Genomic DNA, 111,353 nt, shown 5'->3' on the forward strand with positions numbered 1-111,353 from the left:
ATTCATGTCGATAAAGCTGTGCGGATGAGCGAACGCACCGGCGCTGAACACGGCGCCGAAGGCAGCCAAAAGACGACGTAACTTCATCATTATCCTGTCTTACCTGCATTTGTTATAACGTAACACAAATAGATGCCTAACGGCCCGCCTCTCCCGGCGATATTTGTGACGAAAGTTGTAAGCCGAAGTAAAAGCCGCGCGGTAATCCTGCCGTCACAAAGCCTTTTGCTATGCTTAGGCATAATCGCAACCTTTTATGCCGGAAGGTGATAATGAGCCTGGACACCTCTCCCGTGCCCGAGCTCTCCGGACAACAACGGCGCTGCCATCTGCTGCTGATGCTGTACACGCCGGAGCCCGAGTTACAGCTGGAGACCCTAAGCCGAATCAACGGCGTCGCCCCCCCGATAACCCGGCAAGATATAGCCGAGGTGGCCAGTGAAATCCAGCGTTTCCATCACCTGGAGATCGCCGTCGATCCCGATCGTGGCTACCAACTGCGGGGCAGCGCGCTCGACCAACGCCTGTGCCTGATCCACTGGCTGCGGCGGGCTCTGCGCTGCAGCCCGCGGTTTGTCGAAGGCGATTTCGCCCCGCGCCTGCGGCAAGCGCTGGCGACCGATGCCGCCCCGGCGTCTGCGCTGACAGAGGCGATCGACGCCTGCGAGCCGCTGCTCAGCCGCCACTTCGATGCGCGCGACCGCCAATTCCTGCAGCATTACCTGCTCTACTGCGCCTGGCAAAATCGCCTGCAGCAGCATCCGCGTTTCGACGCGGTTCAACGCGACTGGCTGCGGAAAAAGCCGGAACAGCAAGCCGCCGCCTGGCTGCATCAGGCCTGCAACCGGCTGTTTAACCAGCCGCCGCAGGCAGACGAGCGCGATTTTTTGGCGCTCACCTTCACCATGTTGAAAAATCACAGCTACCACAGCAACGACTCAGCGCAAGAGCGGAGATTGATGGCGGCGATCGACAGCATGGTCGAGCGCTTCCAGCAACTTTCCGGCATGACCTTCAGCAGCAAGGCGGAGCTGGTCAGCCAGCTGTTCGCCCATCTGGCGCCGGCGCTGGAGCGCTGCCGTTTCGCCATCGGCATCGACAATATGCTGCTGGAAGAAGTGGTGCGCAAATACCCGCGGCTGATGCGCACCACGCAGGAAGCGTTGAAACCGCTGGAGCAGGAGTACGGCGTGCATTTTTCCAACGAGGAGGCGGGTCTGGTGGCCATCAGCTTCGGCGCCTGGCTGATGCAGGACAACGCGCTGCAGGAAAAGCAGGTGCTGCTGCTGACGCTGGACAACCCGCAGTTGGAAGAGGAAGTGGAATATCAGATCCGCGAGCTCACGCTGTTGCCGCTGAACATCAAGTACCTGCCGCTGAGCGACTATCTGCGCGGCGGAGCGCCGCAGGGCATCACGCTGGTGATCACCCCTTATGCGGCGGTGCACAGCGATCCGCACCCGCCGCTGGTCTATACCGAACTGCCGCTGGAAACCCGGCAGCGCCAGGCGATCCGCGCGCTGCTGGAGGCCCCTTAATCAGCGGCTGACGCTGACCGCCGGCGGCCGGATGAACAAGGCCGGCACCGCGACCGCCGCCATCACCCAGAATACCCCGCCCTGCCAATGTTCGAACAGGAACCCGGCAATGACCGTCATGACGGCGATGCCGCCGCCCATCGCCAGCGCCGAATACACCGCCTGCAGTTGGATCACCTCTTGCCCCTGACGCGCAGCGATAAAGCGCATCGCCGCCAAATGGCAGACGGTGAAAGTGCCGCAGTGCAGGATCTGGATCAGCAGCAGCCAGCCCAGCTCGGTGCTGTAGGCCATCAGGCTCCAGCGCAACACGCCGCAGCAGGCGGAGAGCAACAGCAGGTTGCGCGCATTCCAGCGGCGGAACAGCACGTTGCTGCTGGCGAAAATAATCACCTCCGCCACCACGCCCAGCGACCACAGATAGCCGATGGTCGAGGCCGAATAGCCCGCCTCCTGCCAGTAAATGGAGCCGAAGCTGTAGTAGCCGGCGTGCGCCCCTTGCAGCAGCGTGACGCACAGCAGGAAGCGCCAGACCGGCCCTTCTTTCAGCAGCGCCCACAGCGAACGTTCGGTTCCGCTGTGCGTGCGCGCTTCGCCCTGCGGCATGACGCTCGGCTTCAACAGCATGCCCAGCAGCATCGCCAGCACGCTGAAGATCAGGCTGTAGAGAATGGCGTTATGGCCCCACACCGCCACCAGTTGCCCGGTCAGCGCCGAGCCGATGACGAACGCCAGCGAGCCCCACAGCCGCACCCGGCCGTAGTCCATACGGATCTGCTTTTGCCAGGTGGCGGCCAACGCGTCGGTCAGCGGCACCAGCGGCGAGAAGAACAGGTTGAAACCCGCTATCACCAGCATCAGCCAACCCCAGCCGTTGCCGAAACAGAAACCGACCGCAAAGGCCAGGGTCAGCAGCGCCAGCAGGCGCAGGGCAGAGACTAAATGAGAGGGATCTTTAACGCGGGGCGCAATCAGTAAGCTGCCGAGGAAGCGAGCCACCAAGCCGGCGCCGAGCAGCATGCCGATAGTTTCGGGCGCGATGCCCTCGCCTTTCAGCCACACGCCCCAGAACGGTAAGAAGATGCCATAGGAAAAGAAGTAGGTGAAATAACTGAGCGCGAGCCAACGCGTGGATTGCAGAACCATGATCCCTCCGGAGTGAGGGCAATACTTTGACAGAGCTCACACCGCCCCGCAATCTTCATTCCACTTCAATGCGTTAGAGTGCCAGACAGCTCACAGTTTGCCGCGAGTGGCCACAAAAAAACCCGCCGCAGCGGGTTTTGTCGGGCGAAAGCGGGATTACGCGTAAACCGGCAGGCGGGCGCAGATATCCAGCACTTTCTTCTTGGTGCGTTCGATGGTGGCTTCATCGTTGATGTTGTCCAGCACATCACAGATCCAACCGGCCAGTTCGCGCACGTCGGCTTCTTTGAAGCCGCGACGGGTGACGGCCGGGGTGCCGATACGCACGCCGGAGGTGACGAACGGGCTTTTCGGATCGTTCGGCACGCTGTTTTTGTTGACGGTGATGTTGGCGCGGCCCAGGGCGGCGTCCGCTTCTTTACCGGTCAGGTTTTTGTCGACCAGATCCAGCAGGAACAGGTGGTTATGGGTGCCGCCGGAGACCACTTTGTAGCCGCGCTGCAGGAACACTTCCACCATCGCCTTGGCGTTGACCGCCACTTGCTGCTGGTAAACCTTGAACTCAGGCTCCATCGCTTCTTTCAGCGCCACCGCCTTGCCGGCGATCACGTGCATCAGCGGGCCACCCTGGCCGCCAGGGAACACGGCGGAGTTCAGCTTCTTGTACAGCTCTTCGTCGCCGCCCTTCGCCAGGATCAGGCCGCCGCGCGGGCCCGCCAGGGTTTTGTGGGTGGTGGTGGTGACGATGTGCGCGTGCGGTACCGGGTTCGGGTAGACGCCGGCGGCGATCAGGCCCGCCACGTGCGCCATGTCGACGAACAGGTAAGCGCCGATGCTGTCAGCGATTTCGCGCATTTTGGCCCAGTCAACCACGCCGGAGTATGCGGAGAAGCCGCCGATGATCATTTTCGGCTTGTGGGTTTGCGCCTGCTTGGCCAGATCGTCATAGTCGATTTGGCCTTTGTCGTCGATGCCGTAAGGCACCACGTTATACAGTTTGCCGGACAGGTTGACCGGGGAACCGTGGGTCAGGTGGCCGCCGTGCGCCAGGTTCATGCCCAGAATGGTGTCGCCCGGCTGCAGCAGCGCGGTGTACACGGCGAAGTTAGCCTGGGAGCCGGAGTGCGGCTGCACGTTGGCGTAATCGGCGCCGAACAATTCTTTGGCGCGATCGATAGCCAGCTGCTCAACGATATCCACGTATTCGCAGCCGCCGTAGTAACGCTTGCCCGGATAGCCTTCAGCGTATTTGTTGGTCAGCTGGGAACCCTGAGCCTGCATCACGCGCGGGCTGGTGTAGTTCTCAGACGCGATCAGCTCGATGTGCTCTTCCTGACGCACCACTTCCTGCTCCATGGCACGCCACAGTTCCGCATCGTAATCGGCAATGTTCATTTCACGCTTTAACATCCGGCATCTCCTGACTTAAATCAGCTAACTAAAAAATCACCAAATAACTACCCGTTTGGGTTCTGGGCCACAGTGTAAACCGTTTCGCCCCACCGAAGATAGGTCTTGACAGAGGTTTTTACGCAAACGATTGGCATGAGGTGGCGCAAGGCTTTGATCCGCTAAACGCCGCCGTTTATCAACGGACATTTCCTCATGCGAACGATGCGCTTTTTTCATGTTCTGTGAGCGCGATCGACGCCCGAAGAACACCGCAACGAAAACAAGGGTATTTACAAGCGACGCGGAACCCAATAAGATGCATTTAAAATACATCATTACAATTATCGTCAAGATCCCAACCCAAGGAGCGCTTCCATGCTGGATAGCCAAACCATCGCCACCGTGAAATCCACCATTCCCCTGCTGGCTGCGACCGGGCCGAAGCTGACCGCCCACTTTTACGATCGCATGTTCGCGCACAACCCGGAATTGAAAGACATTTTCAACATGAGCAACCAGCGCAACGGCGATCAGCGTCAGGCGCTGTTCGACGCCATCTGCGCCTATGCCGCCAACATCGAGAACCTGGCGGCGCTGCTGCCGGCGGTGGAGCGCATCGCGCAGAAGCACACCAGCTTCAATATCCAGCCGGAGCAGTACAACATCGTCGGCGGTCACCTGCTGGCGACCCTGGACGAAATGTTCAGCCCGGGTCAGGAAGTCCTGGACGCCTGGGGCAAGGCCTACGGCGTGCTGGCCAACGTATTTATCCAGCGTGAAGAACAGATTTATCAGCAGAGTGAAACCGACAACGGCGGCTGGCGCGATCTGCGCGCGTTCCGCATCCTGAAGAAACAGCCGCAGAGCGACGTGATCTGCAGTTTCGTGCTGGCGCCGGTGGACGGCGGCCGGGTGGCGGACTTCAAACCGGGGCAGTATCTGGCGGTCTACATCAAGCACGACAGCCTGGAACATCAGGAAATTCGCCAGTACTCGCTGACCACCTCGCCGAACGGCGAGTTCTACCGCATCGCGGTGAAGCGCGAAGATCAGGGGAAAGTGTCCAACTACCTGCACCAGCAGGCGCAGGAAGGCGACGTGATCTACATCGCCCCGCCGCACGGCGACTTCTTCCTCGACGTGGCGCCGACCACGCCGGTGGCGCTGATCTCCGCCGGCGTCGGCCAAACCCCGATGCTCGGCATGCTCAACACCCTGCACGACAGCCAGCATCAGGCGCAGGTCCACTGGCTGCACGCGGCGGAAAACGGCGGCGTGCACGCCTTTGCCGATGAAGTGGCGGATATTGCCGGGCGCATGCCGAATCTGAGCCGCCATGTGTGGTACCGCGAGCCGGGCGCCGATGACGTGGAAGGCCGCGACTACCACAGCCGCGGATTGATGGATTTGAGCGCGCTGCAAGGCAGCCTGGCCGATCCGCAGATGCACTATTACTTCTGCGGCCCGGTGGCCTTCATGCAGTTCGTGGGCAAACAGCTGCTGGAAATGGGCGTAGAGGCCGAACGCATCCACTACGAATGCTTCGGCCCGCATAAGGTGCTGTAATGCTTGCGGAGCGCGGCCGTCAGACCGCGCTCCCTCTTCATTTCGCCTGCAGTTGGCGCGCGTCCTGCACCTGCTGCACCGTCACCGGCGCCGCCTGGTTGCCCCAGCTTCCCCGCAGATAGCTCATCAGATCCGCCGCCTGCCGATCGTTCAACGCCCAGCCGTAAGCCGGCATGTCGAACGCCATCGCCTGCTGCGTGATCGGCGTATGCGTCCCCTCCAGCACCACCCGCAGCGCGGTCAGCGGATTGTCCGCCGTTACCGTGGCATTGCCCGCCAGCGCCGGAATGGCGAAGTCGGTGCCCTCCCCCTTGTTGCCGTGGCAGGTCGAGCAGTACATCGCGTAGGTCGCCTTGCCGCCCGGGTTATCCGCCTGCGCGGCAGGCGCAGCGGCTTTGGCGGCGGTTTCCGGCGCCAGGCTGCGCAGGTACACCGCGATGGCGTTCAGATCGCCGTCGCTGAGGTACTGCGTGCTGTGGGTCACCACCTCGCTCATCGGCCCGGCGACCGCCGCATGGCGGCTGCGGCCGGTTTTCAGCAGTGCCGTCACCTCTTCCGGCGGCAGGCCGCGCAGATTGGAGGCGTACCAGCCGTCCAGCTCGGCACCGCTCAGGAACACCGGCTCCTTACCGTCCAGCCCCTTCTCCTGCATCGCCCAGCCGCGCGGCGTGTGGCAGCTGCCGCAATGGCCCGCGCCCTGCACCAGGTAGGCGCCGCGGTTCCACTCGGCGCTTTGCTGCGGATCCGCCTGATACGGCTGGTCGTCGTGGAACAGCTGGTTCCACACCGCCAGCGGCCAGCGCATCGACAGCGGCCAGCTGATGTCGCTGGCGCGGTTGGCCACGTTCTGCGCCGGCACCTCATTCATCAGATAGTCATACAGCGCGCGCATGTCTTCCGCGCTCATTTTGGCGTACGAGGTGTACGGCATCGCCGGGTAGAGCCGGTGGCCGTCTTTGGCTACCCCCTGGCGCATGGCGCGATCGAACTCTTCGAACGAATAGGCGCCGATGCCGTGCAGCTTGTCCGGCGTGATGTTGGTGGCGTAGATAGCCCCGAGCGGCGTCGGGAACTTCATGCCACCCGCCAATTCGGCGCCGCCCGGCGCGGTGTGGCAGGCGGTGCAGTCACCGGCTTTGGCGACGTATTCCCCGGCCGACATCGCCTGGGCCGAGCCGCCTGCCGCCAGCAGGCTCAACAGGTACAGCGAACGCAGACTCATGCTCCCTCCTTGGCGGCAACCTTGCCGTAGGCCAGTTCATTCACCGCGCGCCACGCCTGATCGATCGCCGAGTTGGCGTACGGGCTCCAGTCGGCATCGGAGTTGGCGATAACGATCTTGCCGATCGGCTGCCGCGCCGTTTCGATGATTTTCGTGGCCTCGTCTTCGTCGTCAAACAGCCCGTTGAGGAAGTAGGAGTAACCGTGCGACCAGCGGTTGACGGTGATCGCCTGAATGTCGCGCTGATGGTCGAAACCGGCCTCGCCCAGCATGCCCTGCAGCTGTTCGCGGATCATCTGCTCGTGCACCTCGAACGGCGTGCCCAGCAGCAGCGCGCGCCCTTTGCGCGACTGCTCACGCGGGCTGAGGCCGCTGCCCGGCAGCGTCGGCACGTACACCATATGCAGGCCGATCGGCCGATCCGGATCGCGCGGGTGCTGATACCCGCCCATGCTCACCGGGTAATCCAGCTTCACGCGGCTGTACGGCGCGGCCGGCGAATAGATCTCGTGCACGCCCAGCTTGATGAACGGTTGCCAGTTGCGGATCACCACCTTGCTGTACACCAGCGGCGACTTGACGTTCTGTTTCAGCGCCTCCTGCTGCTCGTGCGACATCTCCGGCACCAGGTACGGGATCATCATGTTGTAGCCGGCCATCACCACCTGCCCGGCGCGCACCTTGGTCATCTTCTCGCCGGTCATGTAGGTGACTTCCACCTTGTCGCCGACGTTGGCCACGTGCAGCCCGGTGCTGTTCAAACGCAGCTTCACCGGCGATTCCGGCCGATCGAGCTGGCCGTAGTCGAATTTGGCCAGCACCACGTCGTTCATGTCTTTGCCGGCCGGCGCCACCGCCGGGATCAATTTGCGCACCATCAGGCGCGCCAGCGTGGCGTTGCCGTCCGGGAAGTGGAACACGTAAGGATCGTCGAGATCCGCCTGCGACTCCTCGTCCAGCGGCGGCAGATTCATGCCGTCAAGGCCCGGCAGATCGCAGATGCGCGCATCGCTGCACGACGTGCCGTCGATGCCCACCGCCTGGAAATCGTTGGTGGTCTGCTGGAAATAACGGATCGCCAGCTCACTCAGGCCCACCTTCTCGCGCAGGAACTGGGTGTAGCTGTGGGTATCGAGCCACTCGACCTTCTGCTCCAGCGTCATCTCCGGCAGATAATCTTTCTTCACCGTATGCAGCGCGATCAACGCCTGGCGATCGCTTTCCGGCAGCGGGAAATCGCCGATGAACGCTTCATAAGAGCGGCCGTTGAGACGATCGCGCGGAATGTCGTCCGCCACCGTGCGGCCCGGATCGCCGCTCACCACCTTGTCGACGCCGAAGTTCTTGCGATCGAAGTAAACCCCGCGGCTCAGGTTCAGATCCGGGTAGAAGGTGGTGTCAAACGCCTGCTCCAGCCGATCGATATCGACGCCGAGCTTGCGCAGCAGCCCCATCGCCACCGGGCTGAAGTTGGAGCGCGGCGACTGCAGCGATTCGCTGCCGCCGTAGCCGAGCAGCATGCCGTCGTCGGTGTTGAATTCGTTGCGCTTGGCGTGGCCGCCGAAGTCATCATGGTTGTCGATCAGCAAAATGCGCTGCTGCTCACCTTTCAGCTGCTGCCAGAAGCAGGCGGCCGCCAACCCGCTGATACCGGCGCCGACCACCACCAGATCGAACTCTTCAACGGCGGGCACGCTGCCGAAATCAAAGGTTTTGCCGTCGCGCCCCAACTGGTGCGCATGCTCGAACGAGCCCGGATGGTTACCCCGCAGCCCGGTCAGCGCCGGCGGGTAGTACAGGGTTTGATTGGCGGTTTGCGGCGACGCGCGCAAGATTTGCAGCGGCGTCAACCCGGCGGCGATGGTGATCGCCACCCCGTTGAGAAAATCGCGTCGGGTGATACCCATATAGGCTTCCTTTCAATTTTTCCCCGTCGTATTTCAAGCTACAGCGTTGTTGCCTGCACTTGTTCATCCCCAGTCACTTACTTAAGTAAGCTCCTGGGGATGAACAAGCTGGTCGCCTAGCCGTAGCCTGAAATTCATAGGGGAATATTATTATCATCGGCCGGCCGGAGCCGGCCCGAAGGCCGCGCTATTGTGCGGATAATTATTGTAAAATCAATGTTTGAACATCACATGACGAATGGTGGTGTAATCCTCCAGCCCGTACATCGACATATCCTTGCCGTAGCCGGACAGTTTCTGGCCGCCGTGCGGCATTTCGCTCACCAGCATGAAGTGGGTGTTCACCCAGGTGCAGCCGTATTGCAGGCGGGCGCTTAAGCGATGCGCACGGCCCACGTCGCGAGTCCACACGGACGACGCCAGCCCGTAGTTGGATTCGTTCGCCCAGGCCAGCACCTGCTCTTCGTCGTCGAACGGCGTCACCGTCACTACCGGGCCGAACACCTCGCGCTGCACGATTTCATCCTCCTGGCGCGCGCCGGCCAGCAGCGTCGGCTGGAAGTAGTAACCCGGCCCCTTCACCTTCTCGCCGCCGGTCACCACCTGCACGTGCGGCAAGGCTTTGGCTCGCTCGACAAAACCGGCGACCCGCTCCAGATGCTGGGCGGTAATCAATGGCCCCAGCTCGGTGCCCTCGTCGTCCGGCGCGCCGATCTTCAGGCTGGCCACCGCCTCGCCCAGCCGCTTCACCAGCTCGGGATAAATGCTTTTCTGCGCGTAGATGCGGCAGGCGGCGGTGCAATCCTGCCCGGCGTTGTAGAAACCGAAGCCGCGAATGCCGTCCACCACCTGCTGCAGATCGGCGTCGTCGAACACCAGCACCGGCGCCTTGCCGCCCAGCTCCATATGGGTGCGCTTAATGCCGGCGGCGGTGTGGGCGATGATGTGCTCGCCGGTGGCGATCGAGCCGGTCAGCGACACCATGCGCACCTTGTCATGCCCGGTCAACCGATCGCCGACGCTGGCGCCGCGGCCGAACAGCACGTTGAGCACGCCCGGCGGGAACAGCCCGGCGGCCAGTTCGGCCAGTTTGAAAGTGGTCAGCGGCGTCTGTTCCGAAGGCTTGATCACCACGCAGTTGCCCGCCGCCAACGCCGGCGCCAGTTTCCAGGCCGCCATCATCAGCGGGTAGTTCCACGGCGCGATCGAGGCCACCACGCCCAGCGGATCGCGGCGGATCATCGAGGTATGCCCGGCCAGATACTCGCCGGCCGCCATGCCGGTCAGGCAGCGGCTGGCCCCGGCGAAGAAGCGAAACACGTCGGCCACCGCCGGCAGTTCGTCGTTCAACACGCAGTGATAAGGCTTGCCGCAGTTGAGCGACTCCAGCCTGGCGAAGGTCTCGGCATGCGCATCGATCAGATCCGCCAGCTTGAGCAGATGCTCGGCGCGCTCTTTCGGCGTGGTTTGCCCCCAGGCGGCGAACGCGGCGTCCGCCGCCAGCACCGCGCGATCGACCTGCTCCGGGCTGGCCTCCGCCACCTGCGCAATCACTTCGCCGGTCGCCGGGTTATACACCGGCAGGGTCGCGCCCTGGCCGTTCACCAGTTGGCCGTCAATCAACAGTTGGCTTTGCATAGGGTTATCCTTTTATCAGAGGTCGGGTAAGGAAATTATTTGCCGCTGCCGGCGACGCTTTCCCCACCTTTGGTCAGGTAGTAAGCGCCGAGGATCGGCAGCATGGTCAGCAGCATTACCGACAGCGCCACCACGTTGGTGATCGGCACATCGCGCGGGCGACCGAGCTGGTTCAGCAGCCACAGCGGCAGCGTGCGCTCGTGGCCGGCGGTAAAGGTGGTCACGATGATTTCATCGAACGACAGCGCGAACGCCAGCATGCCCCCGGCCAGCAGCGCCGAGCCGAGGTTCGGCAAGATCACGTAACGGAAGGTTTGCCAGCCGTCGGCGCCGAGATCCATCGACGCTTCGATCAGGCTGTACGAGGTGCGGCGGAACCGGGCGATGACGTTGTTGAACACGATCACCACGCAGAACGTCGCATGGCCGACGACGATAGTCAGGATGCCCGGCTCGATGTTCAGCGCCTTGAACGCCGCCAGCAGCGCCAGACCGGTGACGATCCCCGGCAGCGCGATCGGCAGCAGCAACAGCAGCGAAATGCTGTCCTTGCCGAAGAAATCGCGCCGATACAGCGCCGCCGCCGCCAGGGTGCCGAGCACCAGCGCGATGGCGGTCGCCAGGCAGGCGATCTGCGCCGACAGCAGCACCGCATCGAGGATATCCTGCCGCCCGGCGGCAACGTTGAACCAGTGCAGCGTAAACCCCTTCGGCGGGAAGCTGAAAGCGGCATCCTCGGTGTTGAAGGCGTAGATGGCGATGATCGCCAACGGGAAATGCAGGAAGATTAGTCCGCCCCAGGCGGCCAGCTTCAGCCCTAAGGGCGCGCGTTCAGAGTGCATCGAAAGCCCCCAGACGTTTGACGATGGAAAGGTAGATGGCGATCAGGACGATCGGCACCAGCGTAAAGGCCGCGGCCATCGGCATATTGCCGATCGCGCCCTGCTGGGCGTACACCATGCTGCCGATGAAATAGCCCGGCGGCCCCACCAGCTGCGGCACGATAAAGTCGCCCAGCGTCAGCGAGAAGGTGAAGATCGACCCGGCGGCGATGCCCGGCACCGCCAGCGGCAAAATGACGTGGCGGAAGGTCTGCGCCGGCCGGGCGCCCAGATCCCCCGAGGCGTGCAGTAGCGAGGGCGGCAGGCGCTCCAGCGCCGCCTGGATCGGCAGGATCATGAACGGCAGCCAGATATAGACGAACACCAGAAAACGCCCCAGCCCTGAGGTCGACAGCGTGTTGCCGCCGACGCCGGGCACCGTCAGTAGCGAAGCCAACAGCGGCTCCAGCCCCAGGTGCTGCAGGAACCACTGCGCCACGCCGTCTTTCGCCAGCAGCAGGGTCCAGGCGTAGGCTTTAACGATATAGCTGGCCCACATCGGCATCATCACCGCGATGTAAAAGAACGCCTTGACGCGGCCGCTGGTGTAGCGCGCCATGTAATAGGCGATCGGGAACGCCAGCACCGCGCTGGCCAGCGACACCAGCACCGCCATGGTCAGCGTGCGCAGGATGATGTCGTAGTTGGCCGGGTTGAACAGCGCCGCCAGGTTGGCGAAGGTCAGATCCGGCGTCACCGCCATGGTGAAATCGTCAAAGGTGTAAAACCCTTGCCACAGCAGCGTCAGCAGCGACCCGAGGTACACCGCGCCGAACCACAGCAGCGGCGGCACCAGCAGCAAAAGCAGATACAGCGTCGGCCGGCGATAGAGCCAGGTCGACAGCGCGCGCACGGTGCCGCCGCGCGCCGAGGGGGAATCGATGCTCATGTCCATCTCACCTCTCCTCCAGCAGCGGCACCATCGCCGCGCGCGGCCAGCAGGCGACGATCGGCTGGCCGATCTGCCGCTGTTGCCCTTCGGCGAGCCACTGCGGATTGGCCTGGCTGACCAGCAGCTTTTCGCCGCCGTTCAGCGCGATTTCATACCGCGTGGCCGCGCCCTGGTAATGGATTTCCTGCAGCGTCCCCTGCACCTGGATCTCGTCCTGCGCCGCGCCGCCCTGCTCCAGCAGGCGGATATGCTCCGGCCGGATCGAGAAGGTTCGGCTTTCGCCGAGCAGGCGCTGCGCCAGCTCGCTGCGCACCACGTTGGAGGTGCCGACGAATTCGGCGACGAACGGCGTCTTAGGCCGCATGTAAAGCTCGCGCGGCGTATCCACCTGTTCGATGCGGCCGTTATTGAACACCGCCACCCGATCGGACATCGACAGCGCTTCGCTTTGATCGTGGGTGACGAAGATAAAGGTGATGCCCAGCTGGCGCTGCAGCTTCTTCAGCTCGCCCTGCATCTGCTCGCGCAGCTTGAGATCCAGCGCGCCGAGCGGTTCGTCCAGCAGCAGCACCCGCGGCCGATTGACCAGCGCGCGCGCCAACGCCACGCGCTGCCGCTGGCCGCCCGACAGGTGCGCCGGTTTGCGTTCGGCAACGAAACCGAGCGCCACGCTCTCCAGCGCCTCTTGCGCCCGCGCCAGCCGCTCGCGTTTGGCGACGCCCTTCACCATCAGGCCGTAGGCTACGTTTTCCAGCACCGACATGTGCGGGAACAGCGCGTAATCCTGAAACACCGTATTCACGTCGCGCTGGTACGGCGGCAGGTTGGCGGCTTCCTGGCCGTGGATGCGAATCGAGCCGGAAGAGAGCTGTTCAAAGCCGGCGATCAGGCGCAGGCAGGTGGTTTTGCCCGAGCCGGACGGCCCGAGCATGGAGAAGAATTCCCCGTCCTGAATGTCGATGGATACCCGATCCACGGCGCGAACATCGCCGAAAGTCCGCGAAACATCGATGAATTGCACGGCAATGGTCATTTTCTGTGCTCCATACTGATGTAGTTCGGGCGCAGCGGGCTGCGCCCCGCGGCTTAGCGGCCGCCCATGATGGCGATGTAATCCTGGGTCCAGCGGCTGTACGGCACGAACTTGCCGCCCTGCGCCTGCGGCGTTTTCCAGAAGGCGATTTTGTCGAACTGGTTGAAGCCGTTGGTTTCGCAGCCCTTCTCACCCAGCAGCGCGCTGGCCTTGCAGCCCGCTGGCGAAGCCGGCACCGACCCGAACCAGGCCGCCACGTCGCCCTGCACCTTCGGCTCCAGCGACCAGTTCATCCACTGGTAGGCGCAGCTCGGGTGCTTGGCGTCGGCATGCAGCATGGTGGTGTCCGCCCAGCCGGTCACGCCCTCTTTCGGGAACACGGTGGCGATCGGCTGCCCCTCGCCCTTCAGGGCGTTGGCCTGATACGGCCAGGCGCTGGAGGCCACCACGCCTTCGTTTTTAAAGTCGCTCATCTGCACCGAGGTGTCGTGCCAGTAGCGGTGGATCAGCGCGTGCTGGCTGCGCAGCAGCTTCAGCGCCGCCTGATACTGCTCTTCGTTGAGCTGGTATGGATCGCTGATGCCGAGCTGCGGCTGGGTGGCCTTCAGGAACAGCGCCGCGTCGGCGATGTAGATCGGGCCGTCGTAAGCCTGCACCCGGCCCTGGTTGCTCTTGCCGTCCGGCAGGTTCTGCTGCTGGAAGATCACCGCCCAGCTGTCCGGCGGCGTCGGGAAGGTTTTGGTGTTGTACATCAGCAGGTTCGGCCCCCACTGGTACGGCGTGCCGTAGGTTTTGCCGTCCACGGTGTACCAGGCGCCGTTCAGCAGGCGCGGATCGATGTTCTTCCAGTTCGGGATCAGCGCGGTGTTGATCGGCTGCACCCGCTTGCCGAAGATCAGGCGCAGCGAGGCGTCGCCGGAGGCGGTCACCAGATCGTAGCCGCCCTTGGCCATCAGGCTGACCATTTCATCAGAGGTGGCGGCGGTCTTCACGTTCACCGCACAGCCGGTTTGCTTCTCAAACTGGGTGACCCAGTCGTAGTTTTTGTCGGACTGGCCGCGTTCGATGTAGCCGGGCCAGGCGATGATATCCAGCCGGCCTTCGCCTTTGCCCAGCGTCTGCGGCAGATCGGCCGCCTGGGCCAGGCCGCACAGCACGGTAAGACAGAGCGCGGAGACGGTGGTGGTGACTGCGGTAGTTTTTCCCATCGTAATTACCCCTGTGTTGCTTATCGGTATGCGGCAGGGAACGGCTGCCGCCTGATTTTTCTTGATATAACCGTTAGAAGCCGGCTTTGAACTTCGCCATTACGTGCCTGACAACGCTGTAATCCTGCAGCGAATCGCTGGACAGATCCTTGCCGTAGCCGGAGCGTTTCAGGCCGCCGTGCGGCATCTCGCTCGCCAAGGTGAAATGGGTGTTGATCCAGGTGCTGCCGTACTGCAGATGGGCGGCAATGTGCAGCGCCCGATCGATATTTTGCGTCCACACCGACGAAGCCAGCCCGTATTCCGAGTCGTTGGCCCACGCCACCGCCTGCTCCAGGTGTTCGAAGCGCGTGACGCTGACCACCGGGCCAAACACCTCGCGCTGCACGATTTCGTCGCTTTGCAGGCAGCCCGCCAGCAGGGTCGGTTGGTAATAGAACCCCGGCCCGGAGTGGACCGCGGCGCCGGTGATCAATTCGATATGCGGTTGGCTGAGCGCTCGCTCGACGAAGCTGGCGACGCGATCGCGCTGGCGGGCACTGATTAACGGGCCGATTTCGTTGTCCTGATCGCGCTTGCGGGCGAAACGCAGGCTGGCGACCGCCTCGCCCAGCGCGTCCAACAGCTTGGGATAGATGCCCGCCTGCGCGTAGATGCGGCAGGCGGCGGTGCAGTCCTGGCCGGCGTTGTAATAGCCGTAGGTGCGAATGCCGTTGACCACTTCGTCGAGATCGGCGTCGTCGCAGACGATCACCGGCGCCTTGCCCCCCAGTTCCAGGTGGGTGCGCTTGACGCTTTTGGCCGCCGCCTGCAGAATTTTTTGCCCGGTGACGATATCGCCGGTGACCGATACCAGCCGCACCTGCGGGTGCCCCACCAGCTGGCTGCCGACCCCTTCCCCGCCGCCGTAGACGATATTCAGCACGCCCGGCGGCAGGATCTCCTGCAGCGCCGGCACCAGCGCCAGAATGGTCAGCGGCGTATGTTCGGAGGGTTTGAACACCACGGTATTGCCCGCCGCCAGCGCCGGCGCGATCTTCCACGCCGCCATCATCAGCGGATAGTTCCAGGGGGCGATCGAGGCCACCACGCCGATCGGATCGCGGCGGATCATCGAGGTGTGGCCCGGCACATACTCGCCGGCCAGCTGCCCTTGCTGCGTGCGCACCGCGCCGGCGAAAAAGCGGAACACGTCGACCGCCGCCGGCAGATCGTCATTGAGCGCCTGATGCAGCGGTTTGCCGCAGTTGAGGGCTTCCAGCTGCGCCAGCTGCGGCGCCTGCCGCTCGATGGCGTCGGCAATGCGCAGCAACAGGGCGGCGCGCTGGGCCGGCGTGGTGCGCGACCAGTGACCAAACGCCTGCTGCGCGGCTTTCACCGCGCTGCCGACCTGCGCCGAAGAGGCTTCGGTCAGGACGATCAGCGTCTCGCCGTTGGCCGGATTGACGATGCACTCCTGCTGGCCTTCGCCGTCGATAAGCTGACCGTTAATGAACTGCTGACAGGACAAACCTGAGAGAACCTGCACATCTGCCATCGCCTGACGCCCCTAAGTGACAAAAACGTTAACTAAATGTGAATAAGTTAGTTTTAATCAGCCTAAGCGAGCCTCTGGCGGGCAACAAATTCTAAATACTGAACGCCGCGTTCGATTAAATCGAATGCTTAAGCCCGGCGGCGTGTTTGCTGCCGTTCTCGCGCGCGATGGTAAGGAACGGCGTCACCAGCTCCGGCCGCGCGCTGCCGCGCCGCCACGCCAACCCGATGTCCAGCGGCTCCAGCAGATCGTCCAGCTTGCGCGCCTCGATCATGTTGCCCTCGAGCGACCAGGCGCGGTACGCCATGTCCGGCTGGATGGAGACCCCCATCCCCGCCGCCACCAGGCTGCGCACCGCCTCGGTCGAGGCGGTCTTCATGGCGATCTCCGGCTTCAGCCCGGCGCGCGCCCAGATGCGCCGCGCGTGCACGTCCATTTCATCGGCGTTGAGCTGGATCAGCGGCTGTTTGGCCACGTCCGCCAGGCTGATGCTCTCGTGCTCCAGCAGCGGGTGCAGCGGCGGCAACCACAGGCGATACGGCGAGTGCATCAGCACCTCGGTCTGCAGCGCGTCGCGGTCTTCGATGTTCGACAGGATCAGCACGCCGATGTCGATCTCGCCGCTGACCAGCAGATGCTCGATATACGGGCGCTCGTCTTCAACCACCTGCACGGTGACGTTGGGATAGGCCGATTTAAAGCGCGTGAGCAGCTCCACCAGGAAGTAGCCAGCCACCAGGCTGGTGACGCCGACGGTCAGCTTGCCGGTCAGGCTTTCGGTGCCGATCTGCAGGCTGCGCTTGGCGTTGTCCACCGTCGCCAGGATCAGATACGACTGGCGCAGAAACTGATGCCCCTGATGGGTCAGCGTCATGCCCTTGGCGTGGCGATCGAACAGCCGCACGCCGATCTCGGTTTCCAACTGCTGGATCGCCAGCGTCAGCGAAGACTGGGAGACAAACACCGCCTGGGCGCCGGCGGAGATCGACCCGGTTTCCGCCACCGCGATGAAGTGGCGGATTTGGCGTAACGTCATCATCCCCATCGCCTTTCAAGCCGCTGCGTTGTTGTCTGCGTGCGCTTACCCCAGTCACTTACTTGAGTAAGCTCCTGGGGATGCACGCCCTTGCCGCCTAGCCGCAACTTGAAATTCATTGGGGATCACCTCAATCAAGATTGTTAGATTGATTGTAGATCCCGCGAAAAAAGCGATCGGGCAAAGTATCAAAAACGCGATAGCGTTCGCTTTTTTAGAATGCTAATGGTGAAAATAACCAGAATTGTGGAGAGGTCGGGAGATGTTCACTGAGGTGTGGGGCGTAGCGAGCGCCGGCCAGATTGGGCACGGCCAGCGCGCAGGGCCCGGAGCGTACACGCAGTACGTGAGGAGACCGAGCACTGCCCAGGCTCAAGCTGGCGGTGCTCGGTAGACGATCACATTAAATCGCTTCTTCGTCCTGCTCGCCGGTACGAATGCGCACCACGCGCGCCACGTCGAAGACGAAGATTTTGCCGTCGCCGATCTTGCCGGTCTGCGCGGTCTGCATGATGGTTTCCACGCAGGTGTCGACGATGTCGTCGGCAACCACGATCTCGATCTTCACCTTAGGCAGAAAGTCGACCATGTACTCGGCGCCGCGGTACAGCTCGGTGTGGCCCTTCTGGCGGCCGAAGCCTTTCACTTCGGTGACCGTCATGCCGGTGATGCCCACTTCGGCCAGCGCTTCGCGGACGTCATCCAGTTTGAACGGCTTGATAATCGCGTCGATCTTTTTCATCTTCTTTCCTTTTACCAATTTTTGCGGCCAAAACCGGATGTGATGGGGTAGCGGCGGTCTTTGCCGAAGTTACGGGCGGTGATACGCGGCCCGACGGCGGCCTGACGCCGCTTGTATTCGTTGATGTCCACCAGGCGGATCACCTTGCGCACGATCGCTTCGTCGAACCCTTCGGCCACCAGATCGGCAACCGATTTGTCGCGCTCAACGTAGCCTTCCAGGATCGCGTCCAGGATATCGTATGGCGGCAGGCTGTCCTGATCGACCTGATCCGGCGCCAGCTCGGCGGACGGCGGACGATCGATCACCCGCTGCGGGATCACGTAGGAGACGGTGTTACGGTATTCGGACAGCTTGAACACCAGCGTTTTCGGCACGTCTTTCAACACGTCGAAACCGCCGGCCATATCGCCGTACAGCGTGGCGTATCCCACCGCCATTTCGCTCTTGTTGCCGGTGGTCAGCACGATGCTGCGGCGTTTGTTGGACAGCGCCATCAGCACCACCCCGCGGCAACGCGCCTGCAGGTTTTCTTCGGTGGTGTCGCGCTCGGTGCCGGCGAACATCGGCGACAGCTGGCCCATAAAGGCGTCGAACATCGGTTCGATGGAGACGATATCGAACTCCACGCCGAGGATTTCCGCCTCTTCCCTGGCGTCGGCGATGCTGATGTCCGCGGTATAGCGGAACGGCATCATCAGCGCCTGCACCTTGTCTTTGCCCAGCGCATCCACGGCGATCGCCAGCGTCAGCGCCGAGTCGATGCCGCCGGACAGGCCGAGCACCGCGCCTTTGAAGCCATTTTTGGTCACGTAGTCGCGCACCGCCAACACCAGCGCCTGGTACACCTGCGCCAGCTGCGGCAGCTCAGCGGCCGGATCGGCCATCGGCACCACGGCCAGCTCGTTGAATTCCAGGCGGGTCACCTGCTCGTCGAAGGCCGCCAGACGGTGGGTCATGGTGCCGGCGGCGTCGAAGACCTTGGAGCAGCCGTCGAAGATCAGCTCATCCTGGCCGCCGACCTGATTGAGGTACACCAGCGGCAGCTGGGTGCGCTGGCAGTGGCCGGCCATCAGCGTTTTGCGGATATACGGCTTTTCGCGGTTATACGGTGAGGCGTTGATCGACAGGATAATTTCCGCGCCGGCCGCCTTGGCGGCGTCAATCGGCTCAGGGAACCACAGATCTTCGCAAATCAGCAGCCCCAGACGGTAGCCTTTCAGTTCCACCACGCAGGTGTCGTTGCCGGCGTGGAAATAGCGCTTCTCATCGAACACGCCGTAGTTCGGCAGCTGCTGCTTGAAGTAGCGGGTCAGCAGGCGGCCTTCGGCAAACAGCGACAGCGCGTTATACAGCTTGTCGCCTTCGCGCCACGGGTGGCCGACCAGGATCGCCGTCTCGGCGGAGGCCTGCTGCAGGCGCAGCAGCTGCGCGTCGCAACGCTGATAGAAGTCATTGCGATACAGCAGATCTTCCGGCGGGTAGCCGGACAGCGCCAGTTCGCTGAACATGACCAGATCGGCTCCCGCCTTCTGCTGCTCCTGCACGATTTGCAACATGCGTTCGGTGTTGCCTTCAATGTCGCCGACCAGCAGGTTCAGCTGGGCCAGGGCGATGGAAAGTGATCTGCTCATTTGTGTACGATCCCGCTTAATACGTTCCATGGTGCTCTACGCCGGGGCGCGCCGCGGCAAAGAGAACGGAGTGTAAATCATTCCGCCGGATTTGTTGAGAACCTGCGTGGCAGGCGCCGGCGGCAAACTGTCATTCTTTAAAATCGTTGGCGTCCAGTTCGTGGCGCGACAGCAATTTGTAAAACTCGGTGCGGTTGCGGCCCGCCATGCGCGCGGCCTGGGTCACGTTGCCCTTGGTGATCTGCAGCAGCTTGCGCAGGTAGTGCAATTCGAACTGGTTGCGCGCTTCGGCGAAGGTCGGCAGCGCGGTGTTTTCCCCTTCCAGCGCCTGCTCCACCAGCGCTTCGCCGATCACCGGCGCCGAGGTCAGCGCCACGCACTGCTCGATGACGTTGACCAGCTGACGCACGTTGCCCGGCCAGCTGGCGGTCATCAGCCGCTTCATGGCGTCGGTCGAGAAGCTGCGCACGAACGGCTTGTGCCGCTGGGCCGCTTCGCGCAACAGGTGGTTGGCCAGCAGCGGGATATCTTCGGCGCGTTCGTTGAGCGCCGGGATCTTCAGGTTCACCACGTTGAGGCGATAGTAGAGATCTTCGCGGAACTCGTTCTTCGCCATCGCCTTTTGCAGATCGCGGTGGGTGGCGGAGATGATGCGCACGTCAATGTCCAGATCGCGGTTGCTGCCCAGCGGCCGCACCTTGCGCTCCTGCAGCACGCGCAGCAACTTCACCTGCAGCGACAGCGGCATATCGCCGATCTCGTCGAGGAACAGCGTGCCGCCCGCCGCCGCCTGGAACAGCCCTTCGCGGCTGCTGACCGCGCCGGTAAAGGCGCCCTTGGCGTGGCCGAACAGTTCGGACTCCAGCAGCTGCTCCGGCAGCGCGCCGCAGTTGATGGCGATGAACGCCTTGCCGGCGCGCGGGCTGGCGGCGTGGATCGCCTGCGCCACCACCTCTTTGCCGGTGCCGCTCTGGCCGTTGATCAAGACGCTGACGTCGGACTGCGCCACCATTTTCACCTGCTCCAGCAGGCGCAGCATCAGCGGGCTGCGGGTGACGATATCTTCGCGCCAGGCGTCGTCGCCGGCCGGGGTGGCCGACAGCGCGAGCGCTTCGTCGATCGCCTTGTACAGCGCATCGCGATCCACCGGTTTGGTCAGGAAGCTGAACACCCCCTGCTGGGTGGCGGCCACAGCATCGGGAATCGAACCGTGCGCGGTGAGAATGATCACCGGCATGCCCGGCTGATGCTTTTGGATCTCGGCGAACAGCGCCATGCCGTCCATCTCGTCCATACGCAGATCGCTGATCACCAGATCGATCTGTTCGCGCGCCAGCAGGCGCAGCGCTTCCTGGCCGCTTTCGGCGGTGGTGACGTGAAAACCTTCGCTGGTCAGACGCATGCCCAGCAGCTTCAGCAGGCTGGGATCGTCGTCAACCAAGAGCAGGTTGGCCGGTTTGCGTGCGGTCATTGCGCGTGAGACTCCTTATTGGCAGGGGGCGGCGTATAGGTGTCTTCCGGTTCAACCGGCAGCGCGGTGCCCTTTTCCGGTTCGTCCTGCGGCTCCGCCCCTTTGGCGGCCGCGCCGTTTTTACCGGCGGCTTCGCCCTTTTGCGAGCCTGTGTTGTTTTCCGGGATTTCCCCTTGCAGCTGCTTGCGCGAAGAGAGCTGGCGCTCGATGTCGGTCAGGTTTTCCAGCTTGCGCGAGGTGTCCTGCAGCTGCGATTGCAAACGCGCCTGGCTCTGGCGCAGCGAATCGATCTGGCTGTCGCTGCTCTCCTGCAGATGCTGATAGCGCGCTTTTTCATCGAACAGCGTGATCTGCAGCATCTGCTGCTGGCGCCACAGCTGCGTCAGCGGCCGCAACGAGCCGGGGAACTCCATTCGGTAGCTGTTGATCCTGTCGATCATCTGGCGGCGCTCGCCGGAAGTCGGCTGCGCGCTGCCCAGCAGGATGCTCTGTTTGAAAACGCCGGACCAGCTGTCGCCAGGCACCGTTTTCGCCAGCGCGCGCGCCTGGGTCGACCCGATGCGATCGGCGCAGTCCATCGCGCGCAGCCAGTAGAGCGCGTTATCCAGCGCGTCCTTGTCGTCCAACTGCCACAGGGTATCGCAAGCCGCGGTGCGGTAATCGATCACCTTGGTATCCGGGATCGCCTCTTGCTGCTGAGCGTTCAGGCCGCCGCTGACGGCGCGATCGACGCAGCCCGCCAGCAACAGCGGCATAAAGAAGACGGCGCCCAACCAGCCGATCGGGCGTTTGCCGAGCGGCGTCCTGTGCGTGGCACGCGGTGAACCTTCGGTCTGTGAAAGACGAAGGCGCTTAGACCATGTGTACATTATTTATTCATTCTCGGCGGTTAACGGCAATTCAATGCGGAAGCAGACGTCTGCACCGGCGACCGTCGCCAGTTGCAGCTCACCGCGCATGCGACGGATACAGTCCTGAGCGATGCTCAACCCCAGTCCGCTTCCTTTTACCGCCCCTTTTCGCTGGTGACTACCCTGGAAAAAAGGCTCGAAAATCATGGCTCTTTCAGCCTCGGGGATCGGCGTGCCGGTATTGGCGACGTCGATTTGCACCCGTTGTCCAACCTGACGGCTGCGGATCCAAATGTTACCGGATTCCTTGCCGTAGTGCACCGCATTGGAATAGAGATTATCCAGCACGCGCATTAATAGCGTAGGCTCTGCCCAGCAGATTTCCGCCTCCAGCGCAATTTCGGTGGAAATCATCTTCGCCCGCGCCGGCAAACTGTGCGCGGCGACCACCAAATCGACCATTTCGCGCAGCTCGACGTTCTCATGTGCCGCCGGGCCATCGGCCAGTTTGCGGTTGTAATCCAGCAGCTGTTCAATCAGCTGCTGCAGATGGCGGCTGCTGTTGTCGAGGATCGTCACCACCTCTTTCTGATCGGAAGTCAGCGGCCCCGCCACCTCGTCGGCCAGCAGCTCGGTGCCTTCGCGCATGCTGGCCAGCGGCGTTTTCAGCTCGTGCGAGATATGGCGCAAGAACTCGTGGCGCTGCGATTCCAGCCACGCCAGCCGCTCGCTCAGCCAGATAATGCGCTGCGCCAGGGAACGCAGCTCGCGCGGCCCTTTGAACGACGCGGTGCTGCCCAGCGCGCGCCCTTCCCCCAGACGGTTGATCATCCGCTCCACGGCCTTGACCGGCCCGATGATCATGCGGGTGAACAGCACCACCAGCAGCACGCTGACCAGGAACAGCAGCAGCGCCTGCCAGCCGAAGAACTGGCCGCGCTCGGCGATGGCCTGCTGCAGCTGCTGGCCGCGCGAGAACACCACCGCGCGCGTGGCCTGCACCATTTCGGCGTTGGAGCGCGAGAACGACTCGAGCAAGGCGGAAGCCTCTTGATCCGGCCCGCTGTTATGGCATTTGATCGCCGCCAGCTGGGTCAGCAGCTGGCGCAACGTTTGATAATAGCGCTCGTCCGGCAGAATCGGCGCATGGGCGTCCAGCATCTGCGAATACTGCTTGCGCTGGTTCTGATACAGCTTTTGCAGCGTGGGATCGACCAGCACGCAGTACTGACGATAGCTGCGCTCCATCTCCAGCGCCACGCTGGTCATCGCCTCGCTGCGCCGCGCGTCCACCAGCGTGGTGCGGTTGATGTCCGCCGCCTGCGCGCTGAGGTGATCCAGGCTCTGGTAGGCCTGATAGGCCAGCACCAGCAGCGGCAGCAGCACCAACAGGAAGGCCAGCAGCACCAATTGCCGCAGCGAACGGGGGAATAAACGCCATCTTTTCAACGAAATCATCTCATTCTCTCAGCTCTGTCACGATGCTAACTGACTCGCCGGAAAGAGAAAAGCCCGGCAAGGGAGAATCCTGAACGCGCAAGGAAAAAGCCGCGGGATCGGTGAACCGCGCCCATAGGCCTGGCCTGCCGACGGCATGCGGCCCCGGCAACATCAACCGGTGCGAAAACGAGAGTGTGGGGATAGCGTCTGCGTTCGAGGGCATAGGCAACGCAACAGGGATAAGCGCAGCGTTGAGAAATGACATCGGGGCAAGAAACTTGCCCCAACGCAAGGAAAGTGTGGATGCCCTTAAGTCTCGTCCCCAGGGTGATGTAGCGCAGCGGCTGGCATCGAACAGGACGAATAGCATCCGTAAGTATCCAGGATTGATGAACCCTTCATCACAGTTGGATACAGGCGGTGCCTCACTCCACGTGTCGCCCGATGCTTGATAAAGCCGCTTGCACGGTCTGTTATCGGTTTGGTTGGACGATAGGCACCATTTCTTTGGCATCATTCGGAGGCTTATGAGGCGGTTTGCCGTCTAATTACGGCGCCGTCATAAAAAGGTGAATGAGCAGCCGCCGAGAATAATGCACGTTACGTGCCAACTTTGCAATAAAAATAATAACCAGATGATTTTATTAAAAAATAAGATTATATCAGCAAATTTCTTTGTGCATCACGCCCCGATGAGCGATGAAAAAAACGCCGCGCTGTCGCCAAATGCAGACAACTAAAGCCAAACCCATTTACCATTAATAAAATCAAATAGTTAAATGTCTCCATTTAGCGACAGGGAAAATAGCGCCTGTCGCTAAATGCAGACACTGCCGCCAGACGGCGAACGCCGGCCATAAAAAAGGGCGCAATTGCTTGCACCCTCTGTACGGCGGTGGCCGTTTTTAGCCCAGCTGCTTACGGGCGTTGCGGAACATGCGCATCCACGGGCTGTCCTCGCCCCACTCTTCCGGGTGCCAGGAGTTGCTGACGGTGCGGAACACACGTTCCGGGTGCGGCATCATCACCGTGGCGCGCCCGTTGGCGCTGGTCACGGCGGTAATGCCGTTCGGCGAACCGTTCGGGTTGGCCGGGTAAGTTTCCGTCACCTGACCGGCGTTGTTGACGAAACGCAGCGCCACCAGGCCGTGGCTTTCCAGCGCGGCCAGATGCGCCGCATCGCGCACTTCAACATGCCCCTCGCCGTGGGAAACGGCGATCGGCATGCGCGAACCGGTCATGCCCTGCAGGAACAGCGACGGGCTGGCCGCCACTTCCACCAGGCTGAAACGCGCCTCGAAGCGATCCGACAGGTTGCGCACAAAGCGCGGCCAGTGTTCGGCGCCCGGGATCAGCTCGCGCAGGTTGGACATCATCTGGCAGCCGTTGCACACGCCCAGCGCCAGCGTCTGCGGACGGTGGAAGAACGCTTCGAACTCGTCGCGCACCCGCTCGTTGAACAGGATGGACTTCGCCCAGCCTTCGCCGGCGCCCAGTACGTCGCCGTAAGAGAAGCCACCGCAGGCCACCAGCGTGTGGAAGTCCTGCAGATCGCGGCGCCCCGCCAGCAGATCGCTCATGTGCACGTCCACCGCGTCAAAGCCGGCGCGGTGGAACGCCGCCGCCATTTCAACGTGGGAGTTCACCCCCTGCTCACGCAGCACCGCCACTTTCGGGCGAGCGCCCTTGGCGATATACGGCGCGGCGATGTCTTCCTGCGGTGCGAAGGTCAGCTTCACATTCAGGCCGGGATCTTGTTCATCCTGCTTGGCCTGATGTTCCTGATCGGCGCACGCCGGGTTGTCGCGCAGGCGCTGCATCTGCCAGGTGGTTTCCGCCCACCAGGTGCGCAGCGTATTGCGGCTTTCGCTGTACAGCGCCTTGCCGTGTTGGGTGATGACGAAACGATCGCCGGCCTGCACGCTGCCGATGTGATGCACATTGTCGGTCAGACCGTGCTGAGCGAACGCCTGCTTCACGTCATCGAGACGTTCGGCGCTCACCTGGATCACCGCGCCCAGCTCTTCGTTGAACAGCACCGCCAGCGCATCATCGCCGAGGCCGTCAAGGTTGACGTCCACGCCGCAGTGACCGGCGAAGGCCATCTCCGCCAGCGTCACCAGCAGGCCGCCGTCGGCGCGGTCGTGGTAAGCCAACAGCGCTTGATCGGCCACCAGCTGCTGCATGGCGTTGAAGAAGCCCGCCAGCTGCGCAACGTTGCGCACGTCGGCTGGTTTGTCACCCAGTTGGCGATAAACCTGCGCCAGCGCGGTGGCACCCAGCGCGTTATGGCCGTTGCCCAGATCGATCAACAGCAGCGCGCTGTCGCCCTTATCGGTGCGCAGCTGCGGCGTCACGGTGTGGCGCACGTCCTCCACGCGGGCGAAGGCGGTGATGACCAGCGACAGCGGCGAGGTCATTTCACGCTGTTCGTTGCCTTCCTGCCAGCGGGTCTTCATCGACATGGAGTCTTTACCCACCGGGATAGTGATGCCCAGCGCCGGGCACAGTTCTTCGCCCACCGCTTTTACCGCTTCGTACAGGCCGGCGTCTTCGCCCGGGTGGCCGGCGGCGGCCATCCAGTTGGCGGACAGCTTCACGCGCTTCAGGCTACCGATCTCTGTGGCGGCCAGGTTGGTCAGCGCTTCCCCGACCGCCAGGCGGCCGGAGGCGGCGAAGTCCAGCAGCGCCACCGGCGCGCGTTCACCGAGCGACATCGCTTCGCCGTAATAGCTGTCCAGGCTGGCGGTGGTGACCGCACAGTCGGCCACCGGGATCTGCCACGGGCCGACCATCTGGTCGCGCGCCACCATGCCGGTAACGGTGCGGTCGCCGATGGTGATCAGGAAGGTTTTCTCCGCCACGGCCGGCAGATGCAGCACGCGTTTCACCGCGTCGGCCAGCGTGATGTTCTCGCGCTGCACCGCCTCGCCGCTCGCCTGCAGGCGGGTGACGTCGCGGGTCATTTTCGGCGTCTTGCCGAGCAGTACGTCCAGCGGCATGTCGATCGGCTGGTTGTCGAAGTGGCGGTCGTTGAGCGTCAGGTGCTGTTCTTCGGTCGCTTCGCCGATCACCGCATAAGGCGCGCGCTCGCGGCGGCAGATCTCGTCGAACTGCGCCATCTGCGCCGGGGCGATCGCCATCACGTAACGTTCCTGCGATTCGTTGCACCACACTTCCAGCGGGCTCATGCCCGGCTCGTCGTTGAGAATATCGCGCAGCTCGAAGCGGCCGCCGCGGCCGCCGTCGCTCACCAGCTCCGGCATGGCGTTGGACAGGCCGCCGGCGCCGACGTCATGGATAAACAGGATCGGGTTCTGATCGCCCAGCTGCCAGCAGCGGTCGATCACTTCCTGACAGCGGCGCTCCATTTCCGGGTTGTCGCGCTGCACCGAAGCGAAGTCCAGATCGGCGTCGGACTGGCCGGACGCCATCGACGAGGCCGCGCCGCCGCCCAGGCCGATATTCATCGCCGGGCCGCCCAACACCACCAGCTTGGCGCCGACGGTGATTTCCCCTTTCTGCACGTGATCGGCACGGATGTTGCCGATGCCGCCCGCCAGCATGATCGGTTTGTGGTAGCCGCGCAGCTCAACGCCGTTGTGGCTGTTGACGCGCTCTTCATAGGTACGGAAGTAGCCCAGCAGCGCCGGACGACCGAATTCGTTGTTGAACGCCGCGCCGCCCAGCGGGCCTTCGGTCATGATATCCAGCGCGGTGACGATGCGTTCCGGCTTGCCGAAATCCTGTTCCCACGGCTGTTCAAAGCCGGGAATACGCAGGTTGGACACCGAGAAGCCCACCAGGCCGGCCTTCGGCTTGGCGCCGCGGCCGGTAGCCCCCTCGTCGCGGATCTCGCCGCCGGAGCCGGTCGCGGCGCCCGGCCACGGCGAGATCGCCGTCGGGTGGTTGTGGGTTTCCACCTTCATCAGGATGTGCGCGTCTTCCTGATGGTAATCGTAGGTGCCGGTCTCCGGCGCGGCGAAGAAGCGGCCGACCTGCGAGCCTTCCATCACGGCAGCGTTGTCTTTATACGCCGACAGCACATAGTCCGGCGTCTGCTCATAGGTGTTCTTGATCATTTTGAACAGCGATTTAGGCTGCTGTTCGCCGTCGATGATCCAGTCGGCGTTGAAAATCTTGTGGCGGCAGTGCTCGGAGTTGGCCTGCGCGAACATATAAAGTTCGATATCCGTCGGGTTGCGCCCCAAACCGGTAAAGGCATTCAGCAGATAGTCGATCTCGTCCTGCGCCAGCGCCAGGCCGAGCCGGACGTTGGCCTGCTCCAGCGCGGCGCGCCCTGCGCCCAGCACGTCGACCGACTGATACGGCGCCGGCTGATGGTGCGCGAACAGCTGTTCGGCCTGTTGCAGTTCGCTGAAGACGGTTTCCATCATGCGATCGTGCAGCAGCGCGGCGAGCTGCCGCCACTGGGTTTCCGTCAGCTCGGGCGCCTTGACGTAGAACGCCAGGCCGCGCTCCAGGCGCACGACCTGCTGCAGACCGCAGTTGTGGGCGATGTCGGTGGCTTTGGAAGACCAGGGAGAAATGGTGCCCGGACGCGGCGTAACCAGCAGCAACCGGCCTTCGGGGGCGTGTTCGGCGAGAGAAGGGCCGTACTTGAGCAGCCGCTGAAGCTTGGCGTGTTCTTCGGCACTGAGCGGTGCGCTAACATCGGCAAAGTGGACGTACTCGGCGTAGATATCACTGACGGGCAGGTGAGCGTCCTGGCAGCGGGACAGCAGTTTGGTAATGCGAAAAGCCGATAAAGCGGGCGAACCACGCAGAATTTCCATAATCAAAGTTCTCTCGTCTTCGAAGCGACGGATAAGACGCTTCATTGGGCGCAACAGGGGAAAACGCGCGTCATTATAGAGAATCCTCGCCGCCGACGAAACCGTTTGCGTAGGGATAATTGATAAAAGCGTGCCGCACCGTCGAATTGTCATAACGTGTCAATAAAGTTGCACACTGGCGTTTTGTTGCGCAAAATGCCCCCGCACTGGTGATTTAACCATGAGAAAAGTCGCGGTTATCGTCGCCGGCGTACCTGTGCCACCACTGGATAACTATTTGAAACGTCTTAAAATAAACTACATCCTCATCGGCGTTGTCACCCTGCTTCTGGCTCTCGCGCTGTGGCCCAATATCACCTGGCGCAGCGGCCAGGGCGGGCAACTCCAGGAGATCATTTCCCGCGGCGAGTTGCGTATCAGCACGCTGAACTCCCCGCTGACCTATTTCAACACCAAGCAAGGGCCGGGTGGGCTCGACTACGAACTGGCGAAGCGCTTCGCCAACTACCTCGGGGTGAAGCTGGTGGTGATCCCCCATCAGAACATCAATGACCTGTTCGACGATCTGGACGACGACGACGCCGACCTGCTGGCGGCGGGCCTGATCTACAACCAGGAGCGCCTCAGCCGCGCGCGTACCGGCCCGGCCTACTACTCCGTTTCCCAACAGCTGGTGTACCGGCTGGGCACCCCGCGGCCGAAAAGTTTCGCCGACATTAAAGGCAAGCTGGCGGTCGCTTCCGGTTCCGCGCACGTCAGCACCCTCAAGCAGCTCAAACAGGATAAATACCCGGATCTCGCCTGGGAGTCCTCCAGCGATCTCACCTCCAAAGAGCTGCTGGAGCGAGTGGCCGACGGCAAGCTGGACTACACCCTCGGCGATTCGGTGACCATCGCGCTGCTGCAGCGCATCCATCCGCAGCTGGCGGTGGCGTTCGACGTCACCGACGAAGAGCCGGTTACCTGGTATCTGAAACGCGACGGCGACGACAGCCTGTACGCGGCGATGCTGGACTTCTACAGCCAGATGGTGGACGACGGCACCCTGGCGCGGCTCGAAGAGAAATACCTCGGCCACGTTGGCAGCTTCGACTATGTGGACACCAAAACCTTCCTGTCGGCCATCGACTCGGTGCTGCCCAACTTCCGCCCGCTGTTCGAGAAGCACGCCAACGAGATCGACTGGAAGCTGCTGGCGGCCATCGCCTATCAGGAATCGCACTGGAATCCGCAGGCCACCTCACCCACCGGCGTGCGCGGCCTGATGATGCTGACCCGCGCCACCGCCGACGGCCTCGGGGTCAACGACCGCCTCGATCCGGAAGAGAGCATTCAGGGCGGCGCCCTTTACCTGCAGCGGCTGATGGCCAAGGTGCCGGACAGCGTGCCGGAAGACGAGCGCATCTGGTTCTCGCTGGCGGCCTACAACATGGGCTGGGGCCACATGCTGGACGCTCGCAAGCTGACCAAGACGCAAAAAGGCAATCCGGACAGCTGGGTCGACGTCAAACAGCGCCTGCCGATGCTCAGCCAGAAGCGCTACTACCCGCAGCTGACCTACGGCTATGCGCGCGGGCGTGAAGCCTACAACTATGTGGAAAACATCCGCCGCTACCAGGTCAGCCTGGTGGGCTATCTGCAGGAAAAAGAGAGAAAGGCGGCGCAAGCGGCCGCCGAGCAGGAGGCGTTGGGGAAAGGCTACCCGACGGTGATGCCGGAACTGGCGCTCAACTACTGATTATTCCGGCTTATCCGCCGCCCGCTGCGCCAGCCTGAGCGCTTTTTTCTGTTCACGGCGCAGGCGGAAGAAATTGCTCAGGGTGGCGGCGCACTCCTCCGCCAGCACGCCCGAGACGATCTCCACCTGATGGTTCATGCCCGGATGGCGCAGAATGTCCACCAGTGAACCGGCCGCGCCGGTTTTCTCGTCGGCGGCGCCATACACCAGCCGGCGGATGCGGCTGTGCACCATCGCGCCGGCGCACATCACGCAAGGCTCCAGCGTGACGTACAGCGTGGCGTTCAGCAAACGGTAGTTTTGCAGCACCACGCCGCCCTGGCGCAGCGCCATGATCTCGGCGTGTGCGGTAGGATCGTGTCGGCCGATCGGGCGGTTCCAGCCCTCGCCGATGACCTGATTGTCCAGCACCAGCAGCGCACCCACCGGCACCTCGCCCTCTTCCTGCGCGCGCAGGGCCAGCTGCAATGCCTGACGCATCCAGTACTCATCGTTATATTCAGTCATCGCATAATTCCTCGTGCGCTTTTGCGGCGGGCATTATACACACTAGCCCTCCTTTGTCGTAGCCGCCCGCCAATGGCTATACTGGCCGAATCAGCATGTGATTCAGGGACAAGAAGCATGAAACTCAGTAAAAAGAACGCGGTCGTGGTGCGCAAGGCGCTGGACAGCTGGGTGGGAGAAGGCGCCTTGACGGCCGAACAACGGCAGCAGCTGCTGCAGCATGTGGCCGTGCAGCCTTTCGACTGGCGGCGGCTGGCGCGCTATGCGTTTCTCGCCGCGCTGGCCTCGCTGCTGATCGCCGTCACCAGCCTGTTCGCCGACAGCGAACTGCTTGCATGGCTCAGCGGACTGTTCCGCTTCGACGCGCCGGTACGCATGGCGATCGCCGGCGTACTGGCAGCGCTGGCCTACGTCTGGGCGCTGCGTCGCCGCCGGCGCCACCCGGAAAAACGCTACGGCAATGAGGCGGCTCTGTTTGTCGCCGTGTTGCTTACCGCCTGCGCCTTATGGCAGCTGGGGGTCTGGCTGGATAACGGCAGCGGCCGGGTTTCCGTGCTGCTGCTGTTCGCCGCGCTGCTGTACGGCGCGATCGGCTGGTTCAGCCGCTCCGGGCTGGTGTGGTGGTTCGCCCTGCTGTCGCTCGGCAACGCCTTCGGCGCCGAGACCGGCTACCTGTCCGGCTGGGGCGCCTACTGGCTTGGCATGAGCTACCCGATTCGTTTTATCGCCTTTGGCGCGGTGCTGATCGCCGCCGCGCTGCTGCTGCGGCCGCTGTTGGCGCAACGCGGCCTGCAGCGGGTGTCGCTGGCGATGGGCCTGCTGTATCTGTTTATCGCCCTGTGGCTGCTGTCTATCTTCGGCAACTACGGCGATCTCGACAGCTGGTACCGCGCGCGCCAGATCGAGCTGTTCCACTGGAGCCTGCTGTTCGGGCTGGCCGCCCTCGCCGCCATTTGGCTGGGATTGAAGCATGACGACGCCATGCTGCGCGGCTTCGGGCTGACCTTCCTCGGCATTAACCTGTATACCCGCCTGTTCGAGTTTTTCTGGGACAGCATGCCGAAGACGATTTTCTTCGCGCTGCTCGGCCTGAGCCTGTGGGCGTTGGGGCATTATGCGGAGAAGATTTGGCAGTTGGGGCGCCAGCCGCACGACGTGACCGACGACCGATCGCGGTACTGATAAAAACAGCAAGGGCGGAATCCTCCGCCCTTGGCTTATTCCAGCTGCTGCAGCTCGCCCTGCTTACTTACCCGCCAGCGGTGCTCGCAAAAGAACAGCAGCGGATTATCCTGCTTGCTGTCGCTGTAACCGCTGTACAGCTTTAGCGGCGCGCCGAGCCGCTGCTCCAGCTGCACCACTTTTTGCGTCCCCAGGCAGCGCAGAGTCAAGACCCAACCGCCGCAGCGGCGCGTGATGCGGCTGCCGATCAACCGCACCCGCGGCAGAAACGCCGAATCGTGATACACCTGCTCCACCAGCCGTTCCGGCGAGCCGGTGATCAGCCACACTTCGGCATCGTGCTCGTCCAGATACTGCCGCAGCCGCATTTGCACCACCGGAAACGCGGTCACCTTCTGGCGAAAGGCCTCGATAAACTGCCGCTCCAGCGCCTTGAGCTTCGCTTCGGAGCGCCCGAAAGTAATCGCCCACAGCAGCAGGCTCATCGGCCAACGCGCGGCGCGCCCCAGCAGCAGCAGCGCCAGGCCGATCGGCGGCAGCACCGGTATCACCAGCAGCAGGTTCAGCGGCAAACGGCGCAGCAGAAAGCGCAAGAAACTGCCGAACATATCCTCCTGATGCAGGGTGCCGTCCAGATCGAAAAAGACCACGCGGCGCCCCTCTGCGGCCGGTTGTTGCTGCTTGTCGCTCAAACGCTACTCCTCGGGATCGTTGAACCCCATCATCCAGGTGAAGAGAAAACCGGCGACAATCGTAATCAGCATCCCCGCCAGATACAACATCACCTTACCTGAGACGATGGTCAACGCCAAAGGCAGCCCCGAAATGCCGAAGGTGATTACCGTCGCCACCTTCCAGTAGCTGATCAGCGCGCCGCCGACCGCCCCGCCGAGGCAGGCGCCGATAAACGGCCGCCCCAGCGGCAAGGTCACCCCGAAGATCAGCGGCTCGCCGATGCCGAGAATGCCGACCGGCAACGCCCCTTTGATCACCTTCTTCAGCCGCGCGTTGCGGGTCTTCAACAGCACCGCCAGCGCCGCCCCTACCTGCCCGACGCCGGCCATCGCCAGGATCGGCAGCAGCGGGTTGGAACCGTGCGCCTGCACCAGCTCGACGTGGATCGGCACCAGCCCCTGGTGCAGGCCGGAGAGCACCAGCGGCAGGAACAGCCCCGAGAGCAGCGCCCCCACCAGCAGCCCGCCCTTGTCGATCGCCAGATTGGCGCCGTGGGCGATGGCGTCGGAGATAATGCCGCCGATCGGCTGCAGAATCAGGATCGCCAGCGAGGCGGTGACCAGCGTGGTCAGCAATGGATTAAGGATCAGCTCAACCGATTCCGGCAGCAGCGTGCGCAGGCGTTTCTCCACCCAGCACATCAACGCCACCACCAGCAGCACGGCGATCACCCCGCCGCGCCCCGGCTGCAGCGCCTCGCCGAACAAGGTGATCTGCGCCAGCGCCGGGCTGGAGAGAATGCCCGCCATCACGCCGCCCATCGCCTGGGAGCCGCCGAACACCCGCGCGGCGTTGACCCCGACCAGAATGTTCATGATGGCGAACACCGCGCTGCCGAAGATCGCCAGCAACCCCAGCACGTTCGGGTAGTCCACCGCCAGTTGGCCGGCGATGTCGGGCCGTTTCAGCAGGTTGATGATGCCGGTGATCAGGCCCGAGGCGATAAACGCCGGGATCAGCGGAATAAAAACATCGGCCAGCTTTTTCAGCGCACCGCTCATCGGCGCAGCGTATTTTTGCTTGGCCTGCGCCTTGATGCGGGCCGCGTCACCGACGGCGACGACGGGCTGCGCGCTACCGCTCAGCAATGCGCGCATGGCGTCCACCACCTTGGCGGCGGCGCCCGGGCCAACGATAAACTGATGCTGCTCACCCTGTTTGATATAGCCCTTCACGCCGGACAGCTGCTTGAGAGCGGCCAGATCCAGACGCTGTTCGTCGCTGACCTCGACGCGTACCCGCGTCATGCAGTTCTCCAGTTTGAGGATATTGCCCTCGCCCCCCACGCCCGCCAGGATCTGTGTCGCCAATGCCGTTGTCTTGTCCATCGCCGCCCCCACCGTGAGTTAACGCGCCAGCGCCGCGCGCAGGTAGCCGTCGTGCCGCTGCAGCCGCTGCTGCGCCTCTTCGGCGCTGACGCCGGCCAGAATCATCAGTATCGCCGGCTTGACCTCGAAGCCGGTCTGCGCCAGCGCCGCCTCGGCCTGAGCGCGTTCGGCGCCGGTGGCCTCCACCACGATGCGGCAGGCGCGATCCACCAGTTTGACGTTGGTGGCCTTCACGTCCACCATCAGGTTCTGATAGACCTTGCCCAGCTTGACCATCGCGCCGGTCGACAGCATGTTGAGCACCAGCTTCTGCGCGGTGCCGGATTTCAGGCGCGTCGAACCGGTCAGCGCCTCCGGCCCCACCACCGGTGAAATCGCCACCTGCGCTTCGTGCGCGATCGGCGAATCCGGGTTGCAGGAGATGGCCGCCGTCGGGCAGCCCAGCCCGCGCGCATAGCGCAGTGCGCCAATCACATAAGGCGTGCGCCCTGAGGCCGCCAACCCCACCACCATATCGACGGCAGTGAGGTTCAGCGCCCGGAGATCGGCTTCGCCCAGGGCTTCGTCGTCTTCCGCCCCCTCCACCGCCTTGAGCAGTGCGCCCGGCCCGCCGGCGATCAAGCCCACCACCACGCCGTGCGGCACGCCGAAGGTCGGCGGGCACTCGGAGGCATCCAACACCCCCAATCGGCCGCTGGTGCCGGCGCCCAAATAAATCAGCCGGCCGCCGGCCTTCAACGCCGCCGCGGCCAAATCGACCGCCTGCGCGATCGCCGGCAGCACCTTTTCGATCGCCTCCGGCACCTTGCGGTCTTCCTGGTTAAAGCAGCGGACCATCTCCAGCGTCGACATCTCATCCAGCCCCATGGTGGCCGGGTTGCGGGTTTCCGATACCAGTGCGCCTAAGTTCATCTGTTCACCTTTGAATTTTTAATTCACAAATTTAAATCAATATTTGAATATTTTATTCAACAAAGCGAGCGCTATTTGCTATTTTAACGACGAGCTCACAAAAATTTTCACCGCGCGTTTTCGCCGCCTGCGTGGCAAAATGGCCGCTGGTTTCCAGGGAAAGATCAATGAGTACCCTTCTGCGCATACGCCAGATGTATCCGACACTGGCGCAAAACGACCGCAAGCTGGCGGACTTTTTGCTGAACAACGCCGAGCAGGCGCGCCATCTCAGCTCGCAAAAGCTGGCCGAGCTGGCCGGCATCAGCCAGTCGAGCGTGGTGAAGTTCGCCCAAAAGCTGGGCTATAAGGGCTTTCCGGCGCTGAAGCTGGCGCTGAGCGAAACGCTGGCCCAGCCGCAGGCCGAGCCGGTGGTGACCGTTCACAACCACATCCTCAGCAGCGACACGCTGAAAATCGTCGGTGAAAAACTGCTGGCGGAAAAGCAGGCGGCGCTGCGCGCGACGCTGGACATCAACAGCGAAGAGCGGCTGCATCAGGCGCTGGACATGCTGCGCCAGGCTCGCCGGGTGATGCTGATCGGCATCGGCGCCTCCGGGCTGGTGGCCAAGGATTTCTCCTTCAAACTGCTGAAAATCGGCGTGATGGCGGTGGCCGAACCGGACATGCACGTCCAGCTGGCGGCGGTTCAGGCGCTGGACAAACGCGATCTGCTGCTGGCTATCTCTTTCAGCGGCGAACGGCGTGAAATCAATCTGGCGGCGGAAGAGGCGCGCCAGGCCGGCGCCAGGGTATTGGCGCTGACCAGCTTTTCTCCCAACGGCCTGCAGCAGCGCGCGGACCACTGCCTCTATACCATCGCCGAAGAGCCCCACACCCGCAGCGCGGCCATCTCTTCCAGCACGGCCCAGTACGCCCTCACCGACCTGCTGTTTATGGCGCTGATCCAGCACGATCTCGATCATGCCCGCGATCGCATCAAACACAGCGAACAGTTAATGAAAAAGTTGGTTTGAGGCGTATAATGGCGGCCGATAAAACGCCGCCAGCTCAATTATTTCCCTTCTCTGCATTCGAAAAATAATGTGCGGGCGGTGACTCGCTCAATTATCGTTCAATAATTGAGCATGCATGGACAGCATTATTTAACGATACCATTATGAATACACACACTGTTATTTTAGATAAGTTGCGGCACTCCGTGGCTCACCCGACCCTGCGCACTTTTTTATTTTACGCCATTATTGCTTTGATATTGATCAAAGCGATGGGATACAGCGGTGGAAAAGGCATTGATATTCTTTTTATTGCACTTATCTTGCTATTATTATCTAACCATTCGCTTACCCGCTACGGCCTGATTATTCCGTTTATTCTGCTGTGCGCGCTGTATGCGCCGGTCGGGGCCATTTACGGGTCTCCGTCAGCGGCCGTGGTGTCTGCCCTGCTGCAAACCAACAGTACAGAAGCGAGTGAGTTCCTGCATACCCTCCCAGCCAGGTGTTATCTGCTGCCTGTCGTAATATTTACCATGCTTATTATTTTAAAAAGGTTTATTTGGCGACAAGCACTACCAAAAAAAATCATATTGCCTTTGCTGGCGTTATTTGCGGTTATCGTCATCACCAGAATATTCAGCGGTGGCTTGGTTAAGCTTAAATTACCTGACTTCTTTTTATCCACCTACTCCGCTTACGATCAATATCAACAGCAAATTGATGAATTAAACACCGGCGTTTCAGAACCGTACTCTTGGTCGATCACCTCTGGCGCACCGAAGAATGAAAACTATGTCATTATCGTCGGCGAAAGTATGCGCAGGGATCATATGTCCTTATTTGGTTATCCGGTGTCCACTACACCGTTTCTGGATAATGCCAAGGGACGGTTTTACAGTAATTATATTTCCACCGCGCCGAATACATTCGAATCCCTCCCCCGCACGCTGGCTTTAAGCAACGGCCACAGCATTGCCCTCGGAGATAATATCATCACCCTGGCAAAAGCCGCCGGCCTCAATACCCACTGGCTGTCCAATCAGGGCATGTTCGGGCAATTCGATACGCCGGTATCAAAAATCGCCATGTTCAGCGATAACCATTACTTCCTGAAGAAAGGCGACTATCAATCGCGCAACACCGATGATGATGCACTGCTGCCGATATTTGACCAATTATTGAGCCGCCAGGGGCAAGGCAACCTGTATGTGCTGCATCTGATGGGCTCGCACGCCGACTTTTGCGAGCGGCTTAACGGCGAACCGCCGAGCGTCGAGTCGCCGAATAAGGAGCTGGCCTGCTACCTCTCTACCTATCGCAAGACTGATCGTTTTATCGAGCAGGTTTATCAAAGTCTGAAACAGACCGGCGCGCCGTTTAAACTGTTCTATTTCTCCGATCACGGTCTTTCCCATAAGGATATCGGCGGCATACGTTCTCTGCGTCACAGCGGCGATACCCGGCAGAATTACCAGGTGCCGTTGCTGGTGCTGAGCGATCGCGACCAACAGCACCAGATCATTGATGATCCCTTGAGCGCGTTCGATTTTATCGGGTTGTTTGCTCAAGAGGCGGGAATACGGGTTACCCATCCGGAGGTGATGCCTACGATGCGTATGGCGGATACCGATAAGCGCTGGGTGTTTGACGGGCAGAGAAGGGTTGATTTCGATCAGTTGGCTGACGACCCACCTGAGTTACCCTAAGCGGTAAGATGACGAAAAAACGCCCGCCGCGCGGTGATTCTATGATAGATTGCGCGCCAGCCCGAGCACACCGATGGAAAGATAACTGACAATGGCACTGCTGATTACCAAGAAATGCATCAACTGCGACATGTGCGAGCCGGAATGCCCGAACCAGGCGATTTCGATGGGCGATGAGATTTATCAGATCGATACCGATCGCTGCACCGAGTGCATCGGCCATTATGATACGCCGACCTGCCAGCAGGTTTGCCCGATCGACAACACCATCATCACCGATCCGCAGCATCGCGAGACCAACGAACAGCTGTGGGACAAGTTCGTGGTGCTGCACCACGCCGATCGCATTTAATCCGCCGCAGGACTGACAAGGGCGCCACAGGCGCCCTTGCTATTTTCAGCTTTCGACGATCACCGTCGCGCAGGCGTAGCGCCGTTCGTCGGCCAGCGAAACGTGGATCGCGGTGACCCCCATCTCCCCGGCCAGCTCGGCGGCGCGGCCGTGCAAACGAATATTCGGCTTGCCCAGCGCATCGTTGAACACTTCGAACTGATTGAACGCCAGGCCGTTGCGAATGCCGGTGCCGAACGCCTTGGCGGCGGCCTCTTTCACCGCGAAACGTTTGGCCAGAAAGCGAATCGGCTGCTGGTGCTGCTGATACAGCGCCCACTCGGCGTCGCTCAGCACGCGGCGCGCCAGGCGATCGCCGCTGCGCTCCACCACCGCTTCGATACGCGCCATCTCAACGATGTCGGTTCCCAGCCCGAGCACCGCCATTACCGGCGCGCTTCCCGCATCAGCACTTTCATGTCGGCAACCGCGGCCGGCAGCCCGCTCATCACCGCCTGGCCGATAATCGCATGGCCGATGTTCAGCTCGTGCATCTCCGGCAGCGCGGCGATCGGCTGCACGTTATGGTAGGTCAGACCGTGGCCGGCGTTGACCTTCAGCCCTTTCTCGGCCGCGTAGGCGGCGGCTACCGCGATGCGGCGCAGCTCGGCCTGTACCGCCAGCTCGCCCTGCGCTTCGGCGTAGGCGCCGGTGTGGATTTCGATATAGGGTGCGCCCACCGCCACCGCCGCGTCGATCTGGCGATGATCGGGATCGATGAACAGCGAGACCAAAATGCCCGCCTGCGCCAGGCGCTCAACCGCCACGCTCATTTTGTCCAGCTGGCCGGCGACGTCCAGGCCGCCTTCGGTGGTCACTTCTTCGCGCTTCTCCGGCACCAGGCAGCAGAAATGCGGCTTCAGCTCAATGGCGATGTCCAGCATCTCGTCGGTCACCGCCATCTCCAGATTCATGCGCGTCTGGATGGTCTGGCGCAGCAGGCGCACGTCGCGGTCGGTGATGTGGCGGCGGTCTTCGCGCAGATGCACGGTAATGCCGTCGGCTCCCGCCTGTTCGGCAATGAATGCCGCCTGAACCGGATCCGGGTATTGGGTTCCGCGCGCGTTACGTAACGTGGCGATGTGATCGATATTGACGCCCAGCAGCAAATCAGCCATGACAACCTCTAAATACGATTTTCAGTGCCAGCAGTTTACACGCGGGCGCAAGGCGGCAAAAGGGGAAAAGGTCAGGCGTCGTCGACCGGCGTATTCGGCTGTTTGCGCACGAACTGGCGGAACAGTTCGCGGCTCTTCAACGGCTTGCCGCCTAGATAGGGTTTCAGCGCCATGCGGGTGAAACGCTTGGCGGCGCGCAGCGTCTCGGCATCGGGAAACTGCCGCTCCGCCAGCGCGCGCAGTTCGCGCCCGGTGAAGCTGTAGTGATCCACCACCAGGCTGGCGATGAAGCCTTTCTCTTCGCGATAGCGATAGGTCATGGCATCATCCACCGGCAGGCCGCTGCCGGCGCAGTGCAGGAAATCGAGGCCGTAACCCAGGTGGTGCAGCAAGGCCAGCTCGAACTGGCGCAGCGCCTGCTCCGGCGAGCTGTCTTCCGCCGCCAGCGCCTGCAGGCATTGCAGATAATCGAAGAACAGCACCGAGTAGTTGGTTTCCTGCTCGAGCACGCGCGCCAGCAGTTCGTTCACGTACAGGCCGCTGTACAGCATCATGCCGCTGAGGGGTAAACCGAGGGAGACCGCTTCGGCGTTGCGCAGCGTTTTCACTTCGCCGCGGCCGCCCCAGCGCACTAACAGAGGAGTAAAGGGCTGCAGGCAACCCTTCAGATTGGAGCGGCGGCTGCGCGCGCCTTTCGCCAGCAAGCGCACCCGCCCATGACCTTCGGTAAACAGATCCAGCATCAGACTGGTTTCACTGTACGGCCGCCCATGCAGGACGAAAGCGCGCTCCCAGCCGTCCACGGATCGTTACTTCAGATCGTCAACATAGCCCAGGCTGCGCAGCGCACGTTCGTCGTCCGCCCAACCGGATTTCACTTTCACCCACAGCTCGAGATGCACTTTGGCGTCGAACATCTGTTCCATGTCCTGGCGCGCTTCGATGCCGATGGTTTTGATCTTGGCGCCCTTGTTGCCGATGACCATTTTCTTCTGGCCTTCGCGCTCGACCAGGATCAGGCCGTGCACATCGTAGCCGCCGCGATCGTTGGCCACGAACTGTTCGATTTCTACCGTCACCGAGTACGGCAGCTCTTCGCCCAGGAAACGCATCAGCTTCTCGCGGATGATCTCGGAGGCCATAAAGCGCTGTGAGCGATCGGTGATGTAGTCTTCAGGGAAGTGGTGTTCCGCTTCCGGCAGCAGCTTGCGCACGATGCCGGCGATGGTGTCGACGTTCATGCCTTTTTCGGCGGAGATAGGCACCACGTCGAGGAAGTTCATCTGCTGGCTGAGGAACGCGATGTGCGGCAACAGCTTGGATTTGTCGGTGACGTTATCGACCTTGTTGATCGCCAGCAATACCGGGCAGCGCAGGCTGCGCAGCTTGTTGACCACCATTTCGTCGTCGGCGGTCCAGTTGGTGCCTTCAACCACGAAGATCACCAGTTCAACGTCGCCGATCGAGCTGCTGGCCGCGCGGTTCATCAAGCGGTTGATGGCGCGTTTTTCTTCGATGTGTAGCCCTGGGGTGTCGACGTAGATCGCCTGATAGGCGCCATCGGTGTCGATGCCCATGATGCGGTGACGGGTCGTCTGCGGCTTACGCGACGTAATGGAAACCTTCTGCCCCAGCAGTTGGTTCAGCAACGTCGATTTGCCCACGTTCGGGCGGCCGACGATGGCGATAAACCCGCAGTGTTGTTTTACTTCGCTCATTCAAGCTCCAGCTTTTTCAGCGCTTGTTCCGCTGCCGCCTGCTCGGCTTTACGGCGGCTCGAGCCGGTGCCCACTACGGGCTCGCTCAAACCACTCACCTGGCAGTGGATGGTAAACTCCTGGTCGTGCGCTTCTCCGCGAACCTGCACCACCAAATAAGAAGGCAACGGCAGATGACGCCCCTGCAAAAACTCCTGCAGACGGGTTTTCGGGTCTTTCTGCTTATCACCGGGGCTGATTTCGTCCAACCGGCTGCGATACCAGTCCAAAATCAGACGCTCGACGGTCTGGATATCGCTGTCCAGGAACACGCCGCCGATCAATGCCTCCACCGTATCCGCCAGGATTGACTCGCGGCGGAACCCACCACTTTTCAATTCGCCCGGCCCAAGCCGCAGACATTCGCCCAGGTCAAACTCGCGCGCCATCTCCGCCAGCGTGTTGCCGCGCACCAGCGTGGCGCGCATGCGGCTCATATCGCCCTCGTCTACGCGAGGAAAGCGGTGATAGAGCGCATTGGCGATGACAAAGCTCAGAATCGAGTCACCCAGAAACTCAAGACGTTCATTGTGTTTACTGCTGGCGCTGCGGTGAGTCAAAGCCTGCAGTAAAAGCTCCTGCTGTTGAAAAGTGTAGCCCAGCTTCCGCTGCAGCCTGTTTATTACGATGGGGTTCATGAGTTACCAATAGATCAAGAATGCGTCAAAAACTTGCAGCATACGGAACAGGCCTGCTTCGCCGAAAGCCGATCCAAAGCTGTTTCGTTTGCAGTGGCTCCCAGCAGGGGCCAACTTTTTATCGCTCGAGAAAGTATTCTACAACGAGTGGAAACATAATGCTGTGTTTTATATCCCCTTAATCTTTCACGCCGCAGTAGGCTGCGGCGTGAAATTAACAGGGAATCAGTCAGCGATTAATGAATGCCGCCGATCCGGCTGAAACGCACGCCGGTAGGCCACTCACCTTCCTGCTTTTCAAAGCTCATCCAGATGGCCGTGGCTTTACCCACCAGATTCTTCTCCGGCACAAAGCCCCAGTAACGGCTGTCCGCGCTGTTGTCGCGGTTGTCGCCCATCATGAAGTAATGCCCGGCCGGCACCACCCACTCCGCCAGCGGTTTGCCCGGCTGTTGGTAGTAAGCGCCCACCCGATCCTGCGCGTCCGGCACGGTCAGGATACGATGCGTGACGTTGCCGAGGCTTTCCTGGCGCTCGCGCATGCGAATGCCGCCCGGCGGCACGTTATCGCTCAGCGGGATCTGGTAGAAGCCGTTGCTGGCCTCGCCCATGCCGCTGCGGCTGAACAACTGCACGAAGTCGCTCGGCTGCGCGTCGGCGTAGGTCACCGCCAGCGCGGTATCGCAGGACTGCCCACTGTTGCAGGACGGCTGCACGGTAACGCGCTTATTCACCGGATCGTAAGTAATACGGTCGCCCGGCAGGCCGATCACGCGCTTGATATAATCCAGTTTCGGATCCAGCGGATATTTAAATACCGCAATATCGCCGCGCTTCGGATGGCCGGTTTCAATGAGCGTGGTCTGGGTAATCGGATCTTTAATGCCGTAGGCATATTTCTCCACCAGAATGAAATCGCCAATCAACAGCGTCGGCATCATTGAGCCGGACGGGATCTGGAACGGTTCGTAAATAAACGAACGCACCACAAAGACCAGCAGCAGCACCGGGAACACCGATGCGCCGGTCTCCACCCAGCCTGGCTGCTTCGCCACTTTCGCCAGCGTTTTATCGTCTACGGCGCCCGCGGTCTGTGCGTTGACCGCCGCGATCTTCGCGCGGCGGGCCGGCGCCCATTTGAAGCGCTCGAAGCACCAGATGATCCCGGTGACCAGGGTGGCCAACGCCAGGATCAGGGCAAACATATTCGCCATGCAAACTCCCTCGTTTCGCGAACTCGTCGCGGTTACTTGCCGTCTTTACCGACGTGCAGAATGGCCAGGAACGCTTCCTGCGGCAGTTCGACGTTGCCGACCTGCTTCATGCGTTTCTTACCGTCTTTCTGTTTCTGCAGCAGCTTTTTCTTACGGCTGACGTCACCGCCGTAGCATTTCGCCAGCACGTTTTTACGCAGCTGCTTCACGGTGGAACGCGCGATGATGTGCGTGCCGATCGCCGCCTGAATCGCGATGTCGAACTGCTGACGCGGGATCAGATCTTTCATCTTCTCCACCAGTTCACGGCCGCGGTACTGCGAGTTGTCACGGTGGGTGATCAGCGCCAGCGCATCCACGCGCTCGTTGTTGATCAGCACGTCCACGCGCACCATGTCGGAGGCCTGGAAGCGCTTGAAGTTGTAATCCAGCGACGCATAGCCGCGCGACGTGGACTTCAGGCGGTCGAAGAAGTCGAGCACCACTTCCGCCATCGGGATTTCATAGGTCAACGCCACCTGGTTGCCGTGGTAGACCATGTTGGTCTGCACGCCGCGCTTCTCGACGCACAGGGTGATGACGTTACCCAGGTATTCCTGCGGCATCAGCATGTGACATTCGGCGATCGGCTCGCGCAGTTCCTGGATGTTGTTCAACGGTGGCAGCTTGGACGGGCTGTCGACGTAGATCACTTCTTTGCCGGTGGTTTCCACTTCGTAGACGACCGTCGGCGCGGTGGTGATCAGATCCAGATCGTATTCACGCTCCAGACGCTCCTGAATGATCTCCATGTGCAGCAGGCCGAGGAAGCCGCAGCGGAAGCCGAAGCCCAGCGCGGTGGAACTTTCCGGCTCGTAGAACAGGGAGGCGTCGTTGAGGCTCAGCTTGCCCAGCGCATCGCGGAAGGACTCATAATCGTCGGAGCTGATCGGGAACAGACCGGCATACACCTGCGGCTTCACTTTCTTGAAGCCCGGCAGCGCTTTATCCGCCGGCTGACGCGCCTGCGTCAGGGTATCGCCCACCGGCGCGCCGAGGATGTCTTTGATCGCACAGACCAGCCAGCCCACTTCGCCGCAGTTCAGCACGTCGCGATCGACCTGCTTCGGCGTGAAGATGCCCAGGCGGTCGGCGTTGTACACCTGGCCGGTGCTCATGACCTTGATCTTGTCGCCCTTGCGCAGCGTGCCGTTCTTGACGCGCACCAGAGACACGACGCCCAGGTAGTTATCGAACCAGGAGTCGATGATCAGCGCCTGCAGCGGCGCATCCGGATCGCCCTGCGGTGGCGGGATGTCGCGCACCAGACGCTCCAGCACGTCGGGCACGCCGACGCCGGTTTTGGCCGAGCAGCGCACCGCATCGGTGGCGTCGATGCCGACGATGTCTTCAATTTCCTGTGCGGCGCGATCCGGATCGGCGGCGGGCAGGTCGATTTTGTTCAGCACCGGCACCACTTCCAGATCCATTTCGATCGCGGTGTAGCAGTTGGCCAGCGTCTGGGCTTCGACGCCCTGACCGGCGTCCACCACCAGCAGCGCGCCTTCGCAGGCCGCCAGCGAGCGGGAAACTTCATAGGAGAAGTCAACGTGGCCGGGGGTGTCGATAAAGTTGAGCTGATAGGTCTGCCCATCCAGCGCCTTATAATCCAGCGTCACGCTCTGCGCTTTGATGGTGATGCCGCGCTCGCGCTCCAGATCCATGGAATCGAGCACCTGCGCGGCCATTTCACGGTCAGACAAGCCGCCGCAGATTTGGATAATGCGGTCAGACAGCGTCGACTTACCGTGGTCAATATGGGCAATAATGGAGAAATTTCGTATATGCTTCATTATAAAAGTTTTTCTGCCTTGGTATTTCTGAATTACTCGCCTATAGAAACCCGCATGGACCTAAAGCGACAGTGAATGGGTTAGGCCGTCTTGCACCTGAATCGCTGCATTCTACATGCCACACCACTGAAAACCTAGCGATCGGTGCAGTGAAGGCATTCTATTATGCGCCGCTAAATGTTACAGGGCGCCCCGGCGGGTGAAAACAGATGTTAACGCGGACGATACGGCCTGAACCCAAGGCTTGCCGGTGATTCGTGGCCGCCAAACTCCGGCGCTAATACATAACCGGCCGCAGCGCAATAAACCCTCTCCGAAATTATAAAAAAAGAATATTTGGATCAACCTCTTAGATTTCCATCTCACCCATCTTCCTTTAGGAAAAACCCCATATACGCCACCACCGCCCCTCGGATAGAAAGGGCATGAACTCCGCGACAAAACATTATTCAGGGCACTACATCGGCAGCCCACCGGGGTTCACCAGCATATCTCCGTACGTTGATTGGAAGGTGCATTATGATCGATAAAGGGCAAATGCTGAGCCGGCACGATTTTTCAAAGGTCAACTGGGGCATTCTGGCGGCGGCGGCGCTGCTGTTTAGCGCGGGGGCGGCGCTGTTGGTGCTGCCGCTGCTGAGCAGCATTGATGAGAGCGAGGTCATCACGCTATTGCAGGCCGGCGCGGGCACGATTTTACTCGGTTGTACGCTGCTGGCGCTGCGGCATTATCTGCGTCCGACGCTGACCTATCGCCTGTACGAGCACGGCGTGCGGGTCTTTGACGGCCACCATCACAAAGAGCGCTTCATCCCGTTTGAGAAGATCGGCGATATCTATCGCTTTCGCGGCGGCCAGGCTTTTGGCGGGCTGTTTGACGTCACGGCGTTCCGCGCCGGCGTGGATCAGCCCTGGTGTACGGTTTTCAGCAATGTCGCCCATTCGTGGCGGCTGGCAGACGTGATCGTCGACCAACAGCTGCAGCAGCGCGGGCCGCTGGCGCTGAATGCGCTCTATCAAGGGGAGACGGTGTCGTTTCACACCGTTGAGGGCGACGCGCGCTGGCTGTGGCAACTGCTGCTCGGCAAGCGGCAAGGCACGCCGACCGAAACGCTGCGGCTGAGCGCCACCTTGCTGACCACGGAGCGGGGCAACGTGCCGCTCGAGCAGATCCGCGCGGTGGAAAACCATCCGCAGCGCGGCATCCGCTTGCTCGACGGCCAGGGAAATGTGCTGTTCGCGATTAACTACGATTCGCTGCTCAGCGCCGATCTGTTCATCGCGCTGCTGGAGCATATGATCCACAACCGCATCCCCGCCTATCACAACCCGGCGATGACGCGGCCGTCGGTTTAAATCAGCGGGGAATTTTCCGCCTGCATGCGCATCGCGGTAGGCGGCAACCCAATCTGCAGCACCACCGGCTGATAATCGGCCTGCTCGCCCAGACGCCGGGCCAACCGACGCGCCAGCATAAAGGCCGCCGCGCCGCCCAGTACGGCGCCGACGGCCGCCGAGGCGTCGCTGCCGAAACAATATTGCAGCAACGTGCCGCCCAGCATCATGCCCAGCAGCGGCGTCAGGTAAACCAGCATGGCGGAGCGCAGCAGGCTGCCTTCCGCAATGCCGACTTCAACGCGCTGCCCCGGTTCGAGCGGCTGATCGATATGCACCTGCAGCTGATGCTCGGTTTCCGGCACCAGCTCGTTCAGCGCGCGCGCGCCGCAGCCGGAACGCGCGGTGCAGCTGCCGCAGCCGGCCTTGGGTTCACAGCGCAGCAGCGCTACGCCCTGTTGCCACGAAACCACCGTGGCCCACTCTTTCATCATTGCGGCGATACCTTGAAAGAAATGCTGTCGGCGATGCGCTTGGCCGTAGCCGGCGGCAATTCGCCCACGATAGTGATTTCGTTGCCCGCGCGCACTTCGGTCTGAATGGTGCGGCGCCCCTGACGGTAGTATTGCTGCCCGGCTCCGCTGCCCGCCGGGCTGACGTTGACCGAGAAGCTGAACAGGCCGTCGCTGTAGAGCCGGGATTCAACCGGCACGGCGACGTTCGGCAATTTTCGGCGATTGCGCGCCACCTCGTCCACCCCGGCCGGCAGCCAGCCGGTGCTCCAGCTGAGCTTGACGTTTTCTACCGCCGGCAGCGACAGCAGCGGCGGCAGGTTGGCTTTGAGCAGCCCCTGCATCGCGCCCTGCACGTCGGCGCCGACCGCGAAGGAGATCACCCGATATTGCTCCAGCGTTTCGCCGTCGCGATCGAGCAGATCCACCCGCAGCGGCAGCTTGGTGTCCTCGTCCATCCAGACGATATAGCTGTAGCGGGAACCGTCGCGCGCCACCACGCGCAGCACTTCACACGGCCGATCGGCGATGCGGGTGCTGCCCACGGAGATAAAGTCGTAGTACTTGGCCAGGCGGGTGAAATCGGCATAGACGATCGCCGGCAACGCATCGACGATGTGATCGCCGGTGAGCGTGAACGGCTCCAGGCCAGGCTCGAAGTAGCTGATCCCGCCGCCGCGCTGCAACACTTCGCGGCGCGGGCCGTCCATATGCAGCAGCTGGCCGAGCGGCACGTTGCCGATCACCGCATGGCGATAGCGCAACGACTCGATTCCCTGCTTGCTGATGCTGATGTAGGCGAGCTCGTAATTGAGAGAACGGCTGGCGCTGCTCATCTGTTGCAATAACGCCCCGGACGCAGTTGGCTGCGCCGGGGCGATGCTGGAATAGAGCAGGCTGCCCGTCAATAAACAAACGGAGAACCAGATTTGCTTCATTACTGCTGTTGCATTCCTAAAGACTGAGTTCCGGGAACCTGAATGGCGGCCTGTTGCGGGTTGCCTTGCTCAAGCTGCAGCTGATCCGAATGCAGGCGACGTTGCAGTTCATAGTCCTGCAGCATGGCGTTGATGCGCTTGCGCTGTTCCTGCACCTGCTGCTGTTGGCCGCTGCCGGTGGAGAAACTGTCGGCCGGGACGCCCAGGCTGACCGGCGAGGCCTGGCCCATGATCGGCAGCGTGGTGAAGGCCGGCGATTCGGACGCGTTCGATGGCGCAGAAGGCTGGTTGTACTGCTGCACGCCGACGATCACCGCCAGCGACACGCAGGCCGCCATACCGATTTGCGTAATCTGGCTCGCCCAGGGACGCACTTTGTCCCAGAACGGCATTTTCTGCCAGGTGTGAGGCTGCGGCTGAGATTCCTGAACGGCGGAAGGCACCAGCCGGGCGGGTTCTTTCTCAAGTGCAGCGGCTACGCGATCGGCGATGTCGAGATGCATCACTTGCCCGACATCACCTCGCAGTGTGTCACGTATCAGGTGATAGCTCTGCCAGCTTTGTTGAAGCGTTCGATCTTGCGACAGAGAACTCAACAGCTCGCTGTCGAACGATTCACCATCCATCAGAGCGGAAAGCTTTTCTTTCTGCATGCCTAAGTACCCTTCCTGTGCCCGCCATTGCTAACGCTGGATCAGCGGTTGAACTTTATTATCGATAGCTTCCCGGGCGCGGAAAATACGCGAACGTACGGTTCCGACCGGGCAATCCATGATGGCGGCTATCTCTTCGTAGCTTAGACCATCCAACTCCCGCAGGGTAATCGCCATGCGAAGATCCTCGGGGAGCGACTCAATGGTACGGAAAACTATCTGTCTCAGCTCTTCTGACAACATTAAGTTCTCAGGGTTCGAAATTTCTTTCAGTGCGCCCGCACTTTCGTAATTTTCCGCATCGTTGGCGTCCACATCACTGGATGGCGGACGGCGCCCCTGAGCAACCAGATAATTCTTTGCCGTGTTCACGGCGATTCGATACAACCAGGTATAAAAAGCGCTGTCGCCACGGAACGATTCCAGTGCGCGATAGGCCTTGATAAACGACTCCTGCACCACATCGGGCACATCGCCCTGCGGCACATAGCGGGAAACGAGACTCGCCACCTTATGCTGATAGCGCACTACCAGTAGGTTAAACGATTTCTGATCGCCCTTTTGGACCCGCTCGACCAGAACTTGATCCGTTAACTGCTCGCTCATCCGAGGTAAACTCTCCCCAAATCCGTCTCCACGCGTAAAATTGTACTGCCAGCCATACATTATTTTCCTGAGCAAGCACTCGCTTGGAGTTCATATAGAACACGAAGTTCCATATCGCCATTGTTTTTTCTGTTGATGTCACCCTATCCGTGGCTTTTGCCCGGACAGTTAGGCTAACATGAAATTCACTCTTCTTCTGCACACATCATACGTTATGCAACCATCATCTGAACATGTAAGCGATGTACTGATCGTCGGCAGCGGCGCTGCGGGCCTGTCACTGGCGCTGCGCCTGGCACAGCATTGCAAGGTTACCGTTCTCAGCAAGGGGCCGCTCAGCGAGGGGGCCACCTTTTACGCCCAGGGCGGGATCGCCGCGGTGTTCGATGAGACGGACAGCATTGCCTCACACGTTGATGACACTTTGATTGCCGGCGCCGGCCTGTGCGACAAAGAGGCCGTCGAATTCATCGCCGGCAACGCGCGCCACTGCGTGCAGTGGCTGATCGATCAGGGCGTGCTGTTCGATACCGAGGTCAACGCGCAGGGCGAGGAGCATTATCACCTCACGCGCGAAGGCGGCCACAGCCATCGCCGCATCCTGCACGCCGCGGACGCGACCGGTAAGGAAGTAGAGACCACGCTGGTGGGGAAAGCAAGCGCTCACCCCAATATTTGCGTGATGGAGCGCCGCAACGCGGTTGACCTCATCACCTCGAACAAAATCGGCCTGCCGGGCACGCGCCGAGTGGTGGGCGCGTACGTCTGGAACCGCGAGCTGGAGCGGGTGGAAACCTACCGCGCCAAAACGGTGGTGCTGGCGACCGGCGGCGCGGCCAAGGTATACCAATACACCACCAACCCGGACATCTCCTCCGGCGACGGCATCGCCATGGCCTGGCGCGCCGGCTGCCGGGTCGCCAACCTGGAGTTCAACCAGTTCCACCCGACCTGCCTGTTCCATCCGCAGGCGCGCAACTTCCTGCTGACCGAAGCGCTGCGCGGCGAAGGGGCTTACCTGAAGCGCCCGGACGGCAGCCGCTTTATGCCAGATTTCGACCCGCGCGGCGAACTGGCCCCACGCGATATCGTCGCCCGCGCCATCGACCATGAAATGAAGCGCCTGGGCGCCGACTGCATGTACCTGGACATCAGCCACAAGCCGGCGGAGTTCATCACCCAGCACTTCCCGATGATCCACGAGAAGCTGCTGACGCTGGGCTTCGATCTGACCCGGCAGCCGATCCCGATCGTCCCGGCGGCTCACTACACCTGCGGCGGCGTGATGGTCGATCAGCACGGCCGCACCGATCTCGACGGGCTGTACGCCATCGGCGAGGTCAGCTATACCGGCCTGCACGGCGCCAACCGCATGGCGTCGAACTCGCTGCTGGAGTGCCTGGTGTACGGTTGGTCGGCGGCGGAAGACATTCTGCAGCGCCTGCCGTTCATCCAGCAGGCCAAACAGCTGCCGCACTGGGATGAAAGTCGGGTGGACGATGCGGACGAACGGGTGGTGATTCAGCACAACTGGCACGAGCTGCGGCTGTTCATGTGGGATTACGTCGGCATCGTGCGCACCACCAAGCGGTTGGAGCGCGCCCTGCGCCGCATCAACACCCTGCAGGCGGAAATCGACGAGTACTACGCTCACTTCCGCATCTCCAACAACCTGCTGGAGCTGCGCAATCTGGTGCAGGTGGCAGAGCTTATCGTGCGCAGCGCCATGGCGCGCAAAGAGAGCCGCGGCCTGCACTACACGCTGGACTACCCGGATCTGCTGCCGGAAGCGCTGCCGACCATTTTGCAGCCTTAAACGCTGCGACAGGGCGCCTAATCGGCGCCCTTTTCTTTTCAGTAGAAAAGATAGAAGTCAGCGATCAAATGGCGGAAATCGTCGGTGTAGCTGCCGTCGGCCTGCTTGATCGCCAGCGCCTGCTCCCGCAGCGGCGTTTCCCGCCGCGTCAGCGCCAGCAGCACCCGGTGCAGCGGCGTATCGGCCCGATCGCTGACGTTCACTTTCGCCGCCGTGTGCCAGCCGCTTTGCTGCGCCAGGCGTTCGAATTCGGCGCCGATATCGTGCGGCAGCACCACGCAGAACGTCCCCTGCGCCGCCAGCAGCTGTGCCGCACAGGCCAACAGCGCCTCGTGCGTCAGGGTTTCGGTGTAGCGCGCGTTGTGGCGCGCCTGGTCGCGGCAGGCCACCGCCGGCTCGAAATACGGCGGATTGCTGACGATCAGATCATACTCAGCGGCATGCCGCTGCGCATAATGGTGAATATCCTGCGCATGCACGCGGATGCGCTGTGGCCACGGCGATGCCGCCGCGTTTTCGCGCGCCTGGCCGGCGGCGGCTTCGTCCAGCTCCACCGCGTCAATGGTCACTTCGTCGCCGCTGCGCTGCGCCAGCATCAGCGCGATCAGCCCGCTGCCGCTGCCGATGTCCAGCACCCGGCGCGCCTGCCCCAGCGGCGCCCAGGCGCCGAGCAGCACCCCGTCGGTGCCCACTTTCATGGCACAACGATCGTGGGCGACAAAGAATTGTTTAAAGGTAAAACCCCCGCGGCGCGGGGTAAAATCGGCTTTCGATCGCTTGCTCACACTCACCACCTGGCTATAAAACTGGCGTAGCATAAGGCAATCTGATCGGCGGGAAAAGAGCGGCTTTCCGCTTAAATAGGTGAAGATCGCGGCCAACCCGTCTATAATCGGCGCCCCAAGTAGAGGTAGACCATGACAGCAACCACTTTTTCCGAACTCGAACTCGATGATCGCCTGATCGACGCGCTGCGCGACAAAGGCTACGATCGCCCCACCGCCATTCAGGCCGCTGCGATCCCGCCGGCGATGGACGGGCGCGACGTCTTAGGTTCGGCTCCGACCGGCACCGGCAAAACCGCCGCCTTCCTGCTGCCCGTTTTGCAGCACCTGCTGGACTTCCCGCGCAAAAAATCCGGCCCGCCGCGCGTGCTGATCCTGACGCCAACGCGTGAACTGGCGATGCAGGTCGCCGATCAGGCGCGTGAATTGGCTGCTCATACCTCGCTGGATATCGCCACCATCACCGGCGGCGTCGCTTACATGAACCACGCGGAAGTGTTCAGCGAAAACCAGGACGTGGTGGTCGCCACCACCGGCCGTTTGCTGCAATACATTAAAGAAGAGAACTTCGACTGCCGCGCGGTGGAAACCCTGATCCTCGACGAAGCCGACCGCATGCTCGACATGGGCTTCGCGCAGGACATCGAAACCATCTCCGCCGAAACCCGCTGGCGCAACCAGACGCTGCTGTTCTCCGCCACGCTGGAAGGCGAAGCAATTCGCGAATTCGCCGAGCGCATTCTGAAAGAGCCGGTGGAAGTGGAAGCCGATCCGTCGCGCCGCGAACGCAAAAAGATCCTGCAGTGGTACTACCGCGCCGATGACGTGCAGCACAAAACCGCGCTGCTGATCCACCTGCTGAAGCAGCCGGACGTGCAGAAATCGGTGATCTTCGTGCGCAAACGCGAGCGCGTGCACGAGCTGGCCACCTGGCTGCGCGAAGCGGGCATCAACACCTGCTATCTCGAAGGCGAAATGGTGCAGGCCAAACGCAACGAAGCGGTCAAACGCATGATGGATGGCCGGGTTAACGTGCTGGTGGCCACCGACGTTGCCGCGCGCGGTCTGGATATCCTCGATATCACCCACGTGTTCAACTTCGACATGCCGCGCACGGCGGACACCTACCTACACCGCATCGGCCGTACCGGCCGCGCCGGGCGCAAAGGCACCGCCATTTCGCTGGTGGAAGCGCACGACCATCTGCTGCTGGGCAAAGTGGGCCGTTACCTGAACGAGCCGCTGAAAGCGCGCGTGATCGACGAATTGCGGCCAAAAACCAAGGTGCCGAACGAGAAGAGCAACGGCAAGCCATCGAAGAAAGTGCTGGCCAAACGCGCGGAAGATAAAGCGAGGAACAAAGAAAAGGCCAAGGTAAAAGTGCGCCATCGCGACGCCAAAAACGTCGGCAAACGCCGTCAGGCGAAGGCCAAACCGGCCGGCGACGCGTAATAACCATCGCTGCCTAAGAAAAAACCGCCTGTACAGGCGGTTTTTTTATGGGCGTTTACGGCTGCGCGTAGTGCGTGCCCAAGCGGTGCCCCTGCAGCCATTTGTCCAGTTCGCGGAACTGCGCCTTCAGCTCGTCATTCTGCAAATGCGCCGGCGTTTGCGAGAAATAAAACTGGAACGCAAAGCCCTGCTGGTTGCGCGCCCGGGCATCGGCCCCGGCCTGCAACAACAGCAGCGCCAGGTGCGGCGCGTTAATCTTCGCCGCCAGATGCAGCGGGGTATCCCCCAGCCGATCGCTCAAGGTGGTGTCCGCCCCGGCCGCCAGCAACAGCCGCAGTTGATCTTCGCGCCCGGCCAGCACCGCCGCCGCGAGCGGCGTGGCACCAGTAACGGCATTGCGCACGTTCACCTGCGCCCCTTCGGTCAGCAGCAACCGCAGGTACTGCGCGTCTTGCAACATCGCCGCGGTGTGCAGCGCGCTGTTGCCGTCCAGCCCCGCCGCCGCCGGGTCGGCCCCGAGATCCAGCAACGCCTGCACGCTACCCGGCTGCTGCGAAAGCACCGCCCACTGCAACAGCGTGACCTGCCGATCGCCCCGCTCGCGCAAACGATCCTGCGTGGCCTGCGCACGGATGCCCTGCGTATCGCCGCGCGCCACCGCCTGAGCCAGCGCCAGATTGCTGTGGCCGTCAAACGGCGAAATCTCCTGCCCCATCTGTTGCTCCTTAGCCATCATCAGTAAACCGGTCACCGCGACCAGCGCCAGTAAGGCTATCGCCAGCGCCCACCGCAAGCGACGCCCTTCAGGCATTGGTCTTCGCCTCCCACGGCTTTTGTTCCGCCATCGAGCTTATCACCTTGTCGATGCCGTGCGCCGTCAGGCTGCGCTCCAGATGCTTGCTCGGCCGCCAGTCATCGATGCCGGTCAGGGTATCGTTGTTGGCCAGGGTGATGTTGTGGCCGATGGCATCCGGGATCAGCGAGGTCGATTCTTGGGTGCTGGTCAGCATGTCATATTGCTCGCTGTAGCGGCGAATGCTGCCGGCTTCGGCATCTTTCTTCGCCGCCGTCGGATCGATGCCCAGGCGATTCAGGGTGTAATCCGACACTCCGGCCGCGTTGAAGGTGACCGCGACGGTGCCAGTCGCCAGCGCCGCCGTGGCCGCCAGACCACCGCCGAGCGAATGGCCGGCGATCACCAGCGCATCGCCGAAGGCCGCCTTGGCGCTTTTGGCGGCGGCAACCGCCTGATTGTACTGCACATCGTCATAGCCCGTCGCCTGCCGCACGTTGCTCAGCCAGTCGCGCCAGTCGTTGGTACCGGCGAACGCCAACACATACTGCTTGTCGTTGCTGTAAATCCCGGCCTGGAAACCGCTGCCCGCGTCGTGCAGGCTGGCGGGATCGATGCCAAAACCGAGCAGCGCGCTGTCGCTCAGGCGGTTGAACCCGGCGGCACCCTGGCCATTGAGTGAATAAACGTCCTTGGCCAACAGCGCCAACGCATAATCCCCCTCCTGCGATTGCTGCCCCCGCGTCACGCCCGGCGCTGCCGCCGCCGTCGGCGCCGCCGCTGAGATATCGCCGACCAGCGTATTCAACAGATTCTGCGCATTGAGCGTGTTCTGAGAGGGAGAGGCCACCGGCGCCGGATTTGCCGGCGTTGCCGCGGGCAGCGCCGCCGTCGCCGTCTCGGCAGCGGCGCGAGGTGTAGGGATCGCGGCCACCGGGGATACTGCAGAGGTAAAACTTAAAGGCATACTCATGCCGACTCCTTGTCGATAGACTTTTTATTTAGCACCTGAATAGGTGCTGATTTAGCTATCGGCAGGTCGGATGAGTTCTGTATTAGAAATGCTTATCTTTGTGCAGAATGTGATCCGCGTTCGATTTTCGGCCGTCAAACGCAGAAAAGGGAGCCGAAGCTCCCTGATTGACTGCGCCGCAAATTACAGGCTTTCGGTAAAGGTGCGGGCGATAACGTCGCGCTGCTGTTCCGGCGTCAGGGAGTTGAAGCGCACCGCATAGCCGGACACGCGGATGGTCAGCTGCGGGTATTTTTCCGGGTGCTTGACCGCGTCTTCCAGGGTTTCGCGACGCAGCACGTTGACGTTCAGGTGCTGGCCGCCTTCCACGCGCACGGTCGGCTGCATTTCCAGCGGCACTTCACGGTATTCGATCTGGCCCAGATCGCTCACCGCGACAACCTGATCTTCCGCGTAGTTGGCCTTGGCGCACACGCAGCGAGCTTCCGCTTTTTCATCGTCCAGCAGCCAGAAAGAATTCACCAGCGCCTGGTCGTTCGCTTTGGTAATTTGAATACCGGTAATCATTATGTTGCCTCCGTACAAGGGCGTAAAAATTCACGTCGTGAGAAAACCCAATTCTGGTTTCGGCCATTTGGTAAAACCATTGTTGTCTTGTTGTTCTGTATACCAGCCTGACCAAGCCAGTTCCTTGATTAAAGTCAATTTTTACCGGGTAGGCACAAGGCGTGAAGGGGCAAATTTATGTTTTATATCAATTTTCCCACTGCGGCAAAAACCAATTATTTTTGTAAATTTTCAAAATTAATTGCATAAGACGCAGCGGCGAGAAATGAAAAGCGGGTTTCGCTGCGCGAGCCGACACGGTAAGCTATAGCCCATGAATTGCTAAAGAAAACAAAGGAGAGCGTTTATGGCCACCTCCCTCACCTGGCATGACGTGATCGGCAAAGAGAAAGAGCAGCCCTATTTTGTTGAAACGCTCGCCTTTGTTGCCGCTGAACGCCAAGCCGGTAAGACCATTTATCCACCGCAGAAGGACGTGTTCAACGCTTTCCGCTATACCGAGCTGGCGGACGTCAAAGTCGTCATCCTCGGCCAGGATCCCTACCACGGCCCCAATCAGGCGCACGGCCTCTCTTTCTCGGTGCGCCCCGGCGTGCCGGCGCCGCCGTCGCTGGTGAACATGTATAAAGAGCTGGCGACTGATATTCCCGGTTTCGAACGCCCGGATCATGGCTATCTGCAAAGCTGGGCCGAACAGGGGGTGCTGCTGCTCAACACCGTGCTGACGGTGGAAGGCGGCCGCGCGCACTCGCACGCCAACCTGGGCTGGGAAACCTTTACCGATAAAGTGATCGCCGCCCTGAACGAGAACCGCGAAGGCGTGGTGTTCCTGCTGTGGGGCTCGCACGCGCAGAAGAAAGGCAACTTTATCGACCGCAACCGCCACCATGTGCTGAAGGCACCGCACCCGTCGCCGCTCTCCGCCCACCGCGGCTTCCTCGGCTGCCGCCACTTCTCGCAGGCCAATCAGCTGCTGGAGCAACAAGGGCTCACGCCGATCGACTGGATGCCGCGCCTGCCGCAGGCGTAGTCCAGAGACAAAAAAGGCACCCTCGGGTGCCTTTCTTTATGCCGTTGCCGGGGCGATTACGCCTTGGCTTTGGAGACCGCAACCATCGCAGGGCGCAGCAGGCGGCCGTTCAGCGTATAGCCTTTCTGCATCACCATCATCACGTGGTTCGGCTGATGATCGGCGGATTCCATCATGCTCATCGCCTGATGCACTTCCGGGTTGAACGGCACGTTGACGTCGCCGACGATCTCGATGCCGTACTTACGCACCACGTCCAGCAGCGATTTCAGCGTCAGCTCGATGCCTTCGATCATCGCGGCCAGTTCCGGGTTGTTTTTATCCGCCAGATCCAGCGCGCGCTCCAGGTTGTCGATCACCGGCAGCAGATCGCCGGAGAATTTCTCCAGGGCGAACTTGTGCGCTTTCTCGACGTCCAGTTCGGCGCGGCGGCGGATGTTCTCCGCTTCGGCTTTGGCGCGCAGCAGGCTGTCGCGCTCGTGCTGCTGAGCTTCCGCCAGTTGGGCTTCCAGTTCGGCGATACGCGCATCGCGCAGATCGACGCCTTCCGCCGCTTCCGGCAGCGTATCCTCGTGGTGAGCGTGTTGTTCCATTTCTTCCGAGACTTGCTCGTTTGGCGTCTTCTGTTCTTTACTACTCATGAATATCTCCGCGTTTTAGCATTAATCTCGCAACTTGGCTTATTATGGGGATCAAAACCGGGGTTTCAAGTCAACCGGTCACAATGTGGGGCATAAACGGCTCCCGGTGAGGAAAATCACAACAAATGAATAAAAAATTCGCCTGTATTGGCATTGTTGGCCACCCGCGTCACCCTTCAGCGCTGGCAACCCACGAGATGCTGTTCCACTGGCTGGTCGCCCGCGGCTATTCGGTGATGGTCGAACGCCAGATCGCTCATGATTTAGGGCTGAAAGACGCCGTGACCGGCAGCCTGGCGGATATCGGCCAGCGCGCCGACCTGGCGGTGGTGGTCGGCGGCGATGGCAATATGCTCGGCGCCGCGCGCGTGCTGGCGCGCTACGACATCAAGGTGATCGGGGTCAACCGCGGCAACCTCGGCTTCCTCACCGATCTCGATCCCGACAACGCCCTGCAGCAGCTGGCGGACGTGCTGGAAGGCGAGTACATCGACGAACAGCGTTTCCTGCTGGAAACCATCGTGCATAAAGGGCACCAGCAGTGCCGCATCAGCACCGCCATCAACGAAGTGGTGCTGCACCCCGGCAAAGTGGCGCACATGATCGAATTCGAGGTGTACATCGACGATCGCTTCGCCTTCTCGCAGCGCTCCGACGGCCTGATCATCGCCACGCCGACCGGCTCCACCGCCTACTCGCTCTCCGCCGGCGGGCCAATCCTCACCCCGTCGCTGGAGGCAATCGCGCTGGTGCCGATGTTCCCGCATACCCTCTCCGCCCGGCCGCTGGTGATCAACGGCGACAGCACCATCCGCCTGAAGTTTTCGCAGATCGGCAGCGATCTGGAGATCAGCTGCGACAGCCAGATCGCGCTGCCGATCCAGGAAGGCGAAGAAGTGCTGATCCGCCGCAGCGATTTCCACCTGAACCTGATTCACCCGAAGGACTACAGCTATTTCAACACGTTAAGCACCAAACTGGGCTGGTCGAAAAAATTGTTCTAAAATCTGCGCCGGCCACTTTACTGTATATAAAACCAGTTTATACTGTATGAAACTACAGTTATGTGTTTATACACAGGAAGGTTCCCATGCTGGCGCAATTAACCATCAGCAACTTTGCTATCGTTCGTGAGTTGGAAATCGATTTTCAACCGGGTATGACGGCGATCACCGGTGAAACCGGCGCCGGCAAATCCATCGCCATCGATGCGCTGGGGCTGTGCCTCGGCAACCGCGCCGACGGCAACGTGGTGCGCCTGGGAGCCGCCCGCGCCGACATCTGCGCCCGCTTCTCGCTGGCGGACACCCCGTCCGCGCGCGAATGGCTGGAACAGAACCAGCTGGACGACAGCAACGAATGCCTGCTGCGCCGGGTGATCAATGCCGACGGCCGTTCGCGCGGCTTTATCAACGGCACCGCCGTGCCGCTGTCGCAGCTGCGCGAGCTGGGGCAACGCCTGATTCAAATCCATGGCCAACACGCCCATCAGCTGCTGCTCAAGCCGGAGCACCAAAAATCGCTGCTCGACGCCTACGCCGACGAACCCGCCCTGCTGGCGGCGATGAGCCAGGCCTACCAACGCTGGCACCAGAGCTGTCGCGAGCTGGCGCACCATCAGCAGCAGTCCATCGAGCGCGAAGCGCGCAAGCAGCTGCTGCAATACCAATTGAAAGAGCTGAACGAATTCGCGCCGCAGGCCGGCGAGTTCGAACAGATCGACGCCGAGTACAAGCGCCTGGCCAACAGCGGCCAGCTGCTGACCCTCAGCCAGCAGACGCTGCAGCTGCTGGCCGACAGCGACGAGAACAACATGCTCAGCCAGCTCTACAGCGCCAAGCACCTGCTGCTCGAGCTGGCCGGGCTGGACGATAAGCTCAGCGGCCTGCTGGACATGCTGGAAGAGGCTTCTATCCAGATCAGCGAAGCCAGCGACGAGCTGCGCCACTACGCCGATCGCATGGATCTCGATCCCAATCGCCTGCACGAGCTGGAACAGCGCCTGTCGCGCCAAATCAGCCTGGCGCGCAAACACCAGGTTGCACCGGAAGAGCTGCCGCAGCTGCATCAGCAGTTGCTGGATGAGCAGCAGCTGCTTTCACAGCAGGAAAGCGACCATGAACACCTGAACGAGGCGGTCACCCTGCATCACCAGCAGGCGCTGGCGCTGGCGGAGCAGCTGCATCAGAAACGCCTGCATTACGCCACCGAGCTGACCACGCTCATCACCGACAGCATGCAGGCGCTCTCCATGCCGCACGGCAAGTTCAACATCGACGTGCGTTTCGAGCCGCAGCATCTGAGCGCCGAAGGGGCCAGCCGCACCGAGTTCTACGTCTCCACCAACCCGGGGCAGCCGCTGCAGCCACTGGCGAAGGTCGCCTCCGGCGGTGAGCTGTCACGCATCGCGCTGGCGATTCAGGTGATCACCGCCCGCAAGATGGAAACCCCGGCGCTGATCTTCGATGAGGTGGACGTGGGTATCAGCGGCCCGACCGCCGCCATCGTCGGCCGCCTGCTGCGCCAGCTCGGCGAATCCACCCAGGTGATGTGCGTGACCCACCTGCCGCAGGTGGCCGGATGCGGGCATCAACACCTGTTCGTCAGCAAGCAGACCGACGGCACGGTCACCGAAACCCAGATGGCGCCGCTGGATAAACGCGCCCGGCTGCAGGAGCTGGCGCGCCTGCTCGGCGGCAGTGAAGTCACCCGCAATACGTTGGCGAACGCCAAAGAATTGCTGGCGGCATAAAAAAGCTCAACTTTTTCACTTTCCTGCGGTCTGACAGTGACGCTGTTGACCCGAAAGATATCTAAAGTGCGGCGCGGCGGCGATTCGAAGCCTCCTCAACGGCCTGAAACAGGTCAAGCGCTTGAGGTGCTGAAAGAAAGCCAACGCGTCGCAACTTGAAAGATGAAGGGTATAAAGGTTTCCAACTGCCGCAAGGTCTATTATCATCGGCATCCTATGCCCTAAAGGAATGTGATTACTATGCGCTGTAAAACGCTGACTGCCGCCGCTGTAGTTCTTGTGATGCTGACTGCAGGCTGTTCTACTTTTGAAAAGGTGGTTTATCGTCCTGACATCAACCAGGGGAACTACCTGACGTCGACCGACGTGGCGAAAATTCAGAAAGGGATGACCCAGCAACAGGTCGCTTACACGTTGGGCACCCCAATGCTGCAAGACCCGTTCGGGACTCAGACGTGGTTCTATGTGTTCCGTCAGCAACCTGGCCATGAAGACATCACCCAGCAGACGCTGACGCTGACCTTCGACAGCGCAGGCGTGTTGACCGACATCCAGAACAAACCGGCGCTGACCAAGTAATCGGCGCCGCCCGCTCTTCCGGCCCATGAGGGGGCATGGTGTTCCTCATGACAGTCGCAGGCTGCAACGCGGAAGAGAAAATCAGTTTCAGATAAAAAAATAAGGCGCTATAAGCGCCTTATTTTTTTGCCTTTTCTGCCCGTTGCCGGCGCAGCTCTTTCGGATCGGCTATCAGCGGCCGGTAGATCTCCACCCGGTCGCCGTCGTTCAGCGTATCGCCCAGCTTGGCCGGGCGGCTGTAGATGCCGATTTTGTTGCTCTTGAGATCGATATCCTGGCGCAGCTCCAGCAGGCCCGAAGCCTGGATCGCCTGCTCGACGCTGCTGCCCTCGGCCAGCTTCACCTTGCGCAGGTACTGGCGCTCCGGCAAGGCGTACACCACCTCGACCTGGATGTCAGACACTGTAGACCTCTTTCGCCCGCTGGGTGAATGCCTGCACCATGTTGCCCGCCAGCTCTTTGAACACCTTGCCGAACGCCAGCTCAATCAGTTTGTTGGTGAACTCGAAGTCCAAGTGCAGCTCCACCTTGCAGGCCTCTTCGCTCAGCGGCGTGAACTGCCAACCGCCCATCAGCTTGCGGAACGGGCCATCGACCAGCTGCATATTGATGCTCTGGTTATCCAACAGCGTATTGCGCGTGGTGAAGGTCTTGCTGATACCGGCCTTGGCGACGTCCACCGCGGCGGTCATTTCGTTGGAGGTAGCGTTAAGCACCCGGCTGCCGGTGCAACCTGGCAGAAAATCGGGATAAGAATGAACATCGTTAACCAACTGATACATCTGCTCGGCGCTGAACGGCACTAATGCAGACCGACTGATCTGGGGCATATCATTTCCTGTGAGACATAAAACGTACAGATAATACCATTTATCTGGCGGCAAACAAAAAATCTGCTAAGGGATGGGGGCGCCAAAAATGCGAAAAATTGCGCAGGTGCTGAACGGGAAAGGATTTCTTTCGCTGAAGCATCCAGTATAATGAACGCACTATGACAAAGAAAAAAGCACACAAACCCGGTTCCGCCACCATTGCTCAAAACAAGCGCGCGCGTTTCGAATACTTCATTGAAGAAGAGTTCGAGGCGGGCCTGTCGCTGCAAGGGTGGGAAGTTAAATCGCTGCGTGCAGGCAAAGCCAACCTCAGCGACAGCTACGTGACGTTCCGTGACGGTGAAGCCTATCTGTTTGGCGCCACCATCACCCCGCTCAACGTGGCTTCGTCGCATGTGGTGTGCGATCCGACGCGTACCCGTAAACTGCTGCTGAACCGACGCGAGCTAGATACCCTGCTCGGCCGCGTCAACCGCGATGGCTACACCGTGGTGGCCTTGTCCCTGTATTGGAAAAATGCCTGGAGCAAGATCAAGATCGGCGTAGCCAAAGGCAAGAAAGAGCACGACAAACGCGATGACATCAAAGATCGCGAATGGCAGACGGCGAAAGCCCGTATCATGAAGCACGCCAATCGTTAAGCCGCTGGCTTATCGAAGTAAACTTCTGGTATACTGCACAAAGTTACTTGGGGCTGATTCTGGATTCGACGGGATTTGCGAAGCCCTAGGAGCATGCCGAGGGGCGGTTGGCCTCGTAAAAAGCCGCAAAAAAATAGTCGCAAACGACGAAAACTACGCTTTAGCAGCTTAATACCCTGCTTAGAGCCCTCTCTCCCTAGCCTCCGCTCTTAGGACGGGGATCAAGAGAGGTCAAACCCAAAAGAGATCGCGTGGATGTCCTGCCTGGGGCTGAAGCGTTAAACTCAATCAGGCTAGTCTGTCAGTAGCGTGTCCATCCGCAGCTGGCCGGCGAATGTAAAGATTGGACTAAGCATGTAGTGCCGACGGTGTAGTAATTTCGGACGCGGGTTCAACTCCCGCCAGCTCCACCAAATACGTCGCCAGTGAACCAGATAGACCCGGCGATAATAGCGAAAAAGCCCGCAACTTCGGTTGCGGGCTTTTTTGTTTTTGCAAAAATCAATAATACCAAGCTAAATTGACCTGCCCCATTGATTAATACACCATGATGTTAGTCATGTCTTCATGAGCCACATGAGGACATCCCCATGAAGAAGCGTTTTTCCGACGAACAAATCATCAGTATTCTCCGCGAGGCCGAGCAGCACTGTCTTCATCCCATCGTACTCCTATGTTTTGTCATCATTTCTGATTACTTAGTGAACACGCCCCTTGAACTGTAACATCGATTTTTGTGTTCATGGTGAAGTTGGCGGTTATTTGGAGGCCTAACACGCTCGTTGGCGGCCCGCTAACACCACGCGACTGACGATTCTGATCTGTTGACGTTCTCTTGCAGCTCAGCTGCCGCCTCCATGCGCTGACATGCATACAGTGGCGATGTTGTGGGAGCAATGGCACAACACGGGTCAATCGCTGTAACAGTATCGACAGAGTAAAGTACTGGTTGTACATACAGATTTCTGCACAAGCTATTTAATCGCAAAAAGGAAAGCGCTATGAGTGGAACCCCACATAACAACAAAGTAACCTATGATGGCTTCAACTGTAACGGAGGTAAGCCGCCCGAAGCCAATACCAGTTGGAGTCATGTAACCAATGCATGGGAATGGAACGACCTCAAATTAAACCCCGGCTCGATATCTGACTGGTTTCCTGAAGAAGTGAAAGAAGCACTGGAAAATAATATCTGCATCATTTGTGGGGAAAAGAATTGTCCCTATATCAAAAATAGCAGAGACTACCAAAATCTCATTAACTCTCTGAAAAGTGGGAACGTGGAAGAAGCTAAAAAAGTCTATAGAACAAAGTTTGCACCACTTCGGAGAATAAACAAAGCTGAAGTGATGAAAGGACTGCAAAAAGCCCGCGACGCAAGAAATAACGGCGTTTGTACCGTGCCTTACATCGGTCCAATTCAACACAAACGCGTCATTGCTGCGCCTGGTGTGTGGAGTGAGTGGATTGAGTTATTAAACTCCTTTGCTAACGAAAATTCCCCTAACGTCTATACCGTCAATTTTAATCCTTCATCGAATATGGAGTCATCTTTTGATGTGGAGATAAAATACCCGGAACATAGTGGAATGAAAACCATTAACACAATGGGACCAGGATCATACACAATAAAAGCCACAGGAATCGGAAATACTTACATCAGGGTAAAGTCACATTCAAACCCTGTAACTGTCACCTTTGAATTTCCAGAGAAATAGCAGGTTAGTTGAACGAAGCCACCATATCTTGGTGGCTCAAGCACTTGAGATATATTTACAACTCATTATATGACGACAAAACATCATTAAGTGTTTTTTTATCTGGCATCATTTGCCTATATCCATTTTCAGTATTTAGGCTACTAGCCACATGGGATTTCATAACTAAATTTGAATTATAGTAGATGAATAAATCCCTGCCAATACTTTTAGAAATTAGCATATTGAGTTTACTTGCACACGCCGTGTCATTTCTCAATCTTATGGCTAAGGCATAATTATTTTCCGCACTTTTTTCAATCGGTGATATTTCCACAATACATTTTTTATCCAAAATAAATTGAAGATCTTCGCTTACATATACAAGTTTATTTTTTTTACTATCCGCACAACCTACTGATGTGATGCAAAGAGCAGTAATTAATATAAATTTAAGCATATTTTCAATCCACGTTTTAATGATACTATTTATTTAGATCATCATCGGTAACACTCAACCCATGTTTAGTCCAACTTTTGAGCACATTGGTTGCAGTTTCCGTTCTTTTCTCACTGGAAACGGTAGTATTTTAAGTTGACAGTACAGCTCTTGTTTGCATCCTACTTGTCCTTTTCAAAGTTATATGGCTTTATGATGGTAGCATTACAGGTGCAGCACTCCAATGCAAATGATAATCAATATCACTAAAGGGTTTTCAAGTTTTATTCATTGGATTTGAATTACGCATTCCTGTGAAATCACACCTTATTGCCTCATCGGGTCGCTAAATTCAACTTCATGAGCGCCAGCGAGCTAGCCCGAACACTACGTAACACCCTGCAGTAACGCCGGTAGGGGAAGATCTATTTCACTACATACGCGACCATTGTGGTAAGTACTACCACACAGGCAACTGAGCCGGGAGATTACCGCGCAGTTCCAGAAGGTGCCCGAACTGTTCTCCACTGCTGGTATCAACAGCATTTGGGACACCCTCAAGCTGATGATGCCACAGATGGACGATCCGCCCCGCCGGTTGATAGGCGTTCGTAACGGGGTATTCGATACCCTCAACGGGGCAGTTCGGCGCCCACCAGCAAGAACACTGGCTGCGCACCGTCAACAGCGCGAAATACACCCCGCCACGCATCGGGGAAAACCTGGCTGACCATGGGCCGCATTTCTGGCAGTGGCTGACGCAGGCTGCCGGGGCAATCACGACAAGCAGGAGCGTATTCTCGCGGCGTTGTTTATAATGCTGGCGAACTGTTATGACTGGCAACTGTTCCTTGAAGTCACCGGCCCCGATGGCAGCAGCAAAAGCGTGATGGCCAGCCTGCTGGCGGGGAAAGACAACATCACCTTGGCCACTATCGATACGCTGGAATCGTCACAGGAGAGGGATTCAGTGGTCGAGTTCTCGCTGATTATCCTGCCTGACCAAGATGATACGCGCTTGAGCCACATTCCCAAATATCCGGCATGCCCGAAGGCATGCCGGACGCCTTCTCACCGCCCCTCTTTCTCCCCCAGAAAGAAATACCACAGCGGAATGGAAAGCAGCAGGGTGAACACCAGCGTATACAGCAGCACCATCAGGCTCTGCATGATCACCATCTGGGCGCTCCAGGTGCCGATCGGCAGCTGGAATTGCTCGACGGTGCCGCCGAGGATCGCTCGGCCCATCACGCAGCCGACCGCCACAGCCACCGTCGCCACCGCCGCGCGGAACTTACGCACCTCGGCGCGTCTGGCGGCCGCTTCCGGCGTTTCGTCCCGGTGGCTTTGCCGTTGGCCGCGCCAGCGCCACACGTCCGCCAGCAGCAACGCCGCGAGGCTCACGCCCATCACCGGCAGGCAATAACCCAGCGCCGCTGCCACCAGCAGCGTGCCGGCGCGCGCCGGTAGGGAAAGCGCCAGCCAGGCGGCGACCAGCGTATGCACCGGATGCTGCGCCCCCGCCGCCGGGCGGCGGATCCACCACATGCGGTAACCCAGCGCGATCATCAAGCACAGCCCAAGGCCGAACGCCGCCAGCAGCAGCTGATTCGGCAAGCCGAACAGAATGCCCATGTGGGCGTCGATGCCCCAGCGGGTCAGCTTGGCGATCAGCGGGAAAGTGTCGAACCGCAGCTGGTCGACGACGGCGAAGCTTTGCGGCGCGATGGCAACCGCGTCCACCTGCGTCGGCCAGCTGCGATCCACTTCGGTCACCGTCCAGGCTTTGCCCTCGCCTTTCGGCTGGCGCAGCTCGACCTTGGCGGCGTCTATTCCAGCGGCGCGCGCGGCGTACAGCGCCCGATCCCAGTCGCCGTTCAGCGCATTGCTCTGCGCGGCTGGGGCCATCTTCATGCCCGCCATCATCCCGCGGTGCTCGGCGTGCGGATCGGCCGGCGTCTGCGGCGTATCGGCCTGCAGGCTGGTGTTGACCTGCGGCGTCAGCCAGCCCAGGTTGGCCCGCAGCGCGTCGATGTTGCCGCCGGCCCACTGCGACCAGGTCAGCCCGGTAGCCGAGAAGAACAGCAGCCCGGCCAGCAGCGCCACACCCAGCGTGATATGCCAATGGCGGCTGGCGGCGAAGCCCCCTTTCGCCTTTTTCAGCTTGCGCTTCGGCCGCGTCGCCAGCCACAGCGCCACGCCGCCCAGCGCAGCCACCCACAGCCAGGAGGCCGCCAGCTCGCTGTAGTTGCGCCCCAGATCGCCGAGCAGCAGGCTGCTGTGCAACTTATCCAGCCAGGTGCGCAGCGGCAGCACGCCGGAGGTGCCGTACACCGTCATATCGCCCTTGATCGCCAGAGTGTAAGGGTCGACAAACAGCGCGCGCGACTCGGAAGCGCCCAGATCGGCACTCGCGAACTGTACGCGCGTGGTGTCCATTGCGCCGGGTGCCGGGCGCACGGCGTAAATGCGCGTCTCGTCACCCGCCGCACGGCGGGCGGCGGCGATCTGGTCAGCCAGCGATCTCGCCTGTCCGTGCGGTTCGGTGAAAAGCGCATCGCGATACAGCGCCTCTTCAAGCTGCGGCGTCAACACATACAGCGTGCCGGTCAGTGCAGCGACCAGAATAAAAGGAGCGACCAGCAGGCCGATATAAAAATGCAGCCGTCTGATCAGGTTCAGCATCGCGCCACGCGGCGATGCGGCAGGTGGAGTTTTGGTTATGGAAGACATGGCCTTTCTCGTTTTTCAAACTGTGCGCGCAGGCAAACCGTCCGCAGCGATACGGACGGCGTTACCCATGATCAAGCAATAGGGAAAAACGGTTGGCCGGGCGGCCCGCGCGGGCTCGGCCGCAGAACAAGGCGCCGAAGGGGCGGAGAAACGATGCGCGGCGCGCTAGGCAGGCGCGCGATGCGCGCCATCAGCCACAGCAGCGGGACGAATGTCCACAGCAGCAGCGGCACGTGGATCAGCAGCTCGCAATAACCGCAGAAAATCATTTCCGCAGGATCCATGCCGTGGTGGCCGGCATGCTCGGCGGCGGGCATCGTCATCGCGTGCATGTTGTGCGGCATAGCGGCGTCCGTCTGCGCCATGCCGCCCATCATCTGGTGGTGCATCAGCGATTTCGACACCACCGGCGCCACAAACAGCAACAGCACCGCCATAATGGCGATGCAGGCGGTAAAGCGTTGCTGTAGCTGGCGTGACACTCTCATCGCGGCGGCGAATTAACCCGGTCGGTGGCGAACAAGCGGCCAGTGTAACCCGCGATGCGCGATGAGGTGAACGAAAAGAAAAGTCAGGTTTGTCTTACGCACACCCGGCGGCGATCACAACGCCCGCGAATAGACCCGCGAGGCTTCGCCCCAGGGGTGATACCCGAGCCCGTTGTAAACGAAGCCGCTGCGCTCGTAATACCCCTCCAGATCGGTGCACAGGTGCAGCTGCGGGAAGCCCAGTCGGCGGGTTTCCGCCGCCACATGCTCAATCAGTTTGGCGCCGTGGCCCCGGCCGCGCTGCGCTTCCTCTACATAGAGCGCACACAGCCAGGGATACAACTCCCCACGGCTGATAAAGTCGTTGGTGATAAGCCCCGCGCAGCCGAGGATTTGGTCATTTTCCATCAGCAGGTACCACTGCGGCAGCGGGTTGGCGGCGCCGAGGCTGCGGTTGATGGCGTCTTCATACATCATCAGCGTCTCTGCCGTGGCCCAGTGCCGCTGAAAATACGCAATGGCGCGCGGCGCCAGCTCGGGCGCTTGCCGCACCGAAATCATGTCCATCGTCATTCCTGTTATCCATGTTGTCAGCGTAGAATTATGCAGCACTATGCACGGTATGACAGCGGCATTCATCCCAAGGAGTCATCATGACGCAAAACATCTATGACAATCAGGCCTTTTTCGACGGCTATGCGCAGCTCAGCCGCTCGCAGCACGGCCTGGACGGCGCGCCGGAATGGCCCGCCATCCGCCGCATCCTGCCGGATTTGCAGGGCAAAAGCGTGGTCGATCTCGGCTGCGGCTACGGCTGGTTTTGCCGCAGCGCGCGCGAACAGGGCGCAGCCAGCGTGCTGGGGCTGGACGTCTCGGAAAAAATGCTGGCAAAAGCGCGGGAGATGACCGCCGACGCGGGCATCGCGTATCGTCGGCAGGATTTGGCGCAGCTGCAGCTGCCGCCGGAAAGTTACGATCTGGTCTACAGCTCGCTGACGCTGCACTACCTCGAGGATCTGGCCGCGCTGTTCGCCACGGTTTACGCCGCGCTGAAACCCGGCGGGCAGTTCATCTTCACCGCCGAGCACCCGATCTACACCGCCCCGGCGCAGCAGGGCTGGCTGACCGACGGCAACGGACAGAAATCCTGGCCGGTGAACGGCTACCAGCGAGAAGGCCAGCGCGTTTCCAACTGGCTGGCGGAAGGTGTCATCAAGCAGCACCGCACGCTCGGCGGCTATATCAACCCGCTGGCGCAGCAAGGCTTTATCATCCAGCATTTGAACGAATGGGGCCCCAGCGCGCAGCAAATTGCCGCTAATCCGGCGCTGGACGAAGAGCAGGAGCGCCCGATGATCTTCATTCTCGCCGCCCGCAAACCCGCCTGATTGATCCGCAGTAAACCGTTCACATCACCACAGTTGGGGAGGCCGCCTCCCCCCAACGGCTATTATGCCGGCAGCGCCGCCCCGTGCGCCGCGAAGTGCGTCAGCGCCTCGCCTTCCATACGATAGCGCACCCACTCGCCCTGCGGCTGCGCGCCGATGCTGAGGTAGAAATCGATGGCCGGTTGGTTCCAGTCCAGCACGCTCCACTCCAGGCGGCCGCATTGCCGTTCGCACGCCAGCTGGGCGATGTGCCGCAACAGCTTTTTACCGGCGCCCGCGCCGCGATGCTTCGGCGCCACGTACAGGTCTTCCAGATAGATGCCGTTTTTACCCAGCCAGGTGGAGTAACTCATAAAGAACACCGCATAACCCGCCGGCTCGCCGTTTACCGTACAAATCAGCGCTTCGGAACAGGCGCCCGGCCCAAACAGGCTGCGTTCGATATCTTCCACGCTGGCCAGCACCTGCTCGCGCGCCTTTTCGTACACCGCCAGCTCGATAATCATATCCAGAATCAGTTTGGCGTCGCTTTTTTGCGCCGGGTAAATCTCAATGGTCATGGCAAATCCTGAGTGTGTTGATGGCTGTGCTTGCCAGCATATCGCGCCTCAAATACTGTATGAACTGCATTTTCATCAACAGGTAATGAATATCATGCATCTGGATTTGAAACGCCTCGATCTCAATCTGCTGCTGGTGTTCGAAGCGGTGTATCGGCTGCGGTCTGTAACGCGCGCCGCGGCGGAGCTGGCTCTCAGCGCGTCGGCGCTGAGCCACGCGCTGATCCGGCTGCGCAAGGCGCTGGCGGACGAGCTGTTTTACCGGGTCGGCAACGACATGCACCCGACCGTGTATGCCGACAGCCTGGCCCCGACCGTCAGCGAAAGTCTGGCGCTGCTGGCCAAAGGGCTGCATCCGCGCCCGCGCTTCGTTCCCGCCGAAAGCCGGGAGAGCTTCACCTTCGCCATTACCGATTACACCGCCTTCGCGGTATTTCCCGCGCTGATGGCGCAGATGCAGCGCCTGGCGCCGGGGCTGTCGTTCCAGCTGCGCTATTCCGAGCGCAAAGTGGCGCTGAACGATCTGCTGGCGGGGCGCATCGACTTCGCGCTGGGCTTTACCGAAACCGACGGCGAAAGCTACCCGGAGATCGACGAAGTGAGCTGGCTGGAGGATGAGTATGTGGCGATTTGTTCACCCGCCTTCAGCGTCAAATACGGCGAACTGACGCTGGAAAACTACCTGCGGGCGCGCCATCTGGTGGTGACGCCGTGGAACGAACAGCGCGGCGTCATTGACTATCAGCTCGATAAGCTGGGGCTGCAGCGCGATATCGCCATCCGCACGCCTTCGCTGCTGGGAGCGCCGTTCATCGTCGCCGACAGCGAACTGGTGATGAGCATGCCGCGCTACGCCGCGCAAAAATTGCGGCAGGCGGCGGCGCTGGCTATCCATCCCCTGCCGTTTCCGGTGCCGCCGTATCAGATCAAAATCTACCTGCACCGCAAAAACGGCCGGCCGGAGGCCTGCCGCTGGTTGCGGCAACAGCTGCAGGCGCTGGCGGCGCTATAACGCGGGTTCGCCGATCGGCAGATACCCCTGCCACAGCGGCCGGGCCGGTTTGCCGTGCGGGTTGGCCCGCAGATGCACGTGGTAGCCCTGCAGCGCCTGCAGCAGCAGGCAGTCGTCCACCTCAGCCAGGTCATCCTTGTGCTGCTGCGCGCTGTCCGTCAACAGCACCCGTTTGGCTTTGTCCTTCGCCTCGTCGGCAGAGCGCGCCACAAACAGGCCGAACTGGTGCAATTCCGCCAGCTCATCGCTGCGGTAGCCGCCCACGTTGACGAAAAACAGCTTCTCTTCACCGGCGAACGGCGTAGGCTCCAGGCTCACGTCGTAACCGTCCGCCCAGTCGATGCGCGCATAGCCGTCGACATGCACCTTGCGCTTATCGCCGAACCACTTTTCACGCAGCAGCGGATACGCCTCTTCCGGCCGATCCGCCGCCGCGAACTGCACGTCGTGCAGCTCAATATTGGCGCCCGGCGCCGTACCGCCCACATAAAACATCAATAATCCCGGCATGTTAGTCTGCTCTCCTTGGTGATAATCGCTATATAAAATAATACATAGCGAAACATCTGCCAACGGCGGCGCCATTCTGTGTTATCAATAGGTGAGGTTTAATCTGTTGTGGAGGAACGCATGGCATTCAATATCGGTGATTTTGTTCAACGCACCACCGGCGGCCCAAAGATGACCGTGGTGGCGATCGACGGCGAAACCCTGGTTTGCAGCTGGAATGAACTGGGCAAAGAGCAGCGCACGGAGGTGCAGGCCAGCGACGTGGCGCTGTACCACGAAGACGGCGATTTCGGCGTCTGCTGAACGCTCGGGGCGCGCCGCGCCCCGTTATCGCGTCAGGCGCGAATGTCCTGATAGGCCGGCGTGGTATCGAACTCGTGTTTGGCGAACGGGCACAGCGGAATGATTTTACGCTGCTCCGCGCGCATTTTCTCCACCACCAGCGCCACCAGCTTTTTACCGACGCCCTGCCCCTTCAATGACTCATCCACCCAGGTGTGATCGATAATGGTCAGCTTGTCGCCGCTCGGCACGAAAGAGATCTCGGCGATCAGCTTGCCTTGTTCATCATTGATATAAAAACGCTTCTCGTCTGCCAGTATTTTATGAGCCATATTATTTCTCCCTATATTTCAGTGCGCCGCTGGGGCAGGTGTCGATGACGCGTTTCACTTCGGCCGGCTCGGCATTGTCCGGCATAATCCACGGGCGGCGGTTCAGGGTAAAAATAGCCGCGTTGCCACGCACGCAGTTGGCGGAATGGCGGCAAACTGCACGGTTAAAATAAACGTCAATCTTATCACCGGAATAACGGCGGTAACCGGCGGCGGTCAATTTCTCGTCCATCTTGGCCTCACATTGCCTGTTTTATTGTTTTTGCTCCGGGTTCAAGTATAGGCAATGCCGCCGGCTTCACCACGCGTCTCGCACACCGAAAAAAGTGGCGCAACCGCCCGTCGCCGCTAGAAAAAAACGTAAATTGTTCTAATCTTTATTCAGTAAGACAACATAATTCCGACAGTGGCTAAGGAGTTCGAAATGGGTGATAGCTCAAAAGACGGCGTCATTTTGCTGTCCCGCATATTACTGATGATTCTGTTTATCATTTTCGGCTGGATGAAATTGGTCAACTTCGGTGCGACCGTCACGGCGATGGAAGGCTATGGCACACCGATGCCTTATTTGGCGGCGATCGTTGCCGTGCTGGTGGAGTTTATTTTCGGCATCGCGCTTATTCTCGGTCTGTTTACTCGCCCTATCGCGGTCATTTTCGCCCTGTATGTTTTGGGCACCGCGTTTATCGGCCATCCGTTCTGGAAAATGACCGGCATGGAAATGATGGGCAACGAAATCAACTTCTTTAAAAACATCAGCATCATTGGCGGCTTGCTGTTGCTGGCGGTAACCGGCGCCGGCCGTTATTCGCTGGACTATAAAATATTTAATAAATAATTCATCGATGGCCGGCGATATTCGCCGGCCATTTTATTTCGGCTATCCCTTCAACGGCTGCGCTTGGCGTGGCGCTCAAAGTTTTCCGCCTTGGCCTGCACCGATTTACGCAGCGTGACATAGCAGGCGCCCTCGCCACCGTCGCGCGGTAAGGCGCGGCAAAACGCCTGTACCTGTTCAAACTGCGCCAGCCATTTGGCGACGTAACTGCGCACGATATTCGGATGGCTTTCGTTCTGCCGCCCGCGGCCGTGCACGATCAGCAGCGAACGCAGGTTTTGCGCCTCCGCCTGCAAGATGAAGCGAAACAGCGCCTGCCGGCTGGCTTCGACCGACTGACGCAACAGGTTCAGCGAAGCCTGCGGCGGGTAACGCCCGTTGCGCAGCTTGTCCAGCACGCCCTGCTGAATGCCTTCCCCTTTGAACTCCAGCGGCTGTTCACAGGGGATCACCTCGAGGAAATCGGTGCTGAGGAAGTTTTCCTGCCGCAGCCGCTGCGCTTCGCGCCGCGCGCTTTTGTCTACCGTCTCCTGCGGCTTGAGGTACAGCGTCTGCCGCCCGCTCGCCAGCGGCACCACGTCCGCCATCGCCTGTTCAAAAAAGTCTTTTTCCTGCTCGCTCATATTCCACCTCTCTTGAACGGCAGCCTTTACGGCCGGGAATGGGGTCGATTGTAAGACGCCTTGCCACGGTTGCAAGCCGGGAATTGTCAGCGGCATTTGTCTCATTTGTCGTCAACGGGTGAGCTTGCGAACAGTTTTCGCTATACTGCTAAGCCATCATTGAGTGCCGCAAAGGATCGAGCCCATGACAATGCGCGAGCTGGAAATCCAGTTTCAAAATGCGATGAATGAGTTGCAGAGCAGCTTCGAACGGCAACACCGCGAATGGCAGCAGAGCTACCAGGCGCTGCAGCAACTGCTGGAAGAAGCCAAACAGCGCGAAGCCGCGCTGCGGGCGCAGAATGAACAACTGGCGCGCAAACTGAGCACCGCCAGTTCGGTGCCGGAGCAGCATGCGCTGGTGAAGCAGATCAAAATGCTCGGCGCCCATCTGGATGCGCTGGCCAAAGACGCGGCCACCTTCAATCACCACCTGCGCCAACAGGGCGCGGTCGGTAATTTCAGCGGCGAACAGCATTGATAGCGGGCGCTGTCGCACAGCGCCTCCCGCCCCCTCTTCTGGCGTATTGAGAGTGTAATAAAGCCTAAATGACCTGGATCATCCTCGCCGCCCTGATCGTCGTATTTATCATCGGTTACCGCATCCTGACGTCCGACACCCGCAAAGCCATCGATTCGCTGGCCCATCTGCTGAGGGTCAAGCCGATGCTGATTGAATCGATGATCCAGGAGATGGGCAGCCGCCAAAGCCAGACCTTTATCCGCATGCTGAACAACGGCTACACCGAAGAGATGCACCAGGCGGCTTATCTGCTGTTCATCTACCTGACGTTCATCAAACAGGCGGACGACGAGCAGATTGCCCTATGGCGCGACGTGCTGCTGCGCGCCGGCCTGTCGCCGGAGCTGCACGCCGAGCACACCGAAGCGGCGCTGTTTTACTTCGCCGAGCTGGATATCGATGCGTTTGAACTGGCGCAGTTCCGCCGCGCCTACAATGAGCGTTTCAACCGCGAAGCGTTGGCCCACGGCTGATCGCGTCCCCCGGGCGGGGGACCGATTACAGGAACATGCTGTAGAGGTAGCGCGACAGCGCTTCGCGCGAGCTGAAGCCGTGTGCGATGCCGTAACGCTGGTTCGGGGCGTCGCTGCTTAAATCCAGGGGAAACTCCAGATACTGCTCGCTGGTGCGCACCGGAGAGGTCGGCGTGGCGAAATGCACGCTTCTCTCTTTCAGCGCCGGGTGGATCACCAATGCGGTTCTGCCCATCCGCGCTTCGCGATTCACATACACGTAGTGTGTACCCTTGCGGTAGCCATAGGCCTGGTCGGTGACATAATCACGCTCAAAGCCGGTATTCTCCAACACTTTAGCCACTTCATCCGGCCGTAAATACATCGATTCCTCCTCTCATTCTGGACCGCTGAGCGACCTTACCGTAATCATTCACCGAAACAATGATTTTCTGGGGAGGAATCCGGGTTTCAGACTATTCCTGAATGGCTCGGCTGCGCTGCAGCAGACGCAGGGTGAGCAGCACCCCGAGCGCCACCAGCAGCGCCGCCGCCAGATAGATCGACGGCACGCCCGCTTGCCCAATCAGCAGCCCGGCCAGCGGCCCGGTGATGCCCAGCGCCAGATCGAGGAATGCCGAATAGGTGCCGAGCGCCGTGCCCTGGTTCTGCGGCGGCACCTGTTTCACCGCCTCGACGCCCAGCGCCGGGAACACCAGCGAGAAACCGGCGCCGGCCAGCAACGCGCCGGTTTGCACCATCCAGGGTTCGCCGGCCTGCCAGATCAACAGCAACCCGACGATCTCGACCAGAAACGACGCCAGCGTCACCTTCAGACCGCCGTGGCGGTTGATGACGTTGCTGAAGATCAGGCGGATGCCGACGAAGGCGCAGCTGAACAGCGTCAGCGAAAACGCCGCGCCGCTCCAACCTTTGTCGGCGTAGTAAAGGGTGATGAACGTGGCGATCACGCCAAAGCCGACGGTGCCCATCGCCAGCCCGAGGCCATAGGCCCAGATGCGGCCGAACACCGCGCGGAAAGCGATGCGCTGCCCGGCGGCGATCGAAACGTCCGGCTTGCCGCTCGCCAACAGCAGCGCCACCGCGACCGCCAGCACGATCAGCGCCGCCACCCCGGCCAATCCCCACTGCTGATTCAGGTACACGCCGAGCGGCGCCCCGGCCGCCATCGCCCCGTAGGTGGCGACGCCGTTCCAGGAAATCACCCGCGCGGTGTGCATCGCTCCGACCCGGCCGATGCCCCACAGCGTGGAACCGGTGCTGGCGAAGCTTTCGCCGACGCCGAGAAACACCCGCCCCACGCACAGCAACAGCAGGCTGAGCCACGGGTAACCGTCAACGCCGAACGCCAGCGCATAAAACAGGCCGCTGGCGCCGCAGCACGCCAGGCCGAACAACACCACCTTTTTCGGCCCCAGCTGATCGGCATAGCGCCCGGCGTGCGGGCGGCTGAACAGCGTGGCGAAGTACTGCGCGCTAATGATGAGGCCCGCCAGCACCGAATTGTAACCCAGGTGGTCATGCACAAATCCCGGCAGCACCGCCAGCGGCAGGCCGATGGTCAGGTAGCAGACGAAGGTGAACATCACCACGGACAGAATGCGTCGGTTCAGCTGGAGGTTATTTTCTGCGGTCATCGAAGGTGGCTCGCATCGGACGGGATAGACAGAGATTGCCAGCATACCCCGATGGGATCTGATGATAAATGAGAGAGTTATAACGAATTATTATTTCGCTAACGGTTGGCCGCCACCCGCGCGCGCAGAAAATCGATAAACGCCCGCACCTTTTCCGGCACGTGGCGGGTATTCGGGTAGAGCGCGTAGATGCTCTGCTCGGGGAAACGGTGATCCGGCAGCAACCGCTGCAGCCGGCCGGCGTCGATTTCGGGCTGCGCCAGCCACGCCGGCAGCAGCGCCACCCCGGCGCCATGCAGGGCGAATGCCAGCAATGCCGCGGCGCTGTCGCCGGTGAGCGTCGCAGCGTCCGCCACCTTGAACAGCACCGCTTCGCGCTGCGGCGTGGCCACCTGCCAGCTGAGCGGCGAACTGAGCCGGCTATGGGCGATCCACTGCGCCTGCGCCAGCTCGGTCAGCGAATGAATCGGTCGCTCGGCCAGGTAACCCGGCGACGCCACCGGAAAAATGGCGAAACTGTCGATCAGCGCCGCGCGGTGGCTGGAATCCGCCAGCTGGCCCAGGCGGATCGCCACGTCAAAGCGCTCCGAGATCAGATCGGCGTGATAAGAAGAAGACACATGCTGGATGCGCAGCCGCGGATGCTGCCGCGAAAACGCCGCCAGCGCCGGCACCACCACCTGCGCGCCGTACTCCGGCGTACTGGTGATGCGCAGCACGCCGCTCAGCCCGTGGTGATCGCGGCGCACGTCGTCCAGCACGTTTTCCGCCTCCTGCAGCAGCTGCAGGCTGCGCTGGTAAAAGCGTTCGCCGGCGTCGGTCAGCGACAGCCGCCGGGTGCTGCGCGCCAGCAGTGACACCCCCAACTCGTTCTCCAGCTGCTTGACGTTAAAGCTCACCACCGCCTTGGTTTGCCCCAGCGCCGCCGCCGCCGCGGTAAAGCTGCCCGCTTCCACTACCGCAGCGAAGATCGCCAGGCGCTGCAAATTCAGCATTTCGCCGCCCTTATTGTCAAAATCATTTTGACAGTGTAATCGCCCGCCGCCGATTTATCCGCACTTTTCCCCCCGATACACTGCTCGCCTTCAACCGGAGGCACCATGTCTTATCGCAGCAAAGTGGCAATCGTCTATCTGCTCGGCTTTTTCGTCGATCTGATCAATATGTTTATCGCCAACGTCGCCTACCCCGCCATCGGCCAGGCGATGCGGGCGTCGGTCAGCCAACTGGCGTGGGTCAGCAACGGCTATATTCTCGGCCTGACGCTGGTGATCCCGCTCAGCGCCTGGCTGGCGCAGCGCATCGGTGGGCGGCGGGTGTTCCTGCTGTCGCTGGCGCTGTTCATGCTGGCCACCTTCGGCGCCGGCAACGCCGACAGCATCGGCGCGCTGATCGGCTGGCGCACCCTGCAGGGCATGGGCGGCGGCTTGCTGATCCCCATCGGCCAAACGCTGACCTATCAGCTGTACCGCAGCCATGAACGCGCCGGGCTGTCGGCGGCCATCATGTTGGTTGGGTTGCTGGCGCCGGCGCTGTCACCGGCGCTGGGCGGCTGGCTCGTCGATCGGCTGGACTGGCGCTGGGTGTTTTTCGCCAACCTGCCGCTGGCGGCCCTGGCCCTGGCGCTGGCGGCGCTGTGGCTGCGCGCGGAAACGTCGGCGACGGCGCGCAAACCGCTCGACGGCAAAGGGCTGCTGAGCGCCTGCGCGGCGTTGACGCTGCTGCTGCTCGGCCTGACCCGGCTGAGCGAGGCCGGCCATCAGGCTTCCGGCGCGGCGCTGCTGGCCGCCGGCCTGCTGGTGCTGGCGTACTATCTGCGCCATAGCCTGCGCACCCCGCAACCGTTGCTGAACCTGCGGCTGGTCGGCGATCCGCTGCTGCGCAACGCCATGGGGGTTTATTTGTGCATTCCCGGCCTGTTCATCGGCGTCAGCCTGGTGGCGATGCTGTATCTGCAAAACCAGCTGGGGATGCCCGCCGCCCAGGTCGGCGGCCTGATGCTGCCCTGGGCGCTGGCGTCGTTCCTGGCCATCACGCTGACCGGCAAAACCTTTAACCGCCTCGGCCCACGGCCGCTGCTGATCGCCGGCTGCCTGTTGCAAGGCGCCGGCATGCTGACGCTGGCGCAGATCGACCAGGCCGGGCAACACGCGTGGCAGATCGCCGCCTTCGCCCTGATGGGATTTGGCGGCAGCCTGTGCAGCAGCACCGCGCAGAGCAGCGCGTTCCTGCAGATCCCCGACGCTCAGCTGGCGGACGCCAGCGCGCTGTGGAACATCAATCGCCAGCTCAGTTTTTGCCTCGGCGTGGCGCTGCTCAGCCTGCTGCTGAATCTGCTGCTGACCGGGCTGCCGCCCGCGGCGGCCTACCGAACCTGCTTCATTCTGGCGGGCGCCAGCGTATTTATCCCGCTGCTGCTGTGCCTGCGCCTCGCCAACCGCGCCATCGTGCGCCAACTCAACGCTCAACAGGATGCTTTATGAACCCGTATTTTACCGAAGTGATCGACGCCCACATCGCCATTGAACGCTGGCTGGGCAAAGGGGCTGGAGAAGAGCAGGCGCTGCTGGCGCGCTTTACGCCGGATTTCAGCATGATCGCGCTGAGCGGCGCTCCGCTGGATTTTGCCGCGCTGTGCGCCTTTTTCCGCGCGCATCGCGCCGCCAAACCGGGATTGGAAATCGAGATAGAAGAGATGAAGCTGGTGGCCGAATGGCCGACGGGCGCGGTAGTCAGCTACCGGGAAAAGCAGAGCCTGCCGGGGCAAAGCGCCACGCTGCGCTATTCCACGGTGGTCTTTGAACGTCAGCCCAACGCGCTCGGCTGGCGGCATTTGCACGAAACCGCCGCGGCGCAATAATTACAGAAAGCTGCCGGCCAAAAACAGTTCCCAACCGACGATCGCTCCGCACAGGGTTACCGCGCTGAAAATGACTTCAAACAGATAGCGATTGATCATCGTTCGTCGCCTCAAAAGAAAACACCCGGGATAACCGGGTGTCTGGAGTACGGGCTGGAAAGTGCGGAACCTTTCGGTTCCGCAAACATCACTTAATTAAGCTTTTTTACCGGCTTTTTTGTGGTGTTTTTTAGCTGCCTGGGCTTTCTGAGCCGGCGCTTTTTTGTGGTGCTTTTTAGCTGCCTGGGCTTTCTGAGCCGGCGCTTTTTTGTGGTGCTTTTTAGCGGCCTGCGCTTTCTGGGCTGGCGCTTTTTTGTGGTGCTTGGCTTTCTTGTGGTGCGTTGCTTTAGCCGGCGCTTTTTCAGCAGCAGCCGCTGGCGCAGCGGTAGTGGTGGTCGCAGCTGGCGCGGTGGTGGTAGCCGGAGCAGTAGCTGCAGTATCAGCAGCGAAAGCAACAGAAGACAGACCCATAGTGGCAGCAACGATCAGCGCTAATACTTTTTTCATCTTTACATCCTCAGAGTGTTGTTTCGGTAAGCTCCGGTGGAGCCGTTGAAACAGATACTAGTGGAATCAAACTGCCGTTTCCGTGAGTGATTGGTTTCGCCGAGTAACCAAATGTACAAAGCCCAGGCGCAGGCAAACACCTGCGTGACGGCGGTTTTTTTTCCGTGATCGGCCACGCAAATCGCGCCATGGTCTACACTTAAAAGACATGTGTCGAAATGGAGAGCTGAATGTTTAAGAAAGCGGAAAGAACAGAACGCGATATCGATCAGGACGTCACTCTGTTGGCCGATACGCTGGATGAAGTGTTGCGCGAGTCCGGTGACAAGACCAAAGAGGAACTGAAAGAGCTGCACAGCAAGGCGAAAGGCGTGCTGCGCGACGCGCGAGCGCGGTTCAATGGCTCCACCAGTCTGACACAGCATGCGCGCGATGCGGTTGATCAAGCCGATAGCTATGTGCGTGACAAACCTTGGCAGGGCGTAGGGATCGGTGCCGCCGTCGGCATCGTGCTCGGCGTGCTGCTGGCCCGGCGTTAACACCCCTGCAGTCATAAAGATAAAACAGATGTGCGTCTGGCCCGCGGAAATCGCGGGCCGTTTAATTTAGGCGTTTGAACAGCTGCGCCAGCCCCTGCACCGCCCGTTCCGTCTCCTCTTGCCGAGTGAAATTGGCAAACCCCAGCAGTAACCCCTGCCCCGCAGGATGATCGATTCGCCAGTCCGACAACGCCTGCGCCGCCAACCCCAGTTGCCAGGCTTGCGCCGCCAACGGCGTATCCGCCACCCCGTCACGTAGCCGGGCCAATAGCTGAATGCCACCCTGCTGCGGCACCACCCTCAGCCACGCCCCCAGCTGCCGCTCCAACGCCTGCGTCAGCCACTCGCGCCGCTGGCGGTACAGCGGCCGCATGCGTTTCAGATGGCGGTAGAAATGTCCTTGCCGGATAAAATCCGCCACGCCGGCCTGCAGCAGCGGCGGGCAACCGCAGCCACGCAGCCGACTGCTGCACGCGAATGTCTCCGTCAGACCGACGGGCACCACCAGATAAGCCATGCGCAGCGCCGGGAACAGCGTTTTGCTGAAGGTGCCGGCGTACAGCACCCGCCCCTGAACATCGAGGCTTTTCAGCGGCGGCAGTGGCCGCCCGTGATAGCGAAACTCGCTGTCGTAGTCATCTTCCAGGATCCAGGCCCCGCGCTGCTGCGCCCAGTCGAGCAGCGCCATGCGCCGCGCCAGGCTGAGCGAGACGCCGAGCGGGCTTTGATGGGTTGGCGTCACCACCGCCAGCCGCGCCTCGGGCTCCGTGAGCATACCGGCGGCCACGTCCATGCCTTGTTCATCCACCGGCACGGCGACCGGCCTGACGCCGGCGGCCCGCAACAGCGGGCGCGTAACCGGATAGCCGGGATCTTCTATCCATACCGCGTCGCCGGCGTGCAACAGCGTCTCCACCACCCAATCCAACAACGCCGGATAACCGGCGCAGAGGAAAATCTGCTCCGGCCGACAGCTGATGCCGCGCGACAAATGCAGATAATGGGCGATCGCCTCACGCAGCTCAGGCAGGCCGCCGGCCGGCGGCAGCGCCAGGGAAGCCACCGTGGAAGCGCGCAGCCGGCGGGCGACAATGCGCTGCCACAGCGCCCGCGGAAACGCATCCAGCGCCGGCACGCCCAGCTGGAAAGGCTGCAGCATGCCCTGCGGCTGCAGCGGATCCGGCGCTATCGCCGCCAGCGGCGGCGCGGCGGATACCGCGCCCGGCGGCACGTGCGGCAGCTGCGGTGAAACATAGGTGCCCGCCTGCCCGCGGCTCTGCAAGAAACCTTCGGCAATAAGTTGCGCGTAGGCGCTTTCCACCGTGGCGCGCGCCACGCCCAGCTCGCTCGCCAACCCGCGCACCGAGGGTAACCGGCTGCCCGCCGCCAGGCTGCCCTGGGCGATGGCGTCTTTAATCCGCAGGTAAATCTGCCGGTACAGCGGTTCGGCGAGCCGGCTGTCCAGCCGCAGCGTGGTCAGGAAAGTTGGCATTATGGCCCGGTTAAATAATCATTTTATGGCCCTATAGCATAGACCATAAGGCCGCTAAAGTAGCGCCATGATTTCGTTACTACCGATTGAGGTTGACCATGATTAAGCAACGTTTGAACTATGCCGAGCTGGCGCCCGCCCCGTACAAAAATATGGTAAGTGCGCTGATGGCGCTGGAGAAAGGTGCCCTGGACAAGGCGACCATCGAGTTGATGTTTATGCGCGTTTCGCAGATCAACGGCTGCGCCTACTGCCTGGATATGCACGGCAAAGCGCTGCGCGAAAGCGGCTTCAGCCATGCCAAGCTGGATACGCTGGCAGGCTGGCGCGTCAGCCATGAGTTCAACGAGCGCGAGCGCGCCGCGCTGGAATGGGCCGAGTCGGTGACGCTGATCGCCGCCACCGGCGCGCCGGACAGCACTTTCGAGGCGCTGAAGGCGCACTTCAGCGATGCCGAGATCGCCGATCTGACCTTCGCCATCAGCATCATGAACGCCTTCAACCGGCTGGCCGTCAGCATGCGCCAGTAATGCGTTCTCTTCCCCCCTCTGCACTGAGAGGGGGAATTTCTCACCCGCAAAAATTTTTTCCCTCGCCTTTTCCAGCCCCGGCGCGGTCTGCGCCTTCACCCTTACAAAACACCATATATGGCGTGGTTGATAAAATAAATATCAACATATAGTATTTTATAGGTCAGCCGCAGGGAATGTCGTTCGGTTGATAACGCCGTCAGAAACGCCAGGAACAATGCTCCGTTATCTGACTTGTCCGCCTTTCCTTCAGCCTAAAGGTAAATGCGAATCATGAGCATTATTATTTACAGTAAGCCGGACTGTGTCCAGTGCAACGCCACCTATCGCGCATTTGATAAACAGGGGATTGATTATCAGGTGGTCGATCTCACCCAGGATCAGCAGGCGCTGAACCACGTTAAATCCTTAGGTTATCAGCAAGTTCCGGTAATTATCGCCGGAGACGATCACTGGTCCGGTTTCCGGCCGGACAAGATCGGCGCGCTGGCGCTCACCTGCTGAGGCCCGCCGATGAATCCGCTGGTTTATTTCTCCAGCAGCTCGGAGAACACCCATCGGTTCGTTGAGAAACTGGGCCTGCCGGCGATCCGCATTCCGATCGCCGGTGCCCGCAGCAAATTGCTGATGGAACACCCCTTTATCTTGATCGTACCCAGCTATGGCGGCGGCAGCGCCGTCGGCGCGGTGCCGATCCAGGTGATCCGCTTTCTCAACGTTCCGCAAAACCGTTCATACCTGCGCGGCGTCATCGCCGCCGGGAACACCAACTTCGGCGCGGCGTACGGCATCGCCGGCGACATCATCGCCAAAAAATGCCAGGTGCCTTTTTTATACCGCTTTGAGCTGCTCGGCACTACGCAAGACGTTGAAAACGTTAGACAGGGAGTAACCGCATTTTGGCAACGACAGAACTGACCAGGCCCGAAACGGGCGCGCTGGATTACCATTCGCTCAACGCGATGCTCAATCTTTACGATGCGGAAGGCCGGATCCAGTTCGATAAAGATCGGCTGGCGGCGCGGCACTACTTCCTGCAGCACGTCAACCAAAACACCGTGTTCTTCCACAACCTGGAGGAAAAGCTGCGCTATCTGGTGGAGGAAGGCTACTACGAGACGCAGGTGCTGGCGCAGTACGAATTCCCGTTTATCAAGCAGCTGTTTCAGCAGGCCTACGCCAAAAAATTCCGCTTCGAGACCTTCCTCGGCGCCTTCAAGTACTACACCAGCTATACGCTGAAAACCTTCGACGGCAAACGCTATCTGGAGCGCTACGAAGATCGGGTGTGCATGGTGGCGTTGACGCTGGCGGCGGGCGACACCGGACTGGCGCAGGATTTGGTGGAGGAGATGATTTCCGGCCGCTTCCAGCCGGCCACCCCGACCTTCCTCAACTGCGGCAAACGCCAGCGCGGCGAGCTGGTCTCCTGCTTCCTGCTGCGCATCGAAGACAATATGGAATCGATCGGGCGGGCGGTGAACTCCGCGCTGCAGCTGTCGAAACGCGGCGGCGGCGTGGCCTTCCTGCTGAGCAATATTCGCGAGGTGGGCGCGCCGATCAAGCGCATCGAGAACCAGTCCTCCGGCGTCATTCCGATCATGAAAATGCTCGAAGACGCCTTCTCCTACGCTAACCAGCTCGGCGCGCGCCAGGGAGCCGGCGCGGTGTATCTCAACGCCCACCACCCGGACATTCTGCGTTTTCTCGACACCAAGCGCGAAAACGCCGACGAGAAGATCCGCATCAAAACGCTGTCGCTGGGGGTGGTGATCCCGGATATCACCTTCGAGCTGGCGAAGAACAACGAAGAGATGTACCTGTTTTCGCCCTACGACGTCGAACGGGTGTATGGCGTGCCGTTTTCGGAGATTGCCGTCAGCGAGAAGTACCGCGAGATGGTGGACGACAAGCGCATCCGCAAGTCGCGCATCAACGCGCGCGAGTTCTTCCAGGTGCTGGCGGAGATCCAGTTCGAATCCGGCTACCCCTATGTGATGTTCGAGGACACGGTTAACCGGGAGAACCCGATCGCCGGGCGGATCAACATGAGCAACCTGTGTTCGGAGATCCTGCAGGTCAACCGCGCCAGCACGTATCACGAGGATCTGAGCTACGATCGCATCGGCAAGGACATCTCCTGCAACCTCGGCTCGCTGAACATCGCCAAAACCATGGACGCGCCGGACTTCGGCAAGGCGATCGAGACCGCGATCCGCGCGCTGACCGCGGTGGCCGACATGAGCGATATCCGCTCGGTGCCGTCGATCGCCGAAGGCAACCGCAGCGCCCGCGCCATCGGTTTGGGCCAGATGAACCTGCACGGTTACCTGGCGCGCGAGCGCATCTTCTACGGCTCGGAAGAAGGCATCGACTTCACCAACCTCTATTTCTATACCGTGGCCTATCACGCCATCCGCGCTTCTAACCGGCTGGCGATCGAGCGCGGCGGCGCCTTCGACGGCTTTGAGCATTCCCGCTATGCCAGCGGCGAGTACTTCGATAAGTACACCGAGCGCGACTGGCTGCCGCAGACCGAGCGGGTGCGCGAGCTGTTCGCCGCCGCCGGCATCGCCATTCCGAACCGCGACGACTGGCGCGCGCTGCGCCAGTCGGTGATGCTGCACGGGCTGTACAACCAGAACCTGCAGGCGGTGCCGCCGACCGGTTCCATCTCGTACATCAACAACGCCACCTCCAGCATCCACCCGATCGTTTCGCGCATCGAGATCCGCAAGGAAGGCAAGATCGGCCGCGTTTACTACCCGGCGCCCTACATGACCAACGACAACCTGGCGTATTACCAGGATGCCTATGAGATTGGCCCGGAAAAGATCATCGATACCTACGCCGCCGCCACGCAACACGTCGATCAGGGGCTGTCGCTGACGCTGTTCTTCCGCGATACCGCCACCACCCGCGATATCAACCGCGCGCAGATCTACGCCTGGCGCAAAGGCATCAAGACTATCTACTACATCCGCCTGCGCCAGATGGCGCTGGAAGGCACCGAGGTGCAGGGCTGCGTGTCCTGCGCGCTGTGAGGCAACTTATGACGACCGTAACATCGGCGCCGCTGGTGCGCGCCATCAACTGGAACATCATCGAAGACGACAAGGATCTGGAGGTGTGGAACCGCCTGACCTCCAACTTCTGGCTGCCGGAGAAGGTGCCGCTGTCCAACGATATCCCCTCCTGGGCCACGCTGACGCCGAAGGAACAGCAGCTGACCATTCGGGTGTTTACCGGGCTGACGCTGCTGGACACCATCCAGAACACCGTCGGCGCGCCGGCCCTGATCGCCGATGCGCTGACGCCGCACGAAGAGGCGGTGTACTCCAACATCAGCTTTATGGAGGCGGTGCACGCCCGCTCGTACAGCTCAATCTTCTCCACCCTGTGCCAAACGCCGGACGTGGACGACGCCTACCGCTGGAGCGAGGAAAACCGCGCGCTACAGAAGAAGGCCGGCATCATTCTGGCGCACTATCGCAGCGACGATCCGCTGCTGAAGAAGGTTGCCAGCGTGTTCCTCGAGTCGTTCCTGTTCTATTCGGGCTTTTACCTGCCGATGTACTGGTCGAGCCGCGCCAAGCTGACCAACACCGCCGATCTGATCCGCCTGATCATTCGCGACGAGGCGGTGCATGGCTACTATATCGGCTATAAATTCCAGAAAGGGCTGGAGAAAGTGGACGCCGCACGGCGCCGGCAGGTGAAAAACTTCGCCTTCGATCTACTGCAGGATCTGTACGACAACGAGGTGCGCTACACCGAGGAGCTGTACGACGGCGTCGGCTGGACGGAAGACGTGAAAACCTTCCTGCACTACAACGCCAACAAGGCGCTGATGAACCTCGGGTATGAGGCGCTGTTCCCGCCGGCGATGGCGGAGGTCAACCCGGCTATCCTGTCGGCATTGTCGCCAAACGCCGATGAAAACCACGACTTCTTCTCCGGCTCCGGTTCGTCTTACGTCATCGGCAAGGCGGTCAACACCGAAGATGAGGACTGGGATTTCTGAGGACATGACAACGATACCGGTCTTTCAGGCCGGTATCGTGCATTCAATACCCTTGTTCTTTCTGACTACGGATCGCCAGAACAAACGCCGTATCGATATCAGGGATATATTTGTAGAGCGCCAAATAACCGCGAGCTTGCTGCCCAATAATCAATTCACGCAGCCCTGCGCCAAGGGCTCGTCCGATCAATGGATTATGTTCCAATACCGCAATCGCCTGGATGATTTCCTGAATGCGCCGCCCTGAATCCGCAGCGCCATACTGAGCCAAATGAGCGAGAATACGTTCGATATCATCCCTGACCTCTGGCGCCAACTCGACATTTGCCATCAGCGCCCCAATTTTTTAACCGGAAGTTTAACAACGTCAGTGTTACCCGCTGCGTAATTTTCCAAATAACCGCGCATCTCTTTCCAAGAGACCGTCTCTCCCGTCGCAATTATCTTGGCATAGCGTTTTTCCGCTTCATTCTCAAAGCCGCGGCGCAACTCTTCTTGCTGCGTTTTCTCCGCTATTGCCTGCAAAATAAAGCTGTGCGACGTCACGCCAGCCTGCTCGGCGACGGCGGTGACGCGGGCTTTAAGCTCATCTGGAATACGGATGGTCGTCGTCGACATAATCGCTCCCAACGTCGGTCAATCACATGTAGCTCAATTGTGCTACATGAAATCTGGCAGCGCAATAATGTTGGGGATTATTTCGCCCACTGACGCAGCTCAAGCCGCCGCCAGATGGCGCGTTTCTCCGCGTCGCCGGCGGTCGGCCAGGCGGCGATCTCCGCCCGCGTGCGCCGACATCCCCGGCACTGCTGGGTTTCGTCGTCGATGCGGCACAGGCTGACACAGGGCGATCTTACGCCGTGCTGGGATTGCTGATTGTCGCCCGCCATAAACCGCCCTTGATGTGATGTGTGCCGCCACAGGATACCCGATCCTGCGCCGGCGCGTCGTCAATCAGATGATGCCGCCGTTGGCGCGCAGGGTTTGGCCGTTGATCCAGCCGCCGTCGGCGCCGGCCAGGAAGGCCACCGCCGCAGCGATATCTTCCGGCGTGCCCAGCCGCTCCAGCGGCGCCATCTTCGCCAGCCGATCGATAAGCTCCGGCGTTTTGCCGTCGAGGAACAAACCGGTGGCGGTCGGCCCCGGCGCGACGGCGTTTACCGTGATATTGCGGCCGCGCAGCTCTTTCGCCAGCACGCTGGTCAACGCCTCGATCGCCGCCTTGCTGGCGGCATACATGCCGTACCCCGGCTGCAGCAGCCCCACCACGCTGGAGGAGAAGTTGATGATACGGCCGTTGTCACGCAGGCGCTTCGCCGCTTCACGCATCGTGTTGAAGCTGCCTTTCAGGTTGATGTCGATCAGGCGATCCGCGTCTTCATCGCGCATGTCCGCCACCGGCGCCAACGCAATTACCCCCGCGTTATTGACCAGCACGTCGATGCCGCCAAATGCCTGTTCGGCGCTGTCGAACAGCCGGGCGACCGCGGCCGCATCGCTGACGTCGGCTTTGGCGCCGAGCGCGCGGCCGCCGCGCTGTTCTATCTTGCGCACCAGCTCATCGGCCGGCGCCGGGTTGCCTGAATAGTTAATGATGACGGTAAAGCCGTCGGCGGCCAGACGCTCGGCAATGGCGGCGCCGATGCCGCGCGATGCGCCGGTGACGATGGCGACGGGGTGAGTTTTCTGGTTCATCGGGAGCTCCTTAAAGAACACGACAGGCATGACGTTAATCATGCACTCTTTATCGCGGCGAATAAGCCCCGATTCTCTGGCATCATAATCCCAAATTATCGAACAATGCGTCTGGACTCGTTCGATGGCCGCCCAACGGGCGGCCATCCCCGTTACAGCGCGCCGTAATTCAGCGGCACCCAGCTGTACCCTTCTCCCTGGCGGTTCAGGTAGCCCAACCCTGGGAACGACAGGTGCGCGCCGCCCACCAGCTCGCTCTGCCGCGCGCTGTCGCTGAACACCCGCAGCCGTTGAGCGACCGCCGCCTTGGCGTCGCTGTCAAAGCTGATAGCCACCTTCGGATGCGGCATCTGCACCGCCGCCACGTGGATCAGATCCCCCAGCAACAGCAGCTTTTTGCCCTGGCTGGTCACCTGATAGACACTGTGGCCTGGCGTATGGCCGTGAGCGGCAAAGGCGGCGATGCCCGGCGAAAGCTCGCCGTCGCCGTTGAACGGCTTAAAGTGCCCCGCCGCCTGGTAAGGCTTGATCGCCGCCATGGCCTTTTCGAAATTGCCTTTGTTCTGCGCCTTGGCCTGTTTCAACCGCTCGGCGCTCAGCCAGAAGTCCGCATCCTGGCTGGCGGCGCGCACCACCGCATTGGGGAATACCGCCTTGCCGTCGTGCGTCAGGCCGCCGAGGTGATCCGGGTGCATATGAGTCAGGTAGATCTCATCCACCTGCTCAGGCTGATAGCCCGCCGCGCGCAGATTATCCACCAGCTTGCCCAGGCCGTCGCCCAGCAGTTGGCCGGCGCCGCTGTCGATCATCACCAGCTTGTCGCCGGTATTGATCAGATAGGCATTGACCGAGGTGACCACCGGCAGGCTTTGATGCCGCTCGGCCAACCCGGCGGCGATCTGCTGCGGCGTGGTGTTGAGCAGCAGTTTGTCCGCCGGCAGGCGAATGATACCGTCAGACAACGCGGTCACTTCAAAACTGCCCAGCATGATGCGGTAAACTCCCGGCGTCGGGGTTTTGGCCTGCGGCGCGGCGGCGCCGGCCTGTAATGACATAACGGCCAGCGCCGCGCCCAGCAGACAACGTTTCCAGAACATAATGACTCCTAGCGAGAATTGAACAGCGCTAAGTATTGACGCAAAAATCCCGATGCGCCTGTTTAATAAATGCCTTTAATAAATATATAAATAATATATTTATTATGAATAGTTTTGTTTGCCGACTCACACAACCCCAATCAATATTTTCTCGCTCGCCACTTGGTTATTTTTCTTACTCCCTAAACCAAGAGTGAGGAAATATCATGAACTATCAATTCGAAAATCTGGTCTTTGAAGGCGGCGGCGTAAAAGGCATCGCCTATGGCGGCGCGCTGGAATTGCTGGAAGCCAAAGGCATCATGCCACAGATCAAGCAAACCTCCGGCGCCTCGGCGGGCGCTATCGCCGCGCTGCTGGTCGGCCTAGGCTGCAGCTCGGCCGACGTAACCAAAATTCTGTCGGCGATGGATTTTAAAAAATTCCTCGATTATAACGGCGGCTTTTTCGGTACGCTCCACGATGCCTATCGCCTGTTCAATCAATACGGCATCGCGCCCGGCGATTATTTCTATCAATGGTCGCGCGATATTATCAAGCAATATACCGGCAAGCCGGATATTACCTTCGAGCAGTTCGAAGCGATGAAAGCGGCGAAAGGGTTCAAATCGATTTACTTTATCGGCGCCAACCTCAACAGCGGCCAGCGCGAGGTCTATTCGCATCGCACTACGCCGCGCATGAAAGTGGCGGACGGCCTGCGCATTTCGATGTCATTCCCATTCGCCTTCGTGGCGAAGAACAACACCCTGGGCGACCTGTGCATCGACGGCGGCATGATCGACAACTACCCGGTGCGGCTGTTCGACTATGACTTCTCCGCCACGCCGCCTTACATCGACGCTTCAAGCCAGCGCATCAACACCCGCACGCTGGGCCTTCGCCTGGACTCCGCCGGCGAAATCGCCCAGGCCGCCGGGCAGGCCGGCCCGCGCACGCAGGTCAACAACCTGTTTGATTTCACCCTGGCGGTGGCCAACGTGATGCTGGACATCCAAACCAAGGTGCACCTGGACAGCGACGACTGGAAACGCACCGTGTATGTCGACACGCTTGACGTCGGCACGCTGGAGTTCGGCATCAGCGAGGAGAAGAAACGCGCGCTGATCGAATCCGGCCGCCGCGGCGTAGAGCGCTACTTCGCCTGGTACGACGCCGCCATGAAACAGGCGGCATAACCCCCATCCACCCCGCCCGCGCGTACGGCCGGCGCGCGGGCAAAAAAAATCCCCGCGGGGGCGGGGAAAGGCAAATTAACGCTAAGGATTTATAGGAGTTATACGAAGAACTTGGCCAACACCAGCAGCGACAGCGAGACGTTGATAGCGCCCCCGATTCGGGTGGCGATCTGCGCGAACGGCATCAGCGACATGCGGTTGCCGGCGGTGAGGATCGCGACGTCGCCGGTGCCGCCCTGCCCGCTCTGGCAACAGGAGACAATCGCCACATCGATAGGATGCATGCCGATTTTCTTGCCGACGAAGAAACCGGTCGCCACCAGCGCGCTGACGGTCGTGACGATCACGATCAGATTCTGTACGGTGAACGCGTCCACCAGCTCCTGCCACGGCGTGATGGCCACCCCGACCGCGAACAGGATCGGATAGGTCACGGCGGTGCGGAAGAATTTGTACACCACCTGCGAGCCTTCCTGAATGCGCGGCGACACCCCGTGCGCCAGCTTCACCGCCACGGCGGCGAACAGCATGCCCACCGGCGCCGGCAGGCCGATCAGACGGTGCAGCAACATGCCCACCATATACAGCAGGATGGCCAGCAGCGCGCCGCAGGCGATGGTGCTGACGTCCACCTTGCCGCTGATTTTTTCCACCGCGTTCATGTCGCTGTCGCCCTGCTTGCTCGGCATCAGGCTGCCTTCGCCGGTCAGGTGCGGATAACGCTTGCCCAACTGGTTGAGCAGGCCGGCGATGACGATGGCGGTCAGGCTGCCGAGCATCACGATCGGCAGAATGCGCCCCAACGCCACGCCCTGTTCCATGTGCAGGATCGCCGCGTAGCCCATCGACAGCGGGATCGCCCCTTCACCCACGCCGCCGGCCATGATCGGCAGGATCAGGAAGAAGAAGATCTGGAACGGCTCCAGGCCCAGCGCCATGCCGACGCCCATCCCTACCAGCATGCCGACAATCTCGCCGCACAGCATCGGAATGAAGATGCGCAGGAAGCCCTGGATCAGCACCTGCCGGTTCATGCTCATGATGCTGCCGACGATGATGCAGCAGATGTAGAGATAAAGAATGTTGGTCGATTTGTAGAACTTGGTGGTCGACTCCACCACCACGTCCGGCAGCAGGCCGTAGTGCACCAGCGCGGAAGGAATAAAGGTGGCGCAGATCGCCGCCGCGCCCATTTTGCCGATCAGCGGCAGGCGCTTGCCGAATTCGCCGCAGGCGAAACCGAAGAACGCCAGGGTAGCCACCATCACCACGATATCGCTCGGCAATTTGCCTTCCAGGCAGTCGAGCAGAATCAATACGCCGGCCAGAATAAAGAACGGTAACGGAATAATCCCTACTTTATAATTGTCCAGTATCCGCCACCATTTCTCGCGCAGAGGAATATCGGCGGCCTTGTCTTTGGCTACGAGGTAAGAATCATCTGTTGTGCTCATAATCTGGCCTCTTATTAGTTTGTTCAGCCATCATAGAGAAGCGCACGGATTATCTGCTGTGATTATGTTCAAAGTTAAAAAGGGTTTTTAATGGTGGTTATGGTTTCTATGGGGTTAATTAAGATTATGTAAAAACCGGCGTGGTTTTAATGGTGTTAATGCCGTTTTTATTTTAAAGCTTATCAACTTTATCGCAGACGAACAATTCTCGTCCGGTTCACTCTAATGCCGTGTGAGGGATCACAAGTTGATCGGGCGCAATATTACAGACCCCGCTTCTCGTGATAGGGTAAGGCTTCAGGATCTCTTTACGGTGAAGCTCCGCCATGCGGCTCAAACTCTCATTTCAAATCAAGCTGTTTCTGTGCCTGGTGGCCTTCTCCTGCCTGCTGCTGACCTGCATCGGCGCCTACACCTATTACCAGCTGGATGCGCAGCTGCACCGCGATCTCGGCGCCCGCGCGCAGGTGCAGGCACGGGAAATCGCCCTCATTCCTTCGCTGGTCAACGCGGTGGAAAACAACGACGCCGCCCGAATCACTGCGCTGATGAAAAAAATCCGCGCCAGCAGCGACGCCAGTTATATCGTCATCGGCGATAATCACGCCCGCCATCTTTATCATTCCGAATATGAAGGCCGTCTGGGCACGCCGATGATCGGCGGCGATAATAAAGAGGTGCTGGAAGGGAAAAGCATTATTTCCATTCGCAAGGGCGGCATCGGCGTTTCATTGCGCAGCAAGGCGCCGATCCTGGATGAAAATAATCGCGTGATCGGCATCGTTTCCGTCGGCTATTTGAAATCGCACATCGATAATTTAAATGCCAGGACGCTGACGCAAATTATCGGCTCCATCGTCCTGCTGCTGATCGCCCTGTTCGTCTTTTCCTGGCTGCTGTCGAAAAACCTCAAGCGCCAGATGTTCTGGCTGGAGCCGAAAGAGATCGCGCTGCTGGTGCGCCAGCAAAAAGCGCTGCTGGAAGCCATCTATGAAGGGGTGATCGCCATCGATCCGCAGATGCGGATCATCACCATCAACCATGCGGCGCGCGAGCTATTGGATCTGCACCAACCCGCCGCCGGCTTGCTGGGCCGGCCGATCGGCGACGTGATCCAGGCGCAGCCGAACTTCTTCGCCGCCGCGCAGCTGGGCCAGGATACGCACGACGAGGTGTGCCGCTTCAACCATGTGCGGGTGATCGCCAGCCGGGTGCGCATCATGCAGGAGCAGGAGCAGCAAGGCTGGGTGATCAGCTTCCGCGACAAGAACGACATCAATACCCTGAGCAGCCAGCTCAGCCAGGTGAAACGCTATGCCGACAACCTGCGCATCATGCGCCACGAACAGCTGAACTGGACCGCCACGCTGGCCGGGCTGCTGCATATGCAGCGCTACGACGAGGCCATCCGCTACGTGGAGGCCCAGTCGGAGGGCGCGCAGGAGATCCTCGATTTCATCTCGCAGCGCTTCAGTTCGGCGGCGCTGTGCGGCCTGCTGCTGGGCAAATATTCCAGCGCCAGAGAAAAAGGCATCGAGCTACGCTTCGATCCGGCCTGCCAGCTGCGGCAGATCCCGGCGGCGCTGAATGAGACCGAACTGATGTCGATCGTCGGCAACCTGCTGGATAATGCGGTGGAGGCGACGCTGCACTGCCCGGCCCCGCACGACGCGATCGAGCTTTATATCAGCGACGGCAGCGACGAGCTGGTGATCGAGGTGGCGGATCGCGGCACCGGCATCGCCGAGGAGATTCGTGATACGCTGTTTGAACAGGGCGTCACCACCAAAGCGGATAAAAGCGACCACGGCATCGGCCTGCATCTGGTCGCCAGCCACGTGGCGCAGGCGCACGGCAGCATAGAAGTGTCGGACAACGAGCCGCACGGCGCGATATTCTCTATATTTATCCCTAAATAAAACCCATAACCCGATTTTTTGAGCACCCGATTATGTCACACCAAGCACTGGACGTTCTGATCGTGGAAGACGAGCCGCAACTGGCGACGCTGCACGCGGAGTTCATCGAGAAAAATTTCAACCTGCGGGTGGTGGCTTACGCCGCCACGCTGGCCGAAGCGCGGGCCAAAGCCAATGCGCATCAGCCGCGGCTGATCCTGCTGGATAACTTTCTGCCGGACGGCCAGGGCATCGAGCTGATGGAAGAGCCGGCGGTGAAGAACCCCGCCTGTTCGGTGATCTTCATCACCGCCGCCAGCGACATGCACACCTGCAGCCAGGCGATCCGCAACGGCGCCTTCGACTACATCATCAAGCCGGTATCCTACAAGCGGCTGCGCAATTCGCTCGAACGCTTCATGCAGTTCGTGCAAACCCAGCGCACCTTCAAGATCATCGATCAGGACAACGTCGATGCGCTGTACAACCTGCAGTCGAAGCAGTTCTCCAGCGAGCCAAGCGCCAAAGGCATCGAAACCAATACCCTCGAGCTGGTGCAGGCGCTGTTTATCGCCCAGCCGGCGGTGGCGCATGCGGTGGAAGACGTGGTGGAGCAGGTCGGCATCAGCAAGACCACCGCCCGCCGTTATCTGGAATATTGCGTCGCCACCCAGTTCGTACGGGTGGAGATGCTGTACGGCAATATCGGCCATCCGCGGCGGCTGTACCGCAAGGCCTGAGGCTGCCATCTGGCTGTCATACTAAGGCGATAACATGACGCTCGACGATATCCCCCTCGATATCGGCACCTGTCGTTAAAACTGATGAAATACTGATGACTTTTGCCCGGCCTCTGGTCGGGTTTTTTATTATCCGAACGGCAGGCGCGGCGCCAAAATATCTCTCTGCGCCACACCGTATTATTTTCCCAAAAACCAAACCATTATGCCGAATAATGGCCGTCAATTTTGAGTCACGGGCCAAATTACCATAACTAATTAAAACCTTGATGTAAACCACTAATATCCCATTTAAATGACATTGAGGGTTGTCTCAGATATTCACTGTGTTAGGGTAAAAAGCTCTTTTATTTTGCTAAGGACAGCCCATAACGCGTTAATTAAACCAGAGGAAACAGCAAATTGCATGGCAATTAAACTCGAAGTAAAGAACCTGTATAAGATATTTGGCGAACACCCGGAACGCGCATTCAAACTGCTGGATAAAGGTCTGACAAAAGATCGGCTGTTTGAAAAAACCGGCTTATCGCTCGGCGTAAAAGACGCCACTCTGGCCATTGAAGAAGGCGAGATATTTGTCATCATGGGGCTCTCCGGTTCCGGCAAGTCCACCCTGGTACGCCTTCTCAATCGTCTGATAGAACCCACCCGCGGTCAGGTGCTGATCGACGGTGAGGACATCGCCAAAATATCCGACACCGCGCTGCGCACCGTGCGGCGAAATAAGATCAGCATGGTATTCCAGTCATTCGCGCTGATGCCGCACATGAATGTCCTGAATAATACTGCCTTTGGTATGGAATTAGCCGGCATGCCGCTGCAGGAACGCCAGGAAAAAGCGCTGGATGCCCTGCGTCAGGTCGGGCTGGAGAATTATGCGCTGTCTTATCCGGATGAATTATCCGGCGGTATGCGCCAGCGCGTAGGATTAGCCCGCGCCATGGCCAATAACCCGGATATATTATTGATGGACGAAGCCTTCTCGGCGCTCGATCCGTTAATTCGCACCGAAATGCAGGATGAGCTGGTGAAATTACAGGCCCAGCATCAACGCACCATCGTGTTTATCTCCCACGATCTGGACGAGGCGATGCGCATCGGCGATCGCATCGCCATCATGCAGGGCGGTGAGGTGATCCAGGTCGGCACGCCGGACGAGATCCTGAACAACCCGGCCAACGACTATGTGCGCACCTTCTTCCGCGGCGTGGACATCAGTCATGTGTTCAGCGCCAAGGATATCGCCCAACGGCGCCCGGTGACGCTGATCCGCAAAACCCCCGGTTTTGGCCCTCGCTCGGCGCTGCAGCTGCTGCGCGATGAGGACCGTGATTATGGTTATGTTGTTGAACGCGGGAAGAAATTTATCGGCGTGGTGTCGATAGAGTCGCTGAAAAAAGCGCTGTCCGCCAATCAAACGCTGGACGATGCCCTGCTCGAGGCCCCCGCCGCCGTGCCGGCCGACACGCCGCTCAGCGATCTGATTTCCCTGGTCGCCCAGGCGCCGTGCGCGGTGCCGGTGGTGAGCGAAGAACATAACTATCTCGGCATCATCTCCAAGGCCATGCTGCTGCAGGCGTTGGACAAGGAGGGCTCAACCAATGAGTGATACCACGCAAACCCAAGATCCCTGGGCTACCGCAGCGGCCGATACCGGCTCCGCACCTGCCAGCGATGCCGCCGCCAACGCCGGCGACGCCTGGTCCAGCGCGCCGCCGCCGGCCGCTCATGACGCCGCCGGGCAAAGCGCCGATTGGCTCAGCGGCGCCCCGGCGCAGCCGGAGCACTTCAGCCTGCTCGATCCGTTCCACAAAGCCTGGGTGCCGTTCGACACCTGGGTCACGCAAGGCATCGACTGGCTGGTGCTGCACTTCCGCCCGCTGTTCCAGGGCATCCGCGTGCCGGTGGACATGATCCTGAGCGGCTTCCAGCAATTGCTGCTGGGCATGCCGGCGCCGATCGCCATTCTGGTGTTCTCGCTGCTCGCCTGGCAGGTCTCGGGCCTCGGCATGGGCGCCGCGACGCTGCTCTCCCTGATCGCCATCGGCGCCATTGGCGCCTGGTCACAGGCGATGGTCACGCTGGCGCTGGTGCTGACCGCGCTGTTCTTCTGCATCCTTATCGGCCTGCCGCTCGGCATCTGGCTGGCGCGCAGCAAGCACGCCGCCAAGGTGATTAGACCGCTGCTCGACGCGATGCAAACCACCCCGGCCTTCGTCTACCTGGTGCCGATCGTCATGCTGTTCGGCATCGGCAACGTGCCGGGCGTGGTGGTCACCATCATCTTCGCGCTGCCGCCGATCGTGCGTCTGACCATTCTGGGCATCAAACAGGTGCCGGAGGATCTGATCGAGGCCGCCGAATCCTTCGGCGCCAGCCCGCGCCAACTGCTGTTCAAGGTGCAGTTGCCGCTGGCGATGCCGACCATCATGGCCGGCGTGAATCAGACGCTGATGCTGGCGCTGTCGATGGTGGTCATCGCCTCGATGATCGCCGTCGGCGGTTTGGGCCAGATGGTGCTGCGCGGCATCGGTCGGCTGGACATGGGCCTGGCCGCCGTCGGCGGGGTCGGCATCGTGATCCTGGCGATCATTCTCGATCGCCTCACCCAATCGCTGGGGCGCGATCGCCGCAGTAAAGGCATCGGCCGCTGGTATCGCCGCGGCCCCATCGGGCTGCTGACTCGCCCGTTCATCAAGCAAGCCTGACGCTTTTCCCGCCGGCGGCTGCGGCCCCGGCGGGCTATGACACCACCACATCGAAAAAAGGGGAAACACTATGCGCACTACGGGCATCTGGGCTCTCGCCCTGACGACGCTGATTGGCTCACAGAGCGTGAGCGCGGCAGATTTACCCGGCAAGGGGATCGCGGTACAGCCGGTGCAAAGCACCATTTCCGAAGAGACCTTCCAGACGCTGCTGGTCAGCAAGGCGCTGGAAAAACTGGGTTACGACGTGAAAGAACCGCGTGAAGTGGATTACAACGTCGCCTACACCTCGATCGCCTCCGGCGACGCGACCTTTATCGCGGTCAACTGGGATCCGCTGCACGCCGATCAGTACAAGGCCGCAGGCGGCGACGCCAAGTTCTACCGCGAAGGCGTCTACGTCAACGGCGCCGCGCAGGGCTACCTGATCGACAAGAAGACCGCCGAGCAATACCACATCACCAACGTCGAGCAGCTCAAGGATCCCAAGATCGCCAAGCTGTTCGACACCAACGGCGACGGCAAGGCCGATCTGACCGGCTGCACCCCGGGCTGGGGCTGCGAAGCGGTGATCAACCACCACATCAAGGCCTACGGCCTGAGCAACACCGTCGAGCACAACCAGGGCAACTACGCGGCGATGATCGCCGACACCATCACCCGCTACAAAGAGGGCAAACCGGTGCTGTATTACACCTGGACGCCGTACTGGGTCAGCGATGTGATGGTGCCGGGCCGCGACGTGGTCTGGCTGCAGGTGCCGTTCTCCTCCCTGCCGGGCGAGCAGAAGAACGTCGACACCAAGCTGCCTAACGGCGCCAACTACGGCTTCCCGGTCAACACCATGCGCATCGCCGCCAACAAGCAGTGGGCCGAAGCCAATCCGGCGGCCGCCAAGCTGTTCGCCATCATGAAGCTGCCGATCGCCGACATCAACGCGCAAAACCTGCGTATGCATGAAGGCCAGGCTTCGGAAGCCGACATCCAGAACCACGTCAACGGCTGGATCAAGGCGCATCAGGCGACCTTCGACGGCTGGGTGAAAACCGCCGCCGAGGCGGCGAAGCCGTAACCGATCGGGGGCGCCGCATCCGCCGCCCCCTACCCCGCCATATCAATGCCGCTGAACTGTAAAAAACGTGCGGCGGCGTTTGACAAGGGCTGCGGCCAGATGCAATACACCTGGCGTCGCGGCCCGTCTTCAATCGGAATCGACACCAGCGTGCTTAGGCGTTGCGCGGTCGAGATCGGTACGATGCCCGCCGCCAATCCGCGCCGCACCAGATTCTCCAACCATTCGATATGATCGATTTCAAAACTGACGTGCCGGCGGATGCCCGCCGCCTGGAAGGCGCGATCGGTTTGGCGCCGCGCGCCGGTGCCGCTGTAGAAATCCACCAGCGGCACTTCCGCCAGCGCCTGCAGATTCACCCGCTCACGGTTGGCCAGCGGATGCTGCGGCGCCACCAACGCCACCAGCGGCTCATCGGTCAACTGCCGGTGCGACATCGGCAGCAAATCGACATCGCCGGGCCAGATGCCGACGAACGCCATATCGCACTTCTGCTGACGCACGTCCTCCAGCAGGGCTTCGCTCATGCCGACGTACAGGCGGATGTTCACCGCCGGATAGTGGCGATGAAACTTGTCGAGCTTTTCGGTCAGATCAATCGCGTTTATGGTTGAAATGGTGCCGATGGTCAAGGTGCCGGACACCGCATCCCCGGCGGCGGTCACCTCTTCCACCAGCGCCTGCTGCGCCGCCAGCAGCCGCTGCGCCGAGGGAATGAAAGCCTGGCCGGCGGGGGTCAATCGCACCCGACGCGAGGTGCGCTCAAACAGCGTACAGCCCAGTTCTTCTTCCAGTTTAGCGATCTGGTGGCTGAGCGCCGACTGCACCGTATGGCAGCGCTGCGCCGCCCGGGTGAAGCTCTGTTCCTCCGCCACCGCCAGCGCATAGCGGATCTGTTTCAGGTTCATGGCATCTATCTTGAAATGAGATAAATCAAATGAAAATTATACATTGGTTTCCGCAGACGCATTGCCGGATACTGCGCGCTATCTTCTTCCCGTGATGAAAAAATCATGAACCAACAAAACGTCCACCCGGGCCTCAGCCCGGCGCTGACCGTGCTGATCGCCATCGCTACCGGCCTGGCGGTCGCCAGCAACTATTACGCGCAGCCGCTGCTGGAAACCATCGCCACCGGCTTCAATCTGTCGGTCAACCAGGCCGGCTTTATCGTTACCGCCGCGCAGCTCGGTTACGCCACCGGCCTGCTGCTGCTGGTGCCGCTCGGCGATATGTTCGAGCGCCGCGGGCTGATCGTTTTCATGACGCTGCTGGCCGCCGGGGGCATGCTGATCACCGCCACCTCCGCCACGCTGCCGATGATGATCCTCGGCACCGCGCTCACCGGGCTGTTCTCGGTGGTGGCGCAGATCCTGGTGCCGCTGGCCGCCACGCTGGCTCACCCGGAAAAGCGCGGCAAGACCGTCGGCATCATCATGAGCGGCCTGCTGCTTGGCATCCTGCTGGCGCGCACCGTCGCGGGCGCACTGGCGTCGTTCGGCGGCTGGCGCACCATCTACTGGGTCGCCAGCGTGCTGATGATCCTGATGGCGCTGATCCTGTGGCGCGCGCTGCCGCGCTATAAGCAGCACTCCGGGCTGAACTACCCGCAGCTGCTGGCCTCGATCTTCAGCCTGTTCTGCCGCACGCCGCTGCTGCGCACCCGCGCCATCCTCGGCGCCCTGTCGTTCGCCAACTTCAGCGTGCTCTGGACCTCCATGGCCTTTCTGCTCGCCGCGCCGCCGTTCAACTACTCCGAGGGGGTGATCGGGCTGTTCGGCCTGGTGGGCGCCGCCGGGGCGCTGGCCGCTTCGCGCGCCGGGCATCTGGCGGACAAGGGCAAGGCCGGGCTGACCACCACCGTCGGCCTGGTGCTGCTGCTGCTGTCATGGATACCCATCGCGTTGGCTAAACAATCGCTGTGGGCGCTGATCGCCGGCATCCTGATCCTCGATCTGGCGGTGCAGGCAGTACACGTCACCAACCAGAGCGTGATGTACCGCATCATGCCGGACGCGCGCAACCGCCTGACCGCCGGCTACATGACCAGCTACTTTATCGGCGGCGCCCTCGGTTCACTGCTCTCCGCCTCGGCCTATCAGCATGCCGGCTGGTACGGCGTGGCCGCCGCCGGCGGGGTGTTATGCCTGCTCAACCTGCTGACCTGGTGGCTCGGCAAGCACCACGATCCGCAGGGGCCGGCGACAATCTGATTATCGTGCAAATAGTAACTTAAGAAATTTATTAGCGGTGCAGGGTATAAACATTACTTACTCTCTGGTAATGTTCTGGCCATAAACTATTGAAGTCCTATCTACCCTGCGACCCACAACCATGCAAAGCCAAGCTGCAGACAGCCTCAATCCGCCCGCCGTCAGCGCCACCTTCGCCAACGGCGTCGTCGACAGTTTGCCGATCGTCATCGGGTATGTCCCGGTGGCGTTCGCCTTCGGCCTCAGCGCCGTCAAACTGGGCTTTTCCCCGCTGGAAAGCATTTTCTTCTCCTGCATCATCTACGCCGGCGCCAGCCAGTTCGTGATCACCGCCCTGCTGAGCGCCGGAATGTCACTGTGGGTCTCCGCGTTGACGGTGATGGCGATGGACGTGCGCCACCTGCTGTACGGCCCGGCGCTGCGTCATCGCATCGTCTCGCGCATGTCGCCCGGCAAAACGGCGATGTGGGCCTTCGGCCTGACCGATGAAGTTTTCGCCGCCGCGACCGCCAGGCTGATGCGCAATAACCGCAGCTGGAGCGAAAACTGGATGCTGGGCATCGCGCTCTGTTCCTGGCTCTCCTGGGTGGCCGGCACCGCGCTCGGCGCGCTGTTCGGCAACGGCCCGCTGGAGCAGTTCCCGGTGATCGAAGCCTCGCTGGCCTTCATGCTGCCGGCGCTGTTTCTCAGCTTCCTGCTGGCCGCCTTCCGCCGCCCGCAGAGCCTGACTATCGCCGCCGCGCTGGCCGGCGCGCTGCTCGGCGTAGTGCTGTTCTCCATTCCGGTCGCCATTTTGGCCGGCATCGGCGCCGGCTGCATCGCCGCCCTGTTCCAGCCAGCCCCTGCGGAGGCCCCCCATGAACACTGATGTGCTGGCGATCGGTCTGGTGGTGGGCTGCGCCAATTACCTGTTCCGTTATCTGCCGCTGCGGCTGGCGCCGCCGCGCGCGCAGCCCGGCCTCAAACGCGGTAAAACCGCCCTGCTGCTCGACAGCATCGGCATCGCCTCGATCTGCGCCCTGCTGGTGGTCTCCAGCACGCCGGTGGTGATGCGCGAACCGGACAAGCTGCTGCCGACGTTGGTGGGGTTCGCCGCGCTGGCGCTGTGCTTCTACCGCAGCAAAAGCATCATTCTGTCGACGCTGCTCGGCGCGACGGCCTTTGGCGTCACATTAAAGCTGTTAATGCTTTTCGGTCCGGGCTGACGCCGCTCCGATCGTTTGGCTTCACTTTGGCGTTTTCAGGCGCCACATCTTTACAAACACTGACAAATGACACGAATTGCTAAATTATCCGCACGGCTGAACATTTACATTATTAGTCACCGTAGTTACTATCTCGAACGAAATTAATGAGGCCCTAAATTATGGAAAGCTCGTTTGCCCCCATAGAACAAATGCTGAATTTCCGCGCCACGCGGCAGAAAGATTTCCCTTATCAGGAAATCCTGCTGACCCGCCTGTGCATGCACATGCAAGGCAAGCTGCTGGAAAACCGCAATAAGATGCTCAAGGCGCAGGGGATTAACGAAACACTGTTTATGGCGCTGATTACCCTGGATGCGCAGGAGAGCCACAGCATCCAACCTTCTGAGCTAAGCTCTGCCTTGGGCTCCTCGCGCACCAATGCGACCCGCATCGCCGATGAGCTGGAGAAACGCGGCTGGATCGAGCGCCGGGAAAGCGACAACGATCGCCGCTGCCTGCATCTGCATCTGACACCGCAGGGGGAAGAGTTTCTCAGTCAACTGCTGCCGCCGCAGCACCAATGTCTGCATTTCCTGTGGTCCACGTTGACCGACGATGAGCAAAAACAGCTGGAACAGCTGACGCGCAAATTGCTGGCACGTCTGGATCAAATGGAAATCACAGAACAGTTACCCTAATTCACAATTTCTGTTCAGGTACCTATTATGCGATCCCCATTTAACTGGAGATTCACCCCGCTGTTCGCCGTGTTGCTGCTGGCCGGGTGTGCTTCGACCGATAATATTGCCCCGCAATCCACGCTGATGGATCCGCAGAGCCTGCAGTTGGCTCAGCCGAAAGTCAGTTCGCTGGCCGTCAGCCCGCAGTGGTGGCGCGCCCTCAAGGATCCGCAGTTGGATACCCTGATGACGCAAACGCTGCAAAGCTCGCCGACCCTGCGGCAGGCCGCCGCCCGCGTGCGCGAAGCGCAAAGCGTGGTGGGCGAAGCCAGCGCCGCCAACGGGCCGAACCTGGATCTGAACGCCAGCACCCAGCGCCAGCGCGTGCCGCAAAACGTCAATATGGGGTTGGGGTATCCGCATAAGCCAATCTATTCAAGCTCCAACTCGCTGGGGTTAAACCTGGCGTACGAGTTCGACTGGTGGGGCAAATACCGCAACCAGGTGAACGCCGCCAAAGCGCAGGTCAACGCCGCGCGCGCCGAGCAGGAACAGGCGGCGCTGACGCTGACCAGCTCGGTGGCGTCCGCCTACTATCAGCTGCAGAGCAATCTGGCGCTCGAGAAGCTGCTGCAGCAGGAAGTGAACAACAATGAGCGCCTGACCGCGCTGCGCCAACAGCGCTATCAGGCCGGCCTGACCGGCGTCGACGTGCCGCAACAAACCCAGGCGCAGTCCGACGTCGCCAAGCAGCAGATCCTGCAGCTGCAGTCGCAGATCGAGCAGCTCCGGCACCAACTCGCCGCGCTGGCGGGCCAGGGGCCGAACGCCATGCAGCACCTGCGTCAGGTGCCGTTGCCTGCAGACAACCTGATGGCGCCGCAAGGCGAGCTGACGGCGGATCTGCTGGGCAAACGCCCGGACATCGCCGCGCAACGCCAGCTGGTGGAGTCTTACAGCCAGCGCGTCAGCGCCGCACGTAAAGAGTTTTACCCCAGCCTGACCATTTCAGCCTTCGCCGGCCTGATGACCACCAATACCAGTGGCACCAGCCCGAATCTGTTTGAAGCGGCCAGCCAGGCCTGGAACGTGATGCCGGCGATTTCGCTGCCGATCTTCCACGCCGGGGCGCTGCGCAGCAAGCTGGGCGAGGAATCCGCGCTGTATGACGAAGCGGTGGAATCCTACAACCAAACCATCCTGAATGCGGTACAGGAAACCGCCGACGCCATCACCATCCAGCAGAGTTCTGCGCAACAGCAGCTGCAGGCGGCGTCCGCGGCCCAGTCGATGCAACAGGTGTATCAGGTCGCCAACGCCCGTTACCAGGCAGGGATTATCGGGCGCGACGATCTGTTGACCAGCCAGACGCAGCTATTGCAGCAGCAACAGGCGGAGTTGAATGCCAGCAGCAACTTACTGCAGGCGAAGATAGGACTGATCCGTGCGCTGGGCGGTGGCTATCAGGCCCCGGCCGCAGCGGATTCGAAAGCATAATAATATAAGGCTTGGAGAACACCATGAGCGCAAGCGCGGAAATCCAAAACCCGCAGCAGCCGAGCGGCAAAAAGAAGCAGCGTAAATTTTGGCTGCTGTTGCTGACGGTTATTTTCATTGTTATAGGGGTGGCTTACTTAGTGTATTGGTTCCTGGTGCTGCGTCATCACCAGGAAACCGACGACGCCTACGTCTCCGGCAACCAGGTGCAGATCATGGCCCAGGTGTCCGGCAGCGTGAACAGCGTCAATTTCGACAACACCGACTACGTCAAGCAGGGCGACGTGCTGCTGACGCTCGATCCGACCGATGCCGAGCAGGCGTTTGAACGCGCCAAGACCGGCCTGGCCAACAGCGTGCGCCAGACCCACCAGCTGATCATCAACAGCAAGCAGTATCAGGCCAACATCGCCCTGCGCAAGACCGATCTGAGCAAGGCCGAGAACGATCTGAAGCGCCGCGTGGTGCTGGGCAGCGTTGACGCCATCGGCCGCGAAGAGCTGCAACACGCTCGCGATGCGGTCGACAGCGCCAAGGCCGCGCTGGAAGTGGCGGTGCAGCAATACAACGCCAACCAGGCGATGGTGCTGAATACCCCGCTGGAACAGCAGCCGGCGATCCAACAGGCCGCCGCGCAAATGCGCGACGCCTGGCTGGCGCTGCAGCGTACCAAAGTGATCAGCCCCATTACCGGTTATGTCTCGCGCCGCAGCGTGCAGGTCGGCGCGCAAATCGCCGCCGGTTCGCCGCTGATGGCGGTGGTGCCTGCCGATCACATTTGGGTTGACGCCAACTTCAAGGAAACCCAGATCGCCAACATGCGTATCGGCCAGCCGGCGACGGTGGTCAGCGACGTCTACGGCGACGATGTGGTGTATCAGGGCAAAGTGGCCGGTATCGACATGGGCACCGGTAGCGCCTTCTCGCTGCTGCCGGCGCAAAACGCCACCGGCAACTGGATCAAGGTAGTGCAACGTCTGCCGGTGCGTATTGAGCTCGACGCCAAGCAGGTGGCCGATCATCCGCTGCGCATCGGTCTTTCTACGCTGGTGACCGTCGACACCGCCAACCTGGACGGCCGCGTGCTGGCCGACGTGGTGCGCGACAAACCGCTGTACCAGAGCGACGCGCTGGCGTTGAATCTGGCGCCGGTTAACCAGCTGATCGCCGACGTGATCCATGCAAACGCCGGCTAAGCGCGCGGGAGGCCATCTTGCCACAGAAACCGCTTGAAGGCGCCCAGCTCGCCTGGATGACGGTCGCGCTCGCCATGGCGACCTTCATGCAGGTGCTGGACTCCACCATCGCCAACGTGGCGATCCCCACCATTGCCGGTAACCTCGGGTCTTCCAACTCGCAGGGCACCTGGGTGATCACCTCGTTCGGCGTGGCGAACGCCATCTCGATCCCGATCACCGGCTGGCTGGCGAAGCGCATCGGCGAAGTGCGGCTGTTCCTCTGGTCCACCGCGCTGTTCGTCCTCGCCTCCTGGCTGTGCGGCATCTCCAACAGCCTCGGCATGCTGATCTTCTTCCGCGTGATCCAGGGCGTGGTGGCCGGGCCGCTGATCCCGCTGTCGCAGAGCCTGTTGCTGAACAACTACCCGCCCGCCAAGCGGGCGATGGCCCTGGCGCTTTGGTCGATGACCGTTATCGTCGCGCCGATCTTCGGGCCGATCCTCGGCGGTTACATCAGCGACAACTATCATTGGGGTTGGATCTTCTTCATCAACATCCCGATCGGCGCCTTCGTGATCGTGGCGGCGATGGCGACGCTGAAGGGGCGAGAAACCAAAACCGAGATCAAACCGATCGACACCGTCGGCCTGGTGCTGCTGATCGTCGGCATCGGTTCGCTGCAGGTGATGCTCGATCAGGGCAAGGAGCTGGACTGGTTCAACTCGACCGAGATCATCACCCTCACCGTCGTAGCGGTGGTGGCGCTGCTGTTCCTGGTGGTGTGGGAGCTGACGGATGACCATCCGGTGGTGGATCTGTCGCTGTTCAAGTCGCGCAACTTCACCATCGGCTGCCTGTGCATCAGCCTGGCCTACATGCTGTACTTCGGCGCCATCGTGCTGTTGCCGCAGCTGCTGCAAGAGGTGTACGGCTATACCGCCACCTGGGCCGGGCTGGCGTCGGCGCCGGTCGGGCTGATCCCGGTGCTGCTGTCGCCGATCATCGGCAAGTTCGGCAACCGGCTCGATATGCGCCGGCTGGTCACCTTCAGCTTCATCATGTATGCCGTGTGCTTCTACTGGCGCGCCTATACGTTTGAACCGGGCATGGACTTCGGCGCGTCCGCCTGGCCGCAGTTCGTTCAGGGCTTCGCCATCGCCTGCTTCTTCATGCCGTTGACCACCATCACGCTGTCCGGCCTGCCGCCGGAACGCATGGCGGCGGCGTCGAGCCTGTCGAACTTCACGCGGACGCTGGCGGGTTCGATCGGCACCTCGATCACCACCACCCTGTGGACGCAGCGCGAATCGCAGCACCATTCGCAGCTGACGGAGTTCGTCAACCCGTACAACCCACAGTCGCAGGAGATGTACCGGCAGTTGGAGCAGCTCGGCATGAGCAAGCAGCAGGCGTCGGCCTATATCGCCAACGAGATCACCGCGCAAGGCCTGATCATCTCCGCCAACGAGATCTTCTGGCTGTCGGCCGGGGTATTCCTGGTGCTGCTGGCGCTGGTGTGGGTGGCGAAACCGCCGTTCAGCTCCGGCGGCGGTGGGGGCGGCGGCGCTCACTAAGCTTCAATAACGAAACGGGCGCCCTGGGGCGCCCGTTTTTTATCCGACGTAGAAAAGATTACGCCTGATTCTGACGCCACCAGTCCGCCAGCAGAATGCCGGTCGCCACGGAAACGTTCAGGCTTTCCACCTTGCCGGTGCCGCCGATCGAGACGTTCATGTCGCCCTGCTGCCAGGCGCTGTCGCTCAGACCGTCACGTTCCTGGCCCAGCACCAGCACCATCTTGGCCGGCAGCTTGGCCTGCGCCAGCGCGGTGCCTTTATGGCTGGAGGTGGTAACGATGGTGTAACCCGCCTTGCGGAAGGTATCCAGCACCGACAGGAAATCGTCGGCGTTGATCGCCTTGATATGCTCAGCGCCGCCTTCTGCGGTACGCACCGCCGCGCCGGACTCCAGCAGCGCCGGATCCTGCAGCAGCACGCCGTTGACGCCGAAGTGGGCGCACGAACGGACGATGGCGCCCAGGTTATGCGGGTTGCCCACTTCTTCCAGCGCCAGCACGCAGTCGGTCGCCGGGGCGCTTTTCAGGTAGGTCTGCGCGTCCAGTCCCTGACGTTTTTTGATCAGGAAGCACACGCCGCCGTGGTGCTCGGTGCCGGAAGCCTTGGCCAGCTCTTCCTCATCCACCACGTGGTAAGCCTTGCGGTTGGCCGCCATCCAGCGCAGCGCTTCGCGGAAGCGCGGGGTGACCGACTGCACGAACCAGGCGCGCACGATCGCTTCCGGGCGGCTGGCGAACAGCGCCTGACAGGCGTTTTCACCGTAAACGCGGGTTTCTTCCGCACGCTGGCGGCGCAACTGCTCAGGATCGATAAAGCTTTTGCCGCTGATGCCGCCGTGATCGAACGCCGGCTCTTCATTCGGCGCGCGCGAGACGGTTCTCCACGGCGACTCGTTGCCACCGCGATCTTCAGAGCGCGCCGGACGGCGAGGACGATCGCTTTCACTGCGGCGGGAGTCGGCGCCGCGGCGATCGTTGCCGCCGCGCGCCTTGTCTTGACCGGTGCGGCCGGAGCGCGCACCGTCAGCCGGACGGCCTTTGCCGGCCGGACGTTTATTCTTGTTGCGGTCGTCGCCGTTGTCGTCGTCACTGCGGACGTACATCACTTTGACTTTACCGTTCTTGCCACTAAATGAATCGTTCATTGTCTTCTCCACCAACGCGCAGGGCGCGAAGATTACCTGATGTTGGTGCACGAAGCCACCAACTTGCGCTAAAAGCTCCCAACTATCACATCCATTGAACAAACCTCATTGTTCATGCGCCGGGTTTTGCCGATAATTGTCAGCATTAAAGAAACATCTCCGCAACCGCGTTGCGGGGACCATGCTTTCTCTGTACCCGAGGTCAACATGAATACAGTTTGTGCAGCTTGCAATGCCACCAACCGCGTGCCGGAAGAGCGTCTGGCGGACAACGCGAAATGCGGCCGCTGCGGCCATGAGCTCTTCGACGGTGAAGTGATCAACGCCACCGCCGCCACGCTGGACCAGTTGCTGCAGGACGATCTGCCGGTCGTGGTCGATTTCTGGGCGCCGTGGTGCGGCCCGTGCCGCAGCTTTGCGCCGATCTTTGAAGACGTGGCCGAAGAGCGCGCCGGCAAAGTGCGCTTCGTGAAAGTGAACACCGAAGCCGAGCCGGAGCTGAGCGCCCGTTTCCGCATCCGCAGCATCCCGACCATCATGGTGTTCCGTCAGGGCAAAATGGTCGATATGCTCAACGGCGCGATGCCGAAAGCGCCGTTTGACAACTGGCTCAACGAGTTAGTGTGATTCGGCAAGTATAGGCCGTATCCCGCCATCGCGCGCGAACGTGCCGCGATCGAGCCCGCCCCTCCCGGCGGGCTTTTTTCTGCGTTACAATGGCGGTTTTTCCCCAGGATCGTTATGACCGACAACGCCGTACTTCGCCTGCGCCAATTCCGTTTAGACCGCGCCACCCGCCCTTTTCTGGCGCGCGGTTGCCGGGTGGCGCGTTGTCAGGGTTGCCTGCTACCGCATAAAAACTGCCTGTGCGACACCATTCGCCCGCAGCAGGCCGGCAGCCGTTTCTGCCTGATCATGTTCGGCGCCGAGCCGCTCAAGCCCAGCAACACCGGCCGCCTGATCGCCGATATCCTGCCGGACACCCAGGCGTTTCTCTGGTCACGCACCGAGATCGATCCGACCCTGCTGGCGGCCATCAACGATCCGGCGCGGCAGCCTTATGTGGTGTTCCCCGCTTCCTACGCCGACGCCGAACGGCCGGTGTTCAGCGAGCTGCCCGCCGGCGGCAAACCGCCGCTGTTCATCATGCTGGACGGCACCTGGGCGGAAGCGCGCAAAATGTTCCGTAAAAGCCCGTACCTCAATCAATTCCCGGTGTTTTCCCTCAACGTCGACGCGGCATCGAACTACCAGCTGCGCGAAGCCAGCCGCGCCGAGCAACACTGCACGGCGGAAGTGGCCGCCGCCCTGCTGCAACAGGCGGGCGATCTGCCGGCCGCCGACGGTTTGAATCAGCATTTCCGCTATTTCCGTCAACAGTATCTGGCGGGAAAACCGACCCGGCCGGAGGCACCGGTCACAGCAATGTAGCCAGAAAGCGCCTAAAATCAGGCGTAACGTTGCCAAAAGGAGCCGTGCATGAGCCAGCGAGGGTTAGAAGCGCTACTACGTCCCAAATCGATCGCCGTGCTGGGCGCTTCGCAGCAGCCCGGCCGCGCCGGCAACCTGATGATGAGCAACCTGCTGGCCGGCGGATTCGGCGGGCCCATCTTGCCGGTCACGCCGCGCTACAAGGCGGTATGCGGCGTGATGGCCTACCCCGACGTCGCCAGCCTGCCGCTGACGCCGGATCTGGCGATCATCTGCACCCACGCCAAACGCAATCTGGCGCTGATTGAAGCGCTGGGCCAACGCGGCTGCAAAACCGCCATTGTGCTCTCTTCGCCGCCGGAACAGTTCGCCGAGCTGAAGGCCTGCGCGCAGCGCTATGTCATGCGGCTGTTGGGCCCCAACAGTCTGGGGCTGCTGGCGCCGTGGCAGGGCATCAACGCCAGCTTCTCGCCGGTGCCGATCCAAAAGGGCAAGCTGGCGTTTATCTCGCAGTCCGCCGCCGTGGCCAACACCATTCTCGACTGGGCGCAGCAGCGCGAAGTCGGTTTCTCCTACTTCATCGCGCTGGGCGACAGCCTGGATATCGACGTCGACGACCTGCTCGACTTTTTGGCGCGCGACAGCAAGACCAGCGCCATCCTGCTGTATCTGGAAAACATCAGCGACGCGCGGCGCTTTCTCTCCGCCTCGCGCAGCGCCTCACGCAACAAGCCCATTCTGGTGATCAAAAGCGGCCGCAGCCAACAGGCGCAGCTGCTGCTCAACAGCCAGCTGGGGCTGGACGCCGCCTACGACGCCGCCATCCAGCGCGCCGGCCTGCTGCGCGTGCAGGATACCCACGAGCTGTTCTCGGCGGTGGAAACCCTCAGCCATATGCATCCGCTGCGCGGCGAGCGGCTGATGATCGTCAGCAACGGGGCGGCGCCGGCGGCGATGGCGCTGGACGAACTGCTCGGACGCAACGGCAAGCTGGCCACGCTGAGCGATGAGAGCCTGGCAAAATTGAGCGACGCGCTGCCGGATTTCATCCGCGCCGGCAATCCGCTCGACCTGCGAGATGACGCCACGCCGCAGCGCTTCCTGGCGGCAATCGAAGCGCTGCTCGACAGCCACGACTATGACGCGCTGCTGTTGATCCACGCGCCGAGCGCGGCGGCGCCGGGCACCGCCACGGCGGAACGGCTGATCGACGCGCTGCATCGCCATGCGCGCGGCAAGCGCATCACGTTGCTGACCAACTGGTGCGGCGAATACTCTTCTCAAGAGGCGCGCCGGCTGTTTACCGAGGCCGCCATTCCCACCTACCGCACCCCGGAAGGCGCGGTGACCGCCTTTATGCATATGGTGGAATACCGCCGCAATCAGAAGCAGCTGAAAGAGACGCCGGCGCTGCCGATCGGCCTCACCGCCAACACCGCCGACGCCCACCGCCTTATCCATCAGGCGCTGGCCGAAGGCGCCACCCAGCTGGATACCCACGAGGTGCAATCCATTCTGCAGGCCTATGACCTGAGCACCCTGCCGACCTGGATCGCCGAAGACAGCGCCGAAGCGGTACACATCGCCGAACAGATCGGCTACCCGGTGGCGCTGAAGCTGCGTTCGCCGGATATCCCGCATAAATCGGAAGTTCAGGGCGTCATGCTCTACCTGCGCACCGCGACCGAAGTGCAGCGCGCGGCGGAGGCGATCCTCGACCGCGTGAAGCGCACCTACCCTCAGGCGCGCATTCACGGCCTGCTGGTGCAGAGCATGGCCAACCGCGCCGGTGCCCAGGAGCTGCGCATCGCGGTGGAGCAGGATGCGATTTTCGGCCCGCTGATCATGCTGGGCGAAGGCGGCGTGGAATGGCGACAGGAAAATCAGGTGGCGGTCGCGCTGCCGCCGCTGAACATGGCGCTGGCGCGTTATCTGGTGCTGCAGGCGGTGAAAGGCGGCAAGATCCGCGGCCGCAGCGCGCTGCGGCCTTTGGATATCCCCGGGCTGAGCCGCCTGCTGGTGCAGGTCTCCAACCTGATCCTCGACTGCCCGGAGATCGCCCGGCTGGATATTCACCCGGTGCTGGCCTCCGGCAGCGAATTCACCCTGCTGGACGTTTCGATGCAGCTCGCGCCGTTCAGCGGCGATCCGCAGGCGCGGCTGGCGATTCGCCCTTATCCGCATGAGCTGGAAGAAACCATCGCGTTGAAAGACGGCAGCCAATGCCTGTTCCGCCCGATCCTGCCGGAAGACGAGCCGGCGCTGAAGCATTTCATTGACCGGGTGACCAAGGAAGACCTCTATTATCGCTACTTCAGCGAGATCAACGAGTTTACCCATGACGATTTGGCCAACATGACGCAGATCGACTACGATCGAGAAATGGCCTTTGTGGCGGTGCGCGCAGACGAGATCATCGGCGTGACTCGCGCGCTGTCCGATCCGGACAACACCGACGCCGAATTCGCCGTGCTGGTGCGTTCCGACCTGAAAGGCCTGGGCCTGGGCCGCCAGCTGCTGGAGAAAATGATCGCCTATGCGCGCGCCCATGGCCTGACCCGTCTGAGCGGCATCACCATGCCGAATAACCGCGGCATGATCGCGTTGGCGCAGCGGCTGGGCTTTGGCATCGAGGTGCAGCTTGAGGACGGCATCGTCAATCTGACGCTGCCGCTGCAGGCCGCCGACGCGCAGTGACCTGCGTCGCAATGCGCTACGAATCCACCACTTAACGCCAAAACATACGCACAATCGAGGCAACTAATGGTATTATCGCCCGATTATTCGGTTTAATGTTTTTATGCCTGTGGCGTTCCGGCCATCAATCATGAGAGAAGAAACGCACTGTGATGTTGTCAAAATTTAAACGTAGCAAACATCAACAACACCTTGCACAACTGCCCAAACTCCCCCAGACGGTTGCTGATGTTCGTACGTTGTACGCGCCGTCCGATTTTCGCACCACGCTGCTGGACGCCATCGCCAACGCTACCCAACGCATCTATCTGGTGGCCCTGTATCTGGAGCATGACGACGCAGGGCGCGAGATCCTCAACGCGCTGTATCAAGCCAAGCAGCGGCGGCCCGAGCTGGAAATCTGCGTGCTGGTCGACTGGCACCGCGCACAGCGCGGCCGCATCGGCGCCGCCGCCGCCAATACCAACGCCGACTGGTACTGTGCCATGGCCGGCCAACATCCCGAGCAGTCGGTGCCTATCTACGGCGTGCCGGTCAATACCCGCGAAGCGTTGGGCGTACTGCACCTGAAGGGCTTTGTGGTCGACGATACCGTGATCTACAGTGGCGCCAGCATCAACGACGTTTATCTGCATCAGCATGAGAAATACCGTTACGATCGCTACCAGCTGATCACCAACGAGGTGTTGGCCGATACCCTGATCGATTACATCAAGCAGCATCTGCTCACCGCCGGCGCCGTACAGCGCCTCGATCGCAGCGATCGGCCGAAAAGCCCGGAGATCAAAAACGAGACCCGCCTGTTCCGTTTCGCCCTTCGCCGCGCCGGCTATCACTTCCGCGGCAAGGCCGGCAACGATGAGTTGGCGGTGACGCCGCTGGTTGGGCTTGGCAAGCAAAGCGTGCTGAATAAAACCATTCATCACCTGATGTCGTGCGCCGACCAGAAACTGACGCTATGCACCCCTTATTTCAACCTGCCGGCGCTGCTGGTGCGCAATATCATTTATCTGCTGCGCCAGGGCAAACAGGTGGAGATCATCGTCGGCGACAAGACCGCCAACGACTTCTATATTCCGGAAGACCAGCCGTTCAAAATCATCGGCGCGCTGCCCTACCTGTACGAGATCAACCTGCGCCGTTTTCTGAGCCGCTTGCAGCGCTATATCGACACCGGGCAGCTGATCGTGCGTCTGTGGAAGGATGGCGATAACAGCTATCATCTGAAAGGCATGTGGGTTGACGAAGAGTGGCAGCTGATTACCGGCAATAATCTCAACCCGCGCGCCTGGCGGTTGGATCTGGAAAACGCCATTCTGATCCACGATCCCAAGCAGGAAATGCGCGAGCAGCGGCAAACAGAACTGGAGTGCATCCGCACTCACACCACCGTGGTCGGCCATTATCAGGAACTGCAAAGCATTCAGCAGTACCCGATCAAGGTGCGCAA

The 111,353-nt window shown here is 60.9% G+C and carries 110 protein-coding genes, 1 other RNA gene and 1 pseudogene (2 of these 112 only partly in view); 49 read left to right on the top strand and 63 right to left on the bottom strand.

Features of this window, described 5'->3' with window-relative positions:
- Positions 1–90 carry the 5' portion of a DUF1007 family protein gene (locus tag SSARUM_RS18090; RefSeq protein WP_060426182.1) on the bottom strand. It extends 546 nt beyond the left edge of the window, so only the first 90 of its 636 coding nucleotides appear in the window; its start codon is at positions 88–90; its stop codon lies off the left edge, out of view.
- Between the two features lie 182 nt (positions 91–272).
- On the opposite strand from SSARUM_RS18090, the gene csiE reads away from it, so the two are divergent.
- Positions 273–1,538 (top strand): stationary phase inducible protein CsiE, encoded by a 1,266-nt coding sequence (gene csiE, locus SSARUM_RS18095; RefSeq protein ID WP_060426184.1) that lies wholly within the window; start codon positions 273–275, stop codon positions 1,536–1,538.
- Here the strand turns inward: csiE and SSARUM_RS18100 are convergent, their stop codons facing one another.
- Positions 1,539–2,684, bottom strand: a complete 1,146-nt coding sequence (locus SSARUM_RS18100; RefSeq protein WP_033654288.1) for a 3-phenylpropionate MFS transporter — start codon at positions 2,682–2,684, stop codon at positions 1,539–1,541. It abuts the gene before it with no gap.
- 156 nt (positions 2,685–2,840) lie between these two features.
- On the bottom strand, positions 2,841–4,094 hold the full coding sequence (gene glyA, locus SSARUM_RS18105; RefSeq protein WP_004941389.1) for a serine hydroxymethyltransferase: 1,254 nt from the start codon (positions 4,092–4,094) through the stop codon (positions 2,841–2,843).
- Positions 4,095–4,451: 357 nt separating this feature from the next.
- On the opposite strand from glyA, the gene hmpA reads away from it, so the two are divergent.
- Positions 4,452–5,642 carry an NO-inducible flavohemoprotein gene (gene hmpA / locus SSARUM_RS18110; RefSeq protein ID WP_033648924.1) on the top strand — a complete coding sequence of 397 codons (1,191 nt, stop codon included), beginning with the start codon at positions 4,452–4,454 and terminating at the stop codon, positions 5,640–5,642.
- Positions 5,643–5,679: 37 nt separating this feature from the next.
- Here hmpA and SSARUM_RS18115 read toward each other — a convergent pair whose 3' ends face one another.
- The 15 genes from SSARUM_RS18115 to purL form a co-directional block, all read right to left on the bottom strand.
- Complete coding sequence (locus tag SSARUM_RS18115; protein ID WP_033648925.1) at positions 5,680–6,864, bottom strand: c-type cytochrome; 1,185 nt, start codon at positions 6,862–6,864, stop codon at positions 5,680–5,682.
- Entirely contained in the window at positions 6,861–8,771 is a 1,911-nt protein-coding gene (locus SSARUM_RS18120; RefSeq protein ID WP_060426186.1) for an NAD(P)-binding protein, read from the bottom strand. The genes SSARUM_RS18115 and SSARUM_RS18120 overlap by 4 nt, the downstream gene beginning before the upstream one ends.
- Before the next feature lie 213 nt (positions 8,772–8,984).
- A complete protein-coding gene (gene patD / locus SSARUM_RS18125; RefSeq protein WP_060426188.1) occupies positions 8,985–10,409 on the bottom strand; it encodes an aminobutyraldehyde dehydrogenase in 1,425 nt (474 codons plus the stop codon).
- A 35-nt stretch (positions 10,410–10,444) separates the two neighbouring features.
- The gene (locus tag SSARUM_RS18130; protein ID WP_033648928.1) at positions 10,445–11,251 is read right to left on the bottom strand and encodes an ABC transporter permease; all 807 of its coding nucleotides are present in this window, start codon (positions 11,249–11,251) and stop codon (positions 10,445–10,447) included.
- A complete protein-coding gene (locus SSARUM_RS18135) occupies positions 11,241–12,185 on the bottom strand; it encodes an ABC transporter permease (RefSeq protein WP_060420054.1) in 945 nt (314 codons plus the stop codon). Before SSARUM_RS18135 ends, SSARUM_RS18130 begins: the two co-directional genes overlap by 11 nt.
- Before the next feature lies 1 nt (position 12,186).
- Positions 12,187–13,215: an ABC transporter ATP-binding protein gene (locus SSARUM_RS18140; RefSeq protein ID WP_033648930.1), complete on the bottom strand. Its 1,029-nt coding sequence runs from the start codon at positions 13,213–13,215 to the stop codon at positions 12,187–12,189.
- A 53-nt stretch (positions 13,216–13,268) separates the two neighbouring features.
- On the bottom strand, positions 13,269–14,423 hold the full coding sequence (gene ydcS / locus SSARUM_RS18145; protein ID WP_033648931.1) for a putative ABC transporter substrate-binding protein YdcS: 1,155 nt from the start codon (positions 14,421–14,423) through the stop codon (positions 13,269–13,271).
- Between the two features lie 73 nt (positions 14,424–14,496).
- A complete protein-coding gene (locus tag SSARUM_RS18150; protein ID WP_060430482.1) occupies positions 14,497–15,960 on the bottom strand; it encodes a gamma-aminobutyraldehyde dehydrogenase in 1,464 nt (487 codons plus the stop codon).
- 115 nt (positions 15,961–16,075) lie between these two features.
- Entirely contained in the window at positions 16,076–16,999 is a 924-nt protein-coding gene (locus tag SSARUM_RS18155) for a LysR substrate-binding domain-containing protein (RefSeq protein WP_004941365.1), read from the bottom strand.
- Between the two features lie 400 nt (positions 17,000–17,399).
- A complete protein-coding gene (glnB, locus tag SSARUM_RS18160; protein WP_004847623.1) occupies positions 17,400–17,738 on the bottom strand; it encodes a nitrogen regulatory protein P-II in 339 nt (112 codons plus the stop codon).
- Positions 17,739–17,749: 11 nt separating this feature from the next.
- Complete coding sequence (locus tag SSARUM_RS18165; protein WP_060430484.1) at positions 17,750–19,372, bottom strand: NAD+ synthase; 1,623 nt, start codon at positions 19,370–19,372, stop codon at positions 17,750–17,752.
- Between the two features lie 130 nt (positions 19,373–19,502).
- Positions 19,503–20,843 carry a two-component system response regulator GlrR gene (glrR, locus tag SSARUM_RS18170; protein WP_033635613.1) on the bottom strand — a complete coding sequence of 447 codons (1,341 nt, stop codon included), beginning with the start codon at positions 20,841–20,843 and terminating at the stop codon, positions 19,503–19,505.
- Entirely contained in the window at positions 20,840–21,712 is an 873-nt protein-coding gene (gene qseG, locus SSARUM_RS18175; RefSeq protein ID WP_051917635.1) for a two-component system QseEF-associated lipoprotein QseG, read from the bottom strand. Before qseG ends, glrR begins: the two co-directional genes overlap by 4 nt.
- Positions 21,713–21,715: 3 nt before the next feature.
- Complete coding sequence (locus tag SSARUM_RS18180; protein WP_033635614.1) at positions 21,716–23,152, bottom strand: sensor histidine kinase; 1,437 nt, start codon at positions 23,150–23,152, stop codon at positions 21,716–21,718.
- Between the two features lie 887 nt (positions 23,153–24,039).
- Positions 24,040–27,933: a phosphoribosylformylglycinamidine synthase gene (gene purL, locus SSARUM_RS18185; RefSeq protein ID WP_170310567.1), complete on the bottom strand. Its 3,894-nt coding sequence runs from the start codon at positions 27,931–27,933 to the stop codon at positions 24,040–24,042.
- A 274-nt stretch (positions 27,934–28,207) separates the two neighbouring features.
- Between purL and mltF the strand changes: the two genes are divergently transcribed.
- Positions 28,208–29,668, top strand: coding sequence for a membrane-bound lytic murein transglycosylase MltF (gene mltF / locus SSARUM_RS18190; RefSeq protein WP_004941352.1), 1,461 nt, complete (start codon positions 28,208–28,210; stop codon positions 29,666–29,668).
- On the opposite strand, the gene tadA is transcribed toward mltF, so the two are convergent.
- Complete coding sequence (tadA, locus tag SSARUM_RS18195; RefSeq protein WP_039568559.1) at positions 29,669–30,175, bottom strand: tRNA adenosine(34) deaminase TadA; 507 nt, start codon at positions 30,173–30,175, stop codon at positions 29,669–29,671. It abuts the gene before it with no gap.
- A 117-nt stretch (positions 30,176–30,292) separates the two neighbouring features.
- On the opposite strand from tadA, the gene SSARUM_RS18200 reads away from it, so the two are divergent.
- Positions 30,293–31,357, top strand: coding sequence for a DUF2157 domain-containing protein (locus tag SSARUM_RS18200; RefSeq protein ID WP_060430487.1), 1,065 nt, complete (start codon positions 30,293–30,295; stop codon positions 31,355–31,357).
- 35 nt (positions 31,358–31,392) lie between these two features.
- Here SSARUM_RS18200 and yfhb read toward each other — a convergent pair whose 3' ends face one another.
- Genes yfhb through murQ form a run of 3 tightly spaced genes read right to left on the bottom strand, consistent with a single transcriptional unit; the run spans position 31,393 to position 34,332 of the window.
- Positions 31,393–32,049, bottom strand: a complete 657-nt coding sequence (gene yfhb, locus SSARUM_RS18205; protein ID WP_033648935.1) for a phosphatidylglycerophosphatase C — start codon at positions 32,047–32,049, stop codon at positions 31,393–31,395.
- Between the two features lie 3 nt (positions 32,050–32,052).
- Positions 32,053–33,420: a PTS transporter subunit EIIC gene (locus SSARUM_RS18210; protein ID WP_033648936.1), complete on the bottom strand. Its 1,368-nt coding sequence runs from the start codon at positions 33,418–33,420 to the stop codon at positions 32,053–32,055.
- An 18-nt stretch (positions 33,421–33,438) separates the two neighbouring features.
- On the bottom strand, positions 33,439–34,332 hold the full coding sequence (murQ, locus tag SSARUM_RS18215; protein ID WP_033648937.1) for an N-acetylmuramic acid 6-phosphate etherase: 894 nt from the start codon (positions 34,330–34,332) through the stop codon (positions 33,439–33,441).
- Between the two features lie 167 nt (positions 34,333–34,499).
- Here murQ and SSARUM_RS18220 point away from each other — a divergent pair, with 167 nt between their 5' ends.
- From SSARUM_RS18220 to SSARUM_RS18230, 3 genes are all read left to right on the top strand, one after another.
- Entirely contained in the window at positions 34,500–35,348 is an 849-nt protein-coding gene (locus SSARUM_RS18220) for a MurR/RpiR family transcriptional regulator (RefSeq protein WP_033648938.1), read from the top strand.
- 143 nt (positions 35,349–35,491) lie between these two features.
- Positions 35,492–37,036 carry a phosphoethanolamine transferase gene (locus tag SSARUM_RS18225; RefSeq protein ID WP_192832958.1) on the top strand — a complete coding sequence of 515 codons (1,545 nt, stop codon included), beginning with the start codon at positions 35,492–35,494 and terminating at the stop codon, positions 37,034–37,036.
- 91 nt (positions 37,037–37,127) lie between these two features.
- Complete coding sequence (locus SSARUM_RS18230) at positions 37,128–37,388, top strand: YfhL family 4Fe-4S dicluster ferredoxin (RefSeq protein WP_033648939.1); 261 nt, start codon at positions 37,128–37,130, stop codon at positions 37,386–37,388.
- Between the two features lie 45 nt (positions 37,389–37,433).
- Here the strand turns inward: SSARUM_RS18230 and acpS are convergent, their stop codons facing one another.
- The 7 genes from acpS to lepA form a co-directional block, all read right to left on the bottom strand.
- Positions 37,434–37,814: a holo-ACP synthase gene (gene acpS / locus SSARUM_RS18235; RefSeq protein ID WP_004929169.1), complete on the bottom strand. Its 381-nt coding sequence runs from the start codon at positions 37,812–37,814 to the stop codon at positions 37,434–37,436.
- On the bottom strand, positions 37,814–38,545 hold the full coding sequence (gene pdxJ, locus SSARUM_RS18240) for a pyridoxine 5'-phosphate synthase (RefSeq protein ID WP_025303943.1): 732 nt from the start codon (positions 38,543–38,545) through the stop codon (positions 37,814–37,816). Before pdxJ ends, acpS begins: the two co-directional genes overlap by 1 nt.
- A 71-nt stretch (positions 38,546–38,616) precedes the next feature.
- On the bottom strand, positions 38,617–39,348 hold the full coding sequence (gene recO / locus SSARUM_RS18245) for a DNA repair protein RecO (RefSeq protein WP_004929165.1): 732 nt from the start codon (positions 39,346–39,348) through the stop codon (positions 38,617–38,619).
- Positions 39,349–39,354: 6 nt separating this feature from the next.
- Positions 39,355–40,263 (bottom strand): GTPase Era, encoded by a 909-nt coding sequence (gene era, locus SSARUM_RS18250; RefSeq protein ID WP_004929162.1) that lies wholly within the window; start codon positions 40,261–40,263, stop codon positions 39,355–39,357.
- A complete protein-coding gene (gene rnc / locus SSARUM_RS18255; protein ID WP_004929158.1) occupies positions 40,260–40,940 on the bottom strand; it encodes a ribonuclease III in 681 nt (226 codons plus the stop codon). The genes era and rnc overlap by 4 nt, the downstream gene beginning before the upstream one ends.
- 236 nt (positions 40,941–41,176) lie before the next feature.
- Positions 41,177–42,154, bottom strand: coding sequence for a signal peptidase I (gene lepB / locus SSARUM_RS18260; protein WP_033635624.1), 978 nt, complete (start codon positions 42,152–42,154; stop codon positions 41,177–41,179).
- A 32-nt stretch (positions 42,155–42,186) separates the two neighbouring features.
- Positions 42,187–43,986: a translation elongation factor 4 gene (gene lepA, locus SSARUM_RS18265; protein WP_033648940.1), complete on the bottom strand. Its 1,800-nt coding sequence runs from the start codon at positions 43,984–43,986 to the stop codon at positions 42,187–42,189.
- A 519-nt stretch (positions 43,987–44,505) separates the two neighbouring features.
- Between lepA and SSARUM_RS18270 the strand changes: the two genes are divergently transcribed.
- The gene (locus SSARUM_RS18270; protein ID WP_039568573.1) at positions 44,506–45,342 is read left to right on the top strand and encodes a hypothetical protein; all 837 of its coding nucleotides are present in this window, start codon (positions 44,506–44,508) and stop codon (positions 45,340–45,342) included.
- Here SSARUM_RS18270 and rseC read toward each other — a convergent pair.
- Genes rseC through rpoE form a run of 4 tightly spaced genes read right to left on the bottom strand, consistent with a single transcriptional unit; the run spans position 45,339 to position 48,030 of the window.
- Positions 45,339–45,815 (bottom strand): SoxR-reducing system protein RseC, encoded by a 477-nt coding sequence (rseC, locus tag SSARUM_RS18275; RefSeq protein ID WP_033635627.1) that lies wholly within the window; start codon positions 45,813–45,815, stop codon positions 45,339–45,341. The genes SSARUM_RS18270 and rseC overlap by 4 nt on opposite strands.
- A complete protein-coding gene (gene rseB / locus SSARUM_RS18280) occupies positions 45,812–46,771 on the bottom strand; it encodes a sigma-E factor regulatory protein RseB (RefSeq protein ID WP_033635628.1) in 960 nt (319 codons plus the stop codon). Before rseB ends, rseC begins: the two co-directional genes overlap by 4 nt.
- Positions 46,771–47,424 carry an anti-sigma-E factor RseA gene (gene rseA, locus SSARUM_RS18285; protein ID WP_016929795.1) on the bottom strand — a complete coding sequence of 218 codons (654 nt, stop codon included), beginning with the start codon at positions 47,422–47,424 and terminating at the stop codon, positions 46,771–46,773. Before rseA ends, rseB begins: the two co-directional genes overlap by 1 nt.
- A gap of 30 nt (positions 47,425–47,454) precedes the next feature.
- A complete protein-coding gene (gene rpoE / locus SSARUM_RS18290; RefSeq protein WP_004929136.1) occupies positions 47,455–48,030 on the bottom strand; it encodes an RNA polymerase sigma factor RpoE in 576 nt (191 codons plus the stop codon).
- A 214-nt stretch (positions 48,031–48,244) separates the two neighbouring features.
- Here rpoE and nadB point away from each other — a divergent pair, with 214 nt between their 5' ends.
- A complete protein-coding gene (gene nadB, locus SSARUM_RS18295) occupies positions 48,245–49,846 on the top strand; it encodes an L-aspartate oxidase (protein ID WP_170310565.1) in 1,602 nt (533 codons plus the stop codon).
- Positions 49,847–49,884: 38 nt separating this feature from the next.
- On the opposite strand, the gene trmN is transcribed toward nadB, so the two are convergent.
- Positions 49,885–50,664 (bottom strand): tRNA(1)(Val) (adenine(37)-N(6))-methyltransferase TrmN, encoded by a 780-nt coding sequence (trmN, locus tag SSARUM_RS18300; RefSeq protein WP_039568577.1) that lies wholly within the window; start codon positions 50,662–50,664, stop codon positions 49,885–49,887.
- 99 nt (positions 50,665–50,763) lie between these two features.
- On the opposite strand from trmN, the gene srmB reads away from it, so the two are divergent.
- Entirely contained in the window at positions 50,764–52,083 is a 1,320-nt protein-coding gene (gene srmB / locus SSARUM_RS18305) for an ATP-dependent RNA helicase SrmB (protein WP_039568581.1), read from the top strand.
- A 55-nt stretch (positions 52,084–52,138) separates the two neighbouring features.
- On the opposite strand, the gene SSARUM_RS18310 is transcribed toward srmB, so the two are convergent.
- From SSARUM_RS18310 to grcA, 3 genes are all read right to left on the bottom strand, one after another.
- Complete coding sequence (locus tag SSARUM_RS18310) at positions 52,139–52,894, bottom strand: ankyrin repeat domain-containing protein (protein ID WP_060427118.1); 756 nt, start codon at positions 52,892–52,894, stop codon at positions 52,139–52,141.
- On the bottom strand, positions 52,887–53,849 hold the full coding sequence (locus SSARUM_RS18315) for a DUF2974 domain-containing protein (protein WP_060430563.1): 963 nt from the start codon (positions 53,847–53,849) through the stop codon (positions 52,887–52,889). Before SSARUM_RS18315 ends, SSARUM_RS18310 begins: the two co-directional genes overlap by 8 nt.
- A 183-nt stretch (positions 53,850–54,032) precedes the next feature.
- Entirely contained in the window at positions 54,033–54,416 is a 384-nt protein-coding gene (grcA, locus tag SSARUM_RS18320) for an autonomous glycyl radical cofactor GrcA (RefSeq protein ID WP_004929114.1), read from the bottom strand.
- A gap of 346 nt (positions 54,417–54,762) precedes the next feature.
- Between grcA and ung the strand changes: the two genes are divergently transcribed.
- Positions 54,763–55,446 (top strand): uracil-DNA glycosylase, encoded by a 684-nt coding sequence (gene ung, locus SSARUM_RS18325; protein ID WP_033635636.1) that lies wholly within the window; start codon positions 54,763–54,765, stop codon positions 55,444–55,446.
- Positions 55,447–55,502: 56 nt separating this feature from the next.
- Here the strand turns inward: ung and grpE are convergent, their stop codons facing one another.
- Positions 55,503–56,087, bottom strand: a complete 585-nt coding sequence (grpE, locus tag SSARUM_RS18330; protein ID WP_025159545.1) for a nucleotide exchange factor GrpE — start codon at positions 56,085–56,087, stop codon at positions 55,503–55,505.
- Between the two features lie 125 nt (positions 56,088–56,212).
- Between grpE and nadK the strand changes: the two genes are divergently transcribed.
- From nadK to bamE, 3 genes are all read left to right on the top strand, one after another.
- The gene (gene nadK / locus SSARUM_RS18335; RefSeq protein ID WP_060430565.1) at positions 56,213–57,091 is read left to right on the top strand and encodes an NAD(+) kinase; all 879 of its coding nucleotides are present in this window, start codon (positions 56,213–56,215) and stop codon (positions 57,089–57,091) included.
- Positions 57,092–57,177: 86 nt separating this feature from the next.
- Entirely contained in the window at positions 57,178–58,839 is a 1,662-nt protein-coding gene (gene recN / locus SSARUM_RS18340) for a DNA repair protein RecN (protein ID WP_033648947.1), read from the top strand.
- 240 nt (positions 58,840–59,079) lie between these two features.
- Positions 59,080–59,418, top strand: coding sequence for an outer membrane protein assembly factor BamE (bamE, locus tag SSARUM_RS18345; protein WP_004929101.1), 339 nt, complete (start codon positions 59,080–59,082; stop codon positions 59,416–59,418).
- A 118-nt stretch (positions 59,419–59,536) separates the two neighbouring features.
- Here bamE and SSARUM_RS18350 read toward each other — a convergent pair whose 3' ends face one another.
- On the bottom strand, positions 59,537–59,821 hold the full coding sequence (locus SSARUM_RS18350; protein ID WP_004929098.1) for an RnfH family protein: 285 nt from the start codon (positions 59,819–59,821) through the stop codon (positions 59,537–59,539).
- Positions 59,814–60,248 (bottom strand): type II toxin-antitoxin system RatA family toxin, encoded by a 435-nt coding sequence (locus tag SSARUM_RS18355; RefSeq protein WP_033648948.1) that lies wholly within the window; start codon positions 60,246–60,248, stop codon positions 59,814–59,816. The genes SSARUM_RS18350 and SSARUM_RS18355 overlap by 8 nt, the downstream gene beginning before the upstream one ends.
- A 161-nt stretch (positions 60,249–60,409) precedes the next feature.
- Here SSARUM_RS18355 and smpB point away from each other — a divergent pair, with 161 nt between their 5' ends.
- From smpB to SSARUM_RS18370, 3 genes are all read left to right on the top strand, one after another.
- Positions 60,410–60,892, top strand: coding sequence for an SsrA-binding protein SmpB (gene smpB / locus SSARUM_RS18360; RefSeq protein ID WP_016929804.1), 483 nt, complete (start codon positions 60,410–60,412; stop codon positions 60,890–60,892).
- A 49-nt stretch (positions 60,893–60,941) separates the two neighbouring features.
- Positions 60,942–61,305: a transfer-messenger RNA gene (gene ssrA, locus SSARUM_RS18365) on the top strand.
- Between the two features lie 588 nt (positions 61,306–61,893).
- On the top strand, positions 61,894–62,610 hold the full coding sequence (locus tag SSARUM_RS18370) for a colicin Z family toxin (RefSeq protein ID WP_071883843.1): 717 nt from the start codon (positions 61,894–61,896) through the stop codon (positions 62,608–62,610).
- 55 nt (positions 62,611–62,665) lie between these two features.
- On the opposite strand, the gene SSARUM_RS18375 is transcribed toward SSARUM_RS18370, so the two are convergent.
- Positions 62,666–63,049: a hypothetical protein gene (locus SSARUM_RS18375; RefSeq protein ID WP_139291252.1), complete on the bottom strand. Its 384-nt coding sequence runs from the start codon at positions 63,047–63,049 to the stop codon at positions 62,666–62,668.
- Positions 63,050–63,429: 380 nt separating this feature from the next.
- Between SSARUM_RS18375 and SSARUM_RS18380 the strand changes: the two are divergent.
- Positions 63,430–64,037 (top strand): annotated as a pseudogene (locus SSARUM_RS18380) (DNA primase); the annotation flags it as partial.
- 62 nt (positions 64,038–64,099) lie between these two features.
- Here SSARUM_RS18380 and SSARUM_RS18385 read toward each other — a convergent pair.
- The 3 genes from SSARUM_RS18385 to SSARUM_RS18395 form a co-directional block, all read right to left on the bottom strand.
- Positions 64,100–65,761, bottom strand: coding sequence for a DUF2534 family protein (locus tag SSARUM_RS18385; RefSeq protein WP_060426202.1), 1,662 nt, complete (start codon positions 65,759–65,761; stop codon positions 64,100–64,102).
- Positions 65,762–65,832: 71 nt separating this feature from the next.
- On the bottom strand, positions 65,833–66,249 hold the full coding sequence (locus tag SSARUM_RS18390) for a DUF2946 domain-containing protein (protein ID WP_196239252.1): 417 nt from the start codon (positions 66,247–66,249) through the stop codon (positions 65,833–65,835).
- 114 nt (positions 66,250–66,363) lie between these two features.
- Positions 66,364–66,816, bottom strand: a complete 453-nt coding sequence (locus SSARUM_RS18395; RefSeq protein ID WP_033649793.1) for a GNAT family N-acetyltransferase — start codon at positions 66,814–66,816, stop codon at positions 66,364–66,366.
- A gap of 86 nt (positions 66,817–66,902) precedes the next feature.
- On the opposite strand from SSARUM_RS18395, the gene SSARUM_RS18400 reads away from it, so the two are divergent.
- Positions 66,903–67,637: a class I SAM-dependent methyltransferase gene (locus SSARUM_RS18400; RefSeq protein ID WP_033649792.1), complete on the top strand. Its 735-nt coding sequence runs from the start codon at positions 66,903–66,905 to the stop codon at positions 67,635–67,637.
- A 62-nt stretch (positions 67,638–67,699) separates the two neighbouring features.
- Here the strand turns inward: SSARUM_RS18400 and SSARUM_RS18405 are convergent, their stop codons facing one another.
- The gene (locus tag SSARUM_RS18405) at positions 67,700–68,197 is read right to left on the bottom strand and encodes a GNAT family N-acetyltransferase (protein WP_033649791.1); all 498 of its coding nucleotides are present in this window, start codon (positions 68,195–68,197) and stop codon (positions 67,700–67,702) included.
- An 85-nt stretch (positions 68,198–68,282) separates the two neighbouring features.
- Here SSARUM_RS18405 and SSARUM_RS18410 point away from each other — a divergent pair, with 85 nt between their 5' ends.
- Positions 68,283–69,209, top strand: a complete 927-nt coding sequence (locus tag SSARUM_RS18410; RefSeq protein WP_033635666.1) for a LysR substrate-binding domain-containing protein — start codon at positions 68,283–68,285, stop codon at positions 69,207–69,209.
- Here SSARUM_RS18410 and SSARUM_RS18415 read toward each other — a convergent pair.
- Complete coding sequence (locus tag SSARUM_RS18415) at positions 69,204–69,719, bottom strand: DUF1543 domain-containing protein (protein ID WP_060388315.1); 516 nt, start codon at positions 69,717–69,719, stop codon at positions 69,204–69,206. The two genes, SSARUM_RS18410 and SSARUM_RS18415, sit on opposite strands and share 6 nt — an antisense overlap.
- 120 nt (positions 69,720–69,839) lie before the next feature.
- On the opposite strand from SSARUM_RS18415, the gene SSARUM_RS18420 reads away from it, so the two are divergent.
- Positions 69,840–70,022: a YodC family protein gene (locus tag SSARUM_RS18420; RefSeq protein WP_025303973.1), complete on the top strand. Its 183-nt coding sequence runs from the start codon at positions 69,840–69,842 to the stop codon at positions 70,020–70,022.
- A gap of 32 nt (positions 70,023–70,054) precedes the next feature.
- Here the strand turns inward: SSARUM_RS18420 and SSARUM_RS18425 are convergent, their stop codons facing one another.
- A complete protein-coding gene (locus tag SSARUM_RS18425) occupies positions 70,055–70,333 on the bottom strand; it encodes a GNAT family N-acetyltransferase (RefSeq protein ID WP_033654325.1) in 279 nt (92 codons plus the stop codon).
- A 1-nt stretch (position 70,334) separates the two neighbouring features.
- Positions 70,335–70,565: a (4Fe-4S)-binding protein gene (locus tag SSARUM_RS18430; protein ID WP_033654326.1), complete on the bottom strand. Its 231-nt coding sequence runs from the start codon at positions 70,563–70,565 to the stop codon at positions 70,335–70,337.
- 192 nt (positions 70,566–70,757) lie between these two features.
- On the opposite strand from SSARUM_RS18430, the gene SSARUM_RS18435 reads away from it, so the two are divergent.
- Entirely contained in the window at positions 70,758–71,171 is a 414-nt protein-coding gene (locus SSARUM_RS18435; protein ID WP_033635670.1) for a DoxX family protein, read from the top strand.
- 50 nt (positions 71,172–71,221) lie between these two features.
- Here the strand turns inward: SSARUM_RS18435 and smrA are convergent, their stop codons facing one another.
- Positions 71,222–71,794, bottom strand: a complete 573-nt coding sequence (gene smrA / locus SSARUM_RS18440) for a DNA endonuclease SmrA (RefSeq protein ID WP_043147844.1) — start codon at positions 71,792–71,794, stop codon at positions 71,222–71,224.
- A gap of 184 nt (positions 71,795–71,978) precedes the next feature.
- Here smrA and SSARUM_RS18445 point away from each other — a divergent pair, with 184 nt between their 5' ends.
- The gene (locus SSARUM_RS18445; protein WP_033635672.1) at positions 71,979–72,314 is read left to right on the top strand and encodes an MbeD/MobD family mobilization/exclusion protein; all 336 of its coding nucleotides are present in this window, start codon (positions 71,979–71,981) and stop codon (positions 72,312–72,314) included.
- A gap of 68 nt (positions 72,315–72,382) precedes the next feature.
- Positions 72,383–72,829: a DUF1198 family protein gene (locus tag SSARUM_RS18450; protein ID WP_033649788.1), complete on the top strand. Its 447-nt coding sequence runs from the start codon at positions 72,383–72,385 to the stop codon at positions 72,827–72,829.
- A 25-nt stretch (positions 72,830–72,854) separates the two neighbouring features.
- Here SSARUM_RS18450 and SSARUM_RS18455 read toward each other — a convergent pair whose 3' ends face one another.
- The 3 genes from SSARUM_RS18455 to SSARUM_RS18465 form a co-directional block, all read right to left on the bottom strand.
- Positions 72,855–73,193, bottom strand: a complete 339-nt coding sequence (locus SSARUM_RS18455; protein ID WP_016929830.1) for a DUF2002 family protein — start codon at positions 73,191–73,193, stop codon at positions 72,855–72,857.
- 91 nt (positions 73,194–73,284) lie between these two features.
- Complete coding sequence (locus tag SSARUM_RS18460; protein WP_033635673.1) at positions 73,285–74,466, bottom strand: MFS transporter; 1,182 nt, start codon at positions 74,464–74,466, stop codon at positions 73,285–73,287.
- Positions 74,467–74,564: 98 nt separating this feature from the next.
- Positions 74,565–75,461, bottom strand: coding sequence for a LysR family transcriptional regulator (locus SSARUM_RS18465; protein ID WP_033649787.1), 897 nt, complete (start codon positions 75,459–75,461; stop codon positions 74,565–74,567).
- 105 nt (positions 75,462–75,566) lie between these two features.
- Between SSARUM_RS18465 and SSARUM_RS18470 the strand changes: the two genes are divergently transcribed.
- Both SSARUM_RS18470 and SSARUM_RS18475 read left to right on the top strand, forming a co-directional pair.
- Positions 75,567–76,949 carry an MFS transporter gene (locus SSARUM_RS18470; RefSeq protein WP_060430567.1) on the top strand — a complete coding sequence of 461 codons (1,383 nt, stop codon included), beginning with the start codon at positions 75,567–75,569 and terminating at the stop codon, positions 76,947–76,949.
- Positions 76,946–77,326 (top strand): DUF4440 domain-containing protein, encoded by a 381-nt coding sequence (locus tag SSARUM_RS18475; protein ID WP_039568646.1) that lies wholly within the window; start codon positions 76,946–76,948, stop codon positions 77,324–77,326. Before SSARUM_RS18470 ends, SSARUM_RS18475 begins: the two co-directional genes overlap by 4 nt.
- 195 nt (positions 77,327–77,521) lie before the next feature.
- Here the strand turns inward: SSARUM_RS18475 and asr are convergent, their stop codons facing one another.
- Positions 77,522–77,872 carry an acid resistance repetitive basic protein Asr gene (gene asr / locus SSARUM_RS18480; RefSeq protein WP_033649784.1) on the bottom strand — a complete coding sequence of 117 codons (351 nt, stop codon included), beginning with the start codon at positions 77,870–77,872 and terminating at the stop codon, positions 77,522–77,524.
- A gap of 230 nt (positions 77,873–78,102) precedes the next feature.
- Between asr and SSARUM_RS18485 the strand changes: the two genes are divergently transcribed.
- Positions 78,103–78,411: an ElaB/YgaM/YqjD family protein gene (locus tag SSARUM_RS18485; protein ID WP_004928950.1), complete on the top strand. Its 309-nt coding sequence runs from the start codon at positions 78,103–78,105 to the stop codon at positions 78,409–78,411.
- A gap of 61 nt (positions 78,412–78,472) precedes the next feature.
- On the opposite strand, the gene pdxR is transcribed toward SSARUM_RS18485, so the two are convergent.
- Positions 78,473–79,906, bottom strand: coding sequence for a MocR-like pyridoxine biosynthesis transcription factor PdxR (gene pdxR, locus SSARUM_RS18490; protein WP_039568649.1), 1,434 nt, complete (start codon positions 79,904–79,906; stop codon positions 78,473–78,475).
- A gap of 95 nt (positions 79,907–80,001) precedes the next feature.
- Between pdxR and SSARUM_RS18495 the strand changes: the two genes are divergently transcribed.
- The 5 genes from SSARUM_RS18495 (at position 80,002) to nrdF (ending at position 84,457) form a co-directional block, all read left to right on the top strand.
- Positions 80,002–80,433 (top strand): carboxymuconolactone decarboxylase family protein, encoded by a 432-nt coding sequence (locus SSARUM_RS18495; protein ID WP_033649782.1) that lies wholly within the window; start codon positions 80,002–80,004, stop codon positions 80,431–80,433.
- Between the two features lie 273 nt (positions 80,434–80,706).
- Positions 80,707–80,937, top strand: coding sequence for a glutaredoxin-like protein NrdH (gene nrdH, locus SSARUM_RS18500; RefSeq protein WP_033635681.1), 231 nt, complete (start codon positions 80,707–80,709; stop codon positions 80,935–80,937).
- A gap of 9 nt (positions 80,938–80,946) precedes the next feature.
- Complete coding sequence (gene nrdI / locus SSARUM_RS18505; protein WP_033649781.1) at positions 80,947–81,351, top strand: class Ib ribonucleoside-diphosphate reductase assembly flavoprotein NrdI; 405 nt, start codon at positions 80,947–80,949, stop codon at positions 81,349–81,351.
- On the top strand, positions 81,333–83,477 hold the full coding sequence (nrdE, locus tag SSARUM_RS18510; protein WP_049232496.1) for a class 1b ribonucleoside-diphosphate reductase subunit alpha: 2,145 nt from the start codon (positions 81,333–81,335) through the stop codon (positions 83,475–83,477). Before nrdI ends, nrdE begins: the two co-directional genes overlap by 19 nt.
- Positions 83,478–83,485: 8 nt before the next feature.
- Complete coding sequence (gene nrdF, locus SSARUM_RS18515; protein ID WP_033635683.1) at positions 83,486–84,457, top strand: class 1b ribonucleoside-diphosphate reductase subunit beta; 972 nt, start codon at positions 83,486–83,488, stop codon at positions 84,455–84,457.
- A gap of 43 nt (positions 84,458–84,500) precedes the next feature.
- On the opposite strand, the gene SSARUM_RS18520 is transcribed toward nrdF, so the two are convergent.
- The 5 genes from SSARUM_RS18520 to SSARUM_RS18540 all read right to left on the bottom strand — a co-directional run bounded on the left by SSARUM_RS18520 (position 84,501) and on the right by SSARUM_RS18540 (position 87,249).
- Entirely contained in the window at positions 84,501–84,788 is a 288-nt protein-coding gene (locus SSARUM_RS18520; protein ID WP_033635684.1) for a type II toxin-antitoxin system RelE/ParE family toxin, read from the bottom strand.
- Entirely contained in the window at positions 84,788–85,075 is a 288-nt protein-coding gene (locus tag SSARUM_RS18525; protein ID WP_060430569.1) for a ribbon-helix-helix protein, CopG family, read from the bottom strand. The genes SSARUM_RS18520 and SSARUM_RS18525 overlap by 1 nt, the downstream gene beginning before the upstream one ends.
- A 77-nt stretch (positions 85,076–85,152) precedes the next feature.
- Complete coding sequence (locus SSARUM_RS18530) at positions 85,153–85,347, bottom strand: DUF1289 domain-containing protein (RefSeq protein ID WP_033635686.1); 195 nt, start codon at positions 85,345–85,347, stop codon at positions 85,153–85,155.
- A gap of 64 nt (positions 85,348–85,411) precedes the next feature.
- Positions 85,412–86,152, bottom strand: coding sequence for an SDR family oxidoreductase (locus SSARUM_RS18535; protein WP_043147845.1), 741 nt, complete (start codon positions 86,150–86,152; stop codon positions 85,412–85,414).
- A gap of 152 nt (positions 86,153–86,304) precedes the next feature.
- Positions 86,305–87,249, bottom strand: a complete 945-nt coding sequence (locus SSARUM_RS18540) for an MBL fold metallo-hydrolase (protein ID WP_043147846.1) — start codon at positions 87,247–87,249, stop codon at positions 86,305–86,307.
- 206 nt (positions 87,250–87,455) lie between these two features.
- Between SSARUM_RS18540 and SSARUM_RS18545 the strand changes: the two genes are divergently transcribed.
- Positions 87,456–88,427, top strand: a complete 972-nt coding sequence (locus SSARUM_RS18545; RefSeq protein ID WP_033649775.1) for a patatin-like phospholipase family protein — start codon at positions 87,456–87,458, stop codon at positions 88,425–88,427.
- Between the two features lie 98 nt (positions 88,428–88,525).
- On the opposite strand, the gene SSARUM_RS18550 is transcribed toward SSARUM_RS18545, so the two are convergent.
- On the bottom strand, positions 88,526–89,881 hold the full coding sequence (locus tag SSARUM_RS18550; protein WP_033635692.1) for a 2-hydroxycarboxylate transporter family protein: 1,356 nt from the start codon (positions 89,879–89,881) through the stop codon (positions 88,526–88,528).
- A 326-nt stretch (positions 89,882–90,207) separates the two neighbouring features.
- Here SSARUM_RS18550 and SSARUM_RS18555 point away from each other — a divergent pair, with 326 nt between their 5' ends.
- Together SSARUM_RS18555 and SSARUM_RS18560 are read left to right on the top strand one after the other, a co-directional pair.
- Positions 90,208–91,800, top strand: coding sequence for an ATP-binding protein (locus tag SSARUM_RS18555; RefSeq protein ID WP_060430571.1), 1,593 nt, complete (start codon positions 90,208–90,210; stop codon positions 91,798–91,800).
- 32 nt (positions 91,801–91,832) lie between these two features.
- On the top strand, positions 91,833–92,519 hold the full coding sequence (locus SSARUM_RS18560; RefSeq protein WP_033635694.1) for a response regulator: 687 nt from the start codon (positions 91,833–91,835) through the stop codon (positions 92,517–92,519).
- A gap of 16 nt (positions 92,520–92,535) precedes the next feature.
- On the opposite strand, the gene SSARUM_RS18565 is transcribed toward SSARUM_RS18560, so the two are convergent.
- Positions 92,536–92,799 carry a hypothetical protein gene (locus SSARUM_RS18565; RefSeq protein ID WP_126186591.1) on the bottom strand — a complete coding sequence of 88 codons (264 nt, stop codon included), beginning with the start codon at positions 92,797–92,799 and terminating at the stop codon, positions 92,536–92,538.
- Between the two features lie 126 nt (positions 92,800–92,925).
- Between SSARUM_RS18565 and proV the strand changes: the two genes are divergently transcribed.
- The 3 genes from proV to proX all read left to right on the top strand — a co-directional run bounded on the left by proV (position 92,926) and on the right by proX (position 96,299).
- Entirely contained in the window at positions 92,926–94,128 is a 1,203-nt protein-coding gene (proV, locus tag SSARUM_RS18570; RefSeq protein ID WP_033639540.1) for a glycine betaine/L-proline ABC transporter ATP-binding protein ProV, read from the top strand.
- Entirely contained in the window at positions 94,121–95,227 is a 1,107-nt protein-coding gene (gene proW / locus SSARUM_RS18575; protein ID WP_016929847.1) for a glycine betaine/L-proline ABC transporter permease ProW, read from the top strand. Before proV ends, proW begins: the two co-directional genes overlap by 8 nt.
- Before the next feature lie 70 nt (positions 95,228–95,297).
- Positions 95,298–96,299, top strand: a complete 1,002-nt coding sequence (proX, locus tag SSARUM_RS18580; RefSeq protein WP_033635697.1) for a glycine betaine/L-proline ABC transporter substrate-binding protein ProX — start codon at positions 95,298–95,300, stop codon at positions 96,297–96,299.
- Positions 96,300–96,328: 29 nt separating this feature from the next.
- On the opposite strand, the gene SSARUM_RS18585 is transcribed toward proX, so the two are convergent.
- Complete coding sequence (locus SSARUM_RS18585; RefSeq protein WP_033649770.1) at positions 96,329–97,207, bottom strand: LysR family transcriptional regulator; 879 nt, start codon at positions 97,205–97,207, stop codon at positions 96,329–96,331.
- A gap of 105 nt (positions 97,208–97,312) precedes the next feature.
- Here SSARUM_RS18585 and SSARUM_RS18590 point away from each other — a divergent pair, with 105 nt between their 5' ends.
- From SSARUM_RS18590 to emrB, 7 genes are all read left to right on the top strand, one after another.
- Positions 97,313–98,512 (top strand): MFS transporter, encoded by a 1,200-nt coding sequence (locus SSARUM_RS18590; protein ID WP_033635700.1) that lies wholly within the window; start codon positions 97,313–97,315, stop codon positions 98,510–98,512.
- A gap of 121 nt (positions 98,513–98,633) precedes the next feature.
- A complete protein-coding gene (locus tag SSARUM_RS18595) occupies positions 98,634–99,380 on the top strand; it encodes an AzlC family ABC transporter permease (RefSeq protein WP_043147848.1) in 747 nt (248 codons plus the stop codon).
- The gene (gene ygaH / locus SSARUM_RS18600) at positions 99,370–99,717 is read left to right on the top strand and encodes an L-valine transporter subunit YgaH (protein ID WP_043147849.1); all 348 of its coding nucleotides are present in this window, start codon (positions 99,370–99,372) and stop codon (positions 99,715–99,717) included. The genes SSARUM_RS18595 and ygaH overlap by 11 nt, the downstream gene beginning before the upstream one ends.
- A 161-nt stretch (positions 99,718–99,878) precedes the next feature.
- Entirely contained in the window at positions 99,879–100,397 is a 519-nt protein-coding gene (gene mprA, locus SSARUM_RS18605; protein WP_004928879.1) for a transcriptional repressor MprA, read from the top strand.
- Positions 100,398–100,424: 27 nt separating this feature from the next.
- Positions 100,425–101,876 (top strand): efflux transporter outer membrane subunit, encoded by a 1,452-nt coding sequence (locus tag SSARUM_RS18610; RefSeq protein WP_033635706.1) that lies wholly within the window; start codon positions 100,425–100,427, stop codon positions 101,874–101,876.
- Between the two features lie 23 nt (positions 101,877–101,899).
- Positions 101,900–103,072 carry a multidrug efflux MFS transporter periplasmic adaptor subunit EmrA gene (emrA, locus tag SSARUM_RS18615; protein WP_033649764.1) on the top strand — a complete coding sequence of 391 codons (1,173 nt, stop codon included), beginning with the start codon at positions 101,900–101,902 and terminating at the stop codon, positions 103,070–103,072.
- 17 nt (positions 103,073–103,089) lie between these two features.
- A complete protein-coding gene (emrB, locus tag SSARUM_RS18620) occupies positions 103,090–104,628 on the top strand; it encodes a multidrug efflux MFS transporter permease subunit EmrB (RefSeq protein WP_033635708.1) in 1,539 nt (512 codons plus the stop codon).
- 58 nt (positions 104,629–104,686) lie between these two features.
- On the opposite strand, the gene SSARUM_RS18625 is transcribed toward emrB, so the two are convergent.
- On the bottom strand, positions 104,687–105,775 hold the full coding sequence (locus tag SSARUM_RS18625; protein WP_015378876.1) for a tRNA/rRNA methyltransferase: 1,089 nt from the start codon (positions 105,773–105,775) through the stop codon (positions 104,687–104,689).
- Between the two features lie 207 nt (positions 105,776–105,982).
- Between SSARUM_RS18625 and trxC the strand changes: the two genes are divergently transcribed.
- From trxC to pssA, 4 genes are all read left to right on the top strand, one after another.
- Entirely contained in the window at positions 105,983–106,402 is a 420-nt protein-coding gene (trxC, locus tag SSARUM_RS18630) for a thioredoxin TrxC (protein WP_004928868.1), read from the top strand.
- Positions 106,403–106,516: 114 nt separating this feature from the next.
- Positions 106,517–107,206, top strand: a complete 690-nt coding sequence (locus SSARUM_RS18635; RefSeq protein ID WP_048321888.1) for a tRNA-uridine aminocarboxypropyltransferase — start codon at positions 106,517–106,519, stop codon at positions 107,204–107,206.
- A 48-nt stretch (positions 107,207–107,254) separates the two neighbouring features.
- Positions 107,255–109,903 (top strand): bifunctional acetate--CoA ligase family protein/GNAT family N-acetyltransferase, encoded by a 2,649-nt coding sequence (locus tag SSARUM_RS18640; RefSeq protein ID WP_033649760.1) that lies wholly within the window; start codon positions 107,255–107,257, stop codon positions 109,901–109,903.
- A gap of 152 nt (positions 109,904–110,055) precedes the next feature.
- Positions 110,056–111,353 carry the 5' portion of a CDP-diacylglycerol--serine O-phosphatidyltransferase gene (pssA, locus tag SSARUM_RS18645; protein ID WP_033649759.1) on the top strand. Its footprint extends 58 nt past the window's final position, so the window shows 1,298 of its 1,356 coding nt (coding positions 1–1,298); it begins with the start codon at positions 110,056–110,058; the stop codon falls past the right edge of the window.

It is taken from the genome of Serratia sarumanii (assembly GCF_029962605.1).
GTDB classification, from domain to species: Bacteria; Pseudomonadota; Gammaproteobacteria; order Enterobacterales; family Enterobacteriaceae; genus Serratia; species Serratia sarumanii.

What these genes read in the sequence shown, in the direction of transcription:
- SSARUM_RS18540 (WP_043147846.1), bottom strand. Translation starts at nt 87,249, where the DNA reads ATGTTCTGGAAACGTTGTCTGCTGGGCGCGGCGCTGGCCGTTATGTCA.
- mprA (WP_004928879.1), top strand. Translation starts at nt 99,879, where the DNA reads ATGGAAAGCTCGTTTGCCCCCATAGAACAAATGCTGAATTTCCGCGCC.
- ygaH (WP_043147849.1), top strand. Translation starts at nt 99,370, where the DNA reads ATGAACACTGATGTGCTGGCGATCGGTCTGGTGGTGGGCTGCGCCAAT.
- SSARUM_RS18410 (WP_033635666.1), top strand. Translation starts at nt 68,283, where the DNA reads ATGAATATCATGCATCTGGATTTGAAACGCCTCGATCTCAATCTGCTG.
- SSARUM_RS18455 (WP_016929830.1), bottom strand. Translation starts at nt 73,193, where the DNA reads ATGTATTTACGGCCGGATGAAGTGGCTAAAGTGTTGGAGAATACCGGC.
- SSARUM_RS18585 (WP_033649770.1), bottom strand. Translation starts at nt 97,207, where the DNA reads ATGAACCTGAAACAGATCCGCTATGCGCTGGCGGTGGCGGAGGAACAG.
- rseA (WP_016929795.1), bottom strand. Translation starts at nt 47,424, where the DNA reads ATGCAGAAAGAAAAGCTTTCCGCTCTGATGGATGGTGAATCGTTCGAC.
- SSARUM_RS18210 (WP_033648936.1), bottom strand. Translation starts at nt 33,420, where the DNA reads ATGGACAAGACAACGGCATTGGCGACACAGATCCTGGCGGGCGTGGGG.
- hmpA (WP_033648924.1), top strand. Translation starts at nt 4,452, where the DNA reads ATGCTGGATAGCCAAACCATCGCCACCGTGAAATCCACCATTCCCCTG.
- SSARUM_RS18595 (WP_043147848.1), top strand. Translation starts at nt 98,634, where the DNA reads ATGCAAAGCCAAGCTGCAGACAGCCTCAATCCGCCCGCCGTCAGCGCC.
- smpB (WP_016929804.1), top strand. Translation starts at nt 60,410, where the DNA reads ATGACAAAGAAAAAAGCACACAAACCCGGTTCCGCCACCATTGCTCAA.
- SSARUM_RS18370 (WP_071883843.1), top strand. Translation starts at nt 61,894, where the DNA reads ATGAGTGGAACCCCACATAACAACAAAGTAACCTATGATGGCTTCAAC.
- asr (WP_033649784.1), bottom strand. Translation starts at nt 77,872, where the DNA reads ATGAAAAAAGTATTAGCGCTGATCGTTGCTGCCACTATGGGTCTGTCT.
- SSARUM_RS18450 (WP_033649788.1), top strand. Translation starts at nt 72,383, where the DNA reads ATGACCTGGATCATCCTCGCCGCCCTGATCGTCGTATTTATCATCGGT.
- SSARUM_RS18640 (WP_033649760.1), top strand. Translation starts at nt 107,255, where the DNA reads ATGAGCCAGCGAGGGTTAGAAGCGCTACTACGTCCCAAATCGATCGCC.
- SSARUM_RS18405 (WP_033649791.1), bottom strand. Translation starts at nt 68,197, where the DNA reads ATGACCATTGAGATTTACCCGGCGCAAAAAAGCGACGCCAAACTGATT.
- SSARUM_RS18625 (WP_015378876.1), bottom strand. Translation starts at nt 105,775, where the DNA reads ATGAACGATTCATTTAGTGGCAAGAACGGTAAAGTCAAAGTGATGTAC.
- SSARUM_RS18590 (WP_033635700.1), top strand. Translation starts at nt 97,313, where the DNA reads ATGAACCAACAAAACGTCCACCCGGGCCTCAGCCCGGCGCTGACCGTG.
- proV (WP_033639540.1), top strand. Translation starts at nt 92,926, where the DNA reads ATGGCAATTAAACTCGAAGTAAAGAACCTGTATAAGATATTTGGCGAA.
- SSARUM_RS18355 (WP_033648948.1), bottom strand. Translation starts at nt 60,248, where the DNA reads ATGCCCCAGATCAGTCGGTCTGCATTAGTGCCGTTCAGCGCCGAGCAG.
- lepA (WP_033648940.1), bottom strand. Translation starts at nt 43,986, where the DNA reads ATGAAGCATATACGAAATTTCTCCATTATTGCCCATATTGACCACGGT.
- glrR (WP_033635613.1), bottom strand. Translation starts at nt 20,843, where the DNA reads ATGACCGCACGCAAACCGGCCAACCTGCTCTTGGTTGACGACGATCCC.
- rseC (WP_033635627.1), bottom strand. Translation starts at nt 45,815, where the DNA reads ATGATGAAAGAGTGGGCCACGGTGGTTTCGTGGCAACAGGGCGTAGCG.
- grcA (WP_004929114.1), bottom strand. Translation starts at nt 54,416, where the DNA reads ATGATTACCGGTATTCAAATTACCAAAGCGAACGACCAGGCGCTGGTG.
- qseG (WP_051917635.1), bottom strand. Translation starts at nt 21,712, where the DNA reads ATGTACACATGGTCTAAGCGCCTTCGTCTTTCACAGACCGAAGGTTCA.
- SSARUM_RS18465 (WP_033649787.1), bottom strand. Translation starts at nt 75,461, where the DNA reads ATGCTGAATTTGCAGCGCCTGGCGATCTTCGCTGCGGTAGTGGAAGCG.
- proX (WP_033635697.1), top strand. Translation starts at nt 95,298, where the DNA reads ATGCGCACTACGGGCATCTGGGCTCTCGCCCTGACGACGCTGATTGGC.
- trxC (WP_004928868.1), top strand. Translation starts at nt 105,983, where the DNA reads ATGAATACAGTTTGTGCAGCTTGCAATGCCACCAACCGCGTGCCGGAA.
- acpS (WP_004929169.1), bottom strand. Translation starts at nt 37,814, where the DNA reads ATGGCGGTGCTCGGGCTGGGAACCGACATCGTTGAGATGGCGCGTATC.
- SSARUM_RS18100 (WP_033654288.1), bottom strand. Translation starts at nt 2,684, where the DNA reads ATGGTTCTGCAATCCACGCGTTGGCTCGCGCTCAGTTATTTCACCTAC.
- era (WP_004929162.1), bottom strand. Translation starts at nt 40,263, where the DNA reads ATGAGCGAAGTAAAACAACACTGCGGGTTTATCGCCATCGTCGGCCGC.
- nadB (WP_170310565.1), top strand. Translation starts at nt 48,245, where the DNA reads ATGCAACCATCATCTGAACATGTAAGCGATGTACTGATCGTCGGCAGC.
- bamE (WP_004929101.1), top strand. Translation starts at nt 59,080, where the DNA reads ATGCGCTGTAAAACGCTGACTGCCGCCGCTGTAGTTCTTGTGATGCTG.
- tadA (WP_039568559.1), bottom strand. Translation starts at nt 30,175, where the DNA reads ATGACTGAATATAACGATGAGTACTGGATGCGTCAGGCATTGCAGCTG.
- SSARUM_RS18560 (WP_033635694.1), top strand. Translation starts at nt 91,833, where the DNA reads ATGTCACACCAAGCACTGGACGTTCTGATCGTGGAAGACGAGCCGCAA.
- ung (WP_033635636.1), top strand. Translation starts at nt 54,763, where the DNA reads ATGGCCACCTCCCTCACCTGGCATGACGTGATCGGCAAAGAGAAAGAG.
- emrA (WP_033649764.1), top strand. Translation starts at nt 101,900, where the DNA reads ATGAGCGCAAGCGCGGAAATCCAAAACCCGCAGCAGCCGAGCGGCAAA.
- ydcS (WP_033648931.1), bottom strand. Translation starts at nt 14,423, where the DNA reads ATGGGAAAAACTACCGCAGTCACCACCACCGTCTCCGCGCTCTGTCTT.
- SSARUM_RS18385 (WP_060426202.1), bottom strand. Translation starts at nt 65,761, where the DNA reads ATGTCTTCCATAACCAAAACTCCACCTGCCGCATCGCCGCGTGGCGCG.
- SSARUM_RS18525 (WP_060430569.1), bottom strand. Translation starts at nt 85,075, where the DNA reads ATGTCGACGACGACCATCCGTATTCCAGATGAGCTTAAAGCCCGCGTC.
- SSARUM_RS18460 (WP_033635673.1), bottom strand. Translation starts at nt 74,466, where the DNA reads ATGACCGCAGAAAATAACCTCCAGCTGAACCGACGCATTCTGTCCGTG.
- SSARUM_RS18375 (WP_139291252.1), bottom strand. Translation starts at nt 63,049, where the DNA reads ATGCTTAAATTTATATTAATTACTGCTCTTTGCATCACATCAGTAGGT.
- glyA (WP_004941389.1), bottom strand. Translation starts at nt 4,094, where the DNA reads ATGTTAAAGCGTGAAATGAACATTGCCGATTACGATGCGGAACTGTGG.
- trmN (WP_039568577.1), bottom strand. Translation starts at nt 50,664, where the DNA reads ATGCTACGCCAGTTTTATAGCCAGGTGGTGAGTGTGAGCAAGCGATCG.
- SSARUM_RS18120 (WP_060426186.1), bottom strand. Translation starts at nt 8,771, where the DNA reads ATGGGTATCACCCGACGCGATTTTCTCAACGGGGTGGCGATCACCATC.
- SSARUM_RS18555 (WP_060430571.1), top strand. Translation starts at nt 90,208, where the DNA reads ATGCGGCTCAAACTCTCATTTCAAATCAAGCTGTTTCTGTGCCTGGTG.
- SSARUM_RS18165 (WP_060430484.1), bottom strand. Translation starts at nt 19,372, where the DNA reads ATGAGCAGATCACTTTCCATCGCCCTGGCCCAGCTGAACCTGCTGGTC.
- nrdF (WP_033635683.1), top strand. Translation starts at nt 83,486, where the DNA reads ATGACGACCGTAACATCGGCGCCGCTGGTGCGCGCCATCAACTGGAAC.
- SSARUM_RS18530 (WP_033635686.1), bottom strand. Translation starts at nt 85,347, where the DNA reads ATGGCGGGCGACAATCAGCAATCCCAGCACGGCGTAAGATCGCCCTGT.
- SSARUM_RS18495 (WP_033649782.1), top strand. Translation starts at nt 80,002, where the DNA reads ATGATTAAGCAACGTTTGAACTATGCCGAGCTGGCGCCCGCCCCGTAC.
- rnc (WP_004929158.1), bottom strand. Translation starts at nt 40,940, where the DNA reads ATGAACCCCATCGTAATAAACAGGCTGCAGCGGAAGCTGGGCTACACT.
- SSARUM_RS18635 (WP_048321888.1), top strand. Translation starts at nt 106,517, where the DNA reads ATGACCGACAACGCCGTACTTCGCCTGCGCCAATTCCGTTTAGACCGC.
- SSARUM_RS18315 (WP_060430563.1), bottom strand. Translation starts at nt 53,849, where the DNA reads ATGAGTATGCCTTTAAGTTTTACCTCTGCAGTATCCCCGGTGGCCGCG.
- SSARUM_RS18395 (WP_033649793.1), bottom strand. Translation starts at nt 66,816, where the DNA reads ATGGACATGATTTCGGTGCGGCAAGCGCCCGAGCTGGCGCCGCGCGCC.
- SSARUM_RS18130 (WP_033648928.1), bottom strand. Translation starts at nt 11,251, where the DNA reads ATGCACTCTGAACGCGCGCCCTTAGGGCTGAAGCTGGCCGCCTGGGGC.
- SSARUM_RS18400 (WP_033649792.1), top strand. Translation starts at nt 66,903, where the DNA reads ATGACGCAAAACATCTATGACAATCAGGCCTTTTTCGACGGCTATGCG.
- rseB (WP_033635628.1), bottom strand. Translation starts at nt 46,771, where the DNA reads ATGAAGCAAATCTGGTTCTCCGTTTGTTTATTGACGGGCAGCCTGCTC.
- SSARUM_RS18445 (WP_033635672.1), top strand. Translation starts at nt 71,979, where the DNA reads ATGACAATGCGCGAGCTGGAAATCCAGTTTCAAAATGCGATGAATGAG.
- csiE (WP_060426184.1), top strand. Translation starts at nt 273, where the DNA reads ATGAGCCTGGACACCTCTCCCGTGCCCGAGCTCTCCGGACAACAACGG.
- proW (WP_016929847.1), top strand. Translation starts at nt 94,121, where the DNA reads ATGAGTGATACCACGCAAACCCAAGATCCCTGGGCTACCGCAGCGGCC.
- SSARUM_RS18420 (WP_025303973.1), top strand. Translation starts at nt 69,840, where the DNA reads ATGGCATTCAATATCGGTGATTTTGTTCAACGCACCACCGGCGGCCCA.
- SSARUM_RS18430 (WP_033654326.1), bottom strand. Translation starts at nt 70,565, where the DNA reads ATGGACGAGAAATTGACCGCCGCCGGTTACCGCCGTTATTCCGGTGAT.
- SSARUM_RS18135 (WP_060420054.1), bottom strand. Translation starts at nt 12,185, where the DNA reads ATGGACATGAGCATCGATTCCCCCTCGGCGCGCGGCGGCACCGTGCGC.
- SSARUM_RS18485 (WP_004928950.1), top strand. Translation starts at nt 78,103, where the DNA reads ATGTTTAAGAAAGCGGAAAGAACAGAACGCGATATCGATCAGGACGTC.
- SSARUM_RS18225 (WP_192832958.1), top strand. Translation starts at nt 35,492, where the DNA reads ATGAATACACACACTGTTATTTTAGATAAGTTGCGGCACTCCGTGGCT.
- SSARUM_RS18470 (WP_060430567.1), top strand. Translation starts at nt 75,567, where the DNA reads ATGTCTTATCGCAGCAAAGTGGCAATCGTCTATCTGCTCGGCTTTTTC.
- SSARUM_RS18220 (WP_033648938.1), top strand. Translation starts at nt 34,500, where the DNA reads ATGAGTACCCTTCTGCGCATACGCCAGATGTATCCGACACTGGCGCAA.
- SSARUM_RS18550 (WP_033635692.1), bottom strand. Translation starts at nt 89,881, where the DNA reads ATGAGCACAACAGATGATTCTTACCTCGTAGCCAAAGACAAGGCCGCC.
- SSARUM_RS18150 (WP_060430482.1), bottom strand. Translation starts at nt 15,960, where the DNA reads ATGGCAGATGTGCAGGTTCTCTCAGGTTTGTCCTGTCAGCAGTTCATT.
- SSARUM_RS18200 (WP_060430487.1), top strand. Translation starts at nt 30,293, where the DNA reads ATGAAACTCAGTAAAAAGAACGCGGTCGTGGTGCGCAAGGCGCTGGAC.
- nrdI (WP_033649781.1), top strand. Translation starts at nt 80,947, where the DNA reads ATGAATCCGCTGGTTTATTTCTCCAGCAGCTCGGAGAACACCCATCGG.
- SSARUM_RS18230 (WP_033648939.1), top strand. Translation starts at nt 37,128, where the DNA reads ATGGCACTGCTGATTACCAAGAAATGCATCAACTGCGACATGTGCGAG.
- SSARUM_RS18155 (WP_004941365.1), bottom strand. Translation starts at nt 16,999, where the DNA reads ATGATGACGTTACGCCAAATCCGCCACTTCATCGCGGTGGCGGAAACC.
- smrA (WP_043147844.1), bottom strand. Translation starts at nt 71,794, where the DNA reads ATGAGCGAGCAGGAAAAAGACTTTTTTGAACAGGCGATGGCGGACGTG.
- SSARUM_RS18390 (WP_196239252.1), bottom strand. Translation starts at nt 66,249, where the DNA reads ATGAGAGTGTCACGCCAGCTACAGCAACGCTTTACCGCCTGCATCGCC.
- SSARUM_RS18545 (WP_033649775.1), top strand. Translation starts at nt 87,456, where the DNA reads ATGAACTATCAATTCGAAAATCTGGTCTTTGAAGGCGGCGGCGTAAAA.
- SSARUM_RS18425 (WP_033654325.1), bottom strand. Translation starts at nt 70,333, where the DNA reads ATGGCTCATAAAATACTGGCAGACGAGAAGCGTTTTTATATCAATGAT.
- grpE (WP_025159545.1), bottom strand. Translation starts at nt 56,087, where the DNA reads ATGAGTAGTAAAGAACAGAAGACGCCAAACGAGCAAGTCTCGGAAGAA.
- SSARUM_RS18310 (WP_060427118.1), bottom strand. Translation starts at nt 52,894, where the DNA reads ATGCCTGAAGGGCGTCGCTTGCGGTGGGCGCTGGCGATAGCCTTACTG.
- patD (WP_060426188.1), bottom strand. Translation starts at nt 10,409, where the DNA reads ATGCAAAGCCAACTGTTGATTGACGGCCAACTGGTGAACGGCCAGGGC.
- glnB (WP_004847623.1), bottom strand. Translation starts at nt 17,738, where the DNA reads ATGAAAAAGATCGACGCGATTATCAAGCCGTTCAAACTGGATGACGTC.
- rpoE (WP_004929136.1), bottom strand. Translation starts at nt 48,030, where the DNA reads ATGAGCGAGCAGTTAACGGATCAAGTTCTGGTCGAGCGGGTCCAAAAG.
- SSARUM_RS18520 (WP_033635684.1), bottom strand. Translation starts at nt 84,788, where the DNA reads ATGGCAAATGTCGAGTTGGCGCCAGAGGTCAGGGATGATATCGAACGT.
- SSARUM_RS18140 (WP_033648930.1), bottom strand. Translation starts at nt 13,215, where the DNA reads ATGACCATTGCCGTGCAATTCATCGATGTTTCGCGGACTTTCGGCGAT.
- srmB (WP_039568581.1), top strand. Translation starts at nt 50,764, where the DNA reads ATGACAGCAACCACTTTTTCCGAACTCGAACTCGATGATCGCCTGATC.
- nrdH (WP_033635681.1), top strand. Translation starts at nt 80,707, where the DNA reads ATGAGCATTATTATTTACAGTAAGCCGGACTGTGTCCAGTGCAACGCC.
- SSARUM_RS18475 (WP_039568646.1), top strand. Translation starts at nt 76,946, where the DNA reads ATGAACCCGTATTTTACCGAAGTGATCGACGCCCACATCGCCATTGAA.
- lepB (WP_033635624.1), bottom strand. Translation starts at nt 42,154, where the DNA reads ATGGCGAATATGTTTGCCCTGATCCTGGCGTTGGCCACCCTGGTCACC.
- SSARUM_RS18180 (WP_033635614.1), bottom strand. Translation starts at nt 23,152, where the DNA reads ATGATTTCGTTGAAAAGATGGCGTTTATTCCCCCGTTCGCTGCGGCAA.
- nadK (WP_060430565.1), top strand. Translation starts at nt 56,213, where the DNA reads ATGAATAAAAAATTCGCCTGTATTGGCATTGTTGGCCACCCGCGTCAC.
- recN (WP_033648947.1), top strand. Translation starts at nt 57,178, where the DNA reads ATGCTGGCGCAATTAACCATCAGCAACTTTGCTATCGTTCGTGAGTTG.
- SSARUM_RS18115 (WP_033648925.1), bottom strand. Translation starts at nt 6,864, where the DNA reads ATGAGTCTGCGTTCGCTGTACCTGTTGAGCCTGCTGGCGGCAGGCGGC.
- pdxJ (WP_025303943.1), bottom strand. Translation starts at nt 38,545, where the DNA reads ATGGCTGATTTGCTGCTGGGCGTCAATATCGATCACATCGCCACGTTA.
- SSARUM_RS18270 (WP_039568573.1), top strand. Translation starts at nt 44,506, where the DNA reads ATGATCGATAAAGGGCAAATGCTGAGCCGGCACGATTTTTCAAAGGTC.
- murQ (WP_033648937.1), bottom strand. Translation starts at nt 34,332, where the DNA reads ATGAACTTAGGCGCACTGGTATCGGAAACCCGCAACCCGGCCACCATG.
- SSARUM_RS18415 (WP_060388315.1), bottom strand. Translation starts at nt 69,719, where the DNA reads ATGCCGGGATTATTGATGTTTTATGTGGGCGGTACGGCGCCGGGCGCC.
- SSARUM_RS18535 (WP_043147845.1), bottom strand. Translation starts at nt 86,152, where the DNA reads ATGAACCAGAAAACTCACCCCGTCGCCATCGTCACCGGCGCATCGCGC.
- SSARUM_RS18610 (WP_033635706.1), top strand. Translation starts at nt 100,425, where the DNA reads ATGCGATCCCCATTTAACTGGAGATTCACCCCGCTGTTCGCCGTGTTG.
- SSARUM_RS18435 (WP_033635670.1), top strand. Translation starts at nt 70,758, where the DNA reads ATGGGTGATAGCTCAAAAGACGGCGTCATTTTGCTGTCCCGCATATTA.